The sequence below is a fragment of the Rhizobium viscosum genome (genome assembly GCF_014873945.1).
Taxonomy (GTDB): domain Bacteria; phylum Pseudomonadota; class Alphaproteobacteria; order Rhizobiales; family Rhizobiaceae; genus Rhizobium; species Rhizobium viscosum.
Genome location: NZ_JADBEC010000001.1, coordinates 1,896,865 through 2,012,207, shown reverse-complemented (window position 1 = coordinate 2,012,207; position 115,343 = coordinate 1,896,865). Strand labels below are relative to the sequence as shown.

Here is a 115,343-nt window from a genome sequence, read left to right as displayed (position 1 = left end):
CTCCCGTGAAGACCCGCCGCGTGCGCCGGCCGAGAATACCGACGGCCGGGCGGCAATCGAGCACGGCTTCAGCAGCACTGTCGAGGTTGATCGGCTCTCCGATATCCGAATAGGACCGCAGCATCGTGAAAACCAACTCACACTGGACACCGATGGTGCCTGGCGGCAGCCGGAATTCCTTCGTACCGGCAAACAGTGCGGAAGCAGGAATTTCGGAATAGATCGGCCTTGCAAGACCGAGGGTGCGGCGCGATGCCTCGCTCGTGCCGACAAGCGCGTAGCCCTTGCGCTCGAAACCCAGCGCATCCTGCGCAATCGCCTGAATGTCATAGGCCTCACGTTCGGAGGAGATCAGGTCAAGCGGAAGATCGCAGAGTTCGTTATACCGACGGCTCCTGGCGAGGATATCGGCTGTGGCGTCCTTGAGTTCGAAGTACATCTTCGTGCTCCCTATCATTGGCATTGCCTCAGGGAGCCAAAATGGAGCCAGGCGCGTAACCGTTCCATTCGTGATGAACGGCTAAAAAATCAAAATCTCATAGTGATCCCCGCTTGCGGCCGCACACTCCACCTGGAACAACCGCGTCAAGGCATAGCCATGCGCGCTCGTCGAAAAGAAAAAACCGGCGGCCTCTTCGACCGCCGGCTCAGCATTTCCTTAAAGAAATCTGGCTATTTGCGCTTGCCCTGGCCATAGGCGTCCACGCCGCGACTGATGCGGACCGGCACCGGAATGGCGCCGCCGGCAAGAGGCGGGGTCTTTTCCTGTTCGCGCCTGTATTCGAGATGATAGGCATAGGCGAACTGGGCGGCGATGCCGACAAGCACGAAGATCGGACCGATGACCTGGTCGCGGTTGGTAATGTAGAGCAGCACCTGCCCGACCATCGCCAGGATGGTGCCGGCGACAAAGATGTTCAGCGAATGACGGCCGAGGATCGTCAGCGGGTGATCGGCCGGGCGGCGGAAAGCTTGGGATACCGCGGGAATATTGATCACCAGATAGGCGAGCGCCAGCACATGCAGAAGGCGCGGCAGCGACAGGAAGGTCTTGTCGAAGCCGGTCAGCACGGCAGGCAGGCCGAGTGCTGCGAGATAGTTTCCGAGATCCCAAAGATGCGCCGTCACCCAGATAAAGGAGAGAACGACATAGCCGAGGGCCAGCGCGAAAAGCAGCGGATGGCGGGGAAGCGTGCCGCCGCGCTTGACATGCATCATCGAGACGATGCCGATCGTGAACAGGAACTGCCAGGAGAAGGGATTGAGGAACCAGTCTCCCTCGAAAAGCATGTTCTGCGGCGCGATCTGGTAGATGCCTGCAAGAAGCCATACCATGCCGGAAACGGCGAGCGCCAGCAACGCGCTCTTCTCGTTCAGCAGCAGGATCAGCGGCACCATCAGCATCAGTGCTCCATACATCGGTAGGATATTGTTGTAGCCGATCTGATGGCCGAGCAGGAGCAGGGCCGGAATGCCCTCCTTCAGGTTCATCAGCACCGCCAGAATGTTGATCTCGACCAATAGCCCCGGCCGGTGGAACAGCCAGGCGCCGCAGATGAACAGCGCAAGCGTCACGAAAGTGGTGATCATGTGGGCAAGATAAAGCGTGAAGGCACGTTTTGCCGCCTTGATCGCCATTTCCAGCCGCTTGCCTGCCTTGAAGCCCGAGCCATAGGCAAGACCGACTGCAATGCCCGAGATCAGCACGAAGGCTTCGGCGGCATCGGAAAAGCCGAAATTCTTGGTCGTAATATATTCGAAGATTTGCCCCGGGACGTGATTGATGAAGATCGTGATGAGCGCAAGACCACGAATCACGTCGAGCCTCGTATCACGCTTGGATGCAGCCACTGATATGGAAGTTCGTTGGGCGCCAATGGCTTTGGTCGGCATACCTGCCATGGTGTCTCTCCTGTTATCCGTTTGCAAACGCTACGCCGGCCAAAAGGGTTCCCCCTTTGGCCGCGCGAATCGCCGGAAAATCAGCTTGGAGATTGCTGGGATCCGACCGGATATCCCTCGCGGGGATTGGCGACTTCGGTGCCGTCTATCGACACACTGTAGCCTTCAGCATTGGACGCTTTTGAGACCGAAATGCGGTATTTGCTTCCGTCGCGTTCGATCTCTGCCGCAAACCCGTCCCAATTGGAAGGGAGCGACGGGTTCACAAAAAGTTGTCCACCCTTTAGCCGGATACCGAGGATACCTTCCACCGCCGCGCGGTAGAGCCAGCCGGCCGAGCCGGTGTACCAAGTCCAGCCACCACGCCCGACATAGGGAGCATGTCCATAGACATCGGCCGCCACGACATAGGGCTCGACGCGATACCGTTCGGCCGCCGCTTTGTCTAGCGAATGGGTAATCGGATTGAGGATCTGGAAGCAGCGCAGGGCATCATCACCGCGCTTCAATTCCGCCAGCGCCATGACCACCCAGGTGGCGGCATGCGTATACTGGCCGCCATTCTCGCGAACGCCGGGCGGATAAGCCTTGATATAGCCTGGATCCTTCAGCGACCTTTCAAAAGGCGGTGTGAAGAGGCGGATGATCCGTGCATCTTCGTCAACCAGCCGATCGAGCACCGCATCCATCGCCTTGATGGCCCGTTTGGGATCACCTTCACCTGAGAGCACGCTCCAGGACTGTGCAATCGAATCGATCTGGCATTCCAGACTCTCCTTCGAGCCGAGTGGCGTGCCGTCGTCGAAAGTGCCGCGGCGGTAATAATCGCCGTCCCACGCAACGCTTTCGAGCGCGTTCTTAAGTTCGATGAGATGCGCCTTCCATTGCTCCGCGCGGGCTTTATCGCCCCGGTCTTCGGCATGCGTTATGAAAGAACGCAAGGCGCCGGCAAGGAACCAGCCGAGCCAGACACTCGTGCCCCGGCCATCGATGCCGACGCGATTCATCCCGTCATTCCAGTCGCCGCCGAGGAAGAGCGGCAAGCCGTTCGTTCCCTTGCGAGCAATGGCGAGATCAAGCGCCAGGGCTGCATGTTCGTAAATGCTTGCCGTATCCTCGGATATTTCCGGCTTGAAGAAGGAGTCATGCTGGCCCTCCAGCAGCACCGGACCTTCGAGGAAGGCAAGCTGCTCGTCGAGCACGCTCTTGTCACCGCTGACACTGCAATAATGACCGATCGCATAGGCGAGCCACACGACATCGTCGGAAATCATGGTGCGTACGCCGGCTCCCGTCCGCGGCAGCCACCAGTGCTGTACGTCCCCCTCGCGGAACTGGCGCGAGGCCGCATTGATGATTTGGCCTCGCGCAAGCGCAGGCTCCTGTAGCACGAAAGCGAGCGTATCCTGCAACTGGTCGCGGAAGCCGAAGGCGCCGCTCGCCTGGTAGAAGGCCGTCCGGGCCATGATGCGGCAGCCGAGACTTTGATAGGGCAGCCAGGTATTGACGAGGTTGTTCATGCCCTTATCCGGCGTCGAGATCTGCAGCTTGCCGGTAAATTCCTGCCAAAAACCCCGGTTCGTCTGCACCGACTCATCGAACGAGGCATTTCTGATATCGGCAAGCAAGGCGCGCGCCTCTTCTTCGGTGGACGCATCACCCAGGAAGAAAATGACGTCGCGCTCTTCGTCGGCGCCGAGCTCGATATCGATCGCAAGGATCGCCGCTGGATCGCCGTCGAGCTCCGTAGAGCCGGAAAGAGCAGCGGCTGCAGTCACGGCGACAGGCGCCACAATCGTCCCGCTCTTGCCGATGAACTCGAGACGGCTTGCCGAGAAACTCGAAACCGTCTCGGTCGCGGCGAAGAAGGCAGTGCGACCCGAATAGTCGATGCTGTAGGGGTTCGTCGCAAACAGCGCCCCTGTCTCCTCGTCACGTTTCGACAGGATGAAAGAAGCGGTCTTCTGCGGATTATTCCCAAGGATCCATTCGACATAGGCGTAGAGCCTGAGCTTGCGGCTTACCGAACCAACGTTGCGCAGGCGCAGGCGCTGCAGCTTCACCGGCTTCTCGCGATGCACGGTCTGTGTCACTTCCAGCGCGATCTCGTGTTGCGTGCTGGAGAAAGTGGAGTAACCGAGACCATGGCGCGCTTCGAAGCGAATGTCGTTGCGACGGGAAAGCCCTGCAAATGGCGTCATGACCGCGCCACGTTCGAGATCCGCTATGTAGAGGGCTTCGCCGGAACGGTTGATGACCGCATCGTTCGACCAGGAGGTGAGCTGGTAATCGCGCGAATTGACGCTCCAGGTGAAACCGGCACCTTCCGCCGATACATGGAAGCCGAACTGGTCGTTCGAGATGACATTGATCCAAGGCTGAGGCGTCGCCTGCCCGCCCGGCAGGCGCACGACATATTCACTGCCGTCGCGGGCAAAGCCACCGATGCCATTCCAGAAGTCGAGATCGCCTTCCTCCTCGATGGCAACCGTTTTGATAGAAGGGGCCGGCAGAGGCGGCGCGCGTTTAACCGGAATCCCAGCACGCTCGGCCTTTTCCATGTCCTCCAGCTCTTCCTTGAGGGGCGTAAACAGCATGTGGGCGCGGTTGATCTGATTAACCACCTTGCCGTTTTTCGCATGCAGCGTCACGCGCGAGGCGGCGATCAGTGCCTGATAGGTGCTCTCTTCCATTAGATCCCTACGGACCGCGAAAATGTGCTGGCGCAGGCCATCGGCCTGGCCCATGCGTCGCACGCCCTCGCACATGGCGTCGAGCGCATGCTGCATATCCTGTGCATAGGAAGAGGCCCGTTCGTTCATGATGACGAGATCGGCGGTCACGCCACGTGAACGCAGGTATTCCTGCGCCAGCAGCGCTTCACGGGCGATTTCGAGATCCATGTCGTCATCGATGCGCAGCGTGAAGATCGGGAAATCGCCCGAAATCGCCAATGGCCAGAGCGCTGACTGCGACTGCATGCCGGCCCGGATGGCAGCGTGGTCGCCGCGAAGCTGCATGTCGGGATAAACAAGACAGCGGCCGAGATATTGGAACGCTGCCGCCTGTTGCGAGCTGACGCCGACATGGCGCATCTGCACCTGTGTACGTGTCCAGGCCTGGATGAGTTCGTGGTTGAAGGCATCCGGATGGCGATAGCGATCGATGGCCTTATCCACCTCGGCACGGCTAGGTGCCGCAATCGTCCAGAATATCACGCTGACCTTCTTGCCGGCCGGCACGCGCACCGTCCGGCGCAACGACAGGACAGGATCCAGCGTGAAACCGTCAGTGCCGGAAAGGCTGGCACCCGGATCGAAGGCAGCGGCATTCGAAAGGCTGCGGCCGCGACCGATGAACGTCCTCCGCTCGGTTTCGAATTCCGTATGTCGCGTATCCCCGGCATTGTCGACGATCAGATGTGCGATGCTCATATTCGCTTCGTTCGAGTCGCGCTTGTTGCGCTCGGCGCGGATGACGTCGCCGCGCGTGTCGATCTCCGTTTTGACGAACATGCGGGCGAAAGCCGGATGCGCGTTGTCCGTGTCGTCAGATGTAATGACCGGTTCGAGATAGGACGTCACTTCGATGAAGCGATCTTCCGCACCTGTGTTGAATAGTGTCAAGCGGCGGGCTTCCGCATCATGCTCGGTGGCAACGATACATTCGACCTCGCTCGTAAGCTCGCCAAGAACCTTGCTGAACACGGCTTTCTCGTCGGCAAATTCCACTCGGACCGTTTCGCCCTCCACGCTCTTCGGCTCTGATGTTGCCGACCACCATTCATTGGTCACCGTATCGCGCAGGAAGATGAAATTGCCCCAGCGGTCTTCTGTCGGATCCGGCTTCCAGCGGGAGACGGATAGACCGTTCCAGCGGGCATAACCCGCGCCCGTTGCCGTCAGCATCAGAGAATAATGGCCGTTCGACAGGAAGACGAGCTCTCGTTCGCGCGATGCCGGATCGGTGAATTTGCGGATGACGGGCCGCATCAAATCGTCCTGGATGCTGGCAGGCGTATCGGATTCATCCTTGCCGCTCATGACCGGGATGTCGCGCGGCGCTTTTTCCTGCAGCAGCAGTTCGGCCGCTTCGATGACCGGATCGGAGTGGAAGAGTTCGCGCAGATGGCCGTTGAAGGCGACGTTGGCGACAGCCGCGATCGACATGCCGTGATGGTGGGCATAGTAGTTGTAGACGACTGCACATTTCCTGCCCTCAGGTACGCGTGTCGGCGTGAAGTCGACGGCGTCGTGAAAGCCGAACCTGCCGAGAGCGCCGAGCTTGCGAAGCCTCTGCAGGTTTTCGAGCGATGCTTCCGGGTAGTATTGGCTGGCGAGCAGCGAGGCATACGGTGCGATGACGGCATTGTGGCCGAGACCGCGCTTGAGGCCGAGCGTCGGCACGCCGAAGTTCGTGTACTGATAGTTGAGGTTATGGTCACGGGCATTGAACGCCGCTTCCGAGATGCCCCAGGGTGTACCGAGCTTACGGGCATGGTTCATCTGTTCGACAATGACGAGATTGTTGGTCTGGTTGAGGATACCCCCACCGCGCTCCTGCATGACGAGCGGCGGCATCAGATATTCGAACATCGAGCCGGACCAGGAGACCAGCACGCCCCGGGAGCCGACGGGCACAACCTGGCGGCCAAGCTTGTACCAATGTTCCGTCGGCAGGTCACCCTTGGCAATACCGAAGAGCGAGGTAAGACGGCATTCCGAGGCCAGAAGATCGTAGCAGGCCGCATCGAGCTCGCCGCTTTCGACGCGGTAGCCGATCGACAACAGGCGACGCTCCGGGCGGTACAGAAAGGCGAAATCCATCGAAAAGGCGAGATCGCGGGCTTTGTCGCGAAGCGCGACCAGGCGGGGGCGCAGCGCATCGATGTTGGAAAGGTCGAAGGTACTATCGGAGATATGTGCCTCGCAGACCTTGACCAGCGAGGCCGCCCACAGCGTGACCTCTTCCGTCTGCTTCGACTTCACCTCGTGATGCAGATTGCCGGCAAGGTTCCGGATGTCGCGCGCCAGAACGGCAAGGTTGATGACACGGATCGAGGCAAATTCGTGCTCGCGCTTGACGGCGACAAGCGCATTCTGGAAACCGGCAATACGCTCTTCCAGACGGCGGCGCAGCGGCCGCACGGTCTTGCGGTCATCGGGAAGATCGGCCAGCACTTCACCGAGGATGCCGGCCGTATCACCCACACCGTCGAGATTGCCCTGGACATGTGCCGAGGGCGCTTCCGCCCAGTCGCGGCAAGCCGAAGAGATGGCGATCAGGTGACCGGCAAGATTGCCGCTGTCGACCGCCGAAACGTAGCGAGGTCCGAGCGTCTGCAGCGTATCGGTGTGATACCAGTTGAAAAGATGGCCGCGGAACTTTTCCATGCGGTCGATGGTGGCGATCGTCTGCTCCAGGCGCTCGATCGTCTCCTCGAAGGAAAACCAGCCGAAATGGCGGCCGGAAATGACGGACAGGAGATAGACGCCGATATTTGTGGGCGACGTGCGCGTCGCCACGATGACGTGGGGCGTTTCCTGCACGTTGTCGGGCGGCAGATAATTCTGCTCCGCCGTCGTGAAGGTTTCGAAGTAGCGCCAGGTGCGGCGTGCGATCCTGCGCAGCTCGCTGGAGACCGCATCCGGCACGTCGAGCCGATCCTCCGTCTCGGCCGACTGGCTCACATACCAGGCGACGGCCGGCGAACAGATCCAGAGGAGCGCGAAGGGAATACCAACGAAGAAAGCGTCATTGCCCGACAATGCAGCGAAAGCGACCGACAAAATCGCCAGAATCGGAGCATGCCACATCGCTCCATAGTAGGAGAGGATGGTGCCCTGCCTGCCGGCCCCGACGCTGGCCGCGGTTCGCCACTGCAAGAGCAGCTTGCGGCTGACGAAGAGGCGATAGAGCGATCGGACGATCGCATCCACCATGATGCAGACGGTGTCGGCGATGAAGATGATGCGCAGCGCTACCTGAGCATTGGCGGCCGCGATATCCGACCAGACAGTATAAAGATGAGCGCTGGCGACAATATCGCTGCTGCGCGGCATGATGCCACTGATAAGCGACAGCGTCGGGGCCACAAACAGGCAGAAAATCAACAGGATCTGCCAGATCAACGCGCCGAAAGGCTCCATTAGATACCAGCCGAGTACGGAAGCGAGGAACCAGGCGATCGGTGTCAGCGACCGGCGCAGATTGTCGAACATCTTCCAGCGCCCGAGTGCGGTGACGCCGTGTTTCGGACTCAACATATAGGGCAGAAGCTGCCAATCGCCCCGCGCCCAGCGATGCTGGCGCGAGGTTTCGACCTCGTAGCGTACCGGAAAGTCCTCTACGAGTTCGAGATCGGTGACAAGTGCGCACCGTGCCATCGAACCTTCGAGAAGGTCATGGCTGAGCACCGAATTCTCCTCGATGCGCCCCTTCAGTGAAGCCTCGAAGGCATCGACATGATAGAGGCCCTTGCCGGTGAATGTGCCTTCGCCTGCAAGATCCTGATAGACATCCGAAACCGTGAAAACGTAGGGATCGAGACCGCGATTGATGGAAAAGACGCGTTGAAAGACCGATGCATCCTTACCTGTTGTCAGCGACGGTGTGACGCGCGGCTGCAGAATGCCGTAGCCGCTTTCGACGCGCCCGCTTTCCGGGTTAATGACCGGGCGGTTGATCGGGTGGTGGAGCTTGCCGACGAGTTTCGTGACGATATCGCGCATCAGGCGCGTATCGGCATCGAGCGTCATTACATACTCTATATCGGCCGGCACGGTGTTGGCGCCTGGCAGATAGGTCGTATCGTGGTCGCCGCGCAGCAGCAGGTTCAACTCGTGCAGCTTGCCGCGCTTGCGCTCCCAGCCCATCCACACGCCTTCAGATGGATTGTAGAGGCGGCGGCGATGCAGCAGATGGAAGCGCGTCTTGCCGTCATGGGCGTAGCGGGCTGAGAGATTGGCGATCTCCCGACGTGCATATTCCAGCACTTCGAGATCGGCGGAGGTTTCCTCAACCTCGCTATCCGGCCAGTCGCTGAGCAACGCGAAATAGATCTCGCCGCGCGGATTGGCGAGATAATGTACCTCGAGATTGCGCACCATCTCGTCGACGGTGTCACGATCAGAAATCAGGCATGGCACGACGAGGAGCGTGCGCGCATCCTCGGGAATGCCCTGTTTGAACTCATAACCGACAAGCCGCGCCGGCGTGACGAAAAAAGAAAGTACCGTGTTGAAAAGCCCGCTCGCACCTTCCGAGGCCGGCAATGCGAACAGCATGAGCAGCAGGGCGATTTCAATCGATCCCATGCCGGCATCGGCCATGAAGCCGCCGACGATCACCATGGCGATGATCGTGATCAGGGCGACCGGAATGGCGATCGCCATCCAATTGAATTTGCGCACCGCGCGAATGGCGTGCTGTGCCAGCGTCGGGCGGTAGTCCGCGCGCGCTTCGAGTTTTGGACGTTGAGCGCCCGCAATGAAGCCGCCAATATCAGGCTCATGCGGCCGCGGCTCATCGGAAAGCCTGGCCTCGGATACCATATCGACAGCAAGCTGGGCGATTTGAACCTCGCTTAGCGGCGAGCGCCTGGCAAGCCTCTCGATCTGCCGGCGATAGCTGTTGCGCGAACCGGAGTCGAGATCACCATAGTCGGACTGATCCCAGAGCAACCTGTCGACGTGGCTGACCTGCTCGACCCAGACCGACCACTCCGCATCGTTGATCTCGCGCAGGCTGCGGATGATGTTGCCCATCGTGACATTGCCGGCGGAGAGACGGCCATGCTCCGCCATCATCGCTTCCTCGCTGTCACGCCCAAGCTTTTCCAAGCGCTCGTCGAGCCAGGAGATCGCCAGGCTCGAAGTCTGCGAACCATCACGCATGCGGTAGAGGAATTGGGTCGAGAAAGTGTTATCCTCGGCAAGCTCTTCCAGCGTCTTCAGATAGGCGGCAGCCTTCGCGGTGTCGGCGAGACGCACCAATTCGTTGGCCGCCTCATTGGCGCGCCGGCGCAGACGGCGGCTGCGCTCGACGCGGCTCGAAATACGACGGAGGTTTTCGACCAGCACGTAACGCACCAGGGACGGCAGCGCCCAGAGCTCACCGATCTTGAGAGTTTCGTGCTTCTGGAAGCCGTCGACCAGCGCTGTCAGGCTTTCCTGGGAGATGGTGCCGTGAGTATGGGCGACATAAAGCCAGGCCAATACGAGCGTGCGCGGGATTTCGACGCCCCCGACTTTCATCCGCGGGAGTTCTTGATAGAACCGGCGCGGGAAGTCGCGGCGGACTTCCTGAATTGCTTCCTCGACGATGTAATGATTGTCCAGCAGCCATTCGGCGGCCGGCGTGATCGCCTCCCCAGCCTCGGCATCGGTCGCAGTCGTGCGGTAGACGCGCAGGATTTCCTTCTCGTTTTCCTTGTGGCGCGCAAAGAAATCGAACGCTGCGAAGCCTGGCAACTCGCTCACGGTGCCGCAAGCGACGCTTTCGCCCATGGCCCTGATGTCCTCGTTGGACAGATAAGTCGAGCGGATCGAATCGCTGTGGTCGATCTGCTTGTTCTCAGGCTCGTACGACAGACTCAGAGATGGACTTGAAATGGCCATGGGTTCGGTTCTGGATCCAAACGACGTTATAATTTCGGCTAGGTTCTGCATTGCTTACGATGACTCTCGCATGAACGCGCCGGTCATCTTCGAAGTCGGGAAAGCAAGATAAACGGACGGTCGGTGCCTTTTGCCGCAACGAACCGACCGGCTTCGGCCATAACTTTGCGAATGGTCATGCCGACTTATGCCCTCTCTGCAAAGCCACCCGGGAAAGTTGGACATTCTCGCGATAATTCAAGTCAAAGGACCTGTTTGACCGCTGCCCTTCCCCCGGCGTGAAAAAGGCGCATGGACGATATCCATGCGCCTGCACGAGGTTCCCGGCACTATCAGCGCCTCACGTCTACTTTCCGGAATGGGCTGGATTGCGTGGAACAGAAGAAGGATGATGACCGGATCGGGATACCGATCTGCCATAGCACGATGCCTTTCACGAGCACTCTCCATAAACAACACCGAAGTGCCAGGAGAATGCCAGCGCATCCCAATTGTTCCGGACAGGAAAATATTCGATCAAATAGGCGCCATCAATTAACGCCTCAAACGCGCCGGTATCAGCCGACGACGCCGCAAACCATAGCGACGACGAAAAGGAAAGCCGCCGTGAAAAATGTTACATGGATCGCGGTCTGGATTCTGTGCCGCGTGGTGACCGGCTTCTTTGCCGGTACGGATCCGTACTGGTTCACGTGAGTATGCGAAATACCCAGATTTGCCATGTGTCGCCTCCGTCTGTTTGTTTTGCGGCCGAATTGCTGGCTCGCATTTATATTCTTATATTCCCTATAAGGTAGGTAGAGATAAAATTCCGTCCAGAGCAGACGGAAGAGAAAATCCACCCAGCGTCAGCTCAGCAGAGCGTGCGCCATGCCCAGATCCAGGAACGCTCGACAGCGCCGTCGCTCTGGGGTGTATTGGGGGATGTTTCGATCAACCGGCGATCCTTTTCAGCCGGGATAGTCACGGACGCGGTTTCCCTCCGCTCGACCTTAACAGGAGGATCGAGGTAACCCATGGTCATCCCACCGAGAAAGAACATGCCTCAACCTCCATCGATCACGAAAGCTAACGGTCGTTAACGGGATCATGACAGAACTAAGGCAGCTGTCAATAGTCTAGTCGAATGGTCGTGTTTTAGGGAAGCATTATCCTTAACGCTGGCGGCATGCGAGATTTTTCAAAGGCTTGAAAACATTGGCTTTCAAGCCTTCACGAAACCCTTGCTCGCGATCATCAAATTTCGCGTGTACTCCTCGTGAACGCTCCCGGCGGCAAGTTCGGCCGATGTCAGCCGTTCAACAACAGCGCCGCCGCGCATCACGGCAAGCCTCTTGCACATATGGGTGATAACCCCAAGATCGTGGCTGACCATGACGAATGTCAGTTTCCGGTCCCGCCGGATCTGCTCCAGGAGATTGAGAACCTCGGCCTGTACGGAGGCGTCGAGCGCCGATGTCGGCTCATCGAGCAGCAGAATGGATGGCTCGACGATCAGGGCGCGGGCGATCGCCACACGCTGCCGCTGGCCTCCGGAAAGCTGGTGCGGGTAGCGGAAGCGAAAACCATTGCCGAGCCCGACTTCGTCGAGCGCCCGGGCAATACGCTTCTCGCTGTCACCGATGCCATGAATGGCGAGCGGTTCCAGAAGCAGGCGGTCGACGGTCTGGCGGGGATGCAGCGAGCCGTAGGGATCCTGAAAGACCATCTGGACGCTTCGGTAGAAGCTTCTGCTGCGCTTCGAACCTTTAAGCACCTCGCCATGGATGCGGATCGTTCCCTCGCTGACAGGCGCAAGCCCGGCGACCGCGCGCAGCAGCGTCGACTTGCCCGAGCCGGACTCACCGACCAGGCCGAAGGATTCGCCGCTTTCGATGGAAACGCTCACGTCTTTCAACGCATGGAAATGATCATAGACGACACCGAGATGGTCCGCGGACAGCGCCGTACTCATAAAGCCCACTCCGGCTTGCGGTCGAGAACCGGCAGCGGATGCCTGTCTTCACCGATCTGCGGCATGCAGTTCAGCAGGCCTTGCGTATAGGGATGCTTCGCGTTGCGAAGCTCGGATGCGGCAACCTCTTCGACGATACGGCCGGCATACATGACGATGACACGGTCGCAGAAAGAGGAAACGAGCCTTAGATCGTGGGAGACGAAAATCAGCCCCATGCCACGCTCGGACACCAGCCGGTCCATGATCCTCAAAACATCGAGCTGGACCGTTACGTCGAGGGCCGAGGTAGGCTCGTCGGCGATCAAGAGTTCCGGTCCGGCGATCAGCATCATGGCGATCATCGCGCGCTGGCCCATGCCACCCGAAACCTCGTGAGGATAGAGACCGAAGACACGGTTGGGATCGCGGATCTGCACCGCTTCCAGCATATCGAGCGCACGGTCTCGCGCCTCGCCTTTGCCGACCTTCTCATGCGTGCGCAATGTTTCGCAGATCTGCTTGCCGATGGTCATGACCGGATCGAGCGAATATTTCGGATCCTGCAGGATCATGGCGATACGTTTGCCGCGCAGCTTGCGCCGCTCGGCGGCCGAAGCCTTGAGGAGATCGAGGCCGCTGAAATCCAGCGTGTCGGCGGTGACGAGGCCGTGCTTCGGCGTCAGCCCCATGATCGCACGGCCGGTCTGCGATTTGCCGGAGCCGGATTCGCCGACGATGCCGAGTCGCTCCTTGCCGAGCGTGAAGGACACGCCACGCACGGCCTCAATGACACCCGTGCGGGTTGGATAGCTGACACGCAGGTTTTTCACGGTCAGAAGCGAACTCATTGACCGGCCTCCTTCGGATCGAGCGCATCGCGCAAGCCATCCCCCAGAAGGTTGAAGCCGAGGCTGACGACGAGGATGGCGATACCGGGCATGGCTGCAACCCACCACTGATCGAGGATGAAACGGCGGCCGGAAGCGATCATCGCACCCCATTCCGGCAGCGGCGGCTGTGCGCCAAGACCGAGGAAGCCGAGGCCGGCGGCCGTCAGGATGATGCCCGCCATGTCGAGCGTCACGCGCACGATCAGCGAGGAAATACAGAGCGGCATGACATGCCTGATAATGATGCGCAGCGGCGAGGCGCCCATCAGCTTGACCGCCGAGATATAATCGGACCGCCGGACCGTCAGCGTCTCGGCGCGGGCGATGCGCGCATAAGGCGGCCAGGAGGTAATGGCGATGGCGATAATGGCGTTCTGGATGCCAGGACCCAGCGCTGCGACGAAGGCAAGCGCCAGCACGAGTTTCGGAAAGGCGAGGAAGATATCGGTGATACGCATCAGCGTCGCATCTACCCAGCCGCCGGCATAACCTGATACCGTGCCGACGATGAGGCCGACCGGCGCGGAGATGATGGCGACCAGTACCACGACGAGCAGCGTCAGCCGCGAGCCGTAGACGAGGCGCGAGAAGATATCACGGCCCTGATCGTCGGTGCCGAGCAGATAGCCGGCGCTGCCGGGCGGCAGCAAGCGGGCATTCTTGAGATCGCCGACAACCGGATTGTGGGTGGCGATCAGATTGGCAAAGGCAGCAATCAGCAGCAGCGCCACGATGATCAGCAGGCCGACGACAGCGAGCCGGTTGGCGGTGAACTGCCGCCAGGTAACGTAGGCGCGGCCAAGCCGGGCCTGCATGCGCGACTGCGGCCGGTCGGACAGCAACCAGTCACGGCGGCTCAAGGGCGTGGAAGGCGTGGTCGGAACCGTCATCGGTTGCGCGTCCTCGGGTCGAGTATCCGATAGAGAAGATCGGAAATAAGGTTGATGCCGACGAACACCGTGCCGATGACGATCGTGCCGCCAAGCACTGCGTTCATGTCGGCGTTTTGCAGCGAGTTGGTGATGTAGAGGCCGATGCCGGGCCAGGAGAAGACCGTCTCCGTCAGCACCGAACCCTCGAGAAGGCCTGCATAGGAAAGCGCTATGACGGTCACGAGCGGCACCGCTGCATTTCTCAACGCATGCCCCCAGATCACCCGCATTTCCGATAGGCCCTTGGCGCGGGCCGCCACCACATATTCCTGCGACAGCTCGTTCAGCATGAAGCTGCGGGTCATGCGGCTGATATAGGCGAGCGAGAAATAACCGAGCAGCGAGGCCGGCAGGATGATGTGGCGGAAGACGTCATAGAAAACATCCCACTGCCCCTGCCAAGCACTATCGAGGAGATAGAAGCCGGTGACCGGTGTGAAGCTGTATTCGTAGACGATATCGATGCGGCCGGGGAACGCTACCCAGCGCAGCTGCGCATAGAAGACGACGAGCGAGATCAGCGCCAGCCAGAAGATCGGCACCGAATAGCCGACAAGTCCGATGACGCGCACGATCTGGTCGGCAATGCTGCCGCGGCGCACGGCCGCCAGCACGCCAAGCGGCACGCCGATGACCGATCCGATGATCGTGCCGACAGTCGCAAGCTCCAGCGTGGCCGGGAAGACGCGGCGAATATCGACCATGACCGGATTTGTGGTCAGGACCGAATTGCCGAAATCGCCGGAAAGGATGCCCTTCAGATAGATGTAGAACTGCTCGTAGAGAGGCAGATCGAAGCCCATCTCGCGGCGTACGCGCTCCACGACATGGGTCGGCGCGCGGTCGCCAAGAATGGCGAGCACGGGATCGATCGGCACGACGCGGCCGATGAAGAAGGTGACGGCCAGAAGGCCGAGATAGGTAGTGACGGCGGCGAAGAGGAAACGCCCCAGCGCCTTCACAAAGGACAGTGCACGGCCCCTGCGGGGCCGCGCCTCCTGTCTTGTTTCGACGATACTCACTGGATCAGCCTAGCCGGCTCATCACTTCGAGATCGGGCCTACATAGTTGGTGTCGAAGCTGGGACCCAGCTTGAAGTCCTTGAGGCTCTTGCGATAGCCGGCCACTTCGATCTGCTGGAAGATGATGACGAAGGGGCTGTTGGCCAGGAACTTCTTCTGAACATCCTCGTACATGGCTGCACGCTTGGCAGCGTCGCGTTCGAGCAGGGCAGCCTTCGTCACCTTGTCGAGTTCGGGTGCTTCCCAGGTATTGCGCCATGCGAGCGTCTTCACCGTACCGGCATCCGAATTGTCCGGGTTGGAGGTGAAGGTATCGGCGTTGGAGTTCGGGTCGAAATAGTCGGAGCCCCACTGGCCGATATACATGTCGTGCGTACGCGCGCGATATTTCGTCAGCGTCTGCTTGCCGTCGCCGGGGATGATTTCCATCTTGACGCCAGCCTGGGCAAGCGTCTGCTGCATGGATTCGGCAATGCCGGTGACCGGCTGCGTGTTGCGAACATCCATGGTGACCGAGAAACCGTCCGGCACGCCTGCCTTGGCGAGCAGTTCCTTCGCCTTGGCAACGTCGAGCTTGTAGGGGTTCTCGTTCAGCGCACCGAGCTGGCCGGTCGGCAGGAAGGTCTGGTGGATTTCGCCGATGCCCTTGATGAGGGTCGCGCCAATCGCGTCATAGTCGACGAGATACTTGAAGGCTTCCTGGACCTCAGGCTTCTTCAAGTTCTCGTTCTTGCTGTTGAGGCTGACGTAATAGACCGTGCTTTTCGGCGCGTTGGTGGTCGCCAGATCCGCATTCTTGGAAACGGCGTCGAGATCGCCGGGCTCCAGGTTGCGGGCGATATCGATATCGCCGGCCTCAAGCGCCAGGCGCTGAGCCGAGCTTTCCTTCATGTAGCGGTAGATGACGCGATTGAGCTTTGCCTTCTCGCCGTAATAATTGTCGTTGCGCTCCATGACGACGACTTCGTTGGCGCGCCACTCACGCAGTTTGTAAGCGCCGGAGCCGGCATAATTCGTCTTAAGCCAGTCATTGCCGAAATCATTGTCGTACTTGTGGTCGGCATCGACGGTGACCGGCTTCACATGGTCCATCACCAGCTTCTTGTCGACGACGGAAGCAACCGTTGCCGTCAGGCAGTTCAGCACGAAGCTCGGCGCATAGGCTTTGTCGACAGTAAAGGTGAAAGTGGTCGGGTCGACAGCCTTGGCCTTTTCGGTGACGTTGTCGCCAGTCAGGCCGAACTGGGTGAGAATGAAGGCCGGGCTCTTGTCGAGCTTCACGGCGCGCTCGAAGGACCAGGCAACGTCTTCGGCGGTGATCGGATTGCCGGAGGCAAACTTCAGATCCGGCTTCAGCTTGAAGGTGTAGGTCAGGCCGTCGTCGGAAACGGTCCAGCTGTCGGCGAGGTCGCCCTTGATCTTCGACGTGTCGTTCATGTCGAGACGAACGAGCAGGCTGTAGGTGTTGCTGGTGACCTCAGCCGTCGAAAGCTCGAAAGCCTCGCCCGGATCCATCGTGATGATGTCGTCGATGGCAAAACCTTCGACGAGCGTGTCCTTCGGTGTCTCTGCGAAGGCAGCGGGCGCTGCTACCATCAGGAGCGAAAGGGCAGCTCCTGCGGAAAGAAGGCGGAAGCTGCGGTTCAGTTTGGTAATCATCATGGTTTGTTCCCCTGTTTTGATTGATTACTAAGTATTATTTGGTCTCAGGCGTCCTCTTCCCTCCACGCCGAAGCCAGAATGCGAAGCCAGTTTTCGCTGGCCATTTTGGTCAAGTCCTCCGCACCATAGCCAGCTTGCCGGAGAGCGGCAATCAGCCTCTGGTTGCCCGAGGCATCGCCGATTTCCTCCGGAATGGTAGCACCGTCAAAGTCCGAGCCGAGCGCCACGCAATCGATCCCGGCGCGGTTCACGAGATAGTCGATGTGGCGGATCATGTCGGAAAGCGGCGTATCGGCATCGGAGCGGCCGTCCGGACGAAGCATCGCCGTCGCATAATTCAGGCCGACGAGGCCGCGACGCTCACGGATCGCGTCAAGCTGCCTGTCGGTGAGGTTGCGGGCGACCGGCGTCAGCGCATGGACGTTGGAATGGCTGGCGACGAGCGGCTGATCGCTCGTCTTCGCCACATCCCAGAAACCCTTCTCGGTGATATGGGCAAGGTCGATCAGGATGCCGAGGCGGTTGCACTCGCGCACCAGCGCGAAGCCGGCTTCCGTCAGACCCGGCGCCGTATCCGGCGAGCTCGGGAATGCAAAGGGCACGCCATGGCCGAAGATATTATGCCGGCTCCACACCGGGCCGAGCGAACGCAACCCGGCGGCATAAAAAACATCCAGAGCAGCGAGATCGGCGCCGATTGCTTCACAGCCCTCTATATGCATGACAGCGGCAAAAACGCCCGACGCCATCGCTTTGCGGATATCTTTCACCGTTCGGCAGAGCCGCCAGGCGCCGGCACGGTCGAGTCTGAGCGCGATCGCCGCCATCTCCGTGGCTATGGCAAGGGAGGGCAGCGGGTCGAGGGGAGCGGCAAGCGGCGTCGCGTAATGGCCGTTTACATCAGGATCGGCAAAAACGAGATCGCCCGATGGAACGTAAATGGCACAAAGGCCACCCGCCAGACCGCCAGCCTTTGACCTGATGGCATCTATATGGCCTGCCGTCGTACCGTTTGCGAATTCCGCGACCGGATCGCTTCCGTTTTTCGCATGGGACCAGAGTCGAAGGAGAACGTCGTTATGACCGTCGAATACGAGTTGCATCTGCTTTCCTGCACTGCCCGAACGGGCGGACCGAAGCGGCAACAATAGAAAAGCTGACAGAAAGCGCCACCTCTTTTTTCAAATGCGCAATCCGGAAACCATGCAGTTTTGCGATGCAAAAGATAACTTTGCAAATACCTTGGATGCCGCGGTCCGCAGGCTCGACCGCTGCGGAATGTCTTTTCTGCCTGATCTGAAAGAATCCCATGAGTGAGGAAATTTTCCAGGCGCTTATTCGACAATACCCGGATGCCAGGCTGACGGCGGCCGAACAGCCCTTACTGGAAGCCGATTTCGAGGCGCAGAAACACAAACACTTTTCCCGCCGGGCGCTGGGCGGAGCGATCGGCATTATTCACAATGCCAGAGGTCAAGTCGTCCTCGCGAAGAGAAGCGGCATGCACGCGGGCTGGTCTCTGCCGGGTGGAACGGTCGAAGAAGGCGAGGATTTTTCGGTCGCATTTCGCCGCGAGATATTAGAGGAGATTGGCGTGTCCCTGGATGGCGTAGATCTGATCGAACTCGAGCGGAAAAAGTTTATTTCACCGAAAGGCGAAACCTTCGACTTCCTGCTTGCCGTCTTCGAAGCGCGGATAGGTGAGGATGAACTGCCCGGACCGACGGATGACGCTCTCGCCGAGGGATTGGAAATCGATCTTTTCTATCCGGCCGACATTCCTCCTGAGATGATTCTGGGGGATCGCCAGAAACTCGCGCATCATCTGAAGATATCCGGAGCCCTGGATCCTTCGTTGTAATCGCAGCCATTCCAGATGAAACAATGAAGGGGGCCGAAGCCCCCTCTTCCGGTTCAGTGCTTGGTTCGTTTCTTCTGCCTGTAGACGTCGATGACGACGGCCGCGATGATGATGACGCCCTTGACGATTTCCTGGTAGTAGGCGTCGATCCTGAGAAAGGTGAAACCTGACGTCATGACGCCGAGGATCACGGTGCCGATGACGGTGCCGGTGATGCGCCCGACACCGCCGGTGAGCGAAGTGCCGCCGATGACGGTAGCGGCGATCGCGTCCAGTTCATATCCAACGCCCATGCTGGCCTGCGCTGTTTCAGCACGCGCTGCCGTAACGATACCGGCAAGGCCGGCAAGCAATCCCGCAATGACATAGACCTTGACGAGATGCGCTTCGATATTGATGCCGGAAACGCGCGCGGCCTGCGGGTTCGCGCCGATGGCATAGGTGAACTTGCCGTAACGGGTGTAGCGCAGCGCAATGTGGAAGATCAGTGCAACAACCAGGAAAACGACGACCGGCCACGCCTTCGTTCCGATGAAGTGGAATTGCTCGGTGATCCCGGAAACCGGCTGACCCTTCGTATACCACTTCGCCACGCCTCTCGCCGAAACGAACATGCCAAGCGTTGCGATGAACGGCGGTATCTTTGTGTAGGCGATGAGCGCACCGTTTACGAGACCGGCGGCCGACCCGATCAACAGGCCGATCATGATCGGCACGACAGCAGGCAGGTCGGTCAGTGAGGGGAAGACGGCTCGTCCCCAGGTGGAGGACTGGGCAAAGCTCGTTGCGATCATCGCCGTCATGCCGACGACCGAGCCCGACGAAAGATCGATGCCGCCCGTGATGATGACCTGGGTGACGCCGACCGCGATAATGCCGATGACGGAAACTTGCAGGATCATGATCGTCAGGCGCTGCGAGTTCAGAAGGAAGCTCTGGCCAATGAAGATCCAGCCGAGAATTTCATAGACGAGCGCAATGCCAACCAACACGAGGAAGATGCTGAGTTCGGGCGGTACGCGCCGCCGTCTCGGCCGGGTTGCGAGGGGTGCCGTGCCCTCTGCTGCCTTGATAGTCATGTCAAACCTCCCTTTGGCGATCGCGCGCAATCACTGCGCGGCGAGCTCCATCACCTTGATCTGCGTTGCTTCGTCGCGATTGAGAAAACCGGTGACGCGCCCCTCATGCATCACCATGATGCGGTCGCTCATGCCGAGAACCTCGGGCATCTCCGAAGAGATCATAATGATCGCCACGCCGTTTCGCGCCATTTCGGTAACTAGCCGATGGATTTCCGCCTTGGCTCCGACATCGATGCCGCGCGTCGGCTCATCGAGGATCAGGATCTTCGGATGAGTGAGCAGCCAGCGCCCAATCAGCACCTTCTGCTGATTGCCGCCCGAAAGATTCTCGACGCGCTCGTAAAGATTGGGCGTTTTCACGCGCAGCCTTTTTGCCATGTCTTCGCAGGTGGCCTCGATCGCGCCCTGCTGCACGAAACCGGCCTTGACATATCTGTCCTGCAGGACGGCGATCTGCATATTTTCGAGAATGTCGAGGATCAGCAGGCAGCCCGTGTCCTTCCGGTCCTCGGTCAGGAACGCCATCTGGTGGCGAATGGCTTCGGTCGGCGAGGAAATCGTCACCGGCTTGCCGAAAAGCTCGATCGAACCGGAGCTTGCCGGGGTTACCCCGAAAAGCGTTTCAGCGACATTCGACCGTCCGGAGCCGACGAGGCCGGCCACGCCGAGAATCTCGCCGGCCCTCACCTCGAAGGACACGTTGTGGAAGACCCGGTTGAGACAGAGATCCTTGACGGAGAGCACCACCTCGCCGATCGGCACTTCTTCTTTCGGAAACATCTGGGTGATCTCGCGCCCGACCATCATGCGAATGATGTCGTCGCGGGTGACCTCGATCGAGGCATGCGTGCCGATATAGCGGCCGTCGCGGAAGACGGAAAACTCATCGGCGATCTCGAAAAGCTCGTTCATCTTGTGAGTGATGTAGACGATGCCGATGCCCTGGGCTCTCAGATCGCGGATAATACGGAAAAGATGCTCGACTTCGCGCTCCGTCAGCGCCGAGGTCGGCTCGTCCATGATGAGGACGTCGGAATTATAGGAAACCGCCTTGGCGATCTCGACCATCTGCCGGTTTGCGACCGAGAGATAGCGGACCTCGATATCGGGATCGATCGCGATATTGAGCCGGTCAAACAGCTCTTCGGTCATGCGATGCATCACACCGTGATCGACAAAGCCGAAACGGTTCTTCGGTTCGCGGCGGATCCAGATATTCTCCGCAACAGTCATGAACGGCATCAGGTTCAGCTCCTGATGAATCATGGCGATCCCATTTTCGAGGGCATCAAGCGGAGATTTCAACCGGATTTCCACCCCTTTCAGCCGGATATCGCCCTTGTCGGGCGTATAGATGCCGGCGAGGATCTTCATCAGCGTCGACTTGCCGGCGCCGTTTTCACCCATCAGCGCGTGCACGGAGGCGCGCTTCAGCCGGAACTGCACGTCGTCGAGCGCCACGACGCCTGGAAATTCCTTGCGAACGCCCTCTGCGCTCAAGAGATATTCCGCATTCGGAACTGCACCGCTCGCGCGCACGGCGGCCATGGTTGACGGGCTGACGGCCATATCATCTCCTCCGGATACGGACAGGCTGAAAGGATGCGGGCAGAGCCCGCATCCTGCTTGGCGTTTGCCTCAGTTCTTGGCGACGAAGTCCTTGACGTTGGCGGGCGTAACAAGCTGGAAGGGGATGTAGACCTTCTTCTCGACCTTTTCGCCCTTGGCAATCTTGAGCGCCGTATCGAGCGCGCCCTTGCCCTGGCCGGCGGCGTCCTGGAACACGGTGACGTCAAGGTCACCCGCCTGCATTGCGGCAAGCGCATCCTGCGTGGCGTCGACACCGCCGATGACGACCTTGCTCATATCCTTGCCGGCCGCCTTCAGCGCCTGGATGGCGCCGATCGCCATTTCGTCATTGTTGGAGATCACGGCGTCGAACTCGATGCCGCTGGAGAGCCAGTTGGTCATCAGGTCGGCGCCCTGGGTGCGATCCCAGTTGGCCGTCTGCTCTTCCACAATCTCCAGTCCCTTGCATTCGTCCGTCTTGACGACGTCATGAACGTCCTGGGTGCGCATGCGCGCAGCCTGGTTGGAGAGCTCGCCCATGATGACGACGGCCTTGCCCTTGCCGCCCAGAATACGGCAGATTTCCTTGGTTTCCAGCGTGCCGGATTCCTGCTCGTTGGACGCCACGAAAGCCTGCTTGTCCGGCAGCGTGTCGACGTTGACCGGCTGACGGTTGACGTAAACCAGCGGAATACCGGCATCGGCAGCAAGCTTCGACATCGCCGTCGTCGCATCGGTATCGACAGGGTTGACGATGATCGCATCGACCTTGGAGGCGATGAAGTTCTGGATCTGGCTCTGCTGCTTGGAAACGTCGTTCTGCGCGTCTTCAACCTGCAGGGTGACGCCATTCAGCGTCTTTGCGTAATCAGTCATGCCGTTGCGCAGAACGGTCAGGAAGTTGTCGTCGAACTTGGCCATCGAAACGCCAACAGTTTCCGCGTGTGCGGCTGTCGACAGGACGAGCGCCATCGCAGTGCCCAGGATGAATTTTTTCATTGCATTTTCCTCCACAAAACGGTGCCCGGCTGCACCCTCCTCACGCCGGGGTCCCAGACCTCCGTCTGCAGACCTCAATCCGCGCCGCCTCTCCCGTGGCGCTCCGTTAAAACGGAACAAACAAACCGTAAAATTTGTTTCGCGGAATATTCATTCCATTTTATCGAAACGACGTCAAGTCTCTTTGCCGATTTCCGCTATCGCTGTGGAGTAGAAGGCATTCTGCCGAGGTGAATTGTGCATGATTGGCCTGTTGCAATCTGGCCATCATGGGCAAGGACCGTCACAGGTGCTTATTGCGAAAGCCGCAGAGATCCCCATCTACGCGGAGCCCAGCGGCCTGCGCACACAGCCCGTTTTTTAAGATTTGGAGAGAGGACCAATGTCCATTTCGATGTATCGCCTCACCGTGCCGATGTTCCAGCGCGGCATTGCCAGTCTGAAGACCTATCTCGACAAGGCGGAAGCCTATGCCGAGGAAAAGAAAATCGACCCCGCCATCCTCGTAAATGCACGCCTTGCTCCGGATATGCTGCCGCTTTCCGGCCAGTACCAGCGCGCCAGCGATAGCGCGAAATTCGCACTCGCCCGCCTGACAGCGACTGACGCGCCGAAATTCGAAGACAATGAAACGACGATCGCCGACCTGCGCGAGCGTATGGCCAAGACCGAAGCTTACCTTGCGAGCTTTTCTGCCGAAGCTCTTGATGGCAGCGATCTAAGGGAAATCACAGTTCCGGGCCGCAACGGCTCGGTCGTTCCCGGAATCGAATATGTCGCGCTCTTCGCATTGCCGAACTTTTACTTCCACGTGACGACGGCGCACGCCATCCTGCGCAACCAGGGTGCGCCTGTTGGCAAGAGGGATTTCCTCGGAAACTTCTGATCCCGATCAGGGCCGGTACAACACCGGCCCTTTTTCCGTCAGTTCGGTATAGGCAAGCGTCTGATCCAGATGCCGTGCCCTGAGCGACAGCAGCCGTTCGGCATAGTTGAGCCGCACCGAGGCATAGGCCGGATCGTCGGCAAGATTGCGCAGCTCCATCGGATCCTCGGAGAGATCGAAGAGCAGCGCCGGCAATGCGGCGAAATGCACGTATTTGAACCGTTCGTCGCGGATGACGGCAAGATTCAGCTCGTTCGACTGAAGGCCGAAATGCCGCTCCGCCTCGCCATGCGCGATATCCCGGAAATCGAATTCCCAGAAAGCCGCATCCCGCCAGCCCTGCGCCATGCCGCCATCGAGGAAAGGCGCAAGCGAGCGCCCATCGATGCCATTGGCAGGCCTGATGCCGAGCCGATCGCAGAGTGTCGGGAAAACATCGGCAGCACTGGTGAAATTCTCGACGATACCGCCGGCGGAAGCCGCACCAGGATCACGAATGACGAGAGGAATATGATAGCTGCCGTCGAAATAGCCGCCTTTGCCGAGCGTCCAGTGATCACCAGCCATCTCGGCATGATCGGACGTGAAGACGACGATCGTGTTGTCCCACTCGCCGGCATCCTTCAGGGCCTGCCAGATACGCCCGAGCTGGTCGTCTACCTCGGCGATCATCCCGTAGTAGATCGACCTGATGGCGTCGAAGTCTGCAGCGCTCCAGTCGCTGAGCGATCCTTCCGCTCCATGAATGAAGCTGCCCTTTCCAGTGCGCGGCATGGCGTAGGCGAGATAGGGATGGCCTTGCTGTTCCATCTCGCGGTCTGTCGCGCGTGCAAAAGCCGGGCCTTCGCCCGGCTTGAACATGCGGTTGAACGGTTTAGGTACAGAGAAGGGTGGATGCGGCCGCAGGAAGGAAATATGTGCGAACCAAGGCGCATCCTGCTCGCCCATCCAACGGATGAATTCCCCGGTCAGGAAAGCAGTCTGCGTCTCTTCGCGTAAATAGGCTGGCGCCGCATTCGAGATTTCTATCGCCGTTGCGCCCACCGGAATGTGAATATCGCGGCTGGTGGCATCCGTGCGGCCGCGCAAGCGCAGCCAGGAAAGCCATTGCCTCTCATGCTCCGGCAGAAGCTGGCGAACAGTGAAACCCGGTAGCACGCCTTCATAGGTCGTCAGATGCGGATCATTGGAATCCATTTCCCGCGGATCCGGCGCTGTGTCCGTATAGCCGAACAGCGTCGGATCGTAACCCGCCCGTCTTGCCGCCAGTGCCAGGTTGTCGAACCGCCGGTCGAGCGGCGAGCCGTTCCGGCAGACCCGGTGGTTCATCTGGTAGAGGCCAGTATAAAGTGTGGCGCGCGCCGGCGAACAGGGAGCCGCACCGGCATAATGCCGCCGGAAGAGCGTCCCGTCTTTCGCCAGAGCATCGACATTGGGTGTCCTGATGCAGGCGTGCCCCACAGAAGAGAGACAATCGCCGCGCCATTGATCCGCAGTGATGACGAGAACGTTGGGCCGTGACCCGCGTTCAGTGGTGATTTGATCTCGCATGCCAGTTCCAGGCTGACTGGATGATCTGCGAGAGATCATGCTGCGGCACCCAGCCGAGCACGTCGCGCGCCTTGTCGTTATTGGCGACCAGAGTGTGCGAATCGCCTTCACGGCGACCGATATACTCCACCGGGAAGGGCTTCCTGGAGACATCCTCGATGGCGCCGAGCAGCTCCTTCACCGTCGTGCCGGTGCCTGTGCCGAGATTGAGAGCAACGGATTCACCGCCATCAAGCAGATATTGGACGGCGCGCACATGCGCATCGGCGAGATCAAGAACGTGGATATAGTCGCGCACGCAGGTGCCGTCGCGCGTCTCATAGTCGCTGCCGAAGACCTTGAAGCCCTGGCGACGGCCGAGTGCTGCATCGATCGCCAGCGGGATCGCATGCGTTTCCGGCTGGTGCCATTCGCCGATGCGGCCCTCGAAATCGGCACCGGCGGCATTGAAATAGCGCAGCACGACGGAGCGAAGGCTCTTGTACTGGTCGTAATCGGCAAGCGCCTGCTCGACGATATATTTGGTGCGGCCATAGGGATTGATCGGCACCTGGCGGTGCGTCTCATCGAGCGGCACGCTCTGCGGCAGACCATAGGTCGCGCAGGTGGACGAGAAGACGAAGGCATTGATGCCCGCCGCCTGCGCCGCCGACAGCAGCGTCAATGTACCAACGACATTGTTCTCATAAAAAGAGACCGGATCCTTGACCGATTCGCCGACCTCGATCAGCGCCGCAAAATGCAGGATCGCCGACGGCTTATGCTTTGCCAGCACCTCATCGAGCCGGGCGCGATCACGAATATCGCCCTCTTCCGCCGGTCCCCATTTGACGAATTCGCGATGGCCGTTGGAAAAATTGTCGAAGACGACGGGCTTGTAGCCCTTGTTCGCCAGATCGAGACACGTATGCGAGCCAATATACCCAGCGCCGCCGACGACGAGTACCGTTTCACCTGCCATACATCTCACCTTTTGCAAGCCACAGATGCGCGGACCTTAGACAAGTTACGCGTCAGTAAAAAGTTATCTCGGTTACATATTTGCAAAAATAAGAAGATTAGAGATGTCTTGCACACGGAATGCGCTTTCGGCAGCGTGATCGGCTTGTCGGCCACATCGACGGCTTTTGCATCGAAGACATTCGTTATATCGCTGACGCCGTCGGAATGAGCGCCGCCATTTCGGCTCTTTCGTGGTCGAAGAGATCGGTCGACATCTGGCCGATCAGCCTTAGCGCTATAATGTTTATCGTCGATAAGCCTGCTGCATCTGTTTAAGGAAGAAAATATGAAAAAGGCGATCATCGTCTGGGGCGGCTGGCAGGGCCACGAGCCGGAGCCCTGCGCCAATATCGTTGGTGAATTGCTGCGCGAGGACGGCTTTGCAGTCGAGATCACCAATGACCTTGGCATCTTCGGCTCGCCGCTTCTCGCAAATGCCGATCTTCTGGTGCCGGTCATCACCGGCGAGAAGCTGGAAAAGCCGCACGCAGATGCCCTGGTCCAAGCCGTTCGCGGCGGTCTCGGCCTCGGGGGCCATCACGGCTGCCTTGCCACCTCCTTCAAGGAGAGCGCAGCCTTCCGCTATGTCTCCGGCGTCACCTGGGTTGCTCATCCCGGCAATATCATTGACTTCAAGGTTGCCGTAACGCGGCAGGACGATCCGCTGATGGAAGGCATTCCGGACTTCGACTACCGCTCGGAGCAGTATTATCTGCACTATGATCCCTCGGTCGAAATTCTCGCCACGACGACCTTCACCGGCCAGTACGATCCTGCAGCGCGCAATATCGCGATGCCCGTCGTCTTCAAGCGACATTTCGGCGAGGGTCGCGTCTTCTATTCCGCACTCGGCCATGTCGCTGCCGAATTCAGCCACCCCTACATGCCCCTCATTCTCCGGCGCGGTCTTAGCTGGGCCGCTCGCCAGTAATCGAGGGCAGGATCGGAATGAGCTGCGATGCTTGGCCGGCGGCTTCGATGATAGACAGAGCCAAGGAACGTTTGCGGTGCCGGCCTCAGCCTAGCGGGCCGCCTTGCGCCGGTTGTTCTGAACATCCTGCGTTTCAGCCTCGTCATAGGCCCGCATCAGGCGCCCGGCTGCCTTCAGCTTTTCGATGAGATCGCTCCCATCGGCGGAAGCCTTCGTGGCTTCGAGCTGTTCGAATTCCCTGAGCGCCTGTGCCCAGTGGTTTTCGCCCCGACCGTGCGGCCGGCCTTCTTCTTCCCAGATGGCATACGCCCGCTGGCTGACCCAATCATCCCGATTACGACTCATTGCAAAACCCCAGCCAGTAAAAACGCATACGCAATGCCAATGAGAATAAAAGTGCCAGCCTGGACTTTAGGAGTCGTTACTGCGGGATGTAATTTTGCAGGATAAATTGCTTGGAAAAGAGTAGTTTTTCAGTGGCTATAGTTAAAAGGGCGGAAACGTTCGTCCGCCCTGATATGTTCAAACAGCGATAGACTCTTCAGCCGCCTCCTCGGCTTCGCTGGTACCTCGTCCCATGAAGGTGAAAATGACGATTGCGGTCAGAATCGTGATGCCGGTCAGAAACCACAAAAGCAGGCCGAAGGCACTATTATAGGCATGGATGAGTTCCAGTTCTCCCATGCCGGAAAGAGCCTGGCCCGCACCGTTGAGATCCCCCGTCACCAGTCGCTGTGCCGCCACTGTCGCTTCATGGCTTGTTCCAAGATAGGACTGCGTCAGCGCAGAGAGGACTGCGCTCACGATGGCGAGCGCCACCCCTTCGCCGGCGACGCGGGTCGTACTGAAGATCCCGGTTGCCATGCCGGCGCGCTCCTTCGGCACGACACTGACGGCAAGCCCGTCCATGAGGCCCCAGGGCAGGCTGATGCCGATACCGATCGTCAGCAGCGGCGCGATCAGCGCCACATGGTCCGAACCGACGGGAATATGGGCCAGCCAGAAGAGACCGGCGGCCGAAATGACGAGACCGACACTGCAGATCGTTGCTGCCGGCAACCACCGGGTCAGCAGCCCGGCTGCGACCGGCAGGATGAGAAGCGGACCGGAAAGCGCGATCATCATCTGCCCGGCGGCAACCGCGCTCAAACGCTCGACGCCGACGAAGCGTACCGGCAGCAGGATCAGCAGGACGACGAAAGCATAAGCGGGAGCAGCCGCCAGAAGCTGCACACCGACAAAGCGAGGATAGCGGAAAAGCGTCAGGTCGAGCATCGGCCGCTTCACGCGGTACTCGATGAAGCAGAAAAGGGCCATCAGCAGCACCGAGCCGAGAATGAGCCCAAGCGTGAGAGCATCGCTCCAGCCGCTTTCCGGCGCCCGCAACACGCCAAAAGTAAAGAGCGACAGGGCGAGCGTGAAGCTGATCGCACCCGGCCAATCGAGCCCGCTTGCCTCGGGGTCGCGGGTTTCCGTCAGGAATATCGCCCCGAAAACGAAGGCGATGATAGCGAGGCCAACCACGAGTGCGAAAATCGCCCGCCAACCGAAGGCCTCGATCATCATGCCCGACGCCATCGGTCCGAACGCCAGGCCAATACCGAAACTTGCGCCAACGAGACTGAAGGCACGCATGCGTTCCTTTCCGTCAAACTCCTGCGCCAGCGATGCCATCCCGCCGGAAAAGGCCGCGGCCGAGCCGAAACCCTGAAGCGCGCGAAGGCTGTCGAACCAGATAATGTCAGGCGAAAAGGCAAACCCGCCGGAAAACAGGATGAAGGCGGCAAGGCCGCACAGGAAGATACGTTTGCGGCCATAGCTGTCTGCCAGCGCGCCGGCGGCCATTAGCGTACTGCCGAATGTCAGCATGAAGGCGTTGGTGACCCAGTTGTGGGCAATGGGGCTTCCGCCAAGTTCGGCACTGATCGCTGGCAAGGCGACAGCAGGCCCGGTAAAAGTGAGCGGCATAGCCGCAGCTGCCGAGCAGACGGCGATCAAGACGAAGATTTTCTCCGCTATACTTGTAGGTTTGGACTTGTGGGGAACGGTCATCGGATATCCGCTGGTTCGAGGGTGGGACGCGCTTGGGAGGTGCGCGGCGGCGCTGAAACGCCTGGACTTCGATTGCGGAAAGCAGCATAAATTGAGGATAATTCTTCGATAACCTATGGTTTGTTCCGCATATAAAGGAATAAATCGCTCGAATGGATCGGCACATGGACCAACCTCTGGGTGGCCTCACCGCATTCGTCAGAACGGCGGATCTTGGAAGTTTCGTCGCCGCCGGTCGGGCTCTCGGCCTTTCCGCCTCCGCTGTCGGCAAGGCTGTGACCGCGCTTGAACAACAGCTCGGCGTCCGCCTGTTCCAGCGCTCGACGCGGAGCTTGCGGCTGACGGAAGAAGGCCGCCTGTTCCACGAGCGCTGCCGGCGTATCCTTGATGACCTGGAAGACGCCCAGGCCTCGCTCGCTCAGGCTGTTGCGACCCCTCGCGGACGGCTGCGCGTCAGCGTGCCGCTGGTCAGCTACCATCTGATTCTGCCGATCCTGCCGGAATTCGTGAACCTCTACCCGGAGGTCGAACTGGATCTCGACTTCAACGACCGGATTGTCGATCTGATCGAGGAAGGCGTCGACGTTGCAATCCGCAGCGGAACCTTGCCCGACTCAAGGCTGATGTCGCGCGCACTCCGCCCGTTCCAGCTTTTGCTGTGTGCGGCGCCGGCCTATCTGGAAAAACACGGAACCCCGGATTGCCCTCGTGAACTCGAAGGCCATCGGAGCGTCCGGTTCCGCTTCCCCAATTCCGGAAAGCTGCAGCCCTGGCCGCTCAGCCTCACCGCGGACCATCCGGAAATCAGAACCCGTACCGTTCTGACCTGCAACAACATGGAAGCCCTTCGCGGCGCCACCATCAGCGGCATGGGCATCGGCTGCATGCCGGATTTCCTCGCCCGCGACCCGCTGGCCGACGGCAGGCTGCGCACCGTGCTGGACGCCCATATAGACGCCCCCGCCCAGTTCCACCTGCTCTGGCCCTCCAACCGCCACCTCTCGCCCAAGGTCCGAGTGCTCGTCGATTTCCTGAGCGAGAAGCTGTTCTCCGATCGCTGTGAGAGCTACGCAAAAGATACGGCAGCGCTACCTTCTCCGAGACATTGAACGCCGGCATCACCACCATCATGATGTTCTCGCCGAACCGGATATGCATCGGGCCGGAAATTCCGAGTCCAGATGACAGGCCTTCGAATACCTTCAGCGCATAGGATGCATAACTTGCATAGGATTTTTCATTGGTCGTGTGGGAAATGTCGGACGGCGACATGACAGGTATTGAATCTGACATTTCCTATAGAGCAGTGGAAAACTGCCTATGCATCTTATGCATCTTATGCATCCTATGCAGGCCCCGAAAACAAATGGGCCTTTCTCGCCGCTGACTTCTCCCGACGCCCTCTCAGCAATACAGGAAAGGCGAAAGGCTGGATGACGTGGCGAAAGTCCCCCTCTATCAGGAAAATTAGGATCGTTTCGCGCTGCGGCCAGAATATACTGAAAAGGCTGGCCGGCGGAGCGGCGGCCGATGCCTTCGGCTCGGCGATCGGCAAAGGGCTGCAGCCGGTTGCCGGCGGCATGGATATGGCGGCCGAACCTTTGCCACGCGTGCAGCAGATGCGTGATGATGCTGTCGCCAGCGATGGCGCCGATCAATGACTTCAGGCAAAGGGCAAGCCGCTACACGATTCCGATGTCGGCTAGGTCACGTGCTCACTTCTCCGCTTCGAGCTTGTTGTCGAACGACTTGCAGCGGGACTTCATACCGCGCCACGAACCCGTGCTTGCCATCGTCCTCTGAGTTTTTGGATTGTTGCCATGTGATCTCCAATCGCTATTGAAGATCACGCGTAGGATGCCCCTGGAGGGGTGCCAAGGATTATCCCGGCACAGACGTCGTCGATTAACCGCAATCCAGAATATGCAGCGTCGGGCCTGCAACAACCTTGTCAGGTTGAGGCGTATGTAGTTTGATAATCTCGGGCTGGGAGCTTGTTCATGCGTAAATTGCTTCGATCTGCCGTGGTGAGCGCTGCGCTATGTGGAACAACAATGACCAGTCCTGCCGCCGCGTCTGAGAAAGTCTTTGGTCCGTTTGTCGTGGATGACGCCAAGCCAGATGTCATAGTGATGAACGGCGATATCGACGTCGGCTCAGCACTCAACTTCCGGCGCGCTCTTCATGCAGCGCCAGGCGCTAAACTTGTTACCTTGAACAGCTCAGGCGGCGCCGTGCAAATGGGTTTGCTGATGGCAGACGACATTCGCGAGCGGAAGCTCGCAACCTACATCCCGAAAGACAGCGCATGCTTATCGGCATGTGCTTATATGTTTCTTGCGGGTGTCGAGCGGAAAGTCGACGGCAAGCTCGGCGTGCACCAGATATCGTCTGATGCTTCGGATCTTGTGGGAGCGCAGCTCACGATTTCCGACATCATTGACGTCCTCAACCGCTTCGATACTCCTGTGGACGTGTTGAGCGTCATGTTCAAGACGCCACCGAATGACATGCACGTCTTCACGCCAGAAGAGATTGAGCATTATAAGCTCAATCGAACTGGCGGTGAGCCAATGCCGTCCACGGCTGCCGGCACACCGGCAGCACCAGATTCGTCTTTGCCCGCCCCAGACGCGATGAGCGTGACGGGACCAACGACGCAGCGAGCGACATCGGATCAGCCGCACTCGACCGAAACAGCAGTAATCACTACACCGACGCCGCAGACACAAGCGAAACTCTCACCGATCGAAGAGTTCACAAAGCGTCCAAATCGGATCGCCATCTATACCGGCTTGGACCTCTTCGGCGACGACATTTCTTCGATCCGAACAAGCGACGCAGCCGAATGCGCCCAGAACTGTCTGGTCATGAACGGTCAATGCAAGGCCTTCACCTTCAACGCCAACCCAAAGATCACAAAAGGGCCGAACTGCTTCCTCAAATCCAGCGCGGGCCGGGCAGATGGAAATAGTATCGCCTTCTCAGGCCGATTCCTCAGCGGTGCCGACGCCGACCCGCCCACATTTGCTCTTGGAACGATCGACCCGCAGAGCGCACTCTTTCACGACGTTGACTTTCGAGGCGGTGATCTCTCCCCGCGCCCTCACAGCACCGCCAAGACGCCGATCGACTGTCGCCTCGCCTGCGTTGACGACAGTCGCTGCATGGCCTTCACCTACAATTACTCAAAGAAGCAGTGCTGGCTAAAAGGGTCGATTGGCACACCCATGCCAGGCAAGGGAATGGTCAGCGGGGTTAAGAAGTTTCAGAACTTTTCGCCGGCGAAGATCATCAGCTTGAACTGAGGGACAGCCTTGCGATTTTCTGAAGAAGTATGTGAGCGGCTCGGCTACTACGTCTATCGCCTTATCGATCCGCGGAACGGCGAGACGTTTTACGTCGGCAAAGGTCGTAACAATCGCGTATTCGATCATGCCGCCGGCGTCGCGGACTTAGCAGATGACGATAGCCAGACACTTGGATCGAAGCTCGATCGCATCCGGGCGATAAAGAATGCTGGACTTGAAGTGCTACATGTCATCCATCGTCATGAGATTCCTGAGGCAGCGATCTTTGAAGTCGAGGCTGCATTGATCGATGCCTATCCAGGCCTCACCAACATTCAGGGTGGTCACGCCAGCAGCGACCGCGGCCCCATGAACCATGTCGAGATCGTGGACAAATACAGCCTGCCGGCATTTCCTTCGAACCCTGAGCATCGCCTTGTCCTGATCAACATTAACAAGCTTGATAATAGGTTCGATCGTCGAGCAATCTACAATCTCGTCCGCTATTGCTGGAGAATTTCAAGGTCACGCGCTGAGAATGCTCAGTATGTGCTCGCTGTTGTCCGCGGCGTGGTTGTAGGAGCGTTTGAGGCCGAGAGGTGGATGGCCGCAACTGCCGACAACTTCCCTGACGTCCCTTATGCCGATGGCTCTGAGGCACATAGGCTCGGCTTTATCGGGCGGGATGCACCGAAAGAGATATGGGATCTCTACGTCGGCGCGAGAGGCAAACGGATAACGGCCCACGAACTCAAGCACGTGCAAAATCCTGTCCGGTTTTGGAATTGCTGAAAGAAATGTGGGATCACCCGGCGTTGAGCCAGCGCCGGGTGATTGACATGTTTGTTTCCCGCGCGTTCGGCCGTCGCTAGCTCACCATTCTGCATTGAAAATCAATCTCGACATACAACCTCGCGCGGATTATTCAATCCAAAATGCAATCTCCAACGATATCAGGAATTTTTATGTTTGAATCCATAACCGGCTGGGCAACCATTGTCTCCGCAATCTGCGCCGTGGTGGGGCTCCCTTACCTATTCATTCAGCGGCAGAGAAGAAAGAAAACCCATAATCTAATAACTGGAGGCTCACGCAACATCCAAATAGGGGGCACTGGAAATACAAAGAACATCATCGAAAGCGGCGATGATAACGAGCAGCGCGGCTAATGTTCGGGATTCGGTCTATAAATAAAATTATTGGCGGAAGTGGAAACATCCAAATATCTGGAAATGTTGAACGCATACAGATAGGGATCACTCCGGAAGAACATCTAAATGCAATCGAGAAAAGAACTGAAGAAATTAGAAATCAACAAATAGAGATACGCAATATTAGCGAGTCCTTACTTAAAGCCGAAGCGAACATTGCGAAACAGCAGATAGAATATCTGCAGAAACAAATTGATAATCTCAACGAGATAATTCGCGACCCTCAAAAATATCTAGAATACGTAGAAAATGCCCAGATACAGCTTGGGGCGTTACTCCACAATCTAGAAGAGAAGCGCATATCTGGAAATTTAGAAGAACTCAGGAGGGAAATTAAAGCCGGCTCCTTTGCAAGCGCTGAACGCTTAATTGAAGAAATTGGAAAATCCTCACACCTAAATTCAAGGCTGGAAGCCGAGATGGTTTCCGCTCGGGCCACTTTGGCGTTCTTAGATTTGCGGTTCGCCGAAGCTGAAACTCTATCGAGACGCGCGTTTTATCTCGAGCCCAGCATTAATACCTTAATCGGACTACTGGATCAGATCGAAATGAACGGCGACAGGGGGAAACTCCTTGCTACGTTTAACGAAGCGAAAGCTGCGTTGTCTGGGGATCTGGATCCCTACGTTATTGTCCGGCTTTTGGCTGTTGAGGCTTTGACCAACGCGGCGGCAGGCGAATTCGCGCATGCCAAACTCGTCGTAAAGACAGCCGAATCGGCAATCCGGAAACTGCCCGCAGTCGATAGTGATGCAGAAATACAACTTGCAGTATGCAAAGCGTCGATGGCCGCTGCTGAGGATAATCAATTAGCGGCTTTAAAGCACTTTAAGGCCGCTTTGAAGATTTTGCAGCAGAACAAAGATGAAGACGATCTTTTCATTACTAGGATTGAGGCAAACGTTGCCGCTTGTTTGGGCGAACTTGGACGCTTGCAAGAGGCTATTAATATCACGAAGGACTGCGTCGATAAATTACGGAAAGCTGGTGACGGCGGGAGGTATCATCTTGGCATACGCCTGAACAACCTTGGAGACTTCCTTGTTAGAAGCGAGAGGGAAGAAGAAGCACTTGATGTATTAAGAGAGTCTATAGATCTCGCTGAGAAAAACCTTCCCGCTAGGCATCCATCCCTCATCAGGCGGCAATTAAACCTGGCTTTATGTTTGAAACGATTAGGCCGCGCCGGATCCGCTATTAAAGAGCTTAAATCCATACAGGTAAATGAAGCGGCTTTAAATGAACTAGATCGGAGATCTCTCGTTAAAGCGAGCGACGCACTGTTCAGTTATTGCGCAGATACCGAGAGATGGGTCGATGCCCTGTCTGCTGCTTTATATATACAAAAAATTGGCGCCGAATATTTGGGAGATAAGGCGACCATTCAAGCCCTGCCGCATGCGATATCAGCGATAAGGAACGCAATAATCTCCGGCGATTTCAGCAAACTTAAGACACGGAAACAAAATATTCCTGCCCTGCTGCGTGGGAGACGGTAGCAAAGTGAGTGGACATCCGAGCCCGCATCCGGCTCAATAGATAGCAGTCAGAATATCTTGTAGTAGCAGAACGTGCCGCGAATGCGGCCCTTACCACACTTAGCAAGGGCATCTCATACCAAGAGAAATCAACAGATCGCGGTAATGCCTTGAGGCCCAAGGTTGCCCTTCCTGAGAGATGGGTGACAGTTCATTCCGGCTAGATGGGTTACACTTTCGGCCCTTTGCAAGGAGAGCAAGGTGCCTTGGAAGGAGTGTAACGTCATGGAAGAGCGGCTGAAGTTCATCGCCCGGCTGCTGGACGGCGAGAAGATGGCCGTGCTTTGCCGGGAGTTCGATATCTCGCGCAAGACGGGTTACAAGATCCTCACACGCTACAACGACAGCGGCCTGGAAGGGCTGACGGATCGATCGCGCCGGCCTTACCGCCATGCCAATCAGCTTCCGTTTCAAATCGAGAAGCTGATTGTGCGCCTGAAGCAGGACAAGCCGACTTGGGGTGCGCCGAAGATACGCGAACGGTTGGCCCGGCTGTACCCGGATGTGCACAGGCCGGCGATCTCGACGGTGCATGCGGTTCTCGACCGGCACGACATGGTCGAGCGCCGCAAGCGGCGACGCAACAAGGCGACGGGGACAGCGCTTTCCCACTCCTGTCGGCCCAACGAGCTGTGGTGTGCCGACTACAAGGGCGAGTTCATGCTCGCCGACCGGCGCTATTGCTATCCGCTGACGATCACCGACTTTGCCAGTCGCTATCTGATCGCCTGCGAAGCGCTCTCGACCACCAAGGAAGCCTATGCCTTCACCGTATTCGAAAGCGTATTCAAAGAGTTTGGCCTGCCCAACGCCATTCGCACCGACAACGGGGTTCCTTTCGCAAGCCCCAACGCGCTGTTCAACCTCAGCAAGCTGTCGGTCTGGTGGCTGCGCCTGGGCATCGACATCGAGCGCATCAAACCGGGCTGCCCGCAGCAGAACGGGCGCCATGAGCGCATGCACCTCACTCTGAAGCTGGAGACCACCAAGCCAGCCGCCGCCAACTTCCTTCAGCAGCAGGCAAAGTTCGACGACTTCATCGACTGCTTCAACAATGAGCGGCCGCACCAGGCGCTCGACATGCATTGCCCGGCCGAGTGCTACGCGGCGTCACCGCGCAGCTATACTGGCCTGCCTGACCTCGATTATCCGTTTCACGACAAGGCCGTCACCGTCACCACATGCGGACGCATCTGTTTCGACCGCAAGAAGATCAATCTCAGCCTCGTCTTTGCCGGTCAGACCGTCGGCATCAAACAGGTCGAGGACCATATCTGGCTGGCTAGCTTCATGGACTATGATTTGGGATACTTCGATGATGAGACATGCAGGCTCGAACCACTCCAAAACCCCTTCGGGCCAAAAGTGTTACCCATGTCTCCGGTATAAACCGTAACCTATGTGTCCAGAATGGACCGGTCCAAAATGGCGGAGAGGGTGGGATTTGAACCCACGATACCCTTGCAGGTATGCCGCATTTCGAGTGCGGTGCATTCGACCACTCTGCCACCTCTCCGCGGTCTTGGTCGGCGCTTGTTCGGCGCGGGCGTTCTCATAACGAGCAAATGACAGACTGGCAAGCCGAAATCTCAAGCTTTTCCATCCTTTTGCCTTGACACCTTTCTGTCACTCGCGTATCCCGCATCCGCAATAGGAGTGGAGTAATCCGCCCCTTGCCCGCCTCGCGCTCGCGCGGGGTTTCACCGGCAGACCAGAGTTCCGGGCTAGTTCCCTGAAATCCCTGCTTAACTTCGACTGATAAGAAGACAGCCACCTGCGATCCGCGGGGAGAGCTGGATCGAACATGAAAGGATAAAATAATGTTCGCAGTCATCAAGACCGGCGGTAAGCAGTACCGTGTGGCAGCCAATGACGTGCTGACCATCGAGAAGCTTGAAGCCTCCGCTGGCGACTCCATTGAATTCACCGAAGTCCTCGTGATCGGCGAAGGCGCCGACGCGGCGATCGGTGCGCCCTTCGTAGCCGGCGCCTCCGTCAAGGCGGAAGTCGTCGACCAGACCCGCGGCAAGAAGGTTATCGCCTTCAAGAAGCGTCGTCGTCAGAATTCGAAGCGTTCGCGCGGCCATCGCCAGCATCACACGGTTGTCCGCATCACGGACATCGTGGCCGCCAAGTAAGATCAACGGGTTTCAGGTTTAAAGGAGAACTCCAATGGCACATAAAAAAGCTGGCGGTTCCTCGCGTAACGGTCGCGATTCCGATTCCAAGCGCCTCGGCGTGAAGAAGTTCGGCGGCGAGAACGTCGTAGCCGGCAACATCATCGTTCGCCAGCGCGGTACGCAGTGGCATCCGGGCGCCAATGTCGGCCTCGGCAAGGATCACACTATTTTTGCGCTTACGGCTGGCAATGTGGACTACCGAACGAAGGCCAATGGTCGCGTGTACGTGTCTGTAATGCCGAAAGCGGAAGCAGCGGAATAAGCCGGTAGCGCTCTAAAACAGCCGGCGTCTCATCGACCCGGCTGACCGTACCAGGTTCAGTCCAGAAAACAGGGGAGATGGGGCGCCATCTCCCCTTTTTCTTTGTCCAAACAGGAGGACTGAACATGCAAGGCGAATTGATAAGGGTCGACCAATCACGGTCACCCCGGGAAGACCAGCGGTCTTCCATGGAACGGCTGAGGCCGGAGCGGTTAAGGACCGATTGCCCTGTCTTGTTATCGGAACGGCTCGTCATGCGCGCGCCGCACGAGGAAGACATTGACGCCCTTGCCCATCTCGCCAACAACGCCAAAGTCGCCACCATGGTATCGCGTATGCCGCACCCATATACCGCCAATGATGCCGCCGACTTTGTTTGGCGTACGCGAAATGGCGAGATTGGCAAGTGCGTCTATGCCATCACCAAGGCCGAAAACGGTGCCTTCATGGGGTGCTGCGGGGTAGAACCGCATACCGACGAGAAGACCGTCGAGATCGGCTACTGGCTGGGCGAACCCTATTGGAACCAGGGTTATATGACCGAGGCCTGCCATGCCCTCGTCGACATGGTGTTCAGGACACGGCAGCAGGTCGAGCAGATCGACGCCCGCTGCCGGGTCATGAACGTTGCCTCGCGCCGCGTCATCCAGAAGTGCGGCTTCCAGTTCCAGGGATCCGGCCTTGCCGCATCGCTGGCGCTCGGCAGCAACGTGCCGGTCGAATGGTACCGGCTCGACCGCAAGACCTGGATGTCACTGAGAAGCTGGGGGGCAATCTCATGAGCTCGGTTACCCTTCAGCGGCCCAAGAGCAAGCCCATGATGCCCGGCCCTGCGCCGGTCATCACCACGGCAAGGCTGACGCTTCGCCCGCACAGGCTGAGTGACGCTCCGGCAATTGCGGAATCGCTTTCCGATTTCGCGGTCACCCGCATGCTGGCCCGCGTTCCCGCCCCCTACGACCGGCAGGATGCGTTGGACTGGCTGATCCCGGTTACGTCAGGCGTCATGCCTGATTGGAGTTTGGCGATCACCGGCAGTGATGATGTTCATATCGGCAATGTGTCGATCGAACTCCGTCACGGCCGCTGGCACCTCGGTTACTGGCTGAACCGCTACTACTGGCAGCGCGGCTATATGAGCGAGGCGGCGGAAGCCGTGCTGGAGCGTTTCTCGCGGCGCATGCCTGACGTCCCGGTTCATTCGGGCGTCTTTGCCGACAATCCTGCATCGCTTCGGCTGCAGGAAAAGCTCGGTTTCCGGATGACCGGCTGCAGCGAAATCTACTCCTTCGCTCGCAATACCATGGTCGCTCATATCGAAACCGTGCTGCAGCCCGGCGCTCTGCAGCAGAAAAAGGTCGCCTGACATAGGAAGGACGCCGCTCTGGTGCATGTCGCGCAAAAGTGTGCAGCGGTTTTGCGATAACGACATGCACGAAACAAAGACCCTAAAGCGAGGTGAGCGATCTGAAAGATCGCGGCACGCTTTAAGGGCGGCGTCCTTTCAATCGCCGATCTCGACCCGCAAGGGAAAATGATCGGAACCTGGGAAATTCGTCTCAATGACAGCGGATTTCAACCGGTCCTTGAGGCCGCAACTGACGAAACAGTAATCGATATGCATGCGCTTGCCGTGATCTTCCGGATCCATCCAGCTGTAGCTGCCGGGCCTGTAGGCGCCAAGCGCCGCAAAGGCGTCGATCGGCGTGCCGATCCGCGCCGTGCGGCCGTAAAACCCGTCAAAAGCACCAGCGAAGGTGCAGTATTCCGGCGATTCCGGCTCCATATTGAAATCGCCCATGATCACGTAATCCTCCGGCAGCGGCGGCTCGGGCAGCCCGAGTTCGCAGCCTCCGGTCAGCGACGCGCCTTCATGAATGAACGCATTGATGCGGCCGCCGAGATAGTGGAGCTGCGCAATGCGCTCATCGATCGAAACGTGGTCGAGATGAACGGAATAGACGCGGAGAGCACCCTCAGGCATGGCAATAACGGCTTCCGTCGCACCGCGCTGCAAATTGACCTTGTCGACCGTACGGCTGCGCGGCAGAAGCAGCGTTCGCGTCGACAGGATGGGCCAGCGCGACAGAACCATATTGCCGAACTGGAAACGGGTGCCGCGCTGCAGCGAAACCTGGCCCTCCGGCGCCTCGACATGCATGTCGCAGGCCGGTCCATAGACCCAGAAATGGTCGGGAAAGAGCGCCGCGATGGTACCAGGCATGTCGGCATAATCGTTCCGGCCGAAGCCTCTCGTCACCTCCTGCAGCGCGATGACATCAGCACCTTCGAGATTTCTGGCGATGCGTTCCAGATCGTATCTGCCATCGAGACCGAAGCCGTACTGTATGTTATAGCTCGCAAAAATCACGATATTCTTTGACCTCCGCCTGAACCGCCTATATCGAATGGGCCAAGTGGGGTCGCCCAAACGCACCGAGTACTGGAAGTAAAATGAAATTTCTCGATGAAGCAAAGGTCTATATCCGGTCGGGTGATGGCGGCGCGGGCAGCGTTTCCTTCCGTCGTGAGAAATTCATCGAGTTCGGCGGGCCTGACGGAGGCGACGGCGGGCGCGGAGGCGACGTCTGGGTCGAGGCCGTCAACGGTCTCAATACGCTGATCGATTTTCGCTACCAGCAGCACTTCAAGGCCAAGGTCGGCATGCACGGCATGGGCAAGAACCGCACCGGCGCCAACGGCGACGACGTGACGCTCAAGGTTCCAGTCGGCACGCAGATCTTCGAGGAGGATCAGGAAAGCCTCATCTGCGACCTGACCGAGGAAGGCCAGCGCTTCTGCCTCGCAAAAGGCGGCAACGGCGGCTTCGGCAACGCCCACTTCAAATCCTCGGTCAATCAGGCACCGGACTGGGCCAATCCTGGCCTGGAGGGCGAAGAAAAAACCATCTGGCTGCACCTGAAGCTGATTGCCGATGCCGGCCTCGTCGGCCTGCCGAATGCCGGCAAGTCGACCTTCCTTGCTTCGGTCACGCGCGCGCGTCCGAAGATCGCCAATTACCCCTTCACGACGCTGCACCCCAACCTCGGGGTCGCGACCATCGACGAGCGGGAATTCATCCTTGCCGATATTCCCGGTCTTATCGAAGGCGCCCATGAGGGCGTGGGCATCGGCGACCGTTTCCTCGGCCATGTCGAGCGCACGCGTGTGCTGCTGCATCTCGTCTCTTCCCAGGAAGAAAAGGTCGGCAAGGCCTACAAGACGGTGAAGCACGAGCTCGAAGCCTATGGCAACGACCTGGTGGACAAGCCGGAAATCGTCGCGCTCTCGCAGATCGACGTACTCGACGATGCGACCCTGAAGAAGAAGGCCAAGGAACTCGCCAAGGCCTGCGGCAAGACACCCTTCCTGATCTCCGCCGTCACCGGCAAGGGAATGACGGAAGTGCTGCGCGCGCTGCGCGACATCATCGTCGAAGCCAATACCGAGGAAAAGCCGGCCAAGACACCGAAGCTGCGCCATCGCGACATGATCCTCACCGACGAGGACGAGAGCGATGAGTAGCCGCAAATCGCTGGACCGATATCGCCGCGTCGTCATCAAGATCGGCTCGGCACTCTTGGTCGATCGCAAAACCGGTCTGAAGAAATCATGGCTCGATGCCATGTGCGCTGATATCGCTGCGCTGAAGTCCAAAGGCGTCGATATCCTCGTGGTATCGTCAGGGGCTATCGCTCTTGGCCGCTCGGTGCTCGATCTTCCCTCCGGCGCCCTGAAGCTGGAGGAAAGTCAGGCGGCAGCGGCCGTCGGCCAGATCGCGTTGGCACGCGCTTGGTCCGAAAGCCTCTCACACGATGAGATCGTCGCCGGCCAGATCCTGCTGACCCTCGGCGATACCGAAGAACGGCGCCGTTACCTCAACGCCCGCGCCACTATCAACCAGCTTCTGAAGATCGGCGCCGTGCCGATCATCAACGAGAACGATACGGTCGCGACCAGCGAAATCCGCTATGGTGATAACGACCGTCTGGCCGCCCGTGTCGCCACCATGACCGGCGCCGACCTGCTAATCCTTCTCTCCGATATAGACGGTCTCTACACCGCCCCGCCGCATCTCGATCCCGATGCGCAATTTCTGGAAACCATTGCGGAAATCACGCCCGAGATCGAAGCGATGGCCGGTGGTGCGGCCTCCGAACTCTCACGCGGCGGCATGCGCACCAAGATCGATGCCGGCAAGATCGCGACGACTTCGGGCTGCGCGATGATCATCGCGTCGGGCAAAACGGAAAGCCCGCTTTCGGCAATCGAAAACGGTGCGCGTTCCTCCTGGTTTGCGCCTTCGGGCACGCCCGTCACCGCCCGCAAGACCTGGATCGCCGGACAGCTTCAGCCGGCCGGCATGCTGCATCTCGATGACGGTGCAGTCACAGCACTCGGCGCCGGCAAGAGCCTGCTGCCCGCCGGCGTGCGCAGCATCTCCGGTAATTTCGCCCGCGGCGATACGGTTGCGATCATCGCCCCCTCCGGCCGCGAGATCGCCCGTGGACTGGTCAGCTACGACGCAGAGGAAGCTCGCCAGATCGCCGGCCGCAAATCGGCTGACATCGAGGCGATCCTCGGTTATCCCGGCCGCGCCGCCATGGTCCATCGCGACGATATGGTCATGACGGCGCAAATCGGTTCGAAATCGGAAAGGCAGAAGAAGGACGCAAGCTATGCTTGATACAGTTGCGCTAAGCCCTGACATTGACGTGCTGATGAACGACATCGGCCGCAAGGCCAAGGCCGCCGCGCGACCATTGGGCTTTGCTTCCACCGATGCCAAGAACAAGGCTCTGAACGCGATGGCGGATGCCATTCTTGCGAACAAAGCCCATATCCTTTCGGAAAATGCGAAAGATTTGAAGGATGTGGAGGGCACGGACATGCTCGCCTCCTTCATCGATCGACTGACGCTGAACGACAAGCGCGTCACGGAAATGGCCGAGGGAATCCGCGCGATTGCCGCTCTTCCCGACCCTGTCGGCGAAGTCATTGCCGCCTGGGATCGCCCGAATGGCCTGAAGATCGAACGTGTCCGCACGCCGCTCGGCGTCATCGGCGTCATCTTCGAAAGCCGCCCGAACGTCACGGCCGACGCCGGTGCGCTTTGCCTGAAGGCAGGCAACGCCGTCATCCTGCGCTGCGGCTCGGATTCGCGCCGTTCCTCGGCTGCGATCCATGCCTGCATGGTCGAGGGCCTGAAGGCAGCCGGGCTGCCGGAACATACGATCCAGCTTGTGCCCGTGACCGATCGCGCCGCTGTCGGCGCCATGCTGCGCGGGCTTGATGGTACAATCGATGTTATCGTGCCGCGCGGCGGCAAGAGCCTCGTTGCCCGCGTCCAGAGCGAGGCACGCGTACCGGTTTTCGCCCATCTCGAAGGCCTCTGCCATATCTATGTCGATGCGTCCGCCGATCTCGAAATGGCCAAGAACATCATCGTCAATGCCAAGATGCGCCGCACCGGCGTCTGCGGCGCAGCCGAGACCCTGCTGGTCGACGGTGCCGCCATCGGCACGCATCTGACGCCGCTGATCGAGGTCCTAGTTGAAGCCGGCTGCGAGGTTCGCGGTTCGGCCACGGTTCTCAAGGCCGTAGCCGGCCTGAAGCCTGCCACCGAAGAGGACTGGTCGACCGAATATCTGGATGCCGTCATTTCCGTTGCCGTCGTTGACGGCATTTCCGGCGCGATCGACCATATCCAGAAATATTCGTCGAACCATACCGAAGCCGTGCTTGCCGAAGACCCTGAGGTTGTCGAACGCTTCTTCACGGAGATCGACTCGGCCATCCTGCTGCACAATGCCTCCACTCAGTTTGCCGATGGCGGCGAATTCGGCATGGGTGCGGAGATCGGCATCGCCACCGGCAAGATGCATGCGCGTGGCCCAGTCGGTGTCGAACAACTCACCTCCTTCAAATACCGCGTTCGCGGTCACGGACAGACGCGGCCCTGACGTGACCACAGAGCATATAGACCGGCGCTATCTCCGCATGCCGCACAGCGAACGCGGCATGATCGTCGGTCTGTTCGGCGGCTCGTTCAATCCGCCGCATGAGGGCCATGCTCTGGTCGCCGAAATCGCCATCCGCCGCCTGGGGCTGGATCAGCTTTGGTGGATGGTGACACCGGGCAATCCGTTGAAGAGCCGCAATCATCTGGCACCACTTTCGGAGCGTTTAGCGCGCAGCGAGGCGATCGCCACCGACCCACATATCAAGGTCACCGCCTTCGAACAGGCATTTGGCGTGAGCTACACGGCCAATACGCTTGCCCGCGTGAAAGCCCGCAATCCGCATGTGCATTTCATCTGGATCATGGGCGCCGACAGCCTGGAAAATTTCCATCGCTGGCAGAAATGGCAGAATATCGCGCGAACCTTCCCGATCGCTGTCATCGACCGGCCAGGCTCGACGCTCTCTTACCTTTCCTCGAAAATGGCCAAGACCTTCGCCTTTGCGCGCATCGATGAAGATGACGCCCGCGTTCTCTGGAAGAAGCCGGCGCCGGCCTGGACCTTCATTCACGGTCCACGCTCGACTTTGAGCTCGACAGCCATCCGCAACGGCGATCAGCACAAGGCCGCGGAATAATCGGATTGTTTGGAAGTTCCCGGAAATGAAAAGCCCGACGCGGGAGGAGGTGCGTCGGGCTTAAAACTTGATCGACAACTGGGAGGAGGAGTGTTGTCGATCCTATCGGACGGCTATGGGAGGAGGAGGAGAAGCCGTCGGATGATTGTCTTTTAGCACATTTGTTCAGAAAGTGAATATAGGCTGGTGCATTGCAGCAATGCACAGAATGCAAACCTTCGCGGAGCAGGATCGAATTCGCTGCCAATTTAATCAGCAAAAACAGGTTGATCCAAACTGGCTCGCCAGATCCCTTGTCGTTTACCAGGTGGATGCGCCACATTTTTTCCTCACGAGCTTTCGGCTCGAGAAGAGCCATGCACCTCACGAATGCGTGAAGAAGCGGCTTGGGAAAATCAGACCTCCGCCGTCGTTATGTTTTATGAAATACAACTCTAGTCAAAGCCCGCACACCGTTATATTCGTCTAAATATTTCGAATCCGGAGAGAAGAAATTATGCAGAGCCGCCGCCACTGGATGAAACTGGCAACCGCCGCGATCTCGGCCATCTGGCTTGGCGCAGCAGCGCTTTCGACGCCTGCCGCAGCCGCCGAAAAGGTAACGGTCTTCGCTGCCGCAAGTCTCAAGGATGCGCTTGATGCGGCCAATGCGGCCTGGGCCAAGGAAAGCGGCAAGGAAGCCGTTGCTTCCTACGCAGCAAGCGGCGCACTGGCAAAACAGATCGAAAATGCAGCCCCGGCTGACGTCTTCATTTCTGCCGACCTGAGCTGGATGGATTACGTCGCCGATAAAAAGCTGATCAAGGCGGACACGCGCTCCAACCTGCTCGGCAACCGCCTTGTTCTGGTCGCTGAGAACGGCAAGCAGAAGCCGGTCGAAATCAAGGCAGGCTTCGATCTCGCAAGCCTCATCGGCGACGGCAAGCTCGCCATGGGCGAGCCGAGGTCGGTTCCGGCCGGCAAGTATGGCCAGACAGCGCTCGACAAACTCGGCGTCTGGAAGTCCGTCGAGAGCAAGGTTGCCTATTCAGAAAGCGTGCGCGCAGCCCTTGCCCTCGTTTCCCGCGGCGAAGCGCCTTACGGCATCGTTTATCAAACCGATGCCGCCGCCGATAAGGGCGTTGCGATCGTCGGCACCTTCCCGGCCGATTCCCACCCGCCGATTATCTATCCGATCGCCCTGCTTGCCGAGAGCAAGAACCCGGATGCCGCTGCCTATCTCGACTTCCTGAAGTCGGACAAGGCTGCCCCCTTCTTCACGGCTCAGGGTTTCACCATCCTGAAATAATTGCGCAATCAGCGCCCAGAGCTTAGCGTGACGGCTCGCTTCGGCGGGCCTTCTATGTTTCGGAGAAGATGACGCTTGGATATGTTCGGCTTGAGCGATGAGGAATGGACGGCGATCCTGCTGACCCTGCGCATTTCCTTCGTCGCCATGGTGGCAAGCCTGCCGCCCGGCATCATGGTCGCGTTGCTGCTTGCCCGCGGCCGCTTCTGGGGAAAATCCATCCTGAACGGCATCGTCCACTTGCCACTGATCCTGCCGCCTGTCGTTACCGGTTTTATCCTCCTCGTCCTTTTTGGTCGCCGTGGTCCGATCGGCAGTCTGCTGGATCAATATCTGGGCATCGTGCTGTCCTTCCGTTGGACCGGTGCAGCGCTCGCTTGCGGCGTCATGGGCTTCCCGCTGATGGTGCGCAGTATCCGTCTCTCCATCGAGGCCGTCGACCGCAAGCTGGAGGAAGCTGCCGGAACGCTCGGCGCGAGCCCGGCCTGGGTCTTCCTGACCGTCACGCTGCCGCTGATTATTCCCGGTGTCATCGTCGGCATGATTCTCTGCTTTGCCAAAGCGATGGGCGAGTTCGGCGCCACCATCACCTTCGTCTCCAACATCCCCGGCGAGACGCAGACCCTGTCGACCGCCATCTATACCTTTACCCAGGTGCCGGGTGGTGACGCCGTCGCCATGCGGCTCACCCTCATATCCATCGCCATTTCCATGCTGGCCCTGCTCGCTTCGGAATTCCTCGCCTATCTCGCCGGCCGGAGGATCGATCCCGAATGACGCTCATCGTCGAAGCAAGACATCACCTCGGCGCCTTCGGGCTCGATGCCGCCTTCACCTCCGAACGCGGCGTGACGGCGCTCTTCGGTCGTTCCGGTTCCGGCAAGACCTCCGTGATCCGTATCATTGCTGGCCTCACCCGACCGGCCGAAGGCCGGGTCCTGCTCGACGGCGAGGCGCTGACGGATACGGCAAAGGGCATCTTCGTTCCCCGGCACCGCCGCCGTTTCGGCTACGTCTTCCAGGAAGCGCGGCTTTTTCCGCACTTGAGCGTCCGGACAAATCTCTCCTATGGCCGCTGGTTCACCCCCAAATCCGCACGCATTGAAAATTTCGATCGCGTCGTCGACCTGCTCGGCATCGGCCAGTTGCTTGACCGTAGCCCTTCAAAGCTGTCGGGGGGCGAGAAGCAGCGTGTCGCGATCGGTCGCGCACTGCTTTCTTCGCCGCGCCTGCTCCTGATGGACGAGCCCCTGGCCGCCTTGGACGAAGCCCGCAAGGCCGAGATTCTGCCCTATCTCGAGCGTCTGCGCGACGAGATGGATATTCCGATCGTCTATGTCAGCCATTCGATCTCCGAAGTCGCACGCCTGGCAAATCAGGTCGTCATCATGCGCGACGGCAAGGTGGAAGCCGCAGGCCCCGCAACAGAAATCCTCAGTCGTTCGTCGTTGCTCCCGGAAGACCGAAGGGAAGCCGGTGCAGTGCTGGAAGGCACAGTCGAAAGCATCGATTCGGCCAATCGGATTTCGACGGTGCTGCTGAAGGCGGGCAGGCTTTATGTTCCCGGTGCTGCGCCGGCCATAGGCAAGTCCGTGCGCATCCGCATCCCCGCCCGAGATGTGATGCTGGCAACACGGAAGCCGGAAGGGCTGAGCGCCCTCAACATTCTGGAAGGAACCGTCACGCAGGTTTCGCCGACGGAGGATGGAACCGTCGAGATCCGCCTCGATTGCACCGGCGACGCCGTGCTCTCGCGCATCACCGCGCTGTCCTGCGAGCGTCTGGGGCTAAATCCAGGCATGTCGGCTTTCGCCGTCATCAAGACGGTGGCGCTGGAAGCCTGATCAGCGCCGGCCGTCCGGCTGCGGATTGCGGTTGTTTTCCAGCCAGGCGAGATCATCGGCAAGGCTGGTGCGCACCGTCTTTTCCATGTCACGAAAGCGCGCCAGCAATTGGTCCCCGAATGGCGTCAGTGCCGCACCACCACCCTTCTGGCCGCCGCGCTGCGATTCCACCACCTGTGCCTTGAACATGCGGTTCATCTCGGCAACCAGCATCCATGCACGACGATAGGACATGTCCATTGCGCGGCCGGCCGCCGAGATCGAGCCTGTCTCGCGGATATGCTCGAGCAGCTCCATCTTGCCGTGGCCGAGGCGATCGTCATCGGGAAAGGTGATTCGCAGGACGGGTGCGAGTGGATTTTTGGCGGTTTCGGTCATTTCGGTCGGTATTTGCGGAAATCACCGGCACTTTACGCCCGACCGCAGACGCTGTACATCGCAACTCCATCTCGACCTGGGGTCGAAATCTCGATTTCGTGACGCCAAATGCGGCTTTAGGCCGTTTGCGCGCTGCGCCGCGTCTTGAAACGTTAATGGTTTGATGCCTATCTTAACCATGATCCGGTGACGCCGGATCTGTGTTGTGCATGGTTTGTCATTCCAGGAAAGGGAAAGCACTGACAACAGTACACGCCAAGGGAAAAACGCTTGCCGTTATCCCGAAGGGTGCGGAACGTGGCGCCGATGCCGCTGCCCGTGCTCTGGAAGCCGTCCTCGTGAGCCTCGAGGATTCCAAAGCTGAAGATATCGTCACCATCAACATTGCCGGAAAGTCGGCGCTGGGAGATTACATGGTTGTCGTCTCCGGCCGCTCGAACAGGCATGTCATGGCGATCGCCGATCATCTTCTGACTGATCTCAAGGATGAGGGCTTCGGTACTGCCCGCGTCGAAGGTCAGGAAGGCGGTGACTGGATCCTGATCGATACCGGTGACATCATCGTGCATGTGTTCCGTCCCGAAATCCGCGAGTTCTACAACATCGAAAAGATGTGGGCGGCTCCGGATATGGATGAGGAAACACTGCACTGACAGGCAGCCTGGCGTTCGCCCGGTGCCTGAGACGTGGTAACTGACCGGGCCGGCTTTCGATAGCTGGCCGGCAAGTCCACATTGCGCTTCCAAGGCGCGGCATAGCAGGAGCGGATGAATGCGGATTGGTCTTTTTGCGGTGGGACGGCTGAAGTCCGGCCCCGAAAAGGATCTTGCGGCCCGTTATTTCGACCGTTTTGCCAAGGCCGGTCCTGCGGTCGGCCTGGAATTTTCTCGTATCGCCGAAGTGGCCGAAAGCCGCGCCTCCAATGCGGAAACCCGCAAGCGCGAGGAAGCGGCCATGCTGCTGAAATCGCTCTCCGACGGCAGCATCCTCATTCTCCTCGACGAACGCGGCAAGGCGCTGGACAGCGAAGCTTTCGCCAATCTCCTCGGCACCTATCGCGACCAGGGCAAACGTGACCTCACGATCGCAATCGGCGGCGCCGATGGCCTGGATCCCTCGCTCTATGATCGTGCCGACCTGACACTCTGTCTTGGCAAGATGACATGGCCGCACCAGATCGTTCGCACGCTGATCGCCGAACAACTCTATCGGGCCGTGACCATCCTGTCCGGCCACCCTTATCATCGCGTCTGACGCAGACCAAAACACTCACGCAGCCGTGTTTTGCCTCAGGGCCTCTTCTGCTTCAAACTTTCTGGCCAACAGCCCCAAATCAGCTTAGGTTCCGGGCGATTTGAACGAGTAAACCCCGACACGCATGACGAGAGCTGCCCCCAAGCGATCCCGCCTGTTCCTGCCGGCCGTTGCCGCAGGGCTCGGTGCGGCTGTCATTGCCATTTCAGGAAACCCCTTTGCCGTGCAGGCGCAGGACGCTCCGCCGCCCCCCGCGGCAGCCGAACCGGCAGCCCCGGTCACGTCTGCCGAACAGCCGCCGCCTGATCCCGCCGCCGAACTTGCGAAGAAGCGCGACGAGACGAGGGCCGAGCTCGACAAGCTGTCGAAAACGATCAGTCTCTCCTCGGACAAGGCGAGCGAGCTTCAAAGCAGCATCGACAATCTGGAAAAGAGCACGGCAAGCATTCGCCAGGCGCTGATCGATTCCGCCGCCCGTCGCAAAACCCTGGAAGGCAAGATTCTCGACAGCGAGAAGAAACTCGCCGAGCTCGGCGTCAAGGAAGATGGCATCCGCCGTTCGCTGCATGAGCGCCGCGGCCTTCTGGCCGAGGTTCTTGCCGCTTTGCAGCGCATGGGCCGCAATCCGCCGCCCGCCCTTCTCGTCACACCCGATGATGCGCTTGCCTCGGTGCGCAGCGCCATTCTGCTCGGCGCCGTGGTTCCCGGTATCCGCAAGGAAACCGAAAAGCTGGCTGCCGATCTCGCCGGTCTCGCGGCGTTGCAGACAGCAAGTGCCAAGGAGAAGGAAGGCCTGACCACCACCATGGCAAACAGCCTGGAGGAGGAGCGGCGCATGGATCTGCTGCTTGCCGAAAACGACAAGCTGAGCCGCTCCAATGCCGCCGAACTGGAAGCCGAAAAGCAGCGGTCTCAGGAACTGGCAAGCAAGGCAACGACGCTCGAAAGCCTCGTCGCTTCGATGGAAACGGAGATCGCCTCCGTGCGCGATGCCGCCGCTGCCGCGAGGCAGGCAGAGGAAAACCGCAAGCTCCTGACCGACGAGCAGCGCGCCCAGGCGAAGGCCCTGGCCGACAGCGGAGTGCCCGATAAAAACCGCATTGCGCCCGCATATCCCTTCGGAGAATTGAAGGCGAAGCTGGAGTTGCCTGTGGCGGGCGATATTCTACGCCAGTTCGGAGATGCCGACGGCACCGGACACGAGGCCATGGGTATGACGGTTGCGACCAATCCGGAAACGGTGGTGACCGCCCCTGCTGATGGGTTGGTGGTTTTTGCCGGCGTTTTCCGCAGTTATGGCCAGATGATCATCCTCGACGCTGGTGACGGATATCACCTGGTTCTCTCAGGCATGGATACGATCAGCACCCGTCAGGGAAAATTCGTTTTCTCCGGCGAGCCCCTGGCCGTGATGGGTGCGAAAAGAGTGGCAAGCGCAACCGCATTGGCGCTGGAAACAGATCGGCCAACGCTTTACATTGAGTTTCGAAAGGACGGTAAACCGGTCGATTCCCGGCCGTGGTGGACCGCCAAAGACACTGGAAAGGCACGCAATGATTCGTAGGGCTTCTCTTGTTCTGGTCGGCGCACTGATGGGCGCGACTGCAATGAGCGTCATTTACTCCGCAGGCGTGCCTGCAGAGGCGGCGGGCGCATCGACCTATAAGGAGCTTTCGGTATTCGGTGATGTCTTCGAACGCGTGCGTGCGCAATATGTAACGCCGCCGGCTGAGGATAAGCTGATCGAAAACGCCATCAACGGCATGCTGTCTTCGCTCGATCCGCATTCCAGCTACATGAATGCGAAGGATGCCGAAGACATGCGCACCCAGACCAAGGGTGAGTTCGGCGGCCTCGGCATTGAAGTCACCATGGAAGATGAGCTTGTCAAGGTCATCACCCCGATCGACGATACTCCGGCTGCCAAGGCCGGCGTTCTGGCCGGCGACTATATTTCGGAAATCGATGGCCAGTCGGTTCGCGGCCTGAAGCTCGAAGACGCCGTCGAAAAGATGCGCGGCGCCGTCAACACACCGATCAAGCTGACGCTCATCCGCAAGGGCGCCGACAAGCCGATCGAACTGACGATCGTGCGTGACGTCGTGGCCGTCCAGGCCGTCAAGTCGCGCGTCGAGGATGATGTCGGCTATCTGCGCGTCATCTCCTTCACCGAGAAGACCTATCCGGACCTCGAAAAGGCGATCCAGAAGATCAAGGCCACCGTTCCCGCCGACAAGCTCAAGGGTTTCGTCCTTGACCTGCGTCTCAACCCCGGCGGTCTGCTCGATCAGGCGATCAACGTCTCCGATGCCTTCCTGGAGCGCGGCGAAGTGGTTTCCACCCGTGGCCGCAATCCGGACGAGACCCGTCGCTTCAACGCCGGTCCGGGCGACCTGACAGATCACAAGCCGCTCATCGTTCTCATCAACGGCGGTTCGGCTTCCGCATCGGAAATCGTTGCCGGGGCCTTGCAGGATCTGCGTCGTGCCACCGTTCTCGGCACCCGCTCCTTCGGCAAGGGTTCTGTCCAGACGATCATTCCGCTCGGCGAAAACGGCGCACTGCGCCTGACGACGGCGCTCTACTACACGCCGTCGGGCCGCTCGATCCAGGGCACCGGCATTACGCCTGACATCAAGGTGGAAGAGCCCCTTCCGGCCGACCTTCAGGGTAAGATGGTGACCGAGGGCGAATCTGCCCTGCGCGGCCACATCAAGGGCCAGAGCGAGACCGACGAAGGTTCGGGCTCGGTCGCCTACGTCCCGCCGGATCCGAAGGATGACGTCCAGCTCAACTACGCGCTCGATCTGCTGCGCGGCAAGAAGACTGACCCGTCCTTCCCGCCTGATCCTGAAAAGGCCGTCGTCGCCAAGTAATCCATGGATCTCAAGGCCGGGCAGCCCGCCCGGCCTTGAGACTTTCTGCTGTTTCCCGGTTTTGGAGTGGCAACGAATTGGGAACGGATCTGCATGCACCTCTAGGCCGCAACCGCAAGGCCGCGCGAAAGCGCCCCGGTATATTGCGGATCGGACAGATTGCCGCCAGCGTCTGTCTTGTCGCGATTGGCGGCTTTTCCCTTTACACGGCATTTCGCAGCGATGGCCTCGAGCAGTCGAAGCCGCCGGTATCGCAAGACAAAACGGCCGCGCCACCGAACGACACAATCCAGCAGCCACCAGCATCGGGCAATCAGGCAGCAAACGGCATGCCACGCTCGGAGCCGAGCTCGGGCGCCAATGTGGAGCGTATGGTGACCGGCGACGGCTCTGTCGTTACTAAGTACAGCCCTCGCCCGCGCGACGGCAGCGGCCCGGTTCTGGTCGATGCCATGCAGATGGGCCAGGATCCCCGCATGGCCGCCATCCCCAACGACAATCTGCTCGAAGAAACGCCCTTCGGCCGGCTGCCGATCACAGGTCCCAATGGACGACGGCCGATGGACCAATATGCGCGGCCGTGGTCCGGCAATCGCGGCACCCGCATCGCGATCGTCCTCAGCGGCCTCGGCCTCAGCCAGACCGGCACGCAGCGCGCCATCAAGCAACTACCGGAAGAAATCACTTTCGCCTTTGCTGCCAGTGGCAACAGCCTACAGCGCTGGATGCAGGATGCCCGCCGCGATGGACACGAAATATTGCTGCAGGTGCCGCTGGAGCCATTTGATTACCCAGCGAATGATCCAGGACCGGATACGCTGCTGACGTCGAGGCCCGTCGCGCGCAACCTCGAAAGCCTGCATCGGGCCATGGGCGAAATCACCAATTACACCGGCATCATGAACTATCTGGGCGGACGTTTCCTCTCCGATCCCAAGGCCATGGAACCGGTCATGCGGGATATCGGCAAGCGCGGGCTGCTGTTCCTCGACGACGGCACTTCGGCGCAATCCAAGACCGCCGTGGTCGCCAAGGGCACGGAGCTTCCTTACGCTTTCGCCGACCTGCAACTGGACAGCCAGGTCGATGTGAACACCATCCTGCAAAAACTCGATGAATTGGAGCGCATCGCTCGCCGCAACGGCCAGGCGATTGGTGTTGCCTCGGCCTTCGACGAGAGCATTGACGCGATCTCCAAATGGAGCGAGGAAGCGACCATGCGCGGCATCGAGATTGTCGGCGTCGCAGCACTCGTCAACGACCCCAAGAATCCCTGAGCGGAGAGAACCATGAGCCAGGCGACCGTAAAAGCCGAGGACCTGCCCTATCGCCCCTGCGTTGGTGTGATGATCCTCAACCGCGAGGGCCTCGTCTGGGCTGGGCGGCGCATTCCTGACGGCAATTCCGAATATGACGGTTCGCCCCAGCTCTGGCAGATGCCGCAGGGCGGCATCGACAAAGGCGAAGACCCGCTGGAGGCGGCCTATCGGGAACTCTACGAAGAAACCGGCATCAGGTCCGTCACCTTGCTCGCCGAGGCCAAAGACTGGATCAATTACGACCTTCCGCCGCAGCTGATCGGCATCGGCTTAAGGGGCAAATATCGTGGCCAGACCCAGCGCTGGTTTGCCTTCCGCTTCGAGGGCGACGAAAGCGAGATCGCCATCAACCCGCCCCCCGGCGGCCATGAGCCGGAATTCGATGCCTGGGAATGGAAGCCGATGGAAGACCTGCCCGGCCTGATCGTTCCCTTCAAGCGCGCCGTCTACGAACGGGTCGTGGCGGAATTCAGCCACCTTTCCGGCTTGATCCCGGAAGATTGAGCATCGAACGAAGCTCATCAATACGTTCCAAAACAAAACCGGCCGCCTTTAAGGCGGCCGGCTAAGATAAGATCGCCAATGGCGAATTATTCGGCTTCGTTGGCCGAATCTGCGTTCAGCTGACCGTATTTGGCTTCGCCGATCTTCTCGAGCAGTTCGAGCTGCGTTTCGAGGAAATCGATATGCCCTTCCTCGTCTGCCAGCAGCTCTTCGAAAAGCTTCATGGAAACGTAGTCGCCGGCGTCATGACAGATATCGCGCGATTTCTTGTAGGCGGTGCGGGCGTCATATTCGCCGGCAAGATCTGCCTCCAGAACTTCCTTGACGTTCTGACCGATACGCAGCGGCGCGAGCGTCTGTAGATTGGGATGACCTTCGAGGAAGATGATGCGCGCGACCAGCCGGTCGGCATGGTGCATTTCCTCGATCGATTCGGCGCGTTCCTTCTTGGCGAGCTTGGTGTAGCCCCAGTCCTCAAGAAGGCGATAGTGAACCCAATACTGGTTGACTGCACCGAGCTCTAAAAAGAGGGCCTCGTTAAGCCGCTCGATGACTTTTTTGTCGCCTTTCAATGTCCGCTCTCCTGTTTTCCTCGTGGAATTGTTTCAAGCGGGACATGAAATCAAATATTTCGGCTTCCGTCGAGTGGCGACGGGCATGATAATCTTCGGTTGTCTGGATGATGATATCGACAACGTTCGGGAAGCAACCGCAGCAACGGCCACGTTTGGCCATGGCGTGATAGACCTTCGCCGGCACGATAAGCTGCCAACAATCTTCATCGAGAAGATCGTTGATGACGTCCCGGATTTCCTTGTCGGTTATGTAATTGCAACTGCAGACGAGCACGTCTTCATTCCAAACATGACACTTACTATCGTGTTTTCTGCAAAAGAAGATAGGAACTGTCAAGAAAATTCGCGACCCTCATCCGATCACGATTCCGCCGCAGGACATCACACACCGGCGAGCTTGTCCTTAAGTCCTTAAGAAGCATCAATTTCCAGCCGCGAAGGCCATCAGTGGAAATTGCGCCCGCGCGGCATCACGCTTGCGGTCTCTGCGATATCGCCATCCCGCGCCCTCTCTGACGGCCTTCTCTCGCCGATTTTCCTGAGCAGGTTGTCCCGCGCCAGAATATCCGCCTCTTTCCGCTGCCGATGATCCTGTGTCGCGCGCAACACCTCGTCCGAGCGCTCGCTGACGCCGAAGCGTTTTGTCTCTCGCTGAAGGATACCGAGCAGCGGCGTCATATCCTCAATGTGTTCGACGACAGTATGGATGACGCCGCTCTGGCTTTGTAATTTGCCGTAGATTTTCACAAGTCGAGCGCCCATGACCACTGCGCGGTATCTTTCGAAGGTTTTCTTCCAGACGATGGCATTGGCAACGCCGGTCTCGTCCTCCAGCGTCATGAAGATCACACCTTTCGCGGAACCCGGCTGCTGGCGTACCAGCACCAGCCCCGCGATTATCACTTGCCTCCCATTCGCAACGCGAAGCAGATCGACATTGCGCGTCACACCTGCCTTGCCTAGCTCCTCGCGCAGGAAGGAAACCGGATGCGCCTTCAGGGACAGCGACAGGTATCGGTAGTCTTCGATGACCTGTTCCCCCGGCAGCATATCCGGCAGCCTTGCCTGAGGCTCGGGCTGAAGATCAATGTGGCGGACCTGCTCGAAAAGCGGCAGTTCTTCAGTCGCGCTTTTCACATCCAGCGCCCGCACCGCCCAGAGCGCCTGACGTCGCGACAGCCCGATCGATTGGAAGGCATCTGCATCCGCCAGTCGTTCGACAACGGATTTCTGCAGGCCGGACCGCAGCCAGAGATCCCGCACGGAATTGTAACCCTCGCCGCGTTTTTCAACGAGCTGCTTCATATCGTCAGAAGAAACGCCCTTGATCTGCAGAAGGCCAAGCCGCACAGCATAGCGAGTCTTGATGATATCCCGCATATCGCTATGGCGGAAATCGACCGCTGACCGATCGAAAGCCGCTGCCTCAAGAGTGCATTCCCAATCCGACTGATTGATATCCGCTGGTAGGATTTTCACCCCATGCTCGCGCGCATCCCGCACTAGCTGCGCTGGCGCATAGAACCCCATCGGCTGTGAATTCAGCATTGCTGCGCAGAAGACATCGGGATAGTAGGCCTTCATCCATGATGACGCATAAACGAGCAGGGCAAAGGAAGCAGCATGGCTTTCCGGGAAGCCGTATTCGCCGAAACCCTTGATCTGGTTGAAACATTGCTGGGCAAACTCGCGGTCATACTCTTTTTCGACCATTCCATCGACGAATCGCTTTTCGAAATTGTCGATTGTGCCCGTTCTCTTGAATGTCGCCATTGATCTTCGGAGTCGGTCGGCTTCGGCCGGCCTGAAGCCTGCAGCAGTGATGGCGATCTGCATGGCCTGTTCCTGAAACAGCGGAACCCCGAGAGTTCTTTCAAGGACATCTTTTAGCGCTGGGCTCGGATATTCAATCGGAATGTTCTTTGCTTTTTGCTCCCGACGCTTCAGATAGGGATGCACCATGTTGCCTTGAATCGGTCCTGGCCGAACAATCGCCACTTCAATGACGAGGTCATAAAACACCCTCGGCTTCAGGCGTGGCAACATACTCATCTGCGCCCGGCTTTCGATCTGGAAGACGCCAAGCGTATCGGCGCGACCCATCATGTCGTAGACAGGTTCGCCCTCCGCTCCGTGCTCTTTGTTGCCGAGATCCGCGAGCGTTTTCTTCACGTCGTAATGAAGTTCAAGAAGCGTAAATGCCCTGCGTAGGCAGGTGAGCATACCAAGCGCCAGTACGTCCACTTTGAGGATATTGACGTTATCGAGATCATCCTTGTCCCACTCGATCATGTAGCGGTCCGGCATCGCCGTCTTCATGATCGGCACCACCTCATCGAGCCTATCCCGCGTGATGACGAAACCGCCGACATGTTGAGTAAGATGGCGGGGGAAACTGAGAAGCTCGGATGCATATTTCAGCACATTACGTGTCACCGGATTCTTGATGTCCAGACCAGCCGCTTTAGCATCCCGCTCCGCGAGATTGTCTTCCGACCATCCCCAGACAAGGCTGCTGATTGCCGATTGAACATCTTCCGAAAGACCGAAGGCCTTAGAAACTTCGCGGCCGGCTGATCGCGTCCGATAGCTGGTCACCGCCGCTGTCAGGCCGGCATGCTCAACACCATATCTTTCGTAAATAGACTGGATGACCTCTTCGCGTCGTTCATGCTCAAAATCGACATCGATATCCGGCGGTTCGTCCCGATCCATCGAAATGAACCGGTCGAAGAGAAGCGTGGTCTTTGTGGGATCGACTTCCGTGATCTCGAGGCAGTAGCAGATAACCGAATTGGCCGCTGACCCGCGTCCCTGGCAAAGTACCCCGAGCTTATAGCGGGCATGCTGGATGATCTTGTGGACCGTTAGGAAATACGAGGCGTAGTTCTTACGCTTGATGAGATCCAACTCATAGTCGATCTGCTCAGCAACCTTTTCCGGAACGTTCTTAGGAGAGTAGCGCTTTATCGCACCGGCTCTCGTTAGCCTTTCGAGCGTTTCCTGCGGCGTTTCACCGGGATCGTTTTCAGGAGGGTAATTGTGCTTCAATTCATTGAGCGAAAAACTCAGCTTGTCGAAAAACACCTGCGTATTCTCGACCGCATCCGGATAATCCCGGAAGACCCTGGATATTTCACGTGAATCCTTGAGATACCGCTCTCCATTGGCCGCCAGAAGGAATCCGGCTTCCGATATCTGCACATGTTCCCGGATGGCGATCACGATATCTGAAAGCGGCCGGCGCTCGGTGTCATGATAGAGCGGCTGATTGGTCGCAATCAGAGGTACCCTGTTGCGGGCGGCAAGCATGGCAAGCACTGCAAAAGCCTGCCGGTCGCAGCCGTCATAGGCTGGTGACAGCGCCATGAAAAATGCCTTGCGGAACCGTTTGCGGAACCGTTCTAGATATTCTTCAAGGGCAGGCTGGCAACCCGGACCATTCACAACAGCCCGATCAGGAACGAGGGCGAGCATCATCTCATCACCCCATTCCATAAGCTCCGCTTCCGTCAGGATGCAGGTTCCCTTGACCGCTTCTTCCTTCAGATTGCCCGTGCTGAGCAGGCGGCAGAGATTCCCCCAACCTTTCCGGTTGCGTGGATATGCAAGGACATCAGGTGTTCCATCGGAAAAGACGAGACGGGCACCCGGCTGAACCCGGACGGGATCGAGAATGATCTCCGTTTTTCCCTTCTTCTTCGCCTCGGCTAAAATCTCATCCCTGTTCCTGTATCTCTCCTCAAGCTGCTGTGCTTGCGCATGCGCCCGCACCACGCCGGCAACCGAATTCCGATCCGCAATGCCGAGGCCGCCGAGCTTCAGGCAGGCGGCCTGTACGACCATTTCTTCAGGCTTCGAAGCACCTTCGAGGAACGAGAAATTCGTCTTTGCGCCTATCTCGAAAAATGCGGATTCGGGCTTCATGCAAAGACCCCATGCATGAACCAGCGAGGATCGGGGTTCTCACCGTAAAGACCCCGGCGATAGATCCAGAAGCGATGTCCGGCCTCATCCTCGATCCGGAAATAGTCTCGCGCTTCGGCATCATCGCCATCGATCCACCATTCCATGGCAATCCGTTCAGGACCTTCGCTCCTTGCCACCTGATGCTGCAGGCGCCGCCAGCGAAAAGTCTGCGGCGCACCGTCAGGCACTTCGGCAAATGCGACCTCGACAGGCTCCGGCGTTGCAAAGAGCCGCAACGGACGTTCCTCACGAAAAGGCAGCGCGTGCCTCTGCTCTGATTTGCGCCGTGCCGGAAGGTTCTCCATTGCCGGTACCGTGATGACGGCACGCTCCGGCACATGGCTCTCACGAAGCTGGAAGCTCTGCAGGCAATCCGCGCCAAGCCGGGCCGCGACACGGTCGACAAAACTCGAAAGCGAGATTTCCCCCTGTCGATCCCCTTCGAAATCACCCTGCGCATCGTTGAACGGATCATGCCGCAATACATTCAAGCGCAGGATCTCAAAACCATAGCCGGCGTCGATATCGTCATAGATCACCTGTAGCCGCTCGGAAAATAATCTCGCTATGAGCTTCGGTTCGCGAAGCGGCCGGGAGGCACCGACAGAAATGCGGAACACTCTGCCATCGACACGGAATAGCACCAGTTCGAAAACCCGCCCGCCAGCGCCGCGCGCCTCCAGGGACGGTTTCAGCGATACGGCAGCCTGTCCTGTGACGGCAAGGATCTGTTCTTCCGTTCCGATCGGCTCTACCAGGCGGTGTTCGGACGAGAGGCTGGCGACAGGCCGTCGAGGTGAGATCGGCTCCTCTTCACGGCCAAGCGCCTGATCGAGGCGCAGCAGCAGTGCCGGCCCGAAGCGGCGGGTCAACGGCGCCCTCGGCGCATGGATAACGTCACCGACATATTTGAGACCGAGCTTCCTCAAGGCATCGACAGTCTGGCCTTCCAGCCGCAAGGCCGCGACAGGCAGCGGCATCAGCATACGCTCACTCTCCTCGTCGTCCACGACACCGCCCTGCCCGAAACGGGAGACGGCCCAGGAAAGACCAGGCGACGAGGAGATCGCGCCCCGCGCATCGAGCCCCATATGAAAGAGCCGTGACAGGATATCCTGAAGAAGCGCCCTCTCCCCGCCGAAGAGATGCGCGCAGCCGGTAATATCGAGGAACAACCCGTCCTTGCCGTCGAGCGCCACCATCGGCGTATAACGGTCGCACCAATCTGCAATCGCCTCCAGAAGCCGGCGGTCGGCCGCAGGATCCTCCTCCACGACATGGAGCGCCGGATACATGGCGCGCGCCTCGGCAACGCCCTGCTCCTTCCGCAATCCCAGCTTCTCGGCGAATTCATCCAGCGCCGTCAGCCGCATGGCATTGTTGAGCTTGCCGGAACAGACGAGGGGAGCCGCTTCAGGACGCCCTTTCGAACGCCAGGACAGACCCCATCGCCTGCGGGCGATGCGGTCCGTTGGCAGATGCGGAAAGCTGAGCGACAGAATGCGCTGACTGTTCGCCTGGAGGACGAGCGAAGCTTGGTTCGTTGACGGGGAGAAATTCGCGTTCATGGGGATTCCACTCCAGAAGAAAGGAGAGCGGGGCCGGATTGCGGCTCTTCTCCAGCGTGAGACGGAAAATTGGATTGCCGATGCTGCCGGAAAGCCTTGATCCATCCGGCAGCGGCCGCAGATCCGACGGCGCCGGCTCGACATGCAGGCGGAAGGCAGCGCTGCTCGCTTCCTCCTCTCCCGCCTGGCGGACGAGAAAGAGCGGACGGTGCACCGCGCGTGCCCTCAGACTGAGCCGGCGGCTTTCGGTCAGACCGAAATGCAGGGGATTGCCGCGCACTTCGAAAACGACGGCCGAGAAGGCAGCACTTTCGATGGCCGCTTCCGCCAGCCAGAGCGCATCTTCCAGTTTGCGCGGCGCGGCATGGAAAAACCTTTCCGGCTTCAGCCCGAAATCCTTCAGCCCCGGAGCATAAGGGCGACCCGCCTCCAGTGAGCCGACGGCATCACCGATCCAGAGCAGCGGCAGCAGCCTGCCGGTATCCTCCTCCTGCTTCTGCAGTCGCGCCGCAATGGCCATCGCCAGACCGCTTGCCGCCCCTGCATCACCGGACCTCGCCGCGCGGAATTCGGTAATCGCATCGAGCTGAAGACCGCCTTCCAAGGCGTCATCGAACGGTTCCACACCGAAAGGCAGGCGTGGCAGAATACGCTCCTGCCGCCTCTCACGTCCTTCCGCCAGGGCTTCCCGTTCCGCTGCGGCAAGCGCCGGCGCGGGTTTTCCCTCCAGTCGGGCAATGGTTTCGCGGAGCGCAAAAAGCCGCTCGCGCGCCAGGGCGGTCTGCGCCATGGCGTTCTCTCCATCCGTCTTGTTCCTGTTATGTTCTTATAGATTCCAGAGCTCTAATGAAGAGTCAATGATCATTTCATAAGAATTTATTCCTGCCTTTGATTCCACACTCGAAAATCGGCGATAAAGGCTCTATATGGGCCGACAAAGGAAGGAATACTTATGGCCCGCATAGACCAGAGCGATGATTGGCAGGACCGCCATGCGCCGACGATCAGCACCTTCGAGTCGCTGGCAATGGAGGCCTACAGTCATCTGCCGGACGAATTTCGCAAGCTGACGACCAATCTGACCATCGAAATCGAAGACTTCCCCGACGACGAAGTTTTCGAAGATATGGCGCTTGAAACACCCTTTGACCTGCTCGGCCTTTTCGAGGGCCGCGGCATCTCGGAGCGCTTTACCGTGGAAACAGGCGAGATGCCGAACCGCATCCGCCTCTATCGCCGTCCGATCCTCGATTACTGGGCCGAAAACGACGAAACGCTGGGCGACATCATCACCCATGTGCTGATCCATGAGATCGGCCACCACTTCGGCCTCAGCGACGATGACATGGAGCGCATCGAGGCGAGCGCCGAAGAAGCGGCCGAACGCTGACCTTATTGCTCGGACAGCTTCATGTCCGGGTGATAATCCTTGCCCTCGACGTCCTTGACGACGGCCTGGCCGCATTGCATCTGGCCGGTCGCAGCGTTGAAGGCGTAGGTGGGCGAGCCGGACAGCGACCAGCCCTTGTTCAGCACTGCTGTGACCTTGTGGCAGAAGGAAGCGTCGTCGGGACCGGTCAGGAAGCGGTAGAGTTTCATCAGGCGGGCTTTCTTGCAGAAATCAGGTGCGCTTTATGGACCAGAGCTTCGGCCTGGACAAGATGCAGCCGCTCGATCATCCGCCCGTTCGCATTGATGACGTTAAGCCCCTCGGTCGCCGGATCGGCGAAGGCGGCAATGATGGCCTCCGCCTCCGCGATCTCCTCCTCACTTGGTCCGAAATGCGTGTTGGCGGCTGCAATCTGCGCCGGGTGGATCAGCATCTTGCCGGCAAAGCCCATGGCACGGCCCTGCCCGCATTCGGCATCGAAGCCTTCGCCATCCCGGAAATCGTTGAACACGCTGTCGAGCGCATCAAGCCCGTAAGCCTTCACTGCCAGAATGACCTGCATCAGCCAGGGCACGAGATAGGTCCGCCCCGGCTGCGGCAAGACGCCCGTTTCCTTGCGCAGGTCGTTGAGGCCGACGACCAGGCAATCGAGCCGCGATCCCGGCGTGCGGCCGGATTCGGCGATTGCTGCGGCATTCAACACACCACGCGGCGTCTCGATCATCGCCCAGATGCGCAACTCCTCCGGCGCATAGGCCTCGGCAAGCAGATCGCTGATGGCCATGACGTCCTGCGGTTCGTCCACCTTCGGCAGGAGAACAGCATCGGGCGATAATGCCTTTATCAGCTCCAGATCCGCCAGTCCGAATCCGGATGACAAAGAATTGATACGAATGATCCTTTCCTTGTCCTCAACCGGCGGCCCGGCAAAAAAGGCCTTCAGATTGTCGCGCGCTTCCACCTTCTTTTCGGGTGCGACGGAATCCTCCAGATCGAGAATAACCGCATCGCAATCAAGGGAATGAGTCTTTTCAAGCGCACGCACATTGATGGCAGGCACGCTCAGCACCGAGCGGCGCAGACGCAGGGAACGAAGAGGTGGTGTTCGGCTCATGGACCATTAGTGCCAAGCTTCGTAAGGTCCGGCAAGACAACAAAAAGCCATGCTTATCTTGCAGAGAGGAAAAAGAAGGACCACATTCCTTTCCGTAGAAAGGTCTCTAACCAATGCAGAACATTCGCTCCATCTTCTTCATGCTTGCCGGCGCCACCGTTTTCGTGGCCATGCTGCTTCTCACCTTCTCGGTCACGCTCGCCGTTGGCGGCATCCTGACCGTGCTCATGGTCGGCCGCGCCCTTTCGATGAAGATGAAGCCCGCTCCCGTCCGCGCCCGCGCCGATGGCAAGCGCGAGATGCGCATCTGGAACGACGGCCGCGGCACGATCATCGATCTCTGATAACTTTTCGCTGAAATTTCTGACCGACATTGTCGGCTCACGTTCCCATGCTACGTCCTTGAAGCAGCCAGGCACTCAGCTGGCACTTTAAAAACGAATGGAGGACGAGCATGGATGCGACAGAGAGCAACCAGACCAAGATGCCGCCGGTCAAGAACGGCCTGCTTCCCTATCTGACGGTCGATGGCGCGGCAAAGGCTGCAGAATTCTACAAGAAGGCTTTCGGCGCCGAACAGGCCTATATCGTGCCGCCTGACGAGAGTGGCCGCACGATGCATGTGCACCTTTATATCAACGGCAGTTCCCTCATGCTGTCCGATGCCTATCCGGAATACGGCCATCCCTTCAAAGGCCATGAGGGCTTCGCCATCCAACTGGTGATCGACGATATCGATTTCTGGTGGGACCGCGCGGTGGCTGCCGGCGCCGAAGTGGTCATGCCGGTCGAACTGATGTTCTGGGGTGATCGCTACGGCCAGCTTCGCGATCCGTTCGGCGTGCTCTGGGGCCTGAACGCACCGGCCAAGTAAGAGGCCAAGTAAGAGGACACACGCAATCGGCTGGCCGCGCGAAACGTCGCGTGGCTTCCATCGGCGAAAGATTCTTCTTCATTTCGGCGGAAAACTGGAATAGATGCAAATTCAGAAAGTACGTTTTGCTGAAATGGAGCATGGGTCATGGATAAATTCGTGAAGCTCACGGGCGTTGCAGCGCCCCTGCCGGTCGTCAACATCGACACCGACATGATCATTCCGAAGGACTATCTGAAGACCATCAAGCGCACCGGCCTTGGCAAGGGCCTTTTCGCCGAAGCCCGCTACAACGAAGACGGCTCCGAAAACCCTGATTTCGTGCTGAACAAGCCGGCCTACCGCGAGGCAAAGATCCTGGTTGCCGGTGACAATTTCGGCTGCGGCTCCTCGCGTGAACACGCGCCGTGGGCGCTGCTCGATTTCGGCATCCGCTGCGTGATCTCCACCAGCTTCGCCGACATCTTCTACAACAACTGTTTCAAGAACGGCATCCTGCCGATCAAGGTCAGCCAGGAAGATCTCGACAAGCTGATGGACGATGCCGAGCGTGGTTCCAACGCCATTCTGACCGTCGACCTCGAAAACCTCGAAATCACCGGTCCGGACGGCGGCTCGATCAAGTTCGATCTCGACGAATTCAAGCGCCACTGCCTGCTGAACGGCCTCGACGATATCGGCCTGACCATGGAAAAGGGCAAGGCGATCGACGAGTTCGAAAAGAAGAATGCCGCTTCGCACCCCTGGGCTGCCTGAGCCCTGTCGAATTGCCTACCGATCAAGCCGGGCGTTCGCCCGGCTTTTTCTTTGCCTGCTGCTCAGAGAAACTTCTCTTTCCAGACATTAAGCTTTTCAAGCGACACACCGATGCCGCCGCAGACTTCGATGAGCGGATTGTCGAAGCGCGACAGGAGATCGGCATGCACATCGGCAACGGCAAGTGCGGCACCGCAGGCCGGTTCGACCAGGATGCGCTGCGCATCGGCAAATTTCAGGCAGGCGGCCACGGCATCGGCATCGCTGACGAGAACACTTTCGATCGGGTGATGCTTCGGCAGATCGAAGACATGCTGCGCCACCTGCCGCGCCCCAAGCGACGTGGCAATCGAGGTGATGGCCGGCAGCGAGATGCGCTCATTGGCCTTGAGACTTGCATGAAATGATGCAGCTCCTTCCGTCTCGACGGCAATGACAGGCACGTCCGAAAACCCGTTCCGCTTCAGCCCCTCGACGATACCGGCAAGCAACCCGCCGCCGCCGACGCTGGTAACGACACAATCGAATTTTGCGCCCTTTGCCACCACCTCATCGATCAGCGTCGCGTGGCCATCCCACAGGAGGGGATGGTCGAAAGGATGCACATAGGTCGCCTTGCGGCTTTCGGCGAGTTCGATCGCATGCGCATTGGCCTCATCGAAGACAGAACCATGAACCAGAACATTGGCGCCCGTTGCGGCAATCGTCCGGCGCACGTCAGGTGCCGTCGTCTCGGGCACGACGATCGTAACAGGCACGCCAAGTGCCCGCCCGGCATAGGCTGCGGCAATGCCGGCATTGCCGCCGGAGGCGCAGAAAATCTCTCGCGCACCGTTTTGAACCTCGTGCTGGCAAAGCCGGCCGACCCCGCGCAGCTTGAAGCTGCCCGAAGGCTGCAGCGCATCGAGCTTCAACCAGAGCGGCTTGCCGCTGACGCTGAAATCGGGCGCTGTCTGGATCAGAGGAGTGTCGAGATGAAGGGGCGCGAAAGACATGGGAGAATATCCAGGGAAAGAAAGGAAGGCCTGTCGTTCTAGCTCGTTTGCAGGCACGGGAGCAACCTTGTCAGACATCACATGACGCGGAAGCAAGCGTACCGATTCACCTCTTCTCTCGCTTGAAATGCCCAATTCCGGGGTCTAAGAAGCCGCAGCTTGTTTTTCCGCGGAGGGTTTCATGACAGTGCGCAATCTTTTCCTGCTGCCAGGTGACGGCATCGGCCCCGAGGCCATGGGCGAAGTCCGCAAGATCATCGCTTACATGAATGAGGCGATGAATGCCGGTTTCGTCACCGATGAAGGCCTCGTCGGCGGCTGCGCCTATGATGCACATGGCGCAGCAATCTCCGAAGACGACATGAAGAAGGCGCTTGCAGCCGACGCCGTGCTCTTTGGCGCCGTCGGCGGCCCGAAGTGGGATAGTGTTCCCTATGAAGTACGCCCGGAAGCCGGCCTGCTGCGCCTGCGCAAGGATCTGGAACTTTTCGCCAACCTGCGTCCGGCGATCTGCTATCCCGCACTCGCCTCCGCTTCCTCGCTGAAGCCGGAACTGGTCGAAGGTCTCGACATCCTCATCATCCGTGAGTTGACGGGCGGTGTTTACTTCGGCGAGCCGAAGGAAATCATCGATCTCGGCAACGGCCAGAAGCGCGGCATCGATACGCAGGTCTACGACACCTACGAGATCGAACGCATTGCCGGCGTCGCCTTTGAAATGGCCCGCACCCGCAACAACCGCGTCTGCTCCATGGAAAAGCGCAATGTCATGAAATCAGGCGTGCTCTGGAACCAGGTCGTGACCGAGACGCACAAGGCGAAATATTCCGACGTGCAGCTGGAACATATGCTGGCCGATGCCGGCGGCATGCAGCTCGTGCGCCAGCCGAAGCAGTTCGACGTTATCGTCACCGACAACCTTTTTGGCGATATGCTGTCCGACGTTGCCGCCATGCTGACGGGTTCGCTCGGGATGCTGCCGTCTGCCTCGCTCGGTGCGCCTGACGGAAAGACCGGCAAGCGCAAGGCTCTCTACGAGCCGGTACATGGTTCGGCACCCGATATCGCCGGCAAGGGCATCGCCAACCCGATCGCTATGATTGCCTCCTTCGCCATGTGCCTTCGCTACTCCTTCAACATGGTCAAGGAAGCGGACAATCTGGAAAAGGCGATCGCCAATGTGCTCGACAAGGGCATCCGCACCGGCGACATCATGGCACCGGGCAGCCGCCAGGTTGGCACCGTCGAAATGGGCGACGCCATACTTTCGGAATTCAAGGTGCTTTCCGCCTGATATTTCACGTGAAACGCTTTTCAGCCCTTCGCACCCCGTGCGGAGGGTTTTTTATCGAAGCCGGCGTCCCTCGCATCTTTGAGCGATTTGTGGTCGGTTTCCGCTCGGCGTGTGGGCTGCATTTGTCGTTGCGATCGTGTTCATGCACCTCGCTGATCTTCTCCGCCTTGCCTTCGAGTGACAGTTACGAAGATTGAAAACAATTATCTGAGCAAACCCGGTCGCTGTCGTAATCCTGTGCATTTTCGCTGCCTATTCCTACCCATTAGGATTATACGGGTAGTATAAATGCGGACACTTTTAGTCTCCTTGGACAGGCGTTGGCGCAGAAGCGGACACGTCATGCCATCTCTGAGGTGGCGCGCCTGCTTTTTTATCACGCTGAACGCTGTTGTCCTTTCCATGCTGATCTTCGACGCACCGATCGGTGCCGGTCATATGCCGGAAGCCATCCAACGTTTCGGGGAAATACTGACCGACTTCGGCGATTCCGCCTGGCTGATCCTGACCAGTGTCCTGCTCTTCTTTCACGGCCGTGCTGGTTACAAGCTCTTGAAGAGCGCGAGAGCAAAGGCCCAGGCGCTGTATGTGAGTTGGATCGGCGCATATCTCTTCATGACCGTCGTCTTTTCCGGCCTGCTCGCAAACTTTTTGAAGCGCACCATCGGCCGCGCACGTCCTGAACATTTCCAGGATCTCGGCGTGCTTTCCTTCACGCCCTTTTCCGGCCATGCGGCGCTGGAAAGCTTCCCGTCCGGCCATTCGACCACCGTGGGCGCCTTCTTTGCCGCCACCGCCCTGCTCTTCCCGCGCTACCGGGTTCCCTTCATCGCCGGTGCCATCTGGCTCGGCATGACGCGTGTAATGGTCGGGGCACATTATCCGAGCGATGTCATTGCCGGCCTTGCCTTCGGCGCCTGGTTCTCGCTGCTGACGGCCATCGTCTATGCCCGCTATGGCTTGCTCTTCAAGCTTTGCCCGGACGGTTGGCCTACGTCCAAGCGATACTTCCCAGACGCATTGTAAAATGACGCTCCTGCGGGCCTTCGTCGCCAACGAGGCAGACAAGGTCTCGCCGGCGTTCGTTCCTTAGAGCACTAGTCGAACCTTGTCCGCTCCGTGCTCGTCTGGTTCGGCCTGCCCGATCCGCTCGGCAATTCGGCCAAGATCAGCGACAACGACCCGGAGAAGGAACGGACGTCGGCGATCCTTTCCGCGCTCCCGGCCGGCAAGCCCTGGTCCGCGGCCGACAAAATCCCGCCCCGAGGGGCTCTCAGCCACCTCTCTGCATAGGATGCATAGGATGCATAAGATTTTTCCATACTTCGTGTGAGAAATGTCAGATGGTGACATGACAGGTATTGAATCTGACATTTCCTAGAGAGCGTTGAAAACTGCCTATGCATCCTATGCATCCTATGCGGCATGAAAAACCCGGCGCCTTACGAACGCCGGGTCTTTGATTTCAGGATATTCGACGCGCCTTAGTCCATCGCATGAATATCCCGGTTCTTGGTTTCCGGCAGGAACAGCACGCCGATGACCAGCGTGATCGATGCGAAGACGATCGGATACCAGAGGCCGTAATAGATGTTGCCGGCGGCAGCACTCATCGCAAAAGCCGTAGCCGGCAGCAGGCCGCCGAACCAGCCGTTGCCGATATGATAGGGCAGCGACATGCCGGTATAGCGGATGCGGGTCGGAAAGAGCTCGACCAGCAGCGCCGCGATCGGGCCGTAGACCATCGTCACGTAGAACACGAGCACGAACAGGATGGCGATCGTGCCGGCCCAGTTGACGCGAGCAGGATCGGCCACCATCGCGAACGAACCGCCACCAGGGATCGTGTAGACGGCCATATCGGTGACGCTTTTCGCTTCATCCGCCGTCAGCAGCTTGCCGGCAACGAGTTTGTCGGCTGGCAGCGTTTCCTTCTGGCCGGCGCGTATCGCATCGGCATTGAGGGTGAGTTCCGGATTGGCGGCGATGAAGGCATCGAGCTTGGCATCGGCAACCTTGGCAGCACCGCGCTTCAGCGGATAGCCGGCATCATGAAGGGCGAGATTGACGCCCTTTTCGAAGGCTGCATTGGTCTTGGCGGCATCGGCACCGGCTGCGACGGCATCGTAGCTGGTGATGGTATCGTCACCGACCTTTACGGTTGCAGGCTGGCCGGCAGGACCCGACACCACATCATAAGGCACCGAGTTCTTGGTCAGGAACGCCGTCGCGATATCGCAGGAACTGGTGAACTTGGAGGTACCGGTCGGATTGAACTGGAATTTGCAATCCGCCGGATCCACCGTCACCGTTGCCCGGATCGTCGCCTGCGCCTCGTAGAGGGCCGGGTTTGCCGTATAGGTCATCGCCTTGAAGAGCGGGAAATAGGTGACCGCGGCAATCAGCAGCCCCGCCATGATGATCGGCTTGCGGCCGATCCTGTCCGACAATCCGCCGAAGATGACGAAGAACGGCGTGCCAAGGAAAAGGGCGATCGCGACCATGATGTTGGCCGACAGCAGATCGACCTTCAGCACGTTCTGCAGGAAGAACAGGGCGTAGAACTGACCGCCGTACCAGATGACCGCCTGGCCCATGGTAGCACCGAAAAGCGCGATCAGCGCGATCTTGGCATTCTTCCACTGGCCGAATGCTTCCGTCAGCGGTGCCTTCGATCCCTTGCCTTCCGCCTTCATGCGCTGGAAAGCAGGCGACTCGTTCATTTTCAACCGGATCCAGACGGAGATACCGAGCAGGACGACCGAGACGAGGAACGGAATACGCCAGCCCCAGGCGGCGAAGGCGGTCGAACCCATGATCGACTGGACCGTGACGATGACGATCAGCGACAGGAAGAGACCGAGTGTCGCCGTCGTCTGAATCCAGGATGTGAAATAGCCGCGACGGCCGTTTGGCGCATGTTCGGCAACGTAAGTGGCCGCACCGCCATATTCGCCGCCGAGCGCCAGGCCCTGCAGCAGGCGTAGGCCGATCAGGATGATCGGAGCGGCAATGCCGATGGAGGCAGCACCCGGCAGGATGCCGACCAGGAAGGTCGAGAAACCCATGATGAGAATGGTCACCAGGAAGGTGTATTTGCGGCCGACGAGATCGCCGAGGCGACCGAAGACCAATGCGCCGAACGGACGCACCAAGAAACCCGCAGCGAAAGCGAGCAGCGTGAAGATGTTGCGCGTTGCTTCCGGATACTGGGTAAAATAGGTCGCGCCGATATAGGTGGCGAGCGAACCATAAAGATAGAAATCATACCATTCGAAAACCGTGCCGAGCGACGAGGCGAAGATGACCTTCTTCTCCTCGCCCGTCATCGGACCGGCTTTTGCACCGTCGACGCTTGCGACATTTGCCATTGTCTGTCCTCCACAGAGTGATGAGCAACGGTCGCGGCTTACTCTCCTCAAAGCATACCCCTAGCCGCGACACGCCTGACAAGAGTTTGACAGAAAAGACGCATCAGAAAGAGGGATGCTTTGGGATTATGACTTTAGTCTAATTTTTGTGCATGGATGCTGCGCACGGCTCCTGCCATGGCGGAACAGGCACACCGCAATCGTCACACCCGCAAAGCCTGGGCCGGGGACTGCCGGTAGGCGAGCACCGCCGGCAAGGCGGCGAGACCAGCCGCGAAGGCGAGAAGGATCACAGCGAGCATTCCGTCTTCGCGCGCGAAGCCGACGGGCAGGTTGACGCCGCTGCTCTGCGAGAAGAAGCCGGAAAGAATGAGTGCTGCACCATAGCCGAGTGTAAAGCCGAGCCCGACTCCAACGGCGACGAGGATAAAGAACTCCAGCCAGACAATACCGAAGATCGCACCGCGGGGGGCACCGAAGGCGCGCAGCGCACCAATCTGCCGCCGACGCTGGCCGATATGGATGACAGTCACGAGGATCAGCGAGGCGGCGACGAGTACCTGCGCGCCAGAGGCGACAGCAACGAGAATCTGCTTGGCATCGCCGAGTGTTGCATAGAGATTGGTCAGCACCTCGCCAGGAAAGACCGCAATCGTCGTGCCGTTGCGATAGTCCTGCCGCAGCTTGTAGGCATCGGAAATCGTCTTCGGCTTGACGAGGATGGCCGGAAGACCGGGCGTTTCTGCGGTCCAATTCTCGTTCAGGCCGGCATGGGGATCAGGCTCCGCATGGTGGTCGGCATCCTCGTGGGCACCTTCCGCGTGTACGCCTTCCTCGTGATGATCCACCTCTGCGGCGTGGTCGTGGTCATGCTCTTCGGCAGCTTCCAGTCCATGAATATGCCAGACGGCCTGGATCGGAACGAGGATGGCGCGGTCCCATGCTGTGCCTGTCGGCCGCAGGCGCCCCCTCACATGATAGGCGAGCTCCGTATGGGTATGGCCGCCGGTTTCGATCGTGCCGTGCATCGGCTTGATCAGGCCGCCGATGGCAAGGTCGACGCTCGAGCCGATGACAGCCTCGCCCTCACTGCCGAAAACCTTACCTTCGGAAAAGCCGCCGGAAATCGTTTCCGTCAACGCCCTCGTCGTGCCGACGATCGGATAGCCCGAGAAGGAATCGCCGAAACCGACGGGGGCAGCCCATTCAACGCGCGGATCGGCGGCAAGCTTGGCCAGAACGTCGCCGGACATCAGCGGCAGTGCGGACGGCTGCAGGAAAACGGATGAGAGCACGAGCTGGGTCTCGCTGCCGCCCGCGCCGATGACGAGATCGAACTTGTCGCCCGCCCGCGCACTGCCGAGGCGAAGAGCCCGCTCCTGCAGGATGACAGAAACGCCTAGCGCCGTCGCAAGCGCCACCAGCAGCACGACAACAATAGACCCAGCCCACAAGCGGCGCAGATCGGCGAGGATGAAGCGGATCATGCAGCCGCTCCCCTGATGGCGGAATCGTCGACGATACGGCCGGAGCGGAATGTCAGCCGGCGATCGAGACGGCCGACAAGACGGGAATCGTGCGACACCACGATCAGAGTACTGCCTTCGACCACGGCAAGATCGAGCAGCAGATCACCGATGGCATCACCGCTTTCCGCATCGAGGCTGGCGGTTGGTTCGTCGGCGACGATGACGCCGGGCTTGCGCAGAAGCGCCCGGGCAATCGCCACGCGCTGCATTTCACCGCGCGACATGGTCTCGATCTTCTGCCCGACACGATTAAGACCGACGACGTCAAGAAGATCATGGGCGCGCGCGATGATCGCCGATGTCGCAGCGTGCGCAAGCCGCGCCGGCAACAGGACGTTTTCAACGGCCGACAGGCCGGGGAACAGGTGAAACTCCTGCATGATCAGCCCGATATTGGCCGCCCGGAAGCGGTCGCGGCGACTTTCGGAGAACCCGGCGATATCCTCGCTGTTCCAGCTGATGCAGCCTTCGCGGACCCGCTCCAGCCCGGTGATGATATTGACGAAGGTGCTTTTGCCGGAGCCCGAAGCGCCGGTAACCGCGACACGGCTACCCGGCGCAATCGACAGATTGTCGATGGCGAGCGCAGGCGCAGAAAGGCCTGAAAACCTCACGGACAGATGTTTGATTTCGAGACCCAGCATCGATACTCAGACGCTGGAATATTCGGCCTGGCGGATGCGCAGCAGGCTGACAAAGCCGGTCTCGGGATCCTGCCAGGACCCATATTCCAGTATACCACGCACTTCGATCGTCTGGCTCGGCTGCACGAAAGTCTGCTTTTCCCCGAGGTAAACGACGACGATATTGTCCGGCCAGTCCGCATCCGACGAGCAGAACGGGCAGAGCGACATCGGCACTTCGGTCAGCACGAAGAATTGTGCCTCTGCCTTCAACGGCGGAGCCATGAAGCCCTTCATGCTGATGTCCTTGCCGGCAAGCGTTTTCACCTTGTCGGAGAATTCGAGCCCGAGCACACCGAACTTGCCGTAAAGCTCGTCGAAAGTGAGCGAAGAATCGGCAGCGCGAGCAAGGGAACCGGCGAAGGGAAGCGTAACGGCAGCACCGATCAGCTGGCGTCTGCTAAGCTGCAGCGAAGAGAATTTTTCCATGGCAATCTCCAGGAACCAAATCCCGGCCGCTTGGCGGCCGAGACCATGATCGATGAAAGAGGCAAGGCCGGCAAGCAGCCTTGCTGGATCGGTTGGATCAGTTCGTCTGCTTGGCGCCGAGAGCGAAAGTGTCTGCCAGCACGCGGTAAACATCGCTTTGTTCCATGTAGCCATGGAAGCCTTCAGCACCCGGGCCGGCCGACTGCAGAACGACGTCGTCGACCGCATGGACGCCGCTTTCGCTGGTCTTCGGAAGATTGCCCTGAACGAAGACCGCGCCGGGAACATCCTTATACTGCTCGTTGGCGACATATTCCTTCTTTTCGTTCTGGATGGCCGGAACGAACGGGCCTTCGAGCTTCGGACGGAAGGTCTCGTAATGGTCAGGGCCGTTGTTGGCGCTCAGGAACAGGCGGCGGCTGACGTCGATCTTGTCGGGATAACCGTCGCCATTTTCATCCTTGTAGTTCGGGAAGCCGGCTTCGGCATAGGTCCCGACCTTTTCGCGCATTTCCGTGCCCGGCTTTTCGTCATCGACCGTGCCGATGATGGAAACGCCGTGCGTGTGGTCACCAGTGACGACGATCAGCGTGTCCGGATGAGCCTTCTGGAATTCGCGGGCTACGCCGATCGCCTTGTCGAACTCGATCGTGTCGACGACGGCACGATCCCAATCGAGCGGATGGGACATCTTGTCGATCGAGGAACCTTCAACCATTAGGAAGAAACCTTCCGGATTCTTGGACAGGCGGTCGAGCGCGACCTTGGTCATGTCGACGAGGCCCGGCTGGTTCGGGAACTTGTCGACGGTGCCCTTCTTCAGGAACTCGCGATCGAGCGTGACGTCCATGTTGCCGGTGTGGAAGAGACCGAGAAGGTTGCCTTCAGCCGATGCGTTGGCTGCGAGCTCGTTTTTGTCGGTCGCAAGCTTGTAGCCGGCGTCCTGGAACAGCTTGATGTAATCCTGGTTGTCCTTGCGCTTGGAACCAGCGACCTCTTTGCCGAGGAAATAGGCCGAGCCGCCGCCGAGCAGAACCTCCGGCTTGACGTCGAGCAGCATGCCGACGACGTCGGCCTTGTCGCCGCGGTTGCGGGTATGGGCAACGACAGCAGCTGGGGTGGCGTCTTCGACTTCAGCCGTCGCGACGATACCGACAGACTTTTTCGTCATGCGGCGAACGGCTTCTGCAAAGGTTTCAACACGCGGATCATCGAGCGAGTCAGGCGTACGGTCTGCATAAACGCCGATCGCGTTGACGGCCGTCTTATGGCCCGTCATGTAAGCCGACATCGTGTTGGCCGAGTCGGTGGCAACGGCATTTGTCGCCGACGTGCCAATGAACGCCATGCGCTCAAGATCGTCCATGTTCAGGCGACCATTCGCTTTACCTTCCGTCATGCCCTTGGACATGATGCGGGCAGCCGTGCGATGCGCAACGGAAAGACCGTCGCCGAGCAGGAAGATGATGTTCTTTGCCTTTGGCTGGGCCGCGGTATCGTAGACGTTCCAGGTTACAGACTTCGTCTCGTCGCCGGCGGCGATCTCGACCTTGTAGGCGCCCGGAGCGGAAATCTTCAGACCGCGCAGCAGGAGAGCGGAACCGAGAGCCTTGTCTTCCTTGCCCTTTTCCAGCTCGATGAACTGTGCTTCGCCCCCAAGGGCAGTCTTGTAATCCTGGCCGTTGACCGTGATCTTCACGTCTTCCGGCTTGACCTGCTTGCTGAGCTCGACCTTGAAGTCGAACGGCGAACCGGCAAGAATCGTAGCGCGATCAAGCGGATAGATCGAAGCTGCCTGAGCAGGGCCGGCAAGAATCGTGGTGGCCGCGAAAGCGGCGAGAAGCATACGCATGGAAAAACCCCCGTTTTTCGTTGCAGTCGTTACAACGGGTCGGGGATACCCCCCGGCAATGACAGAGGGATGACAAAACACCGCAGCATTGCAGCGCCCTTCTCCTGCGCTCGTCCCACACGCAAAAACCTTGACTCCTGTGGAAAACCTTTTATGAGCAACGATGGAAAAGGAATATCCATGGTTCGCCACGAGCACGCCATCGCTGAGCGCAATAACCTGGCAGAAAATGCCGGGCTGGATTTTGCCGTTCCGGTTTCTTCCAAAACCAAGGCCAAAACGACGACGAAAACCGTCTGACGTCTCTGGCCTGCCGCTCTCTCCCCGGCCCGGCCGGGGACAGGAAGCCGCGATGATATCGCGCTTCCCCCCTCACCGGACAAGAGGAGAGAAGAGAAAGAGAGCTTGAGAAATGGGTTTCAAAGTTGCAGTCGCGGGAGCGACCGGAAATGTTGGGCGCGAAATGCTCAACATTCTCTCCGAGCGTGGTTTCCCGGCCGATGAAGTCGTAGCACTCGCTTCCGCCCGCTCGCAGGGCACCGAGGTTTCCTACGGTGACCGGACGCTGAAGGTCTCCAACCTGGAGAATTACGATTTCTCCGACACCGATATCTGCCTGATGTCGGCCGGTGGCGAAGTTTCCAAGCGCGTCTCCCCGAAGATCGGACAGCAGGGCTGCGTCGTGATCGACAACTCCTCGGCCTGGCGCTACGACGCCGACGTGCCGCTGATCGTTCCGGAAGTAAATCCGGACGCGATCTCGCTCTTCACGAAGCGCAACATCATTGCCAATCCGAACTGCTCGACTGCCCAGCTCGTCGTCGCGCTGAAGCCGCTGCATGACTTCGCCAAGATCAAGCGTGTCGTCGTCTCGACCTATCAGTCGGTCTCCGGCGCCGGCAAGGAGGGCATGGACGAGCTCTTCAACCAGACGCGTGCCGTCTTCGTTGCCGATCCGATCGAGAACAAGAAGTTCACCAAGCGCATAGCCTTCAACGTCATTCCGCACATCGACGTCTTCATGGAAGACGGCTACACGAAGGAAGAATGGAAGGTTCTGGCTGAAACGAAGAAGATGCTCGATCCGAAGATCAAGGTGACCTGCACTGCGGTGCGCGTTCCCGTCTTCATCGGTCATTCGGAATCGGTCAACATCGAATTCGAAAACGAGATCACCGCAGATCAGGCCCGCGATATCCTGCGCGAAGCGCCGGGCTGCCTCGTCATCGACAAGCATGAGGACGGCGGCTACATCACGCCGTATGAATCTGCCGGCGAGGACGCAACCTACATCTCGCGCATCCGCGAAGATGCGACCGTCGAGAACGGTCTCAACCTGTGGGTCGTCTCCGACAACCTGCGCAAGGGTGCGGCACTTAACGCCATCCAGATTGCCGAGCTGCTCATCAATCGTGGCCTCGTCAAGCCGCGCAAGCAGGCAGCCTGATACCATTTGTAAACCATAATATGCTAAAGCCCTGCTCGACGAGCGGGGCTTTTTCGGGCAAATACTGTCTTATAAGCGCTCGCTAAAAGGTGATCGTGACAAAATCGCCAGTGGCTGGCATTCTCCTGCCGGCTTAAAAACTATGCAGATCGAGAGCGGGGTTTCTCAATGCGCATGACAAAATTGATTCTGGCGGCCGCCGCGGCAATGGGCGTCCTCCATACGGCACCGGCGTTCGCGCAGGGTCCCCAATGCGGCAATACCAGTGCCGGTTTCGATGCCTGGGTCGCCGACTTCAAGCAGACGGCAGCGGCCAATGGTGTCAGCCAGTCGGTCCTGAGCCGTGCCTTCGCCAATGTCAGCTATAACAAGCCGACGATCGCCGCCGACCGCGGCCAGAAGAGCTTCAAGCTGTCCTTCGACGCTTTCATGAAGAAGCGCGGTGGTGCCGCCGTCATCTCTCGCGGCCGTTCGATGAAAGCCGCCAATCAGGCTCTCTTCGCTTCGATCGAGCGCCGCTTCGGTGTTCCGGCCGGCCCGCTGATCGCCATCTGGGGCATGGAAACCGGCTTTGGCAGCTATATGGGCAATCAGCATACGATGTCCGCAGTTTCCACCCTCGCTTATGACTGCCGTCGCTCGGAGTATTTCACCGACCAGCTCTATGCAGCCTTGCAGCTCGTTTCGGAAGGCTATCTCAGCCCGCAAGCCCGCGGTGCTGCCCATGGCGAAATCGGCCAGACGCAGTTCCTGCCGCGCAACGTCGTAAGCTTCGGCGCTGACGGCGATGGTGACGGCCGCGTCGACATGGTCGGCTCCCGCGCTGATGCGCTGGCCTCGACTGCCAATTTCCTCAGGGGTCACGGCTGGCGTGCCGGCGCCGGTTACCAGCCGGGCGAGCCTAACTTCGCAGCCATCCAGGGCTGGAATGCCGCAACGGTCTATCAGCAGGCAATTGCCTATATCGGTCAGCAGATCGACGGCAAGTGAAGAGACGTTCAATAGGAAAGTGATACGAGCGCCGCATGCGAATGCGGCGTTTTTCAACCACGGAAATCGTGGGTTCCGCCAGCAGCCTTGCGCCGCTCTTCCTGCGATGCCGCGGAAGGGACAATCGGCCCGGCAACGACGCAATTGCGTCCCGAGGCCTTGGCGGCATAGAGCGCGAGATCGGCGCGCTTCACCAGATCATCGAAATTGCGATTGCTCACGGCATTTGCGCGCCCGGCGCAGCCGAAGCTTGCCGTAACCCGCAGACGCTCGCCACTCGGCAACGCGATATCAGCAGCCTCGATGGCCAGCCGGACACGTTCCGCGACGATCGCCGCATCCTCAGGCGTCGAATCCGGCAGCAGCGCCATGAACTCCTCGCCGCCGTGGCGCACCAGCAGATCGAAGGAGCGGAAGCTTTCCCGCGCGATGCTGGCTACATGCTTCAGCACGACATCGCCGGCATCATGACCATACGCGTCGTTGATTTTCTTGAAGTGATCGAGATCGAATAGCACGACGGAAATCCAGCGTGATCCATATTCAGCCTGCATCAGAAGCGCCAAAGCGGCGGCCTCGAAACCACGGCGATTATAAAGGCCCGTCAGAAGATCGGTTTGCGCAGCATTGCGTAGCTCGTTGATGAGCAGTTCGCGTTCTCCTGTGACACGGGCGACGAGACGGATGCCCCGAACCGCAAGCGCCACAATAAGGGCAACGAGCAGCACCAGTCCGGATGACAACGCAAGCACGATCGTCATATGAATGTGCGAGCGCATCGACAGCTTCTGTCCGGTCACATGAATATCATCGGTGACCGAAGCGATTTTCTGCCGCAGGAAATCCAGCCGCTCGTTCTGGATACCAATCCATTTGTCTCGGATAGCCTTGTCCGGCCGCAGCGCACCCGAAACCATGGCCTTGGTGAATGTATCGGCCCAGACCTCGTCGGGCTGAGCCCTATAAGCAAGGATCTCCCGGACGACAGGCGAGGAAGAATGAAAACGCAAGCGATCCATGCCGTTACCGAGCATCATTTCGCCTTGAACGAGCTGCTCGTGTGACATGGCGGAAAAGTCGGCTTGGTCGAAATAACGCTGGCCGAGGTTGCCGATCAGCCGCTCACCGTAATAGGTCAGCAGGATACTCATCAGCTCGCTGGATTTGCGCATCAACACGGGATCATGGATCCTCGACGAAAGCGACGAGACGAGACCAAGCTGCTTCAATCCGGCCTGACCGTAGATATGAACGGGGTTGCCGCCTTTGCCGTAATAACCTCGATCGACCGCCGAACGCGCCGCAACGATACGGCTGTAAGCAAGGCGGAGATCGGAAAGCTGTGACTGCAGACCGAGATCGAGCGCTTCAGCGGGCGGGAGGCTGGCATTGAAACGCGCGCGTTCGCTGTCGAGTGCGCCGCGCCTTTCCATCATGGCCGCCCTGGTTATCTCGTCCGGATTGTTGATGTAGGTTCGCGTCGCGACGAGTTCCGCCAGAATCTCATTAGCAGCAATCGATCCTCCACGAGCAAGAACATCGGCAAAGAGATGATCATTTTCGAGCGTGCGGTACTGCATGAGGGAGGAGCGGATCAACACCGCTCCTTCGGTAATCATGAAGACGAAGGGCAGCAGAATGGCGGCCAGCACCGCCCTTCTGATATTCTTGAATTTCAGCACTTCGAAATTCATGACTGATCCACGCGCATATACTGCCTGCAAGGCAGCTTAGTGGAATATCTTAAAAAACCGCTAAAGCGGTCTATCCCTAGATTTCGGGACGAATAAAATCGAGTGTCTCAGAATCCATCACCCAGAGCTCGCCCGTCGAAATATCGAACCAGGCGCCGTGAAGCTCCAGTTTGCCCTCTTCCTCGAGCGCCTTGATATCAGGGAAGGATCTGAGATTGTTGATCGAATTACGGATGGAGACCCGCTCCAGCGCAGTCTGCCGTTCGGCCGGCGTCATGACGTCGTTGCTGCCGATCTGTTCGGCGGCAGGGCGAACGAGCGACATCCAGCGGCCGATGAAATCGCCGGATGACAAAGGCTCGGCATCGGGATCGAGGGCTGCGCGGATACCGCCGCAGCGGCCATGGCCCATGACGACGATATTCTTGACCTTCAGTGCCTGCACGGCGAATTCGAGCGCTGCCGACGTGGAATGGAAATGGCCATCCGGTTCATAAGGCGGCACCATGTTGGCGACGTTGCGGATGACGAAGAGTTCGCCCGGCCCTGCATCGAAGATCAGTTCGGGAGCCGCGCGCGAGTCGCAACAGGCAATAACGAGCGTCGTCGGGTTTTGCCCGTTTTCCGCAAGCTGCCTATACCGGTCGCGCGCATCGGCATATCGCCCGCTCATGAAGTTGCGATAACCGTCCAGCAAGGAGTTAGGGAAGCTCATCATGTCTCTGGATTAGCGCGCGCGTGAGCCAAGATCAACTGCTGCGCTGCAAAAGCACGCGGCCTATTTTTTCCGCCGCTGGGCAGGATGGACGAGGTGACGCATCTGCACCATTGCCATTGGCGTCGAAAGGCTGGAGGCATCGCTTGCCAGCATCAGCTCATTGCTGCCGCGCTTCACGGCACGCGCCAGAACCTCGAACACGCTGGCGGTCGCCAGCTGCAGCGCCTTTTCATCCTCCATGCCGGAAAGCAGGCGAGAGAGGAAAAGGGCGGCAAGCAGGTCGCCGAGCCCATTTGGTGGGTTTTCAACGACACGGTGTTCGGCAAGCAGGGCATGCCTTCCGGAAAGATAGAGATTGCCGGTCCCGCCCGCCATCATCGGCACCGCCGATGTGACAAGCATGCGCGAGGGCCCAAGCGAAAGTGCGGCCTCCATGACCGCATTGTTGTCATCGAGCGCCGCGCCTGAAAGCCAGGCAAGTTCGTACCGGTTCGGCGTTGCGAGCGAGGCAAGCGGTATCAGATGATCACGGATCGCCTCGGCTGTCGCTTCCGGCACGTAGAGGCCGCCGAGATCGCCCATGACCGGATCGCAGACATAGAGCAGCTCCGGATTCTTCTCGCGCAGGGATGCAACGAGTTTCGCGACGGAGCGAGCCTGGGCTGCGTTGCCGAAGTAGCCCGACAAGACGGCCTTGACCTCGCCGATCCATGGCGCACGGATGAGATCGTCGATCGCCGCCTCGAAATCGGCCTCGGCGAAGGTCAGCCGTGTCGACCGGCCATGACCGGGATGCCAGGGCAGCACGATCGTCGGCAGCGCCCAGACCTGATGGCCGAGCGTTTCCAGCGCGAAGACGGCGGCACGGTTTCCAACCGATCCCCGCACGACATGGCTGGAGATGACGATGACTGCGCCCGCTGCATTTTCCGACATGGCATCTGAATCCGAATTTCGACCGCCGTTGATGATATTTTTGACCAGGCGCTGTCAACCATTCTTCACGCGAGCGTGGAAATGTGCGGCGGGACGGAAAAGCCGGATAAGGTCATTTTACCGTCCATCGGCATAAAACGACCTAAAAGCTTTCGAAATCTCTCGTCAGCATAGCCAAAAAAGCACGAAAACGACTTTTCGAGGCCCTCTTTTAAGGATTCTTTCGAAGAACCTTCTGCTAACTTGCCCACATCAAAACAATCGGGGGGATGATCCATGGCCGCCAGAAACAATCCGAAACGGGAAAAGCAGATCGAGAGCGCGCGCAAAATCGCTGCCGCGACCGGCGAGCCCCATCTCGATCCCGAAATCCTCTTCGGCCGCGCAAGCGGCGACGACCTCGAACTCTACACACCAGAAATGCTTGCGCTTTCCGCAGTACACTCGGCAGCCGAGCTCGCCGCCTGGAACGGCAAGGTGCCGCGCGTCAGCGTCGACACCGTCGCTGATGTCACGCCCGATGGCGTTGCAATCTCCATCCTTTCGGTGACGGATCACAATAGGCCGTTCCTCTACGAATCCGTCATGGGTGAGGTGACCAGCACATACCGCGATATTTTTATGGCAGTTCATCCGATCCTGATCCTGGAAGACGGCAAGGCCCCGGAACTCTATTCCGCCGATGTGCCGAGCGACCCGGCAAAGCGGGTCAGCCATATCCAGCTTCACATTTCGCCGCTGAGCCCCTCCCAGGCCGCCGACCTGATCAAGCGGATCAAGGCAGTACTCGAACAGGTGGAGCTTGCCGTTTCAGACTGGAAGCCGATGCTTGCCCGCGTCGATGAAGTGATTTCAGAGCTTTCGAATTACAACGCCAGCCGCAAGAAGGCCGACCGCGACGAGGCGGTCGCCTTCCTGACCTGGCTGCGTGACGAGAACTTCACCTTCCTCGGCATGCGCGACTACGTCTATTCCGGCAAGGGTGCCGATGCCAAGGTCGAACGTGACAAGGGAACAGGCCTCGGCATTCTCTCCAACCCTGAGGTCCTTGTTCTGCGCACCGGCAAGGACGCCGTGACGACGACGCCGGAAATCCTCGCCTTTCTCGATGGTCCCGACTTCCTGATCGTCACCAAGGCCAATGTGAAATCCATCGTCCACCGCCGTGCCTATATGGACTATGTCGGCGTCAAGCGCTTCGACGCGCAGGGCAACGTAACGGGGGAACTCCGCATCGTCGGCCTGTTCACTTCGACCGCCTACACTTCCTCTGCCAGCGAAATTCCGTTGCTCCGGTCCAAGATCGAGAAGGTGAAGGAGCATTTCGGCTTCGACCCGATGAGCCATTCGGGCCGCATGCTCGACAACACGCTGGAATCCTATCCCCGTGACGATCTCTTCCAGATCGATACCCCGCTGCTCGCGACCTTTGCAGAACAGATCAATGACCTCACCGATCGCCCGCGCGTGCGAGTGCTGCCGCGCATAGACCATTTCGACCGCTTTGTTTCAGTCATCGTCTTCGTGCCGCGCGAGGAATATGACTCGATCGTGCGCGAACGCATCGGCACCTATCTGAAGACCGTCTATGACGGCCGTGTTTCCGCCTATTATCCAGCCTTCCCGGAAGGTGGGGTGGCTCGCGTTCACTTTATCATCGGCCGCTCGGGCGGTAAGACGCCACGCATCCATCAGGCCAAGCTCGAGGAGACGATCCGCCAGATCACCGCGCGCTGGGACAGCCGCTTCGAGATGCTCGCCGGCCCCAAGGCGCCGAAGCTCGGCGTCAGCAATGCCTTCCAGGAAGCCTTCACGCCGGATGAAGCGGTCGGCGATCTGCCTGACATCACCGCATGCGCCGCCGGCGAGCCGATCCGCATCGAATTCTACTATCGCCAGGACGATGAACGCGGCCGCATCTTGTCGCTGAAGATCTTCCATTCCGGCGAGCAGCTGCCGCTGTCGCGCCGCGTGCCTCTACTCGAAAACCTCGGCTTCAACGTCCTGAGCGAACGGACCTTCGATATCGAAGTTCCGGCCACCGACGGCGCCATCAACATCGTCGTGCTGCACGACATGGAACTCGAGGCCCGCAGCGGTGCGGACATTGACCTCGCACGTTTCGGCGCACCGCTCGAAGAAGCCTTCGTCGCAGCCTTCAGCGACACGATCGACAATGACAGCTTCAACCGGCTGATCCTGTCGGCCGGCCTCTCAGCCCGCGAGGTGAATGTTCTGCGTGCCTATGCGCGCTATCTGCGCCAGGCCGGTATCGCCTATTCGCAGGATTATATCGCAACCACCCTCGACAAATATCCTGCCATCGCCGCTTCGCTCTTCCGCCTCTTCCACAACACGCTCGATACGAAGCTGTCGGAAAAAACTCGTGTCAAGAAGCTCGCCGAACTGCATCAGGCAATCGAAGCCGAGCTTGCCGACGTACCGAGCCTGGATGACGACCGTATCCTGCGCCGCTATGTCAACATCGTCGATGCGACGCTGCGCACCAATTATTTCCAACGCAATGCCGATGGAACACCGAAGGCGATGCTCGCCTTCAAGCTTGACCCGCACCTGGTGGATGGCCTGCCGGAACCGAAGCCCTTCCGCGAAATCTTCGTGTATGGCGTGGAAGTGGAAGGCGTGCATCTGCGCTTCGGCCGCGTTGCCCGTGGCGGCCTGCGCTGGTCGGACCGCGCCGAGGACTACCGCACCGAAGTTCTGGGCCTCGTGAAGGCGCAGCAGGTCAAGAATGCCGTGATCGTGCCTGTCGGTGCCAAGGGCGGTTTCTATCCCAAGAGACTGCCGGTCGGCGGCAGCCGCGAGGAGATCTTCAATGCAGGCAGGGAAGCCTACAAAACCTATATCCGTACCCTGCTTTCCATCACAGACAACATCTCCGGCGCCGACATCATCGCGCCTGACAATACGGTGCGCCTCGATGGCGATGACCCCTATTTCGTCGTCGCCGCCGACAAGGGCACGGCAACCTTCTCCGACACAGCCAATGCACTCGCCCAGGAAGCGGGTTTCTGGCTGGACGATGCCTTTGCGTCAGGCGGCTCGGCCGGTTACGACCACAAGAAGATGGGCATCACCGCCCGCGGCGCCTGGGAAACGGTGAAGCGCCACTTCCGCGAAATGGACATCGATATCCAGACGACGCCTTTTACCGTTTCCGGCGTCGGCGACATGTCGGGTGACGTTTTCGGCAACGGCATGTTGCTTTCGCCGAAGATCAGGCTGCTGGCCGCCTTCGACCATCGCGACATCGTCATCGATCCCGATCCGGACATGGAAAAGACGCTTCGTGAGCGCCAGCGCCTGTTCAACCTTCCGCGCTCAAGCTGGCAGGACTTCGACAAGTCTGTCCTATCAAAAGGCGCGATGATTATCTCGCGCTCGGCAAAGTCGGTGACGCTGACGCCGGAGGCCGTAGCCGCAATCGGCATCGATAAGGCGGTCGCCACACCCTTCGAGATCATGACGGCGATCCTGAAGAGCCCGGTCGACCTGCTCTGGTTTGGCGGCATCGGCACCTACGTGAAGGCCGCATCCGAAACTGATGCGGAAGTGGGCGACCGCGCCAACGATCCGATCCGCATCACGGCCGACGAAGTGCGCGCCAAGGTAATCGGCGAGGGCGCCAATCTCGGCGTCACGCAGAAGGGCCGCATTGCCTATGGCCTGAAGGGCGGACGCAGCAATTCCGATGCTATCGACAACTCCGCCGGCGTCAACACGTCGGACGTCGAGGTCAATATCAAGATCGCGCTGGCAAACGCCATGCATGAACAGCGCCTCAGCCGGGCAAAGCGCGACCAGCTTCTCGGCAGCATGACCGATGAAGTGGCCGGTCTCGTGCTGCGCAACAACTACCTGCAGTCCCTGGCGATCTCGCTGACATCCCGCAAGGGAACGGCAAACGGCCTGGAACTCGGCCGTTTCATGAGCGTGCTGGAAGCAGCCGGCCAGCTGAACCGTAAGGTCGAGACGCTTCCTGACGACGCCTCCCTGTCCGAACGCTACACGGCCGGACGGCCGCTGACGCGCCCCGAGATCGGCGTGCTGCTCTCCTATGCCAAGATCGTGCTCTTCGACGCGCTGATCGCCAGTGAATTACCCGATGATCCTTATTTCGTCAGCACGCTTTTCAACTACTTCCCGGCCAAGATGCAGAAGTCGAACGCGTCCGATATCGACACCCACCGGCTGAAGCGGGAAATCGTCGCGACCGTCCTCGCAAATGAGGCAATCAATCGCGGCGGGCCGGGCTTTGCCGTGAGCATGATGGATGCGACAGCGGCCTCTGCCTCAGAGGTCGTGCGCGCTGCGATTGTCGCCCGTGACGGCTTTGATCTCAACCGGCTATGGGCCGAAACCGATGCCCTGGACAACAAGGTTTCCGGCGAGGTGCAGAACCGGATTTACGAGGAGATTACCAATAGCTTCACCGTGCTGACGCGTCTGCTGCTGAAGACCGGCATGACCCGAGGTGGGATGGCTGAAATCATTAGCCGGCTGCAGGCTGCCCTGAAAAAGCTCAGACCTGCCTTTGCCGAGCAGGCGGCAGCCGAAGTCTCAACGCGCCAGCAGGAGTACCGGCAGGCCGGCCTGCCGGAAAAACTGGCCGCCGAAATTGCAGCGCTACCGACCCTCGCCCTCGTGCCGGAAATCATGCAGATCGCTGAACGGACCGGTGAGGCGCTGCCGCGTGCGGCCGAAAACTACTTTGCCGTCACCCGGACCTTCCGCGTCGGCCGGCTGCTTGCTGCGGGCAACCGCATCATTACGTCGGACCACTACGAAAACCTCGCACTTGCCCGCAGTATTGACCAGATCGCCAGCGCCCGTCGCGATATCGTGATCTCCGCGCTTTCCGATCACGGCAAGGAAAAGCAGCCGGTCCAGGCCTGGCATGCGCAGGACAGGATCCGCATCAACCGCATCGTCGAGGAGCTTGCGAGCCTCAGCGACGGCGCTGATCCGAACCTCGCCCGCATCACTGTTGCTGCAGGCATCCTGACCGACCTTGCGCGCGACCGAGCGAGGTGACACAGTCCGCCCCAAAAAGGAACGGACGCTTGAATCGCATTGACTGGACAGGAACGCAGCCGCCGAAAGCCACGGAGAAGGGCATATGGGGCTGGATGCTCTTCGATTGGGCAGCCCAGCCTTTCTTCACCGTGGTCACCACCTTCATTTTCGGCCCCTACTTCGTCTCGCGGCTGACGGCCGATCCGGTCGCCGCGCAGACGATGTGGAGCAATATGGCGACGATCTCCTCTGTTATCATCGCCATCCTGTCTCCCATACTTGGCTCCATTGCCGACCAGTCCGGCGCGCGCAAACCCTGGATCGCCTTCTTCGCTGTGATCAAGATCGTCAGCCTCTGCTGCCTCTGGTTTGCTGCCCCGGGCTCACCAATTATCTATCCCGTCATCTTCATGATCCTCGCGTCGATCTCGGCGGAGTTCTCGATCGTATTCAACGATTCCATGATGCCGCGCCTTGTCGGCAAGGATGAGGTCGGCAAGCTTTCCAATACCGCCTGGGGTCTTGGGTATCTCGGCGGCATGATCGTGCTGATTGCCGTCGTGGTGCTGCTGGCCGGCAGCCCGGAAAGCGGCAAGACCATTCTCGGCCTCGATCCGCTTTTCGGCCTCGATCCTCATACGGGCGAGGATGCGCGTGTCACCGGTCCGATTTCGGCCGTCTGGTACCTGATCTTCATCCTGCCGATGTTTTTCTTCACGCCGGATGCCCGCAAGGGACTGCCGTTCGGCTTTGCCGTGCGCTTCGGTCTCAGGGAATTACGCAATACGCTCGGCGAACTGAAGACGCGCCGCGGTATCCTGAGCTTCCTCATCGCCCGCATGATCTATCAGGATGGCGTCAACGGTCTGCTGATCCTCGGCGGTGCCTTTGCGGCGGGCATGTTCGGCTGGGCAACGATCGAGATCGGCATCTACGGGATCATCCTCAATATCGTGGCGATCCTCGGCTGCCTGATTGCCGGGCGCGTCGACAGGGGGATCGGCTCCAAGGTGACTGTCATCATCAGCCTGACCATGCTGTTGCTGGCCACGATCGGCATCATTTCCACCGGCCCGGGCTACACTTTCTTCGGGCTGATGCCGCTTTCGACTGCCGACAGCGGCGGGCTTTTCGGCACGATGGCAGAAAAAGCCTATATCCTCTATGGTCTGTTGATCGGTCTTGCCTTTGGCCCGGTGCAGGCCTCGTCACGCTCCTATCTGGCGCGCAGCGTCAGCCTTGAAGAGGCCGGCCGCTATTTCGGCATCTATGCGCTGTCCGGCCGCGCCACGAGCTTCATGGCAACGCTATTGTTTTCGATTGTGACCTATTTGACCGGATCGGCGCATCTCGGCATGTCAACGCTGATCCTGTTCCTGGCCGGAGGCCTGGTGCTGCTGATCCGTACGCCCTATCCAGCAGATCGCGCCTGACAAATTCCCCCGGCTGCAAAGCCGGGGGTATATCCGTTGCTCCGCTCAATGGCGGAAATGGCGCATGCCGGTAAAGACCATCGCGACATTGTGCTCGTTTGCGGCATCGATGACTTCCTGATCGCGCATCGAACCGCCCGGCTGGATCACGGCGGTGGCGCCGGCAGCAATCATCGACAGCAGCCCATCGGCGAAAGGCAGGAAGGCCTCGGAGGCAACTGCCGAACCGTGCGTCATCGGAACGGCGAGACCAAGCGCCTTGGCCGCTTCCTCAGCCTTCAGCGCCGCGATGCGGGCGGAATCGACGCGGCTCATCTGGCCGGCACCAATACCTGCGGTCTGGCCATCCTTGGCATAGACCACCGCATTCGACTTCACATGCTTGCCGACCTTGAAGGCGAACTTCATGTCTTCCAGCTCCTGGGCCGTCGGCGCACGCTTGGTGACGACCTTCAGTTCCAGATCCTCGACCATGCCGTTGTCTCGGCTCTGGACGAGCAGGCCGCCGGAAACGGTCTTGGCAGTGATGCCGGCCGCACGCGCATCCGGCAGGCCGCCGGCTGAAAGCAGGCGCAGGTTCGGCTTGCGGGCGACGATCGCCTTGGCTTCTTCGGTGACGTCAGGTGCAATGATGACCTCGGTGAAGAGCTGAATGATTTCTTCGGCCGTCGCCGCATCGAGCGTCTGGTTCAGTGCGATGATGCCGCCGAAAGCCGAAACGGAATCGCAGGCAAGCGCCCGCTTGTAGGCTTCGAGAAGCGTTGAACCGGTCGCGACGCCGCAGGGATTGGCGTGCTTGATGATGGCGCAGGCAGGCGACTTCTCCGGCAGGAACTCGGCAACGAGCTCATAGGCTGCATCGGTATCGTTGATATTATTGTATGAAAGCTGCTTGCCCTGCAGCAGGACGGCTGTCGAAACGCCCGGGCGCTTTTCGCCTGTTACGTAGAAGGCGGCCTTCTGGTGCGGGTTTTCACCGTAGCGCATCTCTTCCTTCAATACGCCGCCAATAGTGCGATGACGCGGCGTATCGATCGAAAGCGCCTCGGCAAACCAGTTGGAGATGGCAGCATCATAGGCGGCAGTGCGGGCATAGGCTTTGGCCGCCATGCGCTGGCGGAACGCGTAAACTGTCTTGCCGGCATCGCCCGAAAGCTGCTCGATCAGCTCGGCATAGTCGGCCGGATCGGTGATGACGGTGACATAAGCGTGATTCTTGGCCGAAGCGCGGATCATTGCCGGACCGCCGATATCGATATTCTCGACCGTTGTCGGATAGTCACCGCCGGCCGCGCGCACATCCTCGAAGGGATAAAGATTGACGACCAGCAGATCGATGCCGTCGATGCCGTGAGCCTTCATGGCTTCCTGATGCTCGGCATCGTCGCGGATCGCCAGCAAGCCGCCATGCACCTTCGGGTGCAGGGTCTTCACGCGGCCATCCATGATTTCAGGAAACTGCGTCACTTCGGAAACGTCGGTCACAGCAAGTCCTTCGGCCGCGATCGCCTTGTAGGTACCGCCGGTCGACAGTAGGCGCACGCCACGCGCCGAAAGCGCACGGGCAAGTTCGATGATACCGGTCTTGTCGAAGACAGAAAGCAGCGCAGTCTTGACTTCGACCTTGTCGGGGGCGGGGATTTTCTTGGAAATGACGGCCATGAACCTTCTCCGTTCGGGCTTCGGGAGACATCCGGGCAAGGGACGTTTGATGGGGCCGCGTTAGCACAGCTTGCAGCCGGCGCAAACAGCCGCCGAAGCAATTCCAGCAAAAGTGTACATCGGTTTTGCGTTCGGAATTGCCAAAAGCAAAGGGCTAAAGCATTTCCATGTTCAGGGAAAACGGAAATGCTTTAGCCCTTGCGCGATAAAAACCAGCGAATTTCAGGTTTCTCCGCCAAATCGAAGTCGATCTCGATCTGGTCCGAACTGCTGATACCAGCGCTGTCGGCAAAGAAAATATCTTCCGAGATCAGCACTTCATTGCCGGGAGAAGAAAACAGCCAGCTTTCGCCATCAGGCGCCGTCAGCAGCACGGATTCCGTATCGTTCTGCCGCGGCACGATGGCGGGATGAATGTGGAAACGGGCAACCGCCCGCAGCGGACCTTCGCTATGATACCGGTCATCAGTCACGAAACGGTCCATGCCGGTCACGATGGAGCCAGCGGCGTTCAGCGTCAGCTCCCGCTCATGGATGACGCCAAAGGTATCGAGATAGCCATCATGCCTCGCCTTGATGCCTTCACGGCCATCCTCGGTTTCTACGCGCTCGGCGGCAACCGTTTCTACCGGCTCCGTCATCATATGGGCCAGAAAAGCCGAGGGAGAGAACCGACTGGAGGACGTATCGTTCAGGACCACGGTGGAATGGGCAGCCGTGGTGCGGGCCATCTGGACATAGCGTTGGCCCGCGAATTTCGGCGATCCCGAGTTGACGATGAAGCGGTAGCGGCCTGAGGACATTTCGAAGGAGAGACTGCCTGCATGGGCTGTTCTGAAACAGGCGGGCGAGGGTGGTCCGGTATCGGCAATGATCACCGTCTTGCCGGCGGCAAGTCGCTGATAGCGGGAATGCGGTAACGCCTTGAACGGCTGGCCCGCTGTCTCGTCATAGCGCAGCACGGACATCAGCTCGTCTGCCAACGTGGATGTCGCACCGTTGAAGAGCGCAAGATCCCCATCCTGATGGCGGAAGAAGCGCAGGGCAGGGTACATGCGGTCAATACCGGAGATCAGCTTCTGCGGCAGGTCGTGGCCGAGATTGACGTAGGTCTGCCGGAGCGGCAGCAGATCGAGCAGCAGCTCAAGCCCGACGCGTGGATTGCGCGAGATATGGCCTCCGTCAGGCAGAATCTGGCTATCGAATTCGCGGTCAAGCGCCTGGGCGGCCCGCCGGATTGTCGAGGCACGCACCGGCATGGCGACAGAAGCCGTCGCCAGCGCGATGCGCAGACGGAAGCGGACTTCACCGGTCGAATAGGGCGCCATGCGGCGCAGATAGCCGATATGAAAGGCGAGCGACTTCATGAAGCGGCGATAGAAACCGCGATCGGCATTCTGCAGGACAACAGGAGAATGCGCCAGCCAGGCAATGACGCGCTGCGAGACGACGTCCGTCTCCCAGGCGATCCCCTCGATACGGCCCCCGTGGATCGAGAGCCAACTATCGACGATCACGCGGGCAACGGCCGAACCGCGCTCGCTCTTGTTGGCCCGCATATGCCGCAGCCAACCGAAGCTATGCAGCCTGACCGCGAAAGCACGCGACGGAAGGGTCAACGTGAAGGGAGATTTTCCGCCAGTTTCCAGCATACGCCCGGCAAACGGAAACCGGCCGTCCATGATCTCTTCGGCGACGTGTGAATCGACGCCTCTCAGATCCGTCGGCGCGACGATCAGGCGTTCCGGCACCGGTATGGCATGGCGGGAGAAGCGCAAACGCAGAAGTGCAGCACGGCGCGTACCGCGCCGCCAAGCTTCTCGAACATACATGCTCGCAAGACGCCGACCGGACTGCATATCAATTGTCTATTGACCCTCGTGGTTAAGAATAGATGAATCAAAACCGATTTCATTAGCCACGATGTATTATTTCGTGATGAAATTAGAATATAATAGCATTCAGATGCGTCTCAGCACCGCGGCGTAGAAGCCGTCGAGGCCCGAAGCGAAACCATCAGGCATATCCAGCATTGTAGGGAGCGTGCGAAACTCGCCCAATGGTGTAACGGCCTGCTCCATGCCGGGCCATCTTGTTGCGTCGATCGGCAGCCGCTCGATGATCTTCACATCTTCGAGAACGCGCGCCACGACCTCTTCGCCTTCCTGCGGATCGAGCGAGCAGTTGGAAAAGACGAGCACGCCGCCGGGGTTCAGCAGGGTAATAGCATGGCGCAGAAGGCGCTCCTGCAGTGCCGCCAATTTAGCAATATCCTCCGGCCCCTTCGTCCAGAGCACGTCGGGATGCCGGCGCGTCGTGCCTGTCGACGAGCAGGGCGCGTCGAGAAGAATTGCGTCGAAACGCTCCGACGATTCGAATTTCGTAAGATCCACCGCGATGGTTTCGGCTTCAAGACCAAGCCGCTCGAGATTGGAGCGCAAGCGCTTCAGCCTGTTTTCGGACTGATCGATTGCCGTCACCCTGCCTCCGGCAAGGATGAGCTGTGCGGTCTTCCCACCTGGCGCAGCGCAGAGGTCGGCGACGCGCTTGCCGGTAAGGTCACCAAAGAGCTTTGCAGGGATGCTCGCGGCCGCATCCTGAACCCACCATTCCCCCTCTTCGAATCCGTCAAGCGAGGGAATGCCGCCTTCGAAAGCGGAAAGCCGCACGCCGCCAGTGGGAAGCACAGTGCCGTTCAGGCGCTCCGCCCAGCCTGCGGCATCGGATTTAACGGTAAGATCGATCGCTGCCGGCTCCAACTGCGATTCGGAAATGGCAAGTGCCCGCTCTTTTCCATAGGCTTTTGCCATCCGCTCGATAAACCACGCCGGCATTGGCGGAATGTCAGCAATCTCGGCAAGGATGTGCTCCTTCTCGCGGCCAAGACGGCGCAGAATAGCATTGACGAGCTTGGCGAAACGCCGATTGCGAGGATCCTGATTGGCCTGTTCGACCGCAAGGTCGACGGCGGAGTGATCGGGAACGTCGAGATAGAGAATCTGCGCGGCACCTACGGCAAGCACATGATGCAAAGCGCGGGCACCTTCCGGCAACGGTGTTTCGAGCAGCGAGGCAATGGCAGCATCGATGCGGGGCAGATGCCTGAGCGTGGTGTTGAGGATGGCGCGGACCAGCGCGCGATCGCTTTCCCCAAGCGCCTTGTAGGCCGGATTTCCATGCTCGTGATCCAGCGCACCATCGAGCGGCAGTTTTTTGTCAACGACGGCGGCGAGGATCTTGGCGGCAACGGCACGCGCCGGTAGGCCGGGTTTTACCAGCGCCTGCGCTGAGCCTTCTGCGGAAAGTTTATGTTTGCGAGCTGGCTTCTTCTTGCCGTCTGAATTCAAGACCACGGACCCTTTGGCGGTTGCGAGCCACCGCCACCGGAACCCGTATTCGGAACCGATCGCGATTTGCGTGTCGGATTAGCAGCGCGAACCGGCGGCGTCGAGACGTCGAAGCCTCCCCGCGCCATTTCCTGCAGGGCCGCAATACGATTTTCGGTATCCGGATGGGTCGAAAACAGGTTGTCCATGCGCTCACCGGAGAGCGGATTGATAATGAACATATGCGCGGTGGCCGGGTTGCGCTCCGCATCATAGTTCGGCATATGCGCCGCACCACGGGCGATCTTGCCGAGCGCCGAAGCCAGCCAAAGCGGATTGCCGCAGATTTCCGCACCCCGCCTGTCGGCCGAATATTCGCGCGTGCGGCTGATCGCCATCTGCACCAGCATGGCCGCAAGCGGCGCAACGATCATCGCGACGAGCACGCCGACAAAGCCTAGGGGATTGTTGTTGTTCTCGCGGTTACCGCCAAAGAAAAAGGCGAAATTGCCGAGCATCGAGATCGCACCGGCAAGCGTGGCGGTGATCGTCATGGTCAGCGTATCGCGGTTCTGGACGTGGGCAAGCTCATGCGCCATCACGCCCGCAACCTCTTCCGGCGAGAGGGAGGCAAGCAGGCCAGTCGACGCGGCAACCGCAGCATTCTCAGGGTTGCGGCCGGTCGCAAAGGCATTCGGCTGAGGGCTGTCATAGAGATAGACCTTCGGCATCGGCAGCCCGGCATTGCGGGCGAGATCGCGCACGATACGATAGAATTCCGGGGCGTTGCGCTCATCGACCTCCTGAGCCCGATAGGCCGATAACACCATCCGGTCGGCATTCCAGTAGGAGAAGAAATTCATGCCGGCAGCGATGAGAAAGGCGATCATCATGCCACCTCGGCCGCCGATCAAAAAGCCGACAAACATGAAAAGCGCCGTCATGAAGGCAAGCAACATGGCAGTACGCATGAGGTTCATCAGAGGTCTCCATCTCCTTGATTGCGGCGCGATGCTTTAAATCCTGGCGCCAACGCACTATGATTTGGTTATTCGCCAGCCATTTTCAATATTTTCAGGCGGGAGTGCAGCATGCAGACGGCCGATAATGATAATGTGGAAACCCCGGTCCCAGAAGGCTCCGAGCCGCTGCGCAAGATGCTTTCCCCTGCCGCCAAGCGTGCGTTGGCGGAAGCCGAGCAGCGCCGCAAAAGCGCTAAGCCTGCCAAACTGCCACCGGAGATCGGCGGACGGGGCGGAGCCGAGCCCTCCCGCTTCGGCGACTATGAAATCAATGGCCGTGCTATCGATTTCTAGGTAAGTATTCCCATTGACTTTCATGCATAATCGGAATGTATTCCTATTATGCTCAAGCCGGTTTCGATTCTTCTGTTGTCTCTTTCGTTTGTGCCAGCCCTCGCGGCACGGAACGAAATCGAAGGACCTGTATCGGCGAAGATTATCCGGATCATTGACGGGGATACGCTGCTGGTTGCCGCAACACCTTGGCCGCAGCAGACTATGGAAGTCTACGTCCGCATTCGCGGTATAGATGCGCCCGAAATCCATTCGAAATGTGCTGAAATCCGGAAGGCTGGTCTCAAGGCCCGCGATGCGCTTGAACAAATGATATCAGGCGTCTCCATTATTCAACTGAGGGAGATTAGCGGCGATAAATATTTCGGACGAATTCTCGCCAATGTCACTTTCGCGGATGGGCGCAATCCTGCGCAGGATCTTCTTTCGGAAGGACTGGTTCGCGCCTATGACGGCGGCCGTAAGCCACAGATTTTCTGCGCGGAAGAATAGGGCCGCTCCTGACGGTGGAGCGGCCTTTTGACTCAAGCCGTGGCCTTGTTCTGCCGGTTAGCGATCAGATCTTCGACAACAGCCGGATCTGCCAGCGTCGAGGTATCGCCAAGCGAACCGAAATCGTCCTCGGCGATCTTGCGTAGGATGCGGCGCATGATCTTGCCCGAACGGGTCTTCGGCAGACCGGGCGAGAACTGGATTTTGTCGGGTGCTGCAATCGGACCGATTTCCGCACGCACATGTTTGACAAGCTGCTGGCGCAGCTCGTCTGTGCCCTCATTGCCCGCCATCAGCGTGACGTAGCAATAGATGCCTTGGCCTTTGATCGGGTGCGGATAACCAACGACGGCGGCTTCCGAGACGAGATTGTGCGAGACGAGGGCGGATTCGACTTCCGCAGTGCCGAGACGATGGCCGGAGACGTTCAGAACGTCATCGACACGGCCGGTAATCCAGTAATAGCCATCCTCATCGCGGCGGCAGCCATCACCCGTGAAATACTTGCCCTTGTAGGTCGAGAAGTAGGTCTGGATGAAGCGCTCGTGGTCGCCATAGACCGTACGCATCTGGCCCGGCCAGCTATCGGTGATGCAGAGATTGCCGTCGGCGGCACCTTCCAGCACCTTGCCCTCATTGTCGACGAGCTGCGGCTTGACACCGAAGAAAGGCATCGTGGCCGAACCGGGCTTGAGGTCGGTCGCACCCGGCAGCGGCGTGATCATATGGCCGCCGGTTTCCGTCTGCCACCATGTATCGATCACAGGGCAACGCTTGTCGCCGACGACATTGTAATACCATTCCCAGGCTTCCGGATTGATCGGCTCGCCGACTGTGCCGAGCAGACGCAGACTTTCGCGGGAGGAGCGGGTAACGAAATGGTCGCCGGCACCCATCAGCGAGCGGATGGCCGTCGGCGCCGTATAGAAGATATTGACCTTGTGCTTGTCGATGATTTCCCAGAAACGACCCTGATCCGGGAAGTTCGGCACACCTTCGAACATCAGTGTCGTGGCACAGTTCGCCAGAGGACCATAAACGATGTAGGAGTGGCCGGTGACCCAGCCGACGTCGGCCGTGCACCAGTATATATCGCCGGGGTGATAATCGAAGACATACTCATGCGTCATCGCCGCATAGACGAGATACCCGCCCGTCGTATGCAGAACGCCCTTTGGCTTGCCCGTAGAGCCCGACGTATAGAGGATGAAGAGCGGATCTTCGGCCCTCATCTTCACCGGAGGGCATTCAGCCTTCACCGTGGCGATTTCCTGATGGTGCCAGAGGTCGCGGCCCGGCGCCCAGCCCGTCTTGCCGCCGGTGCGGCGCACGACGAGGACCTTGTTGACCGTGACATGCTGGCGGGCAGCAATATGGATGGCGGTATCCGTATTGTCTTTCAGTGGAACCGGCTTGCCGCCGCGGATACCCTCGTCGCAGGTGATGACGAAGGTGGATTCGCAGTCGACGATACGACCGGCCAGCGCTTCCGGCGAGAACCCGCCGAAGACAACGGAATGCACCGCGCCGATACGGGCGCAGGCGAGCATCGCATAGGCTGCTTCCGGGATCATAGGCATGTAGATGGTGACGCGGTCACCCTTCTTCACACCGTGCTTCTTCAGCACGTTCGCCATGCGGCAGACATGCTCGTAGAGCTCGTTATAGGTGATCTTCTTGTCGATATAGGGGTTGTCGCCTTCGAAGATGATGGCGGTCTGGTTGCCATTCGTCTTCAGGTGACGATCGATGCAGTTATAGGACACATTCGTCTGGCCGTCTTCGAACCACTTGATCGACACTCTGCCGGTAAAGGACGTGTTCTTGACCTTAGTATAGGGCTTGAACCAGTCGATGCGCTTGCCGTGCTTACCCCAGAACTTGTCAGGGTTTTCAATGCTTTCCTCGTACCATTTCTCGTACTTGGCCTGATCGATCAGCGCACGGGTCTTCACCGGTTTGGAAACCGGATAGATCTTCTCCGACATGGGAACTCCTCCTCACAAGGCTATGCAACGGCCGATGGTTTCGACGCAGCGACCGGGACTCGAATTGCGCAATTCATATCAGGTAGTCTGATGACGGCAATTAGACAAAGGTCATTTCATTTCTGAAGAATTGCAATTCTGCGACAGTGCGGTTATATAGCGCCATATTTCCCGGACATTGTGGTGACAATCCACGGACCGCGACCGGCGCGGACGATAGAAGGACTATATCCATGGCTCAACAGCTGCTCATGCCAAAGGCGACTGCCATCTGGCTCGTCGACAATACAGCCCTGTCTTTCGACCAGATCGCTCAGTTCTGCAAACTGCATCCGCTCGAAGTCAAGGCGATTGCCGATGGCGAAGCCGCGCAGGGCATCAAGGGCCTGGACCCGATCGCCACCGGCCAGCTTTCCCGCGATGAAATCGCTCGCGCCGAAGGCAACCCGAACTACAAGCTGAAGCTTTCCGAGCCAAAGGTCCGCGTGCCGGAATCCAAGCGCCGCGGCCCGCGCTATACGCCGGTTTCCAAGCGTCAGGACCGTCCGAACGCCATTCTCTGGCTGGTTCGCAACCATCCGGAACTGAAGGATGCCCAGATCTCCCGTCTTGTCGGCACCACTAAGTCGACGATCGAGCAGATCCGCGAGCGCACCCACTGGAATTCGGCAAACCTGGCACCGATGGACCCGGTTACGCTCGGCCTTTGCAGCCAGATCGATCTCGACATGGAAGTGGAAAAGGCATCCAAGGGCCGTCCGCTGCCGACCGCTGCCGAACTCGGCGCAACGCTGCAGTCCGCTCAGGAAACAGAGCGTCTGACGCCGAGCTACGAGCGCGAGGAGGAAAAGGAAATCGACGCCGATGCCGTCTTCCGCAAGCTGAGCTCACTGCGTTCGACGCCTAAGGACGAGGATGAAGACGATCAGTTCTAAGATCGTCATATCCAGAAATGAATAAACCCCGCCATTGGCGGGGTTTATTGTTGCCGTCTCCTGCGCGCTTATTAGCTGCGGAAGAGCGAGAGAATGTTCTGTGCCGAGGAATTGGCAATCGAGAGAGACTGGATCGCAAGCTGCTGTTGCGTCTGCAGGGCAGAGAGCTTGGAGGACTCTTCTTCCATGTCGGCGTCGACGAGGCGGCCGACACCGGAGTCGATCGAGTCACCCAGAGCGCTGACGAAGGTTTCCTGCAACTGAATTCGGGTCGAAATCGAGCCGAGCTGCGAGCCCGCGTTCGTCAATGCCTGGAGCACGAGCTCGACGCCGGAAAGCGCTCCGTCGAGCTGGCCTTGCGTGAAATTGGTGATGTCGAGCGCGTAAATCGACGGCATGACGATAACCGTGTTGCCGTAGGTGCCGTTGAATGCGGTGCCGATGATGCCGCTCGTCGTCTGGATCGTGCCGTTGCTGTTCATGCCGAACAGGACGTTACCCAGCGTACCGGCATCGAGAACGTAATCCGTCATCTTGACCGAAACGGCATTGGAACCGTCACGGACAAAGGAGGAGACGACGCTCTTCGTGCCCGAAGCGCCGGCAACCCAGTTTTCACCGGAGAAAGAAGCCGACTGGGCAATGCTCACCAGCTGTTCCTGCAACTGGTCGAGCTCTTCCTGAATCTTGGTCTTGTCGACACCCTTTTCTGTGGCGGCGACGATCTTTGCCTTGATTTCCGTAACGACGTCGATGGCGTTGTCCATGGCGGTGTAAGCCGTGTCGACCTTTGCAGCGCCGAGGCCGAGTGCGTCAGAAACAGCCGAAAGGGCCTTGTTGTCCGAACGCATGGTCGTAGCGATCGACCAGTAAGCAGCGTTGTCGGCAGCTTTGTCGATGCGATAGCCCGAGGAGACGCGGCCCTGGGTATCCTTGAGGCTGTCATTTACGCCGCGCAGGGTCTGTAGCGCTGCCATGGCAGCGTTGTTGGTGAGGATGCTTGTCATGTTCCGTTTTCCGCAATCAAAGTGAAAGGGGTCATCCGGACAAGTCCGGTAACGGCGACGCTTCATGCAAAACCCGAAAGAGTTGGGTCATTGCCGTTAACGAATGGTTGCGCCCAACATAGTTAACAATTCCTCAATTAGCCTTACGGAAAATTTAATTTAAGCTCTCGTTAGGGCTTGCGGCGGCTCGTGGGCCACTTTGAAAAAGCACGCGAAACTGGCAGAAATTATTTAATAATTTAAATAGGTTAGAGAATTGTGGCGAAGTCTGCGCAATCAGTAGTTAACGAGAGAAACTGTCCGCTTAAACTTTTTTTCGTATTAATGAATATTATCGCTTTCCAAACAACGGCCGCTGGATACCTGTCCGAATCATGAGTAATCCTCTGATTCGAAGAGGTCGTTTCCCGCCATTTGTTAACGTGTGCCGAAAATCGCCGAGCCGACACGCACGCTCGTGGCGCCGAACGCAATGGCAATTTCGTAGTCACCGGACATGCCCATGGAGAGTTTTTTGACGCCGCACTTTTCTGCGAGTTTGGCGAGCAGAGCGAAATGCGGGCCGGGATTTTCATCCGCCGGCGGAAGACACATCAGCCCTTCAATGGCAAGGCCGAGCTCACCGCGACAGAAGTTCACGAAAGCTGCCGTATCGTCCGGTGCGATGCCGGCCTTCTGTGGCTCCAGGCCGGTATTGACTTGCACATAGAGACGCAGCGCCTTGCCCTGCCGCTTCATCTCCTCGGCAATGGCACGCGCGATCTTCTCACGGTCGATGGTCTCGATCACGTCAAAGAGCGCAACCGCTTCGGCGGCCTTGTTGGATTGCAGCGGACCGATGAGATGCAGCTCGATGCCGGGCGTCTCCGCCTTCAGCTCCGGCCATTTTCCCTGACTTTCCTGAACACGGTTTTCTCCGAAAACGCGCTGACCGGCCTCGATTGCCAGCCGAATGGTATCGGCCTCGAAAGTCTTCGAGACCGCCACCAGCTGCACAGAGCGTTCCGGACGGCCCGCATCCTGCCCCGCCGCAGCAATCCTGGACCATACTTCTTTCAACCGCTCTTGAAGTTCCATCGTTCCGTCCCGACAATAGGTACAAATCCATCGGCAATGCACTACTGGGCTGCCATGGCCTTGCCAAGACTTCTCTCTGCGAAATCGCCTCGAAGCCAAGATCGAACGCGTGAAGCGCCCGCAAAACTTGACGCTCGGTTGGTTTCATGGTGAAGGTCTCGGCCAACCTCCCCTGATTTTCCGGAAATTCTGATACTATGGCTACCGAACGTTACAATCCGCGCGATGCTGAGCCCCGCTGGCAGCAGAAATGGAACGAGGAGAAGGTCTTCGAGACCGACAACTCCGATCCGCGCGAGAAATATTACGTCCTAGAGATGTTCCCCTATCCATCGGGCCGCATCCATATGGGCCATGTCCGCAACTATGCCATGGGTGACGTCGTGGCACGCTACAAGCGCGCCCGCGGCTATAACGTCCTTCATCCGATGGGCTGGGACGCCTTCGGCATGCCGGCGGAAAATGCGGCTATGGAACGCGGCGTGCATCCTGCATCCTGGACCTATCAGAACATCGGCTCAATGAAAGCACAGCTGAAGGCGATGGGCCTGTCGCTGGATTGGTCCCGCGAATTCGCCACCTGCGATGTCGAATATTACCAGCAGCAGCAGCATCTTTTCCTGGACTTCCTGGAGAAGGGCCTCGTCTACCGCAAGCAGTCCAAGGTGAACTGGGATCCGGTCGACAACACGGTTCTCGCCAACGAACAGGTCATCGACGGTCGTGGCTGGCGCTCAGGAGCGCTGGTGGAACAGCGCGAACTGACGCAGTGGTTCTTCAAGATCACCGATTTCAGTCAGGACCTGCTGGACGCGCTCGATACGCTCGACCAGTGGCCGGAAAAAGTGCGCCTGATGCAGAAAAACTGGATCGGTCGCTCTGAAGGCCTCACGATCCGCTGGGAGATCGTCCCGGAAACCGCACCTGCCGGCGAAACCGAAGTGGAGGTCTACACGACCCGTCCGGATACGCTGTTCGGGGCCTCCTTCCTGGCGATCGCCGCCGATCATCCGCTCGCCAAGGAGGCAGCGGGAAGGAATGCTGACATCGAGGCCTTCTGCGAGGAGTGCCGCCGTGCTGGTACCTCTCTTGCTGCACTCGAGACGGCTGAGAAGAAGGGCATAGATACCGGCATCCGCGTGAAGCACCCGCTCGACCCATCCTGGGAACTGCCGGTCTACGTCGCCAACTTCGTCCTGATGGATTACGGCACGGGCGCCATTTTCGGCTGCCCCTCGGGCGACCAGCGAGACCTGGATTTCGCCCGCAAATATGGCCTGCCGGTCGTGCCGGTCGTCATGCCTGCGGATGGCGATGCTGCAAGCTTTACCATCGGCGATATCGCCTATGACGGCGAGGGCGTGATGATCAACTCGCGCTTCCTCGATGGCAAAACGGCGGACGAAGCCTTCCAGATCGTTGCCGACAAACTGTCGTCCACCCTGCTTGGCAACGCGCCGCAGGGCGAACGCAAGGTCAATTTCCGCCTGCGCGACTGGGGCATTTCCCGTCAGCGTTACTGGGGCTGCCCCATCCCGGTCATCCATTGCGATGACTGCGGCGTCATACCGGTTCCGAAGAAGGACCTGCCGGTGAAGCTGCCGCAGGATGTGACTTTCGATCAGCCCGGTAATCCGCTGGACCGTCACCCGACCTGGCGACATGTCGCCTGCCCGCAATGCGGCAAGGATGCGCGTCGCGAGACGGACACGATGGACACTTTCGTTGATTCGAGCTGGTATTTCACCCGCTTCACGGCTCCTTGGGAGAAGCAGCCGACCGACCCGGCTGCGGCCAACCGCTGGCTGCCGGTGGATCAGTATATCGGCGGTATCGAACACGCGATCCTGCACCTGCTCTATTCGCGCTTTTTCACCCGCGCGATGCGCGAGACCGGCCATGTGGACGTCAAGGAGCCTTTCAAGGGCCTCTTCACCCAGGGTATGGTCGTTCATGAGACCTATAGCCGCGGCGCCGGCATGCATCGCGAATGGATTTCCCCCGCCGATATCCGCATCGAGGAGATCGACGGGAAGCGCAGCGCCTATCTGCTGGATGGCGGCGAAGAAATCACTATCGGCTCGATCGAAAAGATGTCGAAGTCGAAAAAGAACGTCGTAGACCCCGACGATATCATTGCCTCCTACGGCGCCGATACTGCCCGTTTCTTCGTCCTGTCAGACTCCCCGCCCGAGCGCGACGTAATCTGGTCGGAAGCCGGCGTTGAAGGCGCCCACCGCTTCACACAGCGGCTGTGGCGCCTGATTTCAGAAGCGGCTGAAGTGCTCTCTACTGTGGAACCGAAGCCTGCGGAAGACGGCGAAGCCCTTGCAATCTCTCAACTCGCCCACAAGACGCTGAAGGCGGTCCAGAACGACTATGACAGGCTTTGGTTCAACAAAGCAGTCGCCCGCATCTACGAACTCGTCAACGCGCTGGCAGGCCCGCTGACGAAGGTCGCAGCCGGTGAGGGCGATGCAGCCTATCGGGCTGCCATCCGAAATGCCGCCGAGATCCTCATCCAACTCGTCGCGCCCATGACGCCGCACCTGGCTGAGGAATGCTGGATGACCCTTGGCAACAAGGACCTCATTGCCCATACGGCCTGGCCGGATTTTGATGAATCGCTCGTCGTCGAGAACGACGTGATCCTCCCCGTGCAAATCAACGGCAAGAAGCGCGCCGAATTGACAATTTCTCGCGACGCAGATCAAAATACCGTCACCGAAGCCGTGCTGGAATTGGACGCGGTGAAGAATGTCTTGAACGGTCAAGCACCGAAAAAAATCATCGTGGTTCCACAGAGGATTGTAAACATTGTCGTCTGATTTCGCCCGCAAGCTTGCGCGCCGCGCCGGCATCGTCACGATCCTTGTCTCCGCGGCGTTTCTTTCCGCCTGCCAGGTTCGGCCACTCTATTCCGAAAGTACCGGCGTTACCGAGAAGCTTGGCTCCGTCGGCTTTTCCGAAGCGGGTACGCGTGTCGGACAGGTAGTTCGCAATCGTCTGATCTTCCTGGCTTCCCGCGGTGCCGGAGAAGTCGAGAAGCCGAATTACATGGTTGATATGCAAGTTTCGTCATACGTTGCCGATACTTTGCTTGTTCAGTCCTCGGATACGTCTCGTGCAGGACGCGCGACTGTGACTGTGAGCTATACATTGCGGACAACGAAGGACAATCAGATCATCAAGGCCGGTAGCCGCTCTGCAACATCTCTGGTTGACTTCCCGAGCCAGGAATTTGCCAAGCAGCGAGCAATTCTCGATGCGGAAAATCGCGCCGCTAATCAGGCGGCCGAATTCGTGGGAGCGGACCTCGCCGCCGCACTCAGCCGCTAAGGGAGCGGTGGCGTGGCGGAAATCAAATCCCATGAATTCGAAGGGTTTCTGCAGAAATCCGCACGCCTATACCGCATCTATCTGATCTATGGCCCGGACCGCGGACTCGTTTCCGAGCGCGCCGGTATGATCGCTGGAAAAACTGGCATAGATCAGAATGACCCGTTCTCCGTCACCAAGCTTGATGTCGGCGATCTGCAGAAAGAGCCTGGCCGGCTGGTTGATGAGGCCCAATCCATTGGTCTTTTTGGCGGTGAAAAGCTGATATGGGTAAGGGGTGCTGCCAACGAGAAATATCTCGTCGATGCTGTCGCTTTTCTGTCCGGCGCTTCCCTTGAAGCAGCCAGTATCATCATCGAGGCAGGTGACCTGAAGAAGGGATCCGCCTTACGCAAGACGGTCGAGGCTGCTCGTAGCGCAGCAGTTGCCATCCCCTGCTATGCTGACGACGGCCGAGCGCTGAACACGCTGATCGACAATGAACTTTCCGCAGAAGGGTTGGGCATAACGCCTGCTGCCAGGCAAGCTCTCGTCGCGCTGATCGGGGGCGACAGAATTGCTTCCAGAAACGAAATTCGCAAACTGGCTCTCTATTGCCGCGGCATGGAAACGATCGATGATCATCACGTTACCGAAATAATCGGAGACGCCAGCGCGATTTCGGTCGATGATGCCGTAGATGCGATATTAAGCGGCAACAGCAACGGTTTCCTGCATGCGATGCAGAAGATCACGAGTTCCAAAACCTCAGTTTTTCTGGTTCTCCAAGCCTGCCTTCGACAATTTCAGATTCTCGATACGATGCGCGCGGAGATGGATGAGAAAAGACTGCCACCTGCGCAAATCATGCAGACGCTGGGCAGACATCTTCATTTCCGTCGCAAGCCGGTTATAGAGCAGGCGCTAAAAAGCTGGAGTGCAGACGCCATCTCCCGTGAAACAAAGCGCCTGCAGGCAGCCGTCCTGCAAACGAGACAGCGTCAGATATTGGAAGACAGCATCGCCATGCAGACGTTGCTCTCCACGACACTGCAGTCGGCGAGACGCCCCCAGGCCTGATTAGCGGCGCTCTAGAAGCCGGCAGACTTCCTCGAGCTGCTCCAGGGACTTATAGGAGATACGGATCTGACCGCCGCTGGCCTTGTGATTGATGGATACATCAAGCCCTAGCGTATCCGATAGCGTGCGCTCCAGAGCCAGCGTATCGGAATCCTTCTGGTTCTTGTGAACAGGCGCCTGCGGCTCTGATTGAGCCTTGATGTCGTTCTGTGCAAGCTTCTCCGCATCGCGCACCGACATCCCCTTGGAAACGATTGTACGCGCGAGTGCGGAGGGATCTGACGTCGAAACCAGCGCACGTGCATGCCCCGCGGAAAGGCTTCCAGCAGCCAGCATGTCACGAACGGGCTCAGGCAGCTTCAACAGTCGCAACGAATTTGCGACATGGCTGCGGCTCTTGCCAATAATCTCACCGAGGTCGTTTTGGGTATATCCATACTCAGCAATAAGCTGCTCATAGCCGAGCGCCTCTTCAAGAGCATTGAGATCGGAGCGCTGGACGTTCTCAACGATCGCGATTTCCAGCGCCGTCTTGTCATCAACATCCCTGATAATAACAGGGATCTCAATCAGACCTGCCAACTGAGCTGCCCGCCAACGTCTTTCGCCGGCTATTATTTCATAGCGGTCTCGCGCGAGCGTTCTGGCGACAATCGGCTGCACGATGCCATGCTGGCGAATCGAACTTGCAAGATCGTGAAGTTCAGCATCATCGAAGAAACGACGAGGGTTACGAGGGTTACGAGTGACGAACTCGATGGGGATCATTCGGTCGGCGCTGACCGTAGGCCGCTCCGCCTCGGCCGGAACAGGCTGATCCATTTCACCTATAAGGGCTGCGAGGCCGCGGCCAAGCCGTCTTTTCGATGTATCGTCATTCATGTCCAAAACTCGCTTACTCTGTCATGCACTCTTTCAAGCTGCCAGTCTCTGCCGTTCCCGCTGGATAACTTCCGATGCGAGCTGCAGATAGGCCTGGCTGCCGGCGCACTTGAGATCATAGAGAATAGCCGGCTTGCCGTACGAAGGCGCTTCTGAAACACGGACATTCCGCGGGATAAGCGTGTGATAGACCTTCTCGCCGAGATGAGTCCTCACGTCGTTAACGACCTGCTGCGCCAGATTATTACGAGCATCGAACATCGTCAGGACAATACCCTGAATATCAAGCTGCGGATTGACCGTTCGGCGCACCTGATTGACGGTCTCCAGAAGCTGGCTCAAACCTTCGAGAGCGAAGAACTCGCATTGCAGCGGCACCAGCACGGAATGAGCGGCCGCCATGGCATTCATCGTCAGCAGGTTGAAAGAGGGCGGGCAATCCAGAAGAATATAGGAAAAGGACATTGCCTCAGAGGACGACAACGCTTTCCTGAGCTTGAAGACACGATCGCTCTGCTGGGAGATTTCCATCTCGACGCCGAGAAGATCCATCGTCGACGGGACAATGAAAAGATTAGGAACTGCCGTCTCCAACGCGGTCTCAGCGACACCAGCTTCCCCGACCATCAGATCATAAGAGGAAAGCTTACGATTGCGACGGTCAATACCCAAACCAGTGCTTGCATTACCCTGTGGATCCAGATCGATGATCAGCACCCGCTCGCCGATGGCAGCGAGAGCCGTTGCCAAATTGATCGCGGTAGTCGTCTTGCCGACGCCACCCTTTTGATTTGCGATGGTGATAATCCGATTACGTTCGCCAGCCATTGCCGCAATATCCGCTTCGTTAAACCAAGCGCTGGAGATTTGATATTTCGAGAATTACAGAATCTTGCTCAACAGCGCTATTGTGTTCTAGCAGATCAAAGGTCCAGCGACTATGTGCTTTCTGGATCTCCCTCTGGTAATCCCGGCCTTTATGAAAATATGCGCGATTATTTTCTTTACCAGCGATCCACGGCGCCGCGTATTCAATCAACTTATCGAGATCGGCGAGCGCGCGGGCGGAGATGGCATCGCAAGCTGCTATTGCTACCGGCGCATCTTCGATTCTGATAGCATGTACCTCGCCTCGCGCGCCGGTTTCTCGCAGAGCGGTTCGTAGAAATGCCGCCTTCTTATTGTTGCTTTCCACCAGGTGAACCCAGCCTTGTTGCTGTTCGGCGAGAAAGATCGCGGTAATTACACCCGGAAAGCCACCACCGCTCCCAAGATCAATCCAGGTTTGAGGGTGAGGGGAGATCTGAAATATCTGCGCACTATCCGCGATATGCCGACTCCACATATCACCCATGGTCGAAGGCGCGACAAGGTTGATCGCCTTGGCCCACTTCGTGAAAAGCTCTGCGAAATGTTGCAGGCGTTCCTGTGTTTCACGTGAAACACGCAATCCGTTTAATTCCATTCCAGAAGACTCTCAAACCTTGCAGCCATTATGCGACCTGGCTACGAACACTTTCACCACGGCGCAAGTGCACCAGCAAGAGTGAAATAGCTGCTGGTGTCATGCCTTCCACTTTCAGAGCCTGAGCGATGTTGGCGGGCTTTTGCACGTCGAGCTTATTCCTCAGTTCATTCGAGAGTCCCGAAAGGCTGCTATAGTCGAAGTCCGCCGGAATTAAGCGCGCCTCATCTCGACGTTGCGTCTCAATGGCGGCCGTCTGACGATCCATATAAACAGAATAGATCGCCTCGATCTCCAAGGCCTCAACGGCTTTCTTCGAGAAGGATCTCAGATCTCCCCACACCTGCTCCAACTGCGAAAACGTATATTCCGGATACGAAAGGAGTTCATAAGCGGTTCGGCGCTGACCATCAAGGTTGAGGTTAAGTCCCGCCTTACGCGCTTCATTCGGCGTGACGGAAAGAGACTGAAGGAGCGTTCGACCGCTTTCCAATTCCTCTTGATATGCCATAAAACGAGCTTGGCGTTCAGCCGAAACGCATCCGAGTTCGACTGCCCCTGGCGTAAGCCGTGCGTCAGCATTGTCAGCGCGGAGTGTCAATCGATATTCCGCGCGAGATGTGAACATTCGATACGGCTCTGTAACGCCCCGCGTCGTCAAATCGTCAATCATAACGCCGATATAGGAATTCGTGCGACTGAATATAAAAGGCTTGGAACTGCCACTCGACAATGCGGCGTTGAGACCTGCGGCAAGACCTTGGGCGGCGGCTTCTTCGTAACCTGTCGTCCCATTAATTTGCCCAGCCAAGAATAGCCCTGGAAGTTTTTTGACTTCCAACGTTGCCGTCAACTCTCTTGGATCGACATGGTCATATTCAATCGCGTAGCCGGGATGCAATATTTCTACACGTTCCAGGCCAGGGATCGTCCTGATGAACGCGGTTTGAACGTCGGCCGGCAGCGAGGTCGAAATCCCGTTTGGATAGATGGTATCGTCGTCAAGCCCTTCAGGTTCCAGGAAGATCTGATGTCCGTCCCTCTCGCCAAATTTAACAAGCTTGTCTTCGATCGACGGGCAATATCGCGGACCGACACCTTCAATCTGTCCGGAATACATTGCCGATTTCTGCAGGTTATCGACGATGATACGATGAGTCGCCTCTGTTGTTCGCGTTACGCCGCATTCGACCTGCGGGTTAACGATGCGATCTGTCATGAAGGAGAACGGCACCAATTCCTTATCGGCAGCCTGACGCCCGACCGATTCCCAATCAATCGTTTTCCCACTTAGGCGAGCCGGTGTCCCAGTCTTAAGACGGCCCAGCTTCAAACCCAATCGAAGGAACGTCGCTGAAAGCCCCATCGAAGGTGGCTCACCGGTGCGGCCAGCGGGTGTCTTCTCATTTCCTATATGGATAAGTCCCCGAAGGAACGTGCCTGTCGTAATAACAACCGACGGGCCCACGATAAGCCTTCCATCTTTCATTATTACGCCAGCGACTCGATTGCCTTTGATATCCAAATCAAATGCGTCGCCTTCGATCACATCAAGGTCATCAATTGTCCCAATGGCATCCAACATGGCGAGACGATAGAGCTTGCGATCGGCTTGGGTACGCGGGCCACGAACCGCTGCACCCTTCTTCTTATTCAACATACGAAACTGGATACCGGAGGCATCAGTAATACGGCCCATAAGACCATCCATCGCATCGATTTCGCGAACAAGATGGCCCTTGCCAAGCCCGCCGATGGCCGGATTACAGGACATTACGCCGATCGTGTCACGCCGATGCGTGACCAAGGCAGTTTTCGCCCCCATCCTCGCGGCGGCCGCGGCTGCTTCCGATCCGGCATGACCGCCTCCGATCACGATAACGTCATAACTATTGGCGCTCATGCGCTACTCCACAAAAGGTTTCACGTGAAACCTCGCGCCCCGCTGTGGTCGGCGTTCCACGTGAATCATTTTCCGATACAAAACTCCGAAAAGATGACGTCAAGAAGATCTTCAACGTCGACCCGTCCAGTAATGCGCCCAAGATTATCACCGGCGAGCCTTAGAGATTCCGCCCTGATTTCCAGGCTCTGCTCTGCTTGATCGATTGCCGCTGATAGAGCAATCAGGCATTTCGACAGCGAATCCTTATGCCGCTCTCGTGTCGGAACGGACAAAGACAATCCCTCAAATTTCTGTTCGATGAAGGAAGAAACAAAGTTCCGAAGTTCCGGAAGACCTTCCCCTGTCGCCGTTGAAATTTGAAGGGCGTATGACGCAGTTGAAGGATACAGGTCTCGCTTTGTGCCGACAATAACATGCGACGAAGCGCGTTCCAAGTCGGTAGGATCTATTCGTGAAGGCGACCCCAGGTCGGCCAGGAAAAGCACGAGATCAGCATTATCCAATGCCAGTTGCGCTCTCTTGATACCTTCCTGCTCCACGATATCGGCTGTGTCTCGCAGACCCGCTGTGTCATAGAGCTTGACCAGATAGCCATTTAGATTGATATCGACATGAAGTAGGTCGCGCGTCGTGCCGGCGATATCGGTAACGATTGCCACGTCCCTTTGCGCAAACCAGTTCATCAAGCTGGACTTACCAGCATTGGGCGCCCCGGCAATAACGACTTTAAAGCCATCGCGGACAATCTCCCCCATTTCAGCATGGGAAAGATGATCTTCCATTTCCCGCCGAAGTGCCGCCAGCGACACCCAGATCTGATCTGAGACAGAGCCGGGAACGTCGTCTTCATCCGGAAAATCCAGTTCAGCCTCGATCAAAGCACGAGAGCGCGTTATTCGTTCCGCCCACGAATCATACAGGCGCGACAGACCGCCCGAGCTCTGCTCGAGCGCCAGGCGGCGCTGCATTTCCGTCTCAGCTGCGATAAGATCCGCTAATCCCTCGATTTCAACGAGATCAAGTTTGCCGTTTTCAAAAGCGCGACGGCTGAACTCGCCTTCCATTGCAAGTCTCGTTCCGGGAAACGCTGCCAGTTCTCTCGAGAGGGCTGATATGACCGCTCTCGAACCGTGGACCTGGAATTCGGCAGAATCTTCGCCGGTAAAGGAAGCCGGACCGGGAAAGAAAAGAACCAGCCCTCCATCGATCGGAAAACCGTTCCGAGTCCGAATCGTTCGGTAGGCAGCGGTTCGCGGTGATGGAATCCCACCAATTAGTGCATCTAAGATCAGACAGGTCTGTGAACCACTAACACGAACAATCGACACACCTGATGGCGGGGCGCCACTCGAGAGAGCAAATATAGTGTCGTTCCACGTTTCCATATGGTGTTCAGCCTATCGGTTCGTTTCCGAATCAATTCGAAACAGAAAAGGCTGGTGGTCGTTTGCACGACTCACCAGCCTCAACCTGAGGAATCCGGCTAATAATCAGGTATTCATCGAGTCGAAGAAGTCACCATTATTCTTCGTCTGTTTCAGCTTGTCGATGAGGAATTCAATCGCATCGGTCGTTCCCATCGGTGCAAGGATACGGCGCAGAACGAAGATCTTCTGCAGATCCTGGCGCGGAACGAGCAGGTCTTCCTTACGCGTGCCCGACTTAAGAATATCCATGGCCGGGAAGATACGCTTGTCGGCGACCTTACGATCGAGAACGATTTCAGAGTTACCCGTGCCCTTGAACTCTTCGAAGATGACTTCGTCCATACGGCTGCCCGTGTCGATGAGAGCCGTTGCAATGATGGTCAGCGAACCACCCTCTTCAATGTTGCGTGCAGCACCGAAGAAGCGCTTAGGGCGCTGGAGCGCGTTGGCGTCAACACCACCGGTAAGAACCTTGCCGGATGAAGGAACGACGGTATTGTAGGCGCGGCCAAGGCGGGTGATGGAGTCGAGCAGGATGACAACGTCGCGGCCATGTTCCACGAGACGCTTGGCCTTTTCGATCACCATTTCGGCGACCTGGACGTGCCGGACCGCCGGCTCATCGAATGTGGAAGAAATGACTTCGCCGCGGACCGAACGCTGCATGTCCGTGACTTCTTCCGGACGTTCATCGATCAGCAGAACGATCAGATAGCATTCAGGATGGTTGGCGGTGATCGAGTGAGCGATGTTCTGCAGGAGAACCGTTTTACCTGTACGTGGCGGGGCAACAATCAGACCGCGCTGGCCCTTGCCGAGAGGCGCCACGAGATCAATTACCCGGGGCGAAAGATCCTTAGAGGTTGGAACATCCAGTTCCATCTTGAAACGCTCGTTCGGATAGAGCGGCGTCAGGTTATCGAAGTGAACTTTATGACGGATCTTTTCGGGATCGTCGAAATTGATTGTGTTGACCTTGAGAAGCGCGAAATAGCGTTCGCCTTCCTTCGGACCGCGGATCGGACCCTCGACCGTATCGCCGGTCTTCAGAGAGAAGCGGCGGATCTGGGAGGGGGAGATGTAGATATCGTCCGGACCGGGCAGATAGTTGGCATTTGCGGAGCGCAGAAACCCGAAACCATCCTGCAGGACTTCAACGACGCCTTCGCCGATGATTTCGATATCCTGGCTGGCAAGAACCTTGAGGATTGCAAACATGAGCTCCTGCTTACGCATCGTGCTCGCATTCTCGACCTCGAGCGATTCGGCAAAAGCCAGAAGATCCGTCGGGGATTTACTCTTAAGTTCCTGAAGCTTCATTTCAGCCATGAAGTGACCAATACTCGTTATTTTATAAGGGGAAAGGCGATGTTGGGTCGTATTCGGTACTGCGAAAGGGGCTCGCAGGCGACTGAACTCTACACACATGCCACGAAGATGAGATGGCCGGAAAATAGCGAGTCGGAACCCGACCCGCAAGGGGGCTGCTTAAAATGTCTGAAATTTAACCTCGGCAACTCCTGGGTCTCAAAAAGGTTTCACTACCACCAGGATGACGATGAGGATCATCAGTGCCGTTGGTGCCTCGTTCATGAAGCGCCAGTAACGCGCCGAGCGACGGTTTTCATCCCGTTCAAACGCCCGCACAGCTCTGCTGAAAAAGACATGGACGATGGTCAGGAGAACAACCAACCCGATCTTCGCATGCAGCCAGCCGCCGTGGAAACCATAGACCGACCAGGCGAGATACAGACCAAGGATCCAGGTCAGCATCATCGCCGGGTTCATAATGATCTTGAGCAGCCGCCGCTCCATCACCTTGAAGGTCTCGGATTGAACCGAACTAGGTTCTGCATCCGTGTGATAGATGAAAAGGCGGGGCATGTAGAAAAGCCCGGCCATCCACGAGATCACGGCGATGATGTGGAGGGCCTTGATCCAGAGATAAAGATTATCAGGATTCCAGACGAAGAGCCCGACAGCCAGAAGAGCGAAAAAGGCAAGAGCAAAATGAGCACGCCGGCGGGCATAGGCACCCGGCTTTTGATCCGTCTGTTTGTCCATCACGCAGACCCTCTGCCACGTACGCGTTCGACAAGAAGGCGTACATTCTCCGGATCCGCTTGCGGCGTGATGCCATGACCGAGATTGAAGATCAGCGGCCCGTTTCCGAGCGCCTGAAGAATATCGTCTATACCTTCCTCCAGCGAACGGCCGCCAGCCACGACACGCATTGGATCGAGATTGCCCTGCACTGGCCCGTCCTTCTGCAGCTCGGCCGCAAAGGCAAGAGGTACGGACCAGTCGAGCCCGATCGCATCTGCTCCGGTCTTCTGCCGGTAAGCCTTGAGCATGTAGCCCGCACCTTTGGCAAAGGCGATGATCCGCGCCTGCGGTCGCCGTGCCCTGATCGAAGCGATCATCCGCGCCACGGGACGGATTGCGAAAGCTTCAAATTCCTTCTCGCCGAGAACACCCGCCCAGGAATCGAAGATCTGCACCGCATCAGCGCCCGCATCGATCTGTGCCACGAGATAGTCGGCAGAAACATCCGCAATCAGCATCAGCAGGTGTTCGAAGGCGCGCGGATGCTTGTAGGCGAAGAGGCGAGCAGGCGCCTGATCCGGCGTGCCATGACCGGCAATCATATAGGTTGCAACCGTCCAGGGCGCGCCGCAGAAGCCAAGGAGGGTTGTCTCGTACGGCAGCTCATTCCTCAGACGCTTCACCGTCTCCAGGACCGGCTGCAGGTAATCGACAACACTTTCGCCATTCAGGCTGGCGATACCCGTCTCGTCGATCGGATCCATCTCAGGACCATGCCCCTCGGTAAAGCGCACATTGCGCTTCATCGCATCAGGGATGACCAGGATGTCGGAAAACAGGATGGCTGCATCAAAGCCATAGCGGCGTATCGGCTGAAGTGTGACCTCAACGGCATGATCAGGTGAATAACAGAGATCGAGGAAACTTCCCGCCTTCGCACGCGTTTCCCTGTACTCCGGCAGATAGCGACCTGCCTGTCTCATGAGCCAGAGGGGAGGAGGCGTCAGGATCTCACCGTCAAGAACCCGCATAATTTTCCGGCGCATTTCGCTCAAGCGCGTCTTCCCTATAAAAATCCAAAAATATTTTAAAAGGTTTCTATTTCTTAGAGTCGGTGTCTATCAAGGATTAAAATCCATCCACTGGCAGCGCGATTTGTCACGCGGACCGGGTTAGCCAGAATCGAGATCCGTGTATCTGCGCTTAAAACGGTAGGAAATCCGAATCCTAGAGAGATTCCAGAAGGTTCAAAGAATTCACTTTGTCATCTATCTTGTGGATAAGCTGTGCATCGTCTTGGGAAGCATGATCACTGTCCCCACACTCCACAAGCACTTCTGAGACAACTCTCAAAAATTCCGGATGTGGATAAGGAGGCATGTTTTCCCTTGCCTCGATCCCGGCCACGCCATTAGCTCTTCGCTGTCCAGTCTTTTCAACAGGCAGCGGAAAATAGCGTGGAGAACAGAACGAACTTCTTCCATCTGCATCTGATTTCTGACTCGACCGGCGAGACTCTGATCTCCGCCGGCCGTGCCGCCTCGGCTCAGTTCAAATCTTCTCAGCCGATCGAACACGTCTATCCGCTGATCAGAAACCGCAAGCAGTTGATGCCGGTGCTTCAGGCAATCGACAATGAACCTGGCATTGTTCTCTACACGATCGTCGATCCGGAGCTTGCCAGCATCATTGACGAACGCTGCGCGGAAATGGGCGTGGCCTCGGTCAATGTTCTGGAGCCGGTTATCGGCGCGTTCCAGATCTATCTCGGCGCTCCCTCCAGAAGGCGGGTAGGCGCTCAGCACGTGATGAATGCCGGCTACTTCGCGCGCATCGAAGCGCTGAATTTCACCATGGACCATGACGACGGTCAGATGCCGGAGGACTACAATGAAGCCGATGTCGTCATCGTCGGCATCAGCCGCACGTCGAAGACGCCGACCAGCATCTATCTCGCAAATCGTGGCATCAAGACTGCTAATATCCCGATCGTCTATGGCGTGCCTTTGCCCGAGGCATTGGCGACAGCGACCAAACCGCTGATCGTCTGCCTCATCGCCACCACGGATCGGATTTCTCAGGTTCGCGAAAATCGTCTGCTCGGATCAACACCGGGTTTCGACCGCGAGCACTATACCGACCGTGCAGCAATCTCGGAGGAGCTGAAATATGCACGCTCTCTTTGTGCCCGGCATAACTGGCCAATGATCGACGTCACCCGGCGCTCGATCGAGGAAACGGCAGCAGCGATCGTTGCCCTGCGCCCGAAGCTGCGTTAAGCGCTGAACAACTGAATCGCTCCCGAGGACCTGGGATGACACCAAAGCTCGTTCTCGCATCATCAAGCCCGTTCCGGCGGATGCTGATGGAAAATGCCGGCCTGGCCTTTGAAGCGCATGCCGCGCACATCGACGAACGGGCAATCGAGGCGCCTCTGGAAAAATCGGGCGCCACGCCCGATCAGGTGGCGCTTGTTCTTGCCGAAGCGAAGGCGGATGAGGTCAGCCGGCGCTTTTGTGGTGCGCTCGTCATCGGCTCGGACCAGACGATGTCGCTCGCCGCTCAGGTTTTTCACAAGCCGAAGGACATGGCAGAGGCAGCCAATCATCTGAGCGTGCTTGGCGGTAGAACACACCGGTTAAACAGCGCGATTGCGATTGTCAGAGATGGTGAAGTTTTATGGCAGCATGTGGCGCATGCGGAACTGACGATGCGTCCGCTGACCGATGATTTTATTGCGCGTCATCTAAAGCGCGTGGGACCAAAGGCTCTGGCAAGCGTCGGCGCCTATCAGCTTGAAGGGGAGGGGATCCAGCTGTTCGAGAAGATCGATGGAGATTATTTCACGATCCTCGGTCTGCCGATGTTGCCTCTCCTTACAAAACTCCGGGAACTGGATGCGATCGATGGATGATTCACGTGAAACACATAGGCCGAAAGCGTTTGTCACGGGCTTTCCCGTCAAACATTCGCGCTCACCATTGATCCACGGCTACTGGCTGAAGATGCTCGATCTGCCTGGCAGCTATCAAGCGCACGAGGTCGCCCCCGAAGGTTTTGCAGATTTCATCGTCTCGTTAAGGAACGGCAGTGCCGGTTTCGTTGGCGGTAATGTCACGATTCCGCATAAGGAGATGGCGTTCAAACTGGCCGACCAACCGGACGAACTTTCGGAAGAACTCGGCGCATCGAATACGCTATGGCTAGAGGATGGAAAACTTCTTGCGACCAACACGGACGGCCGCGGCTTTACCGCCAATCTCGATGAACGCCACCCCGGATGGGACCGGCATGACCGGGTCGTCGTCTTCGGTGCCGGCGGTGCAAGTCGCGCTGTCATTCAGGCGGTCCGCGACCGCGGCTTCAAAGAAATCCACGTCGTCAACCGTACAGTCGAGCGCGCGCAGGAACTGGCCGACCGCTTCGGCCCAAAGGTCCATGCGCATCCGACCGCAGCACTCGCCGAAGTATTGACCAGAGCAGGGCTGTTCATCAATACCACCTCTCTCGGCATGGACGGGGAGGCGGCACCCGCTATCGATTTCTCACCGATGCTTTCCGACGCGGTCGTTACCGATATCGTCTACGTGCCCTTGAAAACACCGATCCTCGCCCAGGCGGAAGAACAGGGATTTGCGATCGTCGATGGCCTCGGTATGCTCTTGCATCAGGCGGTACCGGGATTTGAAAAGTGGTTCGGCAGACGGCCTGTCGTCGATGAAACACTGCGAGCCCTCATCATCGCGGACATGGAAAAACACTGATGCTGAAGATCGGCCTTACCGGCTCTATCGGAATGGGCAAGTCGACGGCGGCGAAGCTCTTCGCTGAAGCCGGTGTCGCGGTCAACGATTCAGATGCTGTGGTGCATGATCTCTATGCGGGCGAGGCGGCACCTCTGGTCGATGCGGCTTTCCCCGGCACGATGAAAAACGGTGTTATCGACCGTCAGGAACTTGGTCGGCAACTCGCTCGAGATCCAGCTGGCTTCAAGCGGCTAGAAAAGATTGTTCATCCCCTGGTGCGCAAGCGGGAGAATGAATTTCTGGCACGGCAGAAAAAAGTAGGGACAGATATGGTGGTGCTCGACATCCCCCTGCTTTTCGAAACCGGCGCCGAGCAAAGAGTGGATGTCATTGTCGTTGTCAGCGCCGATCCACAGATTCAGCGGGAGAGGGTGCTTGCGCGCCCGAACATGACGGAAGAAAAATTCAATATGATTCTCTCCCGCCAGATGTCGGATGAGAAGAAACGCCGTCGGGCCGACTACATCGTGGATAGCAGCCACGCCATAGAGACGACGAGAGAACAGGTGGCAGATATCGTCGCCGACTTGAAGAAGCGGATAGCGAAGAAAGAAGTCCCACATGCGTGAGATCATTTTCGATACGGAAACCACCGGCCTCGACAACCGCATGGATCGCATCATCGAAATCGGCGGCATCGAACTCTTCAATCATTTTCCGACAGGAAGGACGCTTCACCTTTTCGTCAATCCGGGTGATCAGAAGGTTCACCCGGACGCGCTCGCCGTCCACGGCATCACCGACGAGTTTCTGAAGGACAAGCCGCCCTTTGCCGATGTCGTCGATAAGATTCTGGAATTCTTCGGCGACGGCAAGTGGATCGCCCACAACGCCACTTTCGACATGGGCTTCGTGAATGCCGAGCTTGCCAGGCTTGGCCAGCCGCCGATCCTGCCGGATCGCGTGATCGACACGCTCTCGCTTGCCCGCCGAAAGCATCCGATGGGACCGAATTCGCTCGACGCTCTCTGCCGCCGTTACGGCATCGACAACTCGCACCGTACCAAACACGGCGCTCTTCTCGACTCCGAACTTCTTGCCGAAGTCTATATCGAGATGATTGGCGGCCGGCAGGCCGCACTGGGGCTCGGCGTCGCAGGATCTGGGAGCCAGAACAAGGATAATGCCGAGGTGGAAGAAGTCGTGGTCGCTGCCATCATGGAGAGGCCGCGGACGCTGGCGCCGCGATTGAGCGAAGCGGAAGCCGAGGCTCATAACGCCCTGATCGCCAAACTCGGTCAAAAGGCCGTCTGGTCGAAATACGATCAGCTCAATTAAAAATAAAAATGCCCGGGCGAAACCCGGGCATTTGATTTTGAGTGCCTGTAAAGACCGGCTTAGTTCGGAACGGCCTGAACCTTGGAACGGGCCTGCTCTTCGGCAACGCGCTGTGCGAACATCTGCGCGAAATCGATCGGGTCGATCATCAGCGGCGGGAAACCACCGTTGCGGGTGACGTCAGCAATGATCTGGCGGGCAAACGGGAAGAGCATGCGCGGGCACTCGATGAAGAGAAC

Annotated in this window: 99 protein-coding genes and 1 tRNA gene (2 of these 100 only partly in view); 48 read left to right on the top strand and 52 right to left on the bottom strand. The window is 58.7% G+C overall.

Going from position 1 to position 115,343, the window contains the following annotated elements:
- The 10 genes from H4W29_RS09980 to H4W29_RS09935 all read right to left on the bottom strand — a co-directional run.
- Positions 1–439, bottom strand: the 5' portion of a protein-coding gene (locus tag H4W29_RS09980; protein ID WP_192728779.1) for a 2-keto-4-pentenoate hydratase. 332 nt of this gene lie to the left of the window's left edge; 439 of the gene's 771 nt are visible here — the first part of the coding sequence; its start codon is at positions 437–439; its stop codon lies beyond the left edge, outside the window.
- A gap of 233 nt (positions 440–672) precedes the next feature.
- The gene (locus H4W29_RS09975; protein WP_192728778.1) at positions 673–1,902 is read right to left on the bottom strand and encodes an OpgC family protein; all 1,230 of its coding nucleotides are present in this window, start codon (positions 1,900–1,902) and stop codon (positions 673–675) included.
- Positions 1,903–1,982: 80 nt separating this feature from the next.
- Positions 1,983–10,520, bottom strand: coding sequence for a glycoside hydrolase family 94 protein (locus tag H4W29_RS09970; RefSeq protein WP_192728777.1), 8,538 nt, complete (start codon positions 10,518–10,520; stop codon positions 1,983–1,985).
- Positions 10,521–11,373: 853 nt separating this feature from the next.
- Positions 11,374–11,562, bottom strand: coding sequence for a hypothetical protein (locus tag H4W29_RS09965; RefSeq protein ID WP_192728776.1), 189 nt, complete (start codon positions 11,560–11,562; stop codon positions 11,374–11,376).
- A gap of 162 nt (positions 11,563–11,724) precedes the next feature.
- On the bottom strand, positions 11,725–12,474 hold the full coding sequence (locus H4W29_RS09960) for an ABC transporter ATP-binding protein (RefSeq protein ID WP_037102041.1): 750 nt from the start codon (positions 12,472–12,474) through the stop codon (positions 11,725–11,727).
- Positions 12,471–13,304: an ABC transporter ATP-binding protein gene (locus H4W29_RS09955; RefSeq protein ID WP_183828983.1), complete on the bottom strand. Its 834-nt coding sequence runs from the start codon at positions 13,302–13,304 to the stop codon at positions 12,471–12,473. The genes H4W29_RS09960 and H4W29_RS09955 overlap by 4 nt, the downstream gene beginning before the upstream one ends.
- Complete coding sequence (locus H4W29_RS09950) at positions 13,301–14,236, bottom strand: ABC transporter permease (RefSeq protein ID WP_192728775.1); 936 nt, start codon at positions 14,234–14,236, stop codon at positions 13,301–13,303. Before H4W29_RS09950 ends, H4W29_RS09955 begins: the two co-directional genes overlap by 4 nt.
- Positions 14,233–15,300, bottom strand: coding sequence for an ABC transporter permease (locus tag H4W29_RS09945; protein ID WP_192728774.1), 1,068 nt, complete (start codon positions 15,298–15,300; stop codon positions 14,233–14,235). The genes H4W29_RS09950 and H4W29_RS09945 overlap by 4 nt, the downstream gene beginning before the upstream one ends.
- Positions 15,301–15,321: 21 nt before the next feature.
- Positions 15,322–16,962, bottom strand: a complete 1,641-nt coding sequence (locus H4W29_RS09940) for an ABC transporter substrate-binding protein (RefSeq protein WP_192728773.1) — start codon at positions 16,960–16,962, stop codon at positions 15,322–15,324.
- Between the two features lie 44 nt (positions 16,963–17,006).
- A complete protein-coding gene (locus H4W29_RS09935; RefSeq protein ID WP_192728772.1) occupies positions 17,007–18,065 on the bottom strand; it encodes a dipeptidase in 1,059 nt (352 codons plus the stop codon).
- 206 nt (positions 18,066–18,271) lie between these two features.
- Between H4W29_RS09935 and H4W29_RS09930 the strand changes: the two genes are divergently transcribed.
- On the top strand, positions 18,272–18,823 hold the full coding sequence (locus H4W29_RS09930) for an NUDIX hydrolase (protein WP_192728771.1): 552 nt from the start codon (positions 18,272–18,274) through the stop codon (positions 18,821–18,823).
- Positions 18,824–18,876: 53 nt separating this feature from the next.
- On the opposite strand, the gene H4W29_RS09925 is transcribed toward H4W29_RS09930, so the two are convergent.
- The 3 genes from H4W29_RS09925 to H4W29_RS09915 all read right to left on the bottom strand — a co-directional run bounded on the left by H4W29_RS09925 (position 18,877) and on the right by H4W29_RS09915 (position 22,473).
- The gene (locus tag H4W29_RS09925; protein WP_192728770.1) at positions 18,877–19,902 is read right to left on the bottom strand and encodes an ABC transporter permease; all 1,026 of its coding nucleotides are present in this window, start codon (positions 19,900–19,902) and stop codon (positions 18,877–18,879) included.
- A gap of 30 nt (positions 19,903–19,932) precedes the next feature.
- Positions 19,933–21,474, bottom strand: a complete 1,542-nt coding sequence (locus tag H4W29_RS09920; RefSeq protein ID WP_192728769.1) for a sugar ABC transporter ATP-binding protein — start codon at positions 21,472–21,474, stop codon at positions 19,933–19,935.
- Between the two features lie 69 nt (positions 21,475–21,543).
- Positions 21,544–22,473 carry a sugar ABC transporter substrate-binding protein gene (locus H4W29_RS09915; protein WP_192728768.1) on the bottom strand — a complete coding sequence of 310 codons (930 nt, stop codon included), beginning with the start codon at positions 22,471–22,473 and terminating at the stop codon, positions 21,544–21,546.
- A 382-nt stretch (positions 22,474–22,855) separates the two neighbouring features.
- Here H4W29_RS09915 and H4W29_RS09910 point away from each other — a divergent pair, with 382 nt between their 5' ends.
- The gene (locus H4W29_RS09910) at positions 22,856–23,359 is read left to right on the top strand and encodes a DUF1993 domain-containing protein (protein WP_192728767.1); all 504 of its coding nucleotides are present in this window, start codon (positions 22,856–22,858) and stop codon (positions 23,357–23,359) included.
- Between the two features lie 6 nt (positions 23,360–23,365).
- Here H4W29_RS09910 and H4W29_RS09905 read toward each other — a convergent pair whose 3' ends face one another.
- Complete coding sequence (locus H4W29_RS09905; RefSeq protein ID WP_192728766.1) at positions 23,366–24,910, bottom strand: alkaline phosphatase family protein; 1,545 nt, start codon at positions 24,908–24,910, stop codon at positions 23,366–23,368.
- The gene (gene galE / locus H4W29_RS09900) at positions 24,888–25,871 is read right to left on the bottom strand and encodes a UDP-glucose 4-epimerase GalE (protein ID WP_192728765.1); all 984 of its coding nucleotides are present in this window, start codon (positions 25,869–25,871) and stop codon (positions 24,888–24,890) included. The genes H4W29_RS09905 and galE overlap by 23 nt, the downstream gene beginning before the upstream one ends.
- 327 nt (positions 25,872–26,198) lie before the next feature.
- On the opposite strand from galE, the gene H4W29_RS09895 reads away from it, so the two are divergent.
- Positions 26,199–26,843 (top strand): ThuA domain-containing protein, encoded by a 645-nt coding sequence (locus tag H4W29_RS09895; protein ID WP_192728764.1) that lies wholly within the window; start codon positions 26,199–26,201, stop codon positions 26,841–26,843.
- Between the two features lie 90 nt (positions 26,844–26,933).
- Here H4W29_RS09895 and H4W29_RS09890 read toward each other — a convergent pair whose 3' ends face one another.
- A complete protein-coding gene (locus H4W29_RS09890; RefSeq protein WP_192728763.1) occupies positions 26,934–27,188 on the bottom strand; it encodes a DUF2934 domain-containing protein in 255 nt (84 codons plus the stop codon).
- A 177-nt stretch (positions 27,189–27,365) separates the two neighbouring features.
- On the bottom strand, positions 27,366–28,895 hold the full coding sequence (locus H4W29_RS09885) for an MFS transporter (RefSeq protein WP_192728762.1): 1,530 nt from the start codon (positions 28,893–28,895) through the stop codon (positions 27,366–27,368).
- Positions 28,896–29,059: 164 nt separating this feature from the next.
- On the opposite strand from H4W29_RS09885, the gene H4W29_RS09880 reads away from it, so the two are divergent.
- From H4W29_RS09880 to H4W29_RS09855, 6 genes are all read left to right on the top strand, one after another.
- The gene (locus tag H4W29_RS09880; protein ID WP_192728761.1) at positions 29,060–30,004 is read left to right on the top strand and encodes a LysR family transcriptional regulator; all 945 of its coding nucleotides are present in this window, start codon (positions 29,060–29,062) and stop codon (positions 30,002–30,004) included.
- A gap of 324 nt (positions 30,005–30,328) precedes the next feature.
- Positions 30,329–30,556: a hypothetical protein gene (locus tag H4W29_RS09875; protein ID WP_192728760.1), complete on the top strand. Its 228-nt coding sequence runs from the start codon at positions 30,329–30,331 to the stop codon at positions 30,554–30,556.
- Positions 30,557–30,895: 339 nt separating this feature from the next.
- On the top strand, positions 30,896–32,203 hold the full coding sequence (locus H4W29_RS09870) for a PAN domain-containing protein (protein WP_246517152.1): 1,308 nt from the start codon (positions 30,896–30,898) through the stop codon (positions 32,201–32,203).
- Between the two features lie 9 nt (positions 32,204–32,212).
- Positions 32,213–32,977 (top strand): LEM-3-like GIY-YIG domain-containing protein, encoded by a 765-nt coding sequence (locus tag H4W29_RS09865; RefSeq protein ID WP_192728759.1) that lies wholly within the window; start codon positions 32,213–32,215, stop codon positions 32,975–32,977.
- Between the two features lie 376 nt (positions 32,978–33,353).
- Positions 33,354–34,895: a tetratricopeptide repeat protein gene (locus H4W29_RS09860; protein WP_192728758.1), complete on the top strand. Its 1,542-nt coding sequence runs from the start codon at positions 33,354–33,356 to the stop codon at positions 34,893–34,895.
- Between the two features lie 240 nt (positions 34,896–35,135).
- Positions 35,136–36,323, top strand: a complete 1,188-nt coding sequence (locus H4W29_RS09855) for a helix-turn-helix domain-containing protein (RefSeq protein ID WP_376776556.1) — start codon at positions 35,136–35,138, stop codon at positions 36,321–36,323.
- A gap of 37 nt (positions 36,324–36,360) precedes the next feature.
- On the opposite strand, the gene H4W29_RS09850 is transcribed toward H4W29_RS09855, so the two are convergent.
- Positions 36,361–36,450, bottom strand: a tRNA-Ser gene (locus H4W29_RS09850).
- A 304-nt stretch (positions 36,451–36,754) separates the two neighbouring features.
- On the opposite strand from H4W29_RS09850, the gene rplU reads away from it, so the two are divergent.
- From rplU to H4W29_RS09830, 4 genes are all read left to right on the top strand, one after another.
- A complete protein-coding gene (gene rplU / locus H4W29_RS09845) occupies positions 36,755–37,072 on the top strand; it encodes a 50S ribosomal protein L21 (RefSeq protein WP_007824851.1) in 318 nt (105 codons plus the stop codon).
- A 34-nt stretch (positions 37,073–37,106) separates the two neighbouring features.
- Positions 37,107–37,376, top strand: a complete 270-nt coding sequence (gene rpmA / locus H4W29_RS09840; protein WP_007824841.1) for a 50S ribosomal protein L27 — start codon at positions 37,107–37,109, stop codon at positions 37,374–37,376.
- Positions 37,377–37,501: 125 nt separating this feature from the next.
- The gene (locus H4W29_RS09835) at positions 37,502–38,158 is read left to right on the top strand and encodes a GNAT family N-acetyltransferase (protein WP_192728757.1); all 657 of its coding nucleotides are present in this window, start codon (positions 37,502–37,504) and stop codon (positions 38,156–38,158) included.
- Entirely contained in the window at positions 38,155–38,742 is a 588-nt protein-coding gene (locus H4W29_RS09830; RefSeq protein WP_113206096.1) for a GNAT family N-acetyltransferase, read from the top strand. The genes H4W29_RS09835 and H4W29_RS09830 overlap by 4 nt, the downstream gene beginning before the upstream one ends.
- A gap of 138 nt (positions 38,743–38,880) precedes the next feature.
- On the opposite strand, the gene H4W29_RS09825 is transcribed toward H4W29_RS09830, so the two are convergent.
- Entirely contained in the window at positions 38,881–39,747 is an 867-nt protein-coding gene (locus H4W29_RS09825) for an endonuclease/exonuclease/phosphatase family protein (protein WP_192728756.1), read from the bottom strand.
- Positions 39,748–39,830: 83 nt separating this feature from the next.
- Between H4W29_RS09825 and obgE the strand changes: the two genes are divergently transcribed.
- From obgE to modC, 7 genes are all read left to right on the top strand, one after another.
- Positions 39,831–40,901, top strand: a complete 1,071-nt coding sequence (gene obgE, locus H4W29_RS09820; RefSeq protein ID WP_192728755.1) for a GTPase ObgE — start codon at positions 39,831–39,833, stop codon at positions 40,899–40,901.
- Complete coding sequence (proB, locus tag H4W29_RS09815; RefSeq protein ID WP_192728754.1) at positions 40,894–42,063, top strand: glutamate 5-kinase; 1,170 nt, start codon at positions 40,894–40,896, stop codon at positions 42,061–42,063. The genes obgE and proB overlap by 8 nt, the downstream gene beginning before the upstream one ends.
- Positions 42,056–43,339: a glutamate-5-semialdehyde dehydrogenase gene (locus tag H4W29_RS09810; RefSeq protein WP_192728753.1), complete on the top strand. Its 1,284-nt coding sequence runs from the start codon at positions 42,056–42,058 to the stop codon at positions 43,337–43,339. Before proB ends, H4W29_RS09810 begins: the two co-directional genes overlap by 8 nt.
- 37 nt (positions 43,340–43,376) lie before the next feature.
- On the top strand, positions 43,377–43,976 hold the full coding sequence (locus H4W29_RS09805) for a nicotinate-nucleotide adenylyltransferase (RefSeq protein WP_210332275.1): 600 nt from the start codon (positions 43,377–43,379) through the stop codon (positions 43,974–43,976).
- A 496-nt stretch (positions 43,977–44,472) separates the two neighbouring features.
- Positions 44,473–45,264 (top strand): molybdate ABC transporter substrate-binding protein, encoded by a 792-nt coding sequence (gene modA / locus H4W29_RS09800; RefSeq protein WP_192728751.1) that lies wholly within the window; start codon positions 44,473–44,475, stop codon positions 45,262–45,264.
- 75 nt (positions 45,265–45,339) lie between these two features.
- Complete coding sequence (gene modB, locus H4W29_RS09795) at positions 45,340–46,041, top strand: molybdate ABC transporter permease subunit (protein ID WP_192728750.1); 702 nt, start codon at positions 45,340–45,342, stop codon at positions 46,039–46,041.
- Positions 46,038–47,108 carry a molybdenum ABC transporter ATP-binding protein gene (modC, locus tag H4W29_RS09790; protein ID WP_192728749.1) on the top strand — a complete coding sequence of 357 codons (1,071 nt, stop codon included), beginning with the start codon at positions 46,038–46,040 and terminating at the stop codon, positions 47,106–47,108. Before modB ends, modC begins: the two co-directional genes overlap by 4 nt.
- Here the strand turns inward: modC and H4W29_RS09785 are convergent, their stop codons facing one another.
- Positions 47,109–47,486, bottom strand: coding sequence for a winged helix-turn-helix domain-containing protein (locus tag H4W29_RS09785; protein ID WP_192728748.1), 378 nt, complete (start codon positions 47,484–47,486; stop codon positions 47,109–47,111).
- 209 nt (positions 47,487–47,695) lie between these two features.
- On the opposite strand from H4W29_RS09785, the gene rsfS reads away from it, so the two are divergent.
- The 6 genes from rsfS to H4W29_RS09755 all read left to right on the top strand — a co-directional run bounded on the left by rsfS (position 47,696) and on the right by H4W29_RS09755 (position 53,439).
- Positions 47,696–48,139, top strand: coding sequence for a ribosome silencing factor (gene rsfS / locus H4W29_RS09780; RefSeq protein ID WP_192728747.1), 444 nt, complete (start codon positions 47,696–47,698; stop codon positions 48,137–48,139).
- A gap of 118 nt (positions 48,140–48,257) precedes the next feature.
- Positions 48,258–48,740 (top strand): 23S rRNA (pseudouridine(1915)-N(3))-methyltransferase RlmH, encoded by a 483-nt coding sequence (gene rlmH, locus H4W29_RS09775; RefSeq protein ID WP_192728746.1) that lies wholly within the window; start codon positions 48,258–48,260, stop codon positions 48,738–48,740.
- 154 nt (positions 48,741–48,894) lie between these two features.
- The gene (locus tag H4W29_RS09770) at positions 48,895–50,304 is read left to right on the top strand and encodes a murein hydrolase activator EnvC family protein (protein WP_192730702.1); all 1,410 of its coding nucleotides are present in this window, start codon (positions 48,895–48,897) and stop codon (positions 50,302–50,304) included.
- The gene (locus H4W29_RS09765; RefSeq protein WP_192728745.1) at positions 50,294–51,616 is read left to right on the top strand and encodes a S41 family peptidase; all 1,323 of its coding nucleotides are present in this window, start codon (positions 50,294–50,296) and stop codon (positions 51,614–51,616) included. The genes H4W29_RS09770 and H4W29_RS09765 overlap by 11 nt, the downstream gene beginning before the upstream one ends.
- Positions 51,617–51,693: 77 nt before the next feature.
- Positions 51,694–52,893: a divergent polysaccharide deacetylase family protein gene (locus H4W29_RS09760; protein ID WP_192728744.1), complete on the top strand. Its 1,200-nt coding sequence runs from the start codon at positions 51,694–51,696 to the stop codon at positions 52,891–52,893.
- A 12-nt stretch (positions 52,894–52,905) separates the two neighbouring features.
- Complete coding sequence (locus H4W29_RS09755) at positions 52,906–53,439, top strand: RNA pyrophosphohydrolase (protein WP_192728743.1); 534 nt, start codon at positions 52,906–52,908, stop codon at positions 53,437–53,439.
- Between the two features lie 86 nt (positions 53,440–53,525).
- Here the strand turns inward: H4W29_RS09755 and bfr are convergent, their stop codons facing one another.
- The 5 genes from bfr to H4W29_RS34310 form a co-directional block, all read right to left on the bottom strand.
- Entirely contained in the window at positions 53,526–54,011 is a 486-nt protein-coding gene (gene bfr, locus H4W29_RS09750; RefSeq protein WP_007824799.1) for a bacterioferritin, read from the bottom strand.
- On the bottom strand, positions 53,977–54,351 hold the full coding sequence (locus tag H4W29_RS34315; protein WP_246517151.1) for a (2Fe-2S)-binding protein: 375 nt from the start codon (positions 54,349–54,351) through the stop codon (positions 53,977–53,979). The genes bfr and H4W29_RS34315 overlap by 35 nt, the downstream gene beginning before the upstream one ends.
- Before the next feature lie 107 nt (positions 54,352–54,458).
- Positions 54,459–57,941 carry an error-prone DNA polymerase gene (locus H4W29_RS09740; protein WP_192728741.1) on the bottom strand — a complete coding sequence of 1,161 codons (3,483 nt, stop codon included), beginning with the start codon at positions 57,939–57,941 and terminating at the stop codon, positions 54,459–54,461.
- On the bottom strand, positions 57,938–59,425 hold the full coding sequence (locus tag H4W29_RS09735) for a Y-family DNA polymerase (protein WP_281401398.1): 1,488 nt from the start codon (positions 59,423–59,425) through the stop codon (positions 57,938–57,940). Before H4W29_RS09735 ends, H4W29_RS09740 begins: the two co-directional genes overlap by 4 nt.
- Entirely contained in the window at positions 59,397–60,341 is a 945-nt protein-coding gene (locus H4W29_RS34310; protein WP_246517150.1) for an ImuA family protein, read from the bottom strand. The genes H4W29_RS09735 and H4W29_RS34310 overlap by 29 nt, the downstream gene beginning before the upstream one ends.
- A 162-nt stretch (positions 60,342–60,503) precedes the next feature.
- Between H4W29_RS34310 and H4W29_RS09730 the strand changes: the two genes are divergently transcribed.
- On the top strand, positions 60,504–60,941 hold the full coding sequence (locus H4W29_RS09730) for a metallopeptidase family protein (RefSeq protein WP_183734551.1): 438 nt from the start codon (positions 60,504–60,506) through the stop codon (positions 60,939–60,941).
- A 2-nt stretch (positions 60,942–60,943) separates the two neighbouring features.
- Here H4W29_RS09730 and H4W29_RS09725 read toward each other — a convergent pair whose 3' ends face one another.
- Together H4W29_RS09725 and H4W29_RS09720 are read right to left on the bottom strand one after the other, a co-directional pair.
- Positions 60,944–61,150: a DUF1737 domain-containing protein gene (locus tag H4W29_RS09725; RefSeq protein WP_192728739.1), complete on the bottom strand. Its 207-nt coding sequence runs from the start codon at positions 61,148–61,150 to the stop codon at positions 60,944–60,946.
- Positions 61,150–62,055, bottom strand: a complete 906-nt coding sequence (locus H4W29_RS09720) for an HpcH/HpaI aldolase/citrate lyase family protein (protein WP_192728738.1) — start codon at positions 62,053–62,055, stop codon at positions 61,150–61,152. The genes H4W29_RS09725 and H4W29_RS09720 overlap by 1 nt, the downstream gene beginning before the upstream one ends.
- A gap of 113 nt (positions 62,056–62,168) precedes the next feature.
- On the opposite strand from H4W29_RS09720, the gene H4W29_RS09715 reads away from it, so the two are divergent.
- The 3 genes from H4W29_RS09715 to leuD all read left to right on the top strand — a co-directional run bounded on the left by H4W29_RS09715 (position 62,169) and on the right by leuD (position 63,685).
- Positions 62,169–62,399 (top strand): hypothetical protein, encoded by a 231-nt coding sequence (locus tag H4W29_RS09715; protein ID WP_007824784.1) that lies wholly within the window; start codon positions 62,169–62,171, stop codon positions 62,397–62,399.
- A gap of 110 nt (positions 62,400–62,509) precedes the next feature.
- A complete protein-coding gene (locus tag H4W29_RS09710) occupies positions 62,510–62,929 on the top strand; it encodes a VOC family protein (protein ID WP_192728737.1) in 420 nt (139 codons plus the stop codon).
- A gap of 147 nt (positions 62,930–63,076) precedes the next feature.
- A complete protein-coding gene (gene leuD, locus H4W29_RS09705; RefSeq protein WP_192728736.1) occupies positions 63,077–63,685 on the top strand; it encodes a 3-isopropylmalate dehydratase small subunit in 609 nt (202 codons plus the stop codon).
- Positions 63,686–63,747: 62 nt separating this feature from the next.
- On the opposite strand, the gene H4W29_RS09700 is transcribed toward leuD, so the two are convergent.
- A complete protein-coding gene (locus H4W29_RS09700) occupies positions 63,748–64,680 on the bottom strand; it encodes a pyridoxal-phosphate dependent enzyme (protein WP_192728735.1) in 933 nt (310 codons plus the stop codon).
- A gap of 181 nt (positions 64,681–64,861) precedes the next feature.
- Between H4W29_RS09700 and leuB the strand changes: the two genes are divergently transcribed.
- On the top strand, positions 64,862–65,974 hold the full coding sequence (gene leuB, locus H4W29_RS09695; RefSeq protein WP_192728734.1) for a 3-isopropylmalate dehydrogenase: 1,113 nt from the start codon (positions 64,862–64,864) through the stop codon (positions 65,972–65,974).
- A gap of 288 nt (positions 65,975–66,262) precedes the next feature.
- Positions 66,263–67,000: a lipid A 1-phosphatase LpxE gene (gene lpxE, locus H4W29_RS09690; RefSeq protein WP_192728733.1), complete on the top strand. Its 738-nt coding sequence runs from the start codon at positions 66,263–66,265 to the stop codon at positions 66,998–67,000.
- A gap of 458 nt (positions 67,001–67,458) precedes the next feature.
- On the opposite strand, the gene H4W29_RS09685 is transcribed toward lpxE, so the two are convergent.
- From H4W29_RS09685 to H4W29_RS09665, 5 genes are all read right to left on the bottom strand, one after another.
- Positions 67,459–69,345, bottom strand: a complete 1,887-nt coding sequence (locus tag H4W29_RS09685) for an MFS transporter (RefSeq protein WP_192728732.1) — start codon at positions 69,343–69,345, stop codon at positions 67,459–67,461.
- Positions 69,346–69,548: 203 nt separating this feature from the next.
- Positions 69,549–70,832, bottom strand: coding sequence for an FtsX-like permease family protein (locus tag H4W29_RS09680; RefSeq protein WP_192728731.1), 1,284 nt, complete (start codon positions 70,830–70,832; stop codon positions 69,549–69,551).
- Complete coding sequence (locus tag H4W29_RS09675) at positions 70,829–71,518, bottom strand: ABC transporter ATP-binding protein (protein WP_192728730.1); 690 nt, start codon at positions 71,516–71,518, stop codon at positions 70,829–70,831. Before H4W29_RS09675 ends, H4W29_RS09680 begins: the two co-directional genes overlap by 4 nt.
- A 6-nt stretch (positions 71,519–71,524) precedes the next feature.
- Complete coding sequence (locus H4W29_RS09670) at positions 71,525–71,986, bottom strand: hypothetical protein (RefSeq protein WP_192728729.1); 462 nt, start codon at positions 71,984–71,986, stop codon at positions 71,525–71,527.
- 97 nt (positions 71,987–72,083) lie between these two features.
- Entirely contained in the window at positions 72,084–73,838 is a 1,755-nt protein-coding gene (locus H4W29_RS09665; RefSeq protein WP_192728728.1) for an alkaline phosphatase, read from the bottom strand.
- A gap of 69 nt (positions 73,839–73,907) precedes the next feature.
- Here H4W29_RS09665 and H4W29_RS09660 point away from each other — a divergent pair, with 69 nt between their 5' ends.
- From H4W29_RS09660 to H4W29_RS09650, 3 genes are all read left to right on the top strand, one after another.
- Entirely contained in the window at positions 73,908–74,138 is a 231-nt protein-coding gene (locus H4W29_RS09660; RefSeq protein ID WP_192728727.1) for a hypothetical protein, read from the top strand.
- Between the two features lie 112 nt (positions 74,139–74,250).
- Positions 74,251–75,285, top strand: a complete 1,035-nt coding sequence (locus H4W29_RS09655) for an aspartate-semialdehyde dehydrogenase (RefSeq protein ID WP_192728726.1) — start codon at positions 74,251–74,253, stop codon at positions 75,283–75,285.
- Positions 75,286–75,453: 168 nt separating this feature from the next.
- The gene (locus H4W29_RS09650) at positions 75,454–76,275 is read left to right on the top strand and encodes a lytic murein transglycosylase (RefSeq protein ID WP_192728725.1); all 822 of its coding nucleotides are present in this window, start codon (positions 75,454–75,456) and stop codon (positions 76,273–76,275) included.
- Between the two features lie 53 nt (positions 76,276–76,328).
- On the opposite strand, the gene H4W29_RS09645 is transcribed toward H4W29_RS09650, so the two are convergent.
- The 3 genes from H4W29_RS09645 to pdxY form a co-directional block, all read right to left on the bottom strand.
- Positions 76,329–77,954: a GGDEF domain-containing protein gene (locus tag H4W29_RS09645; RefSeq protein WP_192730701.1), complete on the bottom strand. Its 1,626-nt coding sequence runs from the start codon at positions 77,952–77,954 to the stop codon at positions 76,329–76,331.
- A gap of 91 nt (positions 77,955–78,045) precedes the next feature.
- The gene (locus H4W29_RS09640) at positions 78,046–78,687 is read right to left on the bottom strand and encodes a carbonic anhydrase (protein WP_113183667.1); all 642 of its coding nucleotides are present in this window, start codon (positions 78,685–78,687) and stop codon (positions 78,046–78,048) included.
- Between the two features lie 60 nt (positions 78,688–78,747).
- Positions 78,748–79,623, bottom strand: a complete 876-nt coding sequence (pdxY, locus tag H4W29_RS09635) for a pyridoxal kinase PdxY (RefSeq protein WP_037102147.1) — start codon at positions 79,621–79,623, stop codon at positions 78,748–78,750.
- A 276-nt stretch (positions 79,624–79,899) separates the two neighbouring features.
- On the opposite strand from pdxY, the gene H4W29_RS09630 reads away from it, so the two are divergent.
- Positions 79,900–84,678 carry an NAD-glutamate dehydrogenase gene (locus H4W29_RS09630; protein ID WP_192728724.1) on the top strand — a complete coding sequence of 1,593 codons (4,779 nt, stop codon included), beginning with the start codon at positions 79,900–79,902 and terminating at the stop codon, positions 84,676–84,678.
- Positions 84,679–84,707: 29 nt separating this feature from the next.
- Positions 84,708–86,093, top strand: coding sequence for an MFS transporter (locus tag H4W29_RS09625; protein WP_192728723.1), 1,386 nt, complete (start codon positions 84,708–84,710; stop codon positions 86,091–86,093).
- A 45-nt stretch (positions 86,094–86,138) separates the two neighbouring features.
- Here the strand turns inward: H4W29_RS09625 and purH are convergent, their stop codons facing one another.
- From purH to htpX, 4 genes are all read right to left on the bottom strand, one after another.
- The gene (gene purH / locus H4W29_RS09620; protein ID WP_192728722.1) at positions 86,139–87,755 is read right to left on the bottom strand and encodes a bifunctional phosphoribosylaminoimidazolecarboxamide formyltransferase/IMP cyclohydrolase; all 1,617 of its coding nucleotides are present in this window, start codon (positions 87,753–87,755) and stop codon (positions 86,139–86,141) included.
- 191 nt (positions 87,756–87,946) lie between these two features.
- The gene (locus tag H4W29_RS09615) at positions 87,947–89,614 is read right to left on the bottom strand and encodes a heparinase II/III family protein (RefSeq protein ID WP_192728721.1); all 1,668 of its coding nucleotides are present in this window, start codon (positions 89,612–89,614) and stop codon (positions 87,947–87,949) included.
- 102 nt (positions 89,615–89,716) lie between these two features.
- Complete coding sequence (locus H4W29_RS09610; protein WP_192728720.1) at positions 89,717–91,108, bottom strand: RsmB/NOP family class I SAM-dependent RNA methyltransferase; 1,392 nt, start codon at positions 91,106–91,108, stop codon at positions 89,717–89,719.
- Positions 91,099–92,061 (bottom strand): zinc metalloprotease HtpX, encoded by a 963-nt coding sequence (gene htpX, locus H4W29_RS09605; RefSeq protein WP_192728719.1) that lies wholly within the window; start codon positions 92,059–92,061, stop codon positions 91,099–91,101. The genes H4W29_RS09610 and htpX overlap by 10 nt, the downstream gene beginning before the upstream one ends.
- 111 nt (positions 92,062–92,172) lie before the next feature.
- On the opposite strand from htpX, the gene H4W29_RS09600 reads away from it, so the two are divergent.
- Positions 92,173–92,397, top strand: coding sequence for a DUF1674 domain-containing protein (locus H4W29_RS09600; protein ID WP_192728718.1), 225 nt, complete (start codon positions 92,173–92,175; stop codon positions 92,395–92,397).
- Between the two features lie 48 nt (positions 92,398–92,445).
- Entirely contained in the window at positions 92,446–92,889 is a 444-nt protein-coding gene (locus H4W29_RS09595; RefSeq protein WP_192728717.1) for a thermonuclease family protein, read from the top strand.
- A gap of 32 nt (positions 92,890–92,921) precedes the next feature.
- Here H4W29_RS09595 and acs read toward each other — a convergent pair whose 3' ends face one another.
- Entirely contained in the window at positions 92,922–94,877 is a 1,956-nt protein-coding gene (gene acs, locus H4W29_RS09590; RefSeq protein WP_192728716.1) for an acetate--CoA ligase, read from the bottom strand.
- Positions 94,878–95,110: 233 nt separating this feature from the next.
- On the opposite strand from acs, the gene H4W29_RS09585 reads away from it, so the two are divergent.
- On the top strand, positions 95,111–95,812 hold the full coding sequence (locus H4W29_RS09585) for a DUF1013 domain-containing protein (protein WP_112544952.1): 702 nt from the start codon (positions 95,111–95,113) through the stop codon (positions 95,810–95,812).
- A gap of 71 nt (positions 95,813–95,883) precedes the next feature.
- Here the strand turns inward: H4W29_RS09585 and H4W29_RS09580 are convergent, their stop codons facing one another.
- Both H4W29_RS09580 and H4W29_RS09575 read right to left on the bottom strand, forming a co-directional pair.
- Positions 95,884–96,819 carry a flagellin N-terminal helical domain-containing protein gene (locus tag H4W29_RS09580; RefSeq protein WP_183734574.1) on the bottom strand — a complete coding sequence of 312 codons (936 nt, stop codon included), beginning with the start codon at positions 96,817–96,819 and terminating at the stop codon, positions 95,884–95,886.
- A gap of 417 nt (positions 96,820–97,236) precedes the next feature.
- The gene (locus H4W29_RS09575; protein ID WP_192728715.1) at positions 97,237–97,896 is read right to left on the bottom strand and encodes a YggS family pyridoxal phosphate-dependent enzyme; all 660 of its coding nucleotides are present in this window, start codon (positions 97,894–97,896) and stop codon (positions 97,237–97,239) included.
- A 197-nt stretch (positions 97,897–98,093) separates the two neighbouring features.
- On the opposite strand from H4W29_RS09575, the gene leuS reads away from it, so the two are divergent.
- The 3 genes from leuS to holA are packed head-to-tail and all read left to right on the top strand — an operon-like array spanning position 98,094 to position 102,294.
- Positions 98,094–100,724 carry a leucine--tRNA ligase gene (gene leuS / locus H4W29_RS09570; protein WP_192728714.1) on the top strand — a complete coding sequence of 877 codons (2,631 nt, stop codon included), beginning with the start codon at positions 98,094–98,096 and terminating at the stop codon, positions 100,722–100,724.
- Positions 100,714–101,235, top strand: a complete 522-nt coding sequence (gene lptE / locus H4W29_RS09565) for an LPS assembly lipoprotein LptE (protein ID WP_192728713.1) — start codon at positions 100,714–100,716, stop codon at positions 101,233–101,235. Before leuS ends, lptE begins: the two co-directional genes overlap by 11 nt.
- Before the next feature lie 12 nt (positions 101,236–101,247).
- Positions 101,248–102,294, top strand: coding sequence for a DNA polymerase III subunit delta (gene holA / locus H4W29_RS09560; protein ID WP_192728712.1), 1,047 nt, complete (start codon positions 101,248–101,250; stop codon positions 102,292–102,294).
- On the opposite strand, the gene H4W29_RS09555 is transcribed toward holA, so the two are convergent.
- From H4W29_RS09555 to hemE, 8 genes are all read right to left on the bottom strand, one after another.
- A complete protein-coding gene (locus H4W29_RS09555; protein WP_192728711.1) occupies positions 102,295–103,176 on the bottom strand; it encodes a ParB/RepB/Spo0J family partition protein in 882 nt (293 codons plus the stop codon).
- A gap of 33 nt (positions 103,177–103,209) precedes the next feature.
- On the bottom strand, positions 103,210–104,004 hold the full coding sequence (locus H4W29_RS09550) for a ParA family protein (protein WP_192728710.1): 795 nt from the start codon (positions 104,002–104,004) through the stop codon (positions 103,210–103,212).
- A gap of 19 nt (positions 104,005–104,023) precedes the next feature.
- Entirely contained in the window at positions 104,024–104,641 is a 618-nt protein-coding gene (rsmG, locus tag H4W29_RS09545) for a 16S rRNA (guanine(527)-N(7))-methyltransferase RsmG (protein ID WP_192728709.1), read from the bottom strand.
- A 28-nt stretch (positions 104,642–104,669) separates the two neighbouring features.
- A complete protein-coding gene (gene mnmG / locus H4W29_RS09540; protein WP_192728708.1) occupies positions 104,670–106,544 on the bottom strand; it encodes a tRNA uridine-5-carboxymethylaminomethyl(34) synthesis enzyme MnmG in 1,875 nt (624 codons plus the stop codon).
- 65 nt (positions 106,545–106,609) lie between these two features.
- Positions 106,610–107,932: a tRNA uridine-5-carboxymethylaminomethyl(34) synthesis GTPase MnmE gene (gene mnmE / locus H4W29_RS09535; RefSeq protein ID WP_192728707.1), complete on the bottom strand. Its 1,323-nt coding sequence runs from the start codon at positions 107,930–107,932 to the stop codon at positions 106,610–106,612.
- 105 nt (positions 107,933–108,037) lie between these two features.
- Positions 108,038–109,303: a transcription termination factor Rho gene (rho, locus tag H4W29_RS09530; RefSeq protein ID WP_029868909.1), complete on the bottom strand. Its 1,266-nt coding sequence runs from the start codon at positions 109,301–109,303 to the stop codon at positions 108,038–108,040.
- A 198-nt stretch (positions 109,304–109,501) separates the two neighbouring features.
- Positions 109,502–110,038 carry a protoporphyrinogen oxidase HemJ gene (gene hemJ, locus H4W29_RS09525; protein ID WP_192728706.1) on the bottom strand — a complete coding sequence of 179 codons (537 nt, stop codon included), beginning with the start codon at positions 110,036–110,038 and terminating at the stop codon, positions 109,502–109,504.
- A complete protein-coding gene (hemE, locus tag H4W29_RS09520; RefSeq protein WP_192728705.1) occupies positions 110,038–111,075 on the bottom strand; it encodes a uroporphyrinogen decarboxylase in 1,038 nt (345 codons plus the stop codon). The genes hemJ and hemE overlap by 1 nt, the downstream gene beginning before the upstream one ends.
- Positions 111,076–111,477: 402 nt before the next feature.
- On the opposite strand from hemE, the gene H4W29_RS09515 reads away from it, so the two are divergent.
- The 5 genes from H4W29_RS09515 to dnaQ are packed head-to-tail and all read left to right on the top strand — an operon-like array spanning position 111,478 to position 115,104.
- Positions 111,478–112,299 (top strand): pyruvate, water dikinase regulatory protein, encoded by an 822-nt coding sequence (locus H4W29_RS09515; protein ID WP_192728704.1) that lies wholly within the window; start codon positions 111,478–111,480, stop codon positions 112,297–112,299.
- A gap of 35 nt (positions 112,300–112,334) precedes the next feature.
- Positions 112,335–112,934, top strand: a complete 600-nt coding sequence (locus H4W29_RS09510) for a Maf-like protein (protein ID WP_192728703.1) — start codon at positions 112,335–112,337, stop codon at positions 112,932–112,934.
- Positions 112,927–113,784 (top strand): shikimate dehydrogenase, encoded by an 858-nt coding sequence (locus H4W29_RS09505; RefSeq protein WP_192728702.1) that lies wholly within the window; start codon positions 112,927–112,929, stop codon positions 113,782–113,784. Before H4W29_RS09510 ends, H4W29_RS09505 begins: the two co-directional genes overlap by 8 nt.
- On the top strand, positions 113,784–114,395 hold the full coding sequence (gene coaE / locus H4W29_RS09500; RefSeq protein ID WP_192728701.1) for a dephospho-CoA kinase: 612 nt from the start codon (positions 113,784–113,786) through the stop codon (positions 114,393–114,395). The genes H4W29_RS09505 and coaE overlap by 1 nt, the downstream gene beginning before the upstream one ends.
- Positions 114,388–115,104, top strand: coding sequence for a DNA polymerase III subunit epsilon (gene dnaQ / locus H4W29_RS09495; RefSeq protein WP_192728700.1), 717 nt, complete (start codon positions 114,388–114,390; stop codon positions 115,102–115,104). The genes coaE and dnaQ overlap by 8 nt, the downstream gene beginning before the upstream one ends.
- Positions 115,105–115,163: 59 nt before the next feature.
- On the opposite strand, the gene secB is transcribed toward dnaQ, so the two are convergent.
- A protein-coding gene (gene secB, locus H4W29_RS09490) for a protein-export chaperone SecB (protein WP_192728699.1) crosses the window boundary here: on the bottom strand, positions 115,164–115,343 show its 3' end. Its footprint extends 309 nt past the window's final position; 180 of the gene's 489 nt are visible here — the last part of the coding sequence; its start codon lies off the right edge, out of view — the gene reads right to left on this strand; its stop codon occupies positions 115,164–115,166.

Excerpts from the sequence above, each read along its gene's own strand:
- H4W29_RS09975 (WP_192728778.1), bottom strand. The coding sequence starts at position 1,902 with ATGGCAGGTATGCCGACCAAAGCCATTGGCGCCCAACGAACTTCCATA.
- H4W29_RS09970 (WP_192728777.1), bottom strand. The coding sequence starts at position 10,520 with ATGGCCATTTCAAGTCCATCTCTGAGTCTGTCGTACGAGCCTGAGAAC.
- H4W29_RS09965 (WP_192728776.1), bottom strand. The coding sequence starts at position 11,562 with ATGTTCTTTCTCGGTGGGATGACCATGGGTTACCTCGATCCTCCTGTT.
- H4W29_RS09960 (WP_037102041.1), bottom strand. The coding sequence starts at position 12,474 with ATGAGTACGGCGCTGTCCGCGGACCATCTCGGTGTCGTCTATGATCAT.
- H4W29_RS09955 (WP_183828983.1), bottom strand. The coding sequence starts at position 13,304 with ATGAGTTCGCTTCTGACCGTGAAAAACCTGCGTGTCAGCTATCCAACC.
- H4W29_RS09950 (WP_192728775.1), bottom strand. The coding sequence starts at position 14,236 with ATGACGGTTCCGACCACGCCTTCCACGCCCTTGAGCCGCCGTGACTGG.
- H4W29_RS09940 (WP_192728773.1), bottom strand. The coding sequence starts at position 16,962 with ATGATGATTACCAAACTGAACCGCAGCTTCCGCCTTCTTTCCGCAGGA.
- H4W29_RS09935 (WP_192728772.1), bottom strand. The coding sequence starts at position 18,065 with ATGCAACTCGTATTCGACGGTCATAACGACGTTCTCCTTCGACTCTGG.
- H4W29_RS09930 (WP_192728771.1), top strand. The coding sequence starts at position 18,272 with ATGAGTGAGGAAATTTTCCAGGCGCTTATTCGACAATACCCGGATGCC.
- H4W29_RS09925 (WP_192728770.1), bottom strand. The coding sequence starts at position 19,902 with ATGACTATCAAGGCAGCAGAGGGCACGGCACCCCTCGCAACCCGGCCG.
- H4W29_RS09920 (WP_192728769.1), bottom strand. The coding sequence starts at position 21,474 with ATGGCCGTCAGCCCGTCAACCATGGCCGCCGTGCGCGCGAGCGGTGCA.
- H4W29_RS09915 (WP_192728768.1), bottom strand. The coding sequence starts at position 22,473 with ATGAAAAAATTCATCCTGGGCACTGCGATGGCGCTCGTCCTGTCGACA.
- H4W29_RS09910 (WP_192728767.1), top strand. The coding sequence starts at position 22,856 with ATGTCCATTTCGATGTATCGCCTCACCGTGCCGATGTTCCAGCGCGGC.
- H4W29_RS09905 (WP_192728766.1), bottom strand. The coding sequence starts at position 24,910 with ATGCGAGATCAAATCACCACTGAACGCGGGTCACGGCCCAACGTTCTC.
- galE (WP_192728765.1), bottom strand. The coding sequence starts at position 25,871 with ATGGCAGGTGAAACGGTACTCGTCGTCGGCGGCGCTGGGTATATTGGC.
- H4W29_RS09895 (WP_192728764.1), top strand. The coding sequence starts at position 26,199 with ATGAAAAAGGCGATCATCGTCTGGGGCGGCTGGCAGGGCCACGAGCCG.
- H4W29_RS09890 (WP_192728763.1), bottom strand. The coding sequence starts at position 27,188 with ATGAGTCGTAATCGGGATGATTGGGTCAGCCAGCGGGCGTATGCCATC.
- H4W29_RS09885 (WP_192728762.1), bottom strand. The coding sequence starts at position 28,895 with ATGACCGTTCCCCACAAGTCCAAACCTACAAGTATAGCGGAGAAAATC.
- H4W29_RS09880 (WP_192728761.1), top strand. The coding sequence starts at position 29,060 with ATGGACCAACCTCTGGGTGGCCTCACCGCATTCGTCAGAACGGCGGAT.
- H4W29_RS09875 (WP_192728760.1), top strand. The coding sequence starts at position 30,329 with ATGACGTGGCGAAAGTCCCCCTCTATCAGGAAAATTAGGATCGTTTCG.
- H4W29_RS09870 (WP_246517152.1), top strand. The coding sequence starts at position 30,896 with ATGCGTAAATTGCTTCGATCTGCCGTGGTGAGCGCTGCGCTATGTGGA.
- H4W29_RS09860 (WP_192728758.1), top strand. The coding sequence starts at position 33,354 with ATGTTCGGGATTCGGTCTATAAATAAAATTATTGGCGGAAGTGGAAAC.
- rplU (WP_007824851.1), top strand. The coding sequence starts at position 36,755 with ATGTTCGCAGTCATCAAGACCGGCGGTAAGCAGTACCGTGTGGCAGCC.
- rpmA (WP_007824841.1), top strand. The coding sequence starts at position 37,107 with ATGGCACATAAAAAAGCTGGCGGTTCCTCGCGTAACGGTCGCGATTCC.
- H4W29_RS09835 (WP_192728757.1), top strand. The coding sequence starts at position 37,502 with ATGCAAGGCGAATTGATAAGGGTCGACCAATCACGGTCACCCCGGGAA.
- H4W29_RS09830 (WP_113206096.1), top strand. The coding sequence starts at position 38,155 with ATGAGCTCGGTTACCCTTCAGCGGCCCAAGAGCAAGCCCATGATGCCC.
- obgE (WP_192728755.1), top strand. The coding sequence starts at position 39,831 with ATGAAATTTCTCGATGAAGCAAAGGTCTATATCCGGTCGGGTGATGGC.
- proB (WP_192728754.1), top strand. The coding sequence starts at position 40,894 with ATGAGTAGCCGCAAATCGCTGGACCGATATCGCCGCGTCGTCATCAAG.
- H4W29_RS09810 (WP_192728753.1), top strand. The coding sequence starts at position 42,056 with ATGCTTGATACAGTTGCGCTAAGCCCTGACATTGACGTGCTGATGAAC.
- H4W29_RS09805 (WP_210332275.1), top strand. The coding sequence starts at position 43,377 with ATGCCGCACAGCGAACGCGGCATGATCGTCGGTCTGTTCGGCGGCTCG.
- modA (WP_192728751.1), top strand. The coding sequence starts at position 44,473 with ATGCAGAGCCGCCGCCACTGGATGAAACTGGCAACCGCCGCGATCTCG.
- modC (WP_192728749.1), top strand. The coding sequence starts at position 46,038 with ATGACGCTCATCGTCGAAGCAAGACATCACCTCGGCGCCTTCGGGCTC.
- H4W29_RS09785 (WP_192728748.1), bottom strand. The coding sequence starts at position 47,486 with ATGACCGAAACCGCCAAAAATCCACTCGCACCCGTCCTGCGAATCACC.
- rsfS (WP_192728747.1), top strand. The coding sequence starts at position 47,696 with ATGGTTTGTCATTCCAGGAAAGGGAAAGCACTGACAACAGTACACGCC.
- rlmH (WP_192728746.1), top strand. The coding sequence starts at position 48,258 with ATGCGGATTGGTCTTTTTGCGGTGGGACGGCTGAAGTCCGGCCCCGAA.
- H4W29_RS09765 (WP_192728745.1), top strand. The coding sequence starts at position 50,294 with ATGATTCGTAGGGCTTCTCTTGTTCTGGTCGGCGCACTGATGGGCGCG.
- H4W29_RS09755 (WP_192728743.1), top strand. The coding sequence starts at position 52,906 with ATGAGCCAGGCGACCGTAAAAGCCGAGGACCTGCCCTATCGCCCCTGC.
- H4W29_RS09740 (WP_192728741.1), bottom strand. The coding sequence starts at position 57,941 with ATGAAGCCCGAATCCGCATTTTTCGAGATAGGCGCAAAGACGAATTTC.
- H4W29_RS34310 (WP_246517150.1), bottom strand. The coding sequence starts at position 60,341 with ATGGCGCAGACCGCCCTGGCGCGCGAGCGGCTTTTTGCGCTCCGCGAA.
- H4W29_RS09730 (WP_183734551.1), top strand. The coding sequence starts at position 60,504 with ATGGCCCGCATAGACCAGAGCGATGATTGGCAGGACCGCCATGCGCCG.
- H4W29_RS09725 (WP_192728739.1), bottom strand. The coding sequence starts at position 61,150 with ATGAAACTCTACCGCTTCCTGACCGGTCCCGACGACGCTTCCTTCTGC.
- H4W29_RS09720 (WP_192728738.1), bottom strand. The coding sequence starts at position 62,055 with ATGAGCCGAACACCACCTCTTCGTTCCCTGCGTCTGCGCCGCTCGGTG.
- H4W29_RS09715 (WP_007824784.1), top strand. The coding sequence starts at position 62,169 with ATGCAGAACATTCGCTCCATCTTCTTCATGCTTGCCGGCGCCACCGTT.
- H4W29_RS09710 (WP_192728737.1), top strand. The coding sequence starts at position 62,510 with ATGGATGCGACAGAGAGCAACCAGACCAAGATGCCGCCGGTCAAGAAC.
- leuD (WP_192728736.1), top strand. The coding sequence starts at position 63,077 with ATGGATAAATTCGTGAAGCTCACGGGCGTTGCAGCGCCCCTGCCGGTC.
- H4W29_RS09700 (WP_192728735.1), bottom strand. The coding sequence starts at position 64,680 with ATGTCTTTCGCGCCCCTTCATCTCGACACTCCTCTGATCCAGACAGCG.
- leuB (WP_192728734.1), top strand. The coding sequence starts at position 64,862 with ATGACAGTGCGCAATCTTTTCCTGCTGCCAGGTGACGGCATCGGCCCC.
- lpxE (WP_192728733.1), top strand. The coding sequence starts at position 66,263 with ATGCGGACACTTTTAGTCTCCTTGGACAGGCGTTGGCGCAGAAGCGGA.
- H4W29_RS09685 (WP_192728732.1), bottom strand. The coding sequence starts at position 69,345 with ATGGCAAATGTCGCAAGCGTCGACGGTGCAAAAGCCGGTCCGATGACG.
- H4W29_RS09680 (WP_192728731.1), bottom strand. The coding sequence starts at position 70,832 with ATGATCCGCTTCATCCTCGCCGATCTGCGCCGCTTGTGGGCTGGGTCT.
- H4W29_RS09675 (WP_192728730.1), bottom strand. The coding sequence starts at position 71,518 with ATGCTGGGTCTCGAAATCAAACATCTGTCCGTGAGGTTTTCAGGCCTT.
- H4W29_RS09670 (WP_192728729.1), bottom strand. The coding sequence starts at position 71,986 with ATGGAAAAATTCTCTTCGCTGCAGCTTAGCAGACGCCAGCTGATCGGT.
- H4W29_RS09665 (WP_192728728.1), bottom strand. The coding sequence starts at position 73,838 with ATGCGTATGCTTCTCGCCGCTTTCGCGGCCACCACGATTCTTGCCGGC.
- H4W29_RS09660 (WP_192728727.1), top strand. The coding sequence starts at position 73,908 with ATGACAAAACACCGCAGCATTGCAGCGCCCTTCTCCTGCGCTCGTCCC.
- H4W29_RS09655 (WP_192728726.1), top strand. The coding sequence starts at position 74,251 with ATGGGTTTCAAAGTTGCAGTCGCGGGAGCGACCGGAAATGTTGGGCGC.
- H4W29_RS09650 (WP_192728725.1), top strand. The coding sequence starts at position 75,454 with ATGCGCATGACAAAATTGATTCTGGCGGCCGCCGCGGCAATGGGCGTC.
- H4W29_RS09640 (WP_113183667.1), bottom strand. The coding sequence starts at position 78,687 with ATGATGAGCTTCCCTAACTCCTTGCTGGACGGTTATCGCAACTTCATG.
- pdxY (WP_037102147.1), bottom strand. The coding sequence starts at position 79,623 with ATGTCGGAAAATGCAGCGGGCGCAGTCATCGTCATCTCCAGCCATGTC.
- H4W29_RS09630 (WP_192728724.1), top strand. The coding sequence starts at position 79,900 with ATGGCCGCCAGAAACAATCCGAAACGGGAAAAGCAGATCGAGAGCGCG.
- purH (WP_192728722.1), bottom strand. The coding sequence starts at position 87,755 with ATGGCCGTCATTTCCAAGAAAATCCCCGCCCCCGACAAGGTCGAAGTC.
- H4W29_RS09615 (WP_192728721.1), bottom strand. The coding sequence starts at position 89,614 with ATGCAGTCCGGTCGGCGTCTTGCGAGCATGTATGTTCGAGAAGCTTGG.
- htpX (WP_192728719.1), bottom strand. The coding sequence starts at position 92,061 with ATGAACCTCATGCGTACTGCCATGTTGCTTGCCTTCATGACGGCGCTT.
- H4W29_RS09600 (WP_192728718.1), top strand. The coding sequence starts at position 92,173 with ATGCAGACGGCCGATAATGATAATGTGGAAACCCCGGTCCCAGAAGGC.
- H4W29_RS09595 (WP_192728717.1), top strand. The coding sequence starts at position 92,446 with ATGCTCAAGCCGGTTTCGATTCTTCTGTTGTCTCTTTCGTTTGTGCCA.
- acs (WP_192728716.1), bottom strand. The coding sequence starts at position 94,877 with ATGTCGGAGAAGATCTATCCGGTTTCCAAACCGGTGAAGACCCGTGCG.
- H4W29_RS09585 (WP_112544952.1), top strand. The coding sequence starts at position 95,111 with ATGGCTCAACAGCTGCTCATGCCAAAGGCGACTGCCATCTGGCTCGTC.
- H4W29_RS09580 (WP_183734574.1), bottom strand. The coding sequence starts at position 96,819 with ATGACAAGCATCCTCACCAACAACGCTGCCATGGCAGCGCTACAGACC.
- H4W29_RS09575 (WP_192728715.1), bottom strand. The coding sequence starts at position 97,896 with ATGGAACTTCAAGAGCGGTTGAAAGAAGTATGGTCCAGGATTGCTGCG.
- leuS (WP_192728714.1), top strand. The coding sequence starts at position 98,094 with ATGGCTACCGAACGTTACAATCCGCGCGATGCTGAGCCCCGCTGGCAG.
- H4W29_RS09555 (WP_192728711.1), bottom strand. The coding sequence starts at position 103,176 with ATGAATGACGATACATCGAAAAGACGGCTTGGCCGCGGCCTCGCAGCC.
- H4W29_RS09550 (WP_192728710.1), bottom strand. The coding sequence starts at position 104,004 with ATGGCTGGCGAACGTAATCGGATTATCACCATCGCAAATCAAAAGGGT.
- rsmG (WP_192728709.1), bottom strand. The coding sequence starts at position 104,641 with ATGGAATTAAACGGATTGCGTGTTTCACGTGAAACACAGGAACGCCTG.
- mnmG (WP_192728708.1), bottom strand. The coding sequence starts at position 106,544 with ATGAGCGCCAATAGTTATGACGTTATCGTGATCGGAGGCGGTCATGCC.
- mnmE (WP_192728707.1), bottom strand. The coding sequence starts at position 107,932 with ATGGAAACGTGGAACGACACTATATTTGCTCTCTCGAGTGGCGCCCCG.
- rho (WP_029868909.1), bottom strand. The coding sequence starts at position 109,303 with ATGGCTGAAATGAAGCTTCAGGAACTTAAGAGTAAATCCCCGACGGAT.
- hemJ (WP_192728706.1), bottom strand. The coding sequence starts at position 110,038 with ATGGACAAACAGACGGATCAAAAGCCGGGTGCCTATGCCCGCCGGCGT.
- H4W29_RS09510 (WP_192728703.1), top strand. The coding sequence starts at position 112,335 with ATGACACCAAAGCTCGTTCTCGCATCATCAAGCCCGTTCCGGCGGATG.
- H4W29_RS09505 (WP_192728702.1), top strand. The coding sequence starts at position 112,927 with ATGGATGATTCACGTGAAACACATAGGCCGAAAGCGTTTGTCACGGGC.
- coaE (WP_192728701.1), top strand. The coding sequence starts at position 113,784 with ATGCTGAAGATCGGCCTTACCGGCTCTATCGGAATGGGCAAGTCGACG.
- dnaQ (WP_192728700.1), top strand. The coding sequence starts at position 114,388 with ATGCGTGAGATCATTTTCGATACGGAAACCACCGGCCTCGACAACCGC.